General features: G+C 71.6%; 87 protein-coding genes and 1 pseudogene. 29 read left to right on the forward strand and 59 right to left on the reverse strand.

The window, feature by feature from the left end; translation table 11 throughout:
• The 5 genes from ACZ4XJ_RS32255 to ACZ4XJ_RS32275 all read right to left on the reverse strand — a co-directional run.
• Positions 1-16,148, reverse strand: a 16,148-nt coding sequence (locus ACZ4XJ_RS32255) for a type I polyketide synthase (protein ID WP_468498236.1), incomplete at its 3' end; no start/stop codon positions are given.
• A 265-nt stretch (positions 16,149-16,413) separates the two neighbouring features.
• Positions 16,414-18,258: an asparagine synthase (glutamine-hydrolyzing) gene (gene asnB, locus ACZ4XJ_RS32260; protein ID WP_468498237.1), complete on the reverse strand. Its 1,845-nt coding sequence runs from the start codon at positions 18,256-18,258 to the stop codon at positions 16,414-16,416.
• Between the two features lie 323 nt (positions 18,259-18,581).
• On the reverse strand, positions 18,582-20,138 hold the full coding sequence (locus ACZ4XJ_RS32265; protein WP_468498238.1) for a PH domain-containing protein: 1,557 nt from the start codon (positions 20,136-20,138) through the stop codon (positions 18,582-18,584).
• Positions 20,135-20,635: a PH domain-containing protein gene (locus ACZ4XJ_RS32270; RefSeq protein ID WP_362876320.1), complete on the reverse strand. Its 501-nt coding sequence runs from the start codon at positions 20,633-20,635 to the stop codon at positions 20,135-20,137. Before ACZ4XJ_RS32270 ends, ACZ4XJ_RS32265 begins: the two co-directional genes overlap by 4 nt.
• Positions 20,636-20,639: 4 nt before the next feature.
• Positions 20,640-21,188, reverse strand: a complete 549-nt coding sequence (locus ACZ4XJ_RS32275) for a hypothetical protein (RefSeq protein ID WP_362876321.1) — start codon at positions 21,186-21,188, stop codon at positions 20,640-20,642.
• 172 nt (positions 21,189-21,360) lie between these two features.
• Between ACZ4XJ_RS32275 and ACZ4XJ_RS32280 the strand changes: the two genes are divergently transcribed.
• Complete coding sequence (locus ACZ4XJ_RS32280) at positions 21,361-22,668, forward strand: sensor histidine kinase (RefSeq protein ID WP_362876442.1); 1,308 nt, start codon at positions 21,361-21,363, stop codon at positions 22,666-22,668.
• Positions 22,661-23,293 carry a response regulator transcription factor gene (locus tag ACZ4XJ_RS32285; RefSeq protein WP_362876322.1) on the forward strand — a complete coding sequence of 211 codons (633 nt, stop codon included), beginning with the start codon at positions 22,661-22,663 and terminating at the stop codon, positions 23,291-23,293. Before ACZ4XJ_RS32280 ends, ACZ4XJ_RS32285 begins: the two co-directional genes overlap by 8 nt.
• Positions 23,294-23,374: 81 nt before the next feature.
• Here the strand turns inward: ACZ4XJ_RS32285 and ACZ4XJ_RS32290 are convergent, their stop codons facing one another.
• The 5 genes from ACZ4XJ_RS32290 to ACZ4XJ_RS32310 form a co-directional block, all read right to left on the reverse strand.
• Positions 23,375-26,242, reverse strand: coding sequence for a helix-turn-helix transcriptional regulator (locus tag ACZ4XJ_RS32290; protein WP_468498239.1), 2,868 nt, complete (start codon positions 26,240-26,242; stop codon positions 23,375-23,377).
• A 217-nt stretch (positions 26,243-26,459) separates the two neighbouring features.
• Positions 26,460-27,227: a thioesterase II family protein gene (locus ACZ4XJ_RS32295; protein ID WP_362876324.1), complete on the reverse strand. Its 768-nt coding sequence runs from the start codon at positions 27,225-27,227 to the stop codon at positions 26,460-26,462.
• Between the two features lie 248 nt (positions 27,228-27,475).
• Entirely contained in the window at positions 27,476-27,802 is a 327-nt protein-coding gene (locus ACZ4XJ_RS32300; protein ID WP_468498280.1) for a hypothetical protein, read from the reverse strand.
• Positions 27,803-27,807: 5 nt separating this feature from the next.
• A complete protein-coding gene (locus tag ACZ4XJ_RS32305; protein WP_468498240.1) occupies positions 27,808-28,461 on the reverse strand; it encodes an RNA polymerase sigma factor in 654 nt (217 codons plus the stop codon).
• Between the two features lie 315 nt (positions 28,462-28,776).
• The gene (locus tag ACZ4XJ_RS32310) at positions 28,777-30,714 is read right to left on the reverse strand and encodes an FHA domain-containing protein (RefSeq protein ID WP_468498241.1); all 1,938 of its coding nucleotides are present in this window, start codon (positions 30,712-30,714) and stop codon (positions 28,777-28,779) included.
• 169 nt (positions 30,715-30,883) lie between these two features.
• On the opposite strand from ACZ4XJ_RS32310, the gene ACZ4XJ_RS32315 reads away from it, so the two are divergent.
• Together ACZ4XJ_RS32315 and ACZ4XJ_RS32320 are read left to right on the forward strand one after the other, a co-directional pair.
• Positions 30,884-32,449: a serine/threonine-protein kinase gene (locus ACZ4XJ_RS32315; protein ID WP_468498242.1), complete on the forward strand. Its 1,566-nt coding sequence runs from the start codon at positions 30,884-30,886 to the stop codon at positions 32,447-32,449.
• 157 nt (positions 32,450-32,606) lie between these two features.
• On the forward strand, positions 32,607-34,472 hold the full coding sequence (locus tag ACZ4XJ_RS32320; RefSeq protein WP_468498243.1) for a DUF262 domain-containing protein: 1,866 nt from the start codon (positions 32,607-32,609) through the stop codon (positions 34,470-34,472).
• 97 nt (positions 34,473-34,569) lie between these two features.
• Here ACZ4XJ_RS32320 and ACZ4XJ_RS32325 read toward each other — a convergent pair whose 3' ends face one another.
• From ACZ4XJ_RS32325 to ACZ4XJ_RS32360, 8 genes are all read right to left on the reverse strand, one after another.
• Positions 34,570-35,571: a TIGR03842 family LLM class F420-dependent oxidoreductase gene (locus tag ACZ4XJ_RS32325; RefSeq protein WP_468498244.1), complete on the reverse strand. Its 1,002-nt coding sequence runs from the start codon at positions 35,569-35,571 to the stop codon at positions 34,570-34,572.
• A gap of 13 nt (positions 35,572-35,584) precedes the next feature.
• A complete protein-coding gene (hydA, locus tag ACZ4XJ_RS32330) occupies positions 35,585-36,985 on the reverse strand; it encodes a dihydropyrimidinase (protein WP_468498245.1) in 1,401 nt (466 codons plus the stop codon).
• Between the two features lie 10 nt (positions 36,986-36,995).
• The gene (locus tag ACZ4XJ_RS32335; RefSeq protein WP_468498281.1) at positions 36,996-38,249 is read right to left on the reverse strand and encodes an aspartate aminotransferase family protein; all 1,254 of its coding nucleotides are present in this window, start codon (positions 38,247-38,249) and stop codon (positions 36,996-36,998) included.
• Between the two features lie 38 nt (positions 38,250-38,287).
• The gene (locus tag ACZ4XJ_RS32340) at positions 38,288-39,130 is read right to left on the reverse strand and encodes a nitrilase-related carbon-nitrogen hydrolase (RefSeq protein WP_362876330.1); all 843 of its coding nucleotides are present in this window, start codon (positions 39,128-39,130) and stop codon (positions 38,288-38,290) included.
• 167 nt (positions 39,131-39,297) lie between these two features.
• Positions 39,298-41,313 (reverse strand): hypothetical protein, encoded by a 2,016-nt coding sequence (locus tag ACZ4XJ_RS32345; RefSeq protein ID WP_468498246.1) that lies wholly within the window; start codon positions 41,311-41,313, stop codon positions 39,298-39,300.
• A 45-nt stretch (positions 41,314-41,358) separates the two neighbouring features.
• Positions 41,359-41,739 carry a PPOX class F420-dependent oxidoreductase gene (locus ACZ4XJ_RS32350; protein WP_362876332.1) on the reverse strand — a complete coding sequence of 127 codons (381 nt, stop codon included), beginning with the start codon at positions 41,737-41,739 and terminating at the stop codon, positions 41,359-41,361.
• 84 nt (positions 41,740-41,823) lie between these two features.
• Positions 41,824-42,156, reverse strand: coding sequence for a hypothetical protein (locus ACZ4XJ_RS32355; protein ID WP_468498247.1), 333 nt, complete (start codon positions 42,154-42,156; stop codon positions 41,824-41,826).
• A 634-nt stretch (positions 42,157-42,790) separates the two neighbouring features.
• Complete coding sequence (locus ACZ4XJ_RS32360; RefSeq protein WP_281204092.1) at positions 42,791-43,042, reverse strand: helix-turn-helix domain-containing protein; 252 nt, start codon at positions 43,040-43,042, stop codon at positions 42,791-42,793.
• Positions 43,043-43,107: 65 nt separating this feature from the next.
• On the opposite strand from ACZ4XJ_RS32360, the gene map reads away from it, so the two are divergent.
• Entirely contained in the window at positions 43,108-43,875 is a 768-nt protein-coding gene (map, locus tag ACZ4XJ_RS32365) for a type I methionyl aminopeptidase (protein ID WP_362876334.1), read from the forward strand.
• A 30-nt stretch (positions 43,876-43,905) separates the two neighbouring features.
• On the opposite strand, the gene ggt is transcribed toward map, so the two are convergent.
• The 7 genes from ggt to murJ all read right to left on the reverse strand — a co-directional run bounded on the left by ggt (position 43,906) and on the right by murJ (position 52,618).
• A complete protein-coding gene (gene ggt, locus ACZ4XJ_RS32370) occupies positions 43,906-45,705 on the reverse strand; it encodes a gamma-glutamyltransferase (RefSeq protein WP_468498248.1) in 1,800 nt (599 codons plus the stop codon).
• 118 nt (positions 45,706-45,823) lie between these two features.
• Positions 45,824-46,576, reverse strand: coding sequence for a phosphorylase family protein (locus tag ACZ4XJ_RS32375; RefSeq protein WP_362876336.1), 753 nt, complete (start codon positions 46,574-46,576; stop codon positions 45,824-45,826).
• A gap of 248 nt (positions 46,577-46,824) precedes the next feature.
• Positions 46,825-48,075 carry a cytochrome P450 gene (locus ACZ4XJ_RS32380; RefSeq protein ID WP_468498249.1) on the reverse strand — a complete coding sequence of 417 codons (1,251 nt, stop codon included), beginning with the start codon at positions 48,073-48,075 and terminating at the stop codon, positions 46,825-46,827.
• A 44-nt stretch (positions 48,076-48,119) separates the two neighbouring features.
• Positions 48,120-48,764, reverse strand: coding sequence for a hypothetical protein (locus tag ACZ4XJ_RS32385; RefSeq protein WP_362876338.1), 645 nt, complete (start codon positions 48,762-48,764; stop codon positions 48,120-48,122).
• Positions 48,761-50,209, reverse strand: coding sequence for an ATP-binding protein (locus ACZ4XJ_RS32390; protein ID WP_468498250.1), 1,449 nt, complete (start codon positions 50,207-50,209; stop codon positions 48,761-48,763). Before ACZ4XJ_RS32390 ends, ACZ4XJ_RS32385 begins: the two co-directional genes overlap by 4 nt.
• Before the next feature lie 6 nt (positions 50,210-50,215).
• Positions 50,216-50,896, reverse strand: coding sequence for a response regulator transcription factor (locus ACZ4XJ_RS32395; RefSeq protein WP_362876340.1), 681 nt, complete (start codon positions 50,894-50,896; stop codon positions 50,216-50,218).
• Positions 50,897-50,935: 39 nt separating this feature from the next.
• Positions 50,936-52,618 carry a murein biosynthesis integral membrane protein MurJ gene (gene murJ, locus ACZ4XJ_RS32400; RefSeq protein WP_468498251.1) on the reverse strand — a complete coding sequence of 561 codons (1,683 nt, stop codon included), beginning with the start codon at positions 52,616-52,618 and terminating at the stop codon, positions 50,936-50,938.
• A 298-nt stretch (positions 52,619-52,916) separates the two neighbouring features.
• On the opposite strand from murJ, the gene ACZ4XJ_RS32405 reads away from it, so the two are divergent.
• Positions 52,917-54,137, forward strand: a complete 1,221-nt coding sequence (locus ACZ4XJ_RS32405; protein ID WP_468498252.1) for a L,D-transpeptidase — start codon at positions 52,917-52,919, stop codon at positions 54,135-54,137.
• A gap of 143 nt (positions 54,138-54,280) precedes the next feature.
• On the forward strand, positions 54,281-55,870 hold the full coding sequence (locus ACZ4XJ_RS32410) for a CocE/NonD family hydrolase (protein WP_468498253.1): 1,590 nt from the start codon (positions 54,281-54,283) through the stop codon (positions 55,868-55,870).
• 38 nt (positions 55,871-55,908) lie between these two features.
• Here the strand turns inward: ACZ4XJ_RS32410 and ACZ4XJ_RS32415 are convergent, their stop codons facing one another.
• From ACZ4XJ_RS32415 to ACZ4XJ_RS32470, 12 genes are all read right to left on the reverse strand, one after another.
• Entirely contained in the window at positions 55,909-56,787 is an 879-nt protein-coding gene (locus ACZ4XJ_RS32415) for an amino acid ABC transporter permease (protein WP_362876344.1), read from the reverse strand.
• Positions 56,784-57,428, reverse strand: coding sequence for an amino acid ABC transporter permease (locus ACZ4XJ_RS32420; protein WP_468498254.1), 645 nt, complete (start codon positions 57,426-57,428; stop codon positions 56,784-56,786). The genes ACZ4XJ_RS32415 and ACZ4XJ_RS32420 overlap by 4 nt, the downstream gene beginning before the upstream one ends.
• A 17-nt stretch (positions 57,429-57,445) precedes the next feature.
• A complete protein-coding gene (locus ACZ4XJ_RS32425) occupies positions 57,446-58,354 on the reverse strand; it encodes a glutamate ABC transporter substrate-binding protein (protein WP_468498255.1) in 909 nt (302 codons plus the stop codon).
• An 11-nt stretch (positions 58,355-58,365) separates the two neighbouring features.
• Positions 58,366-59,109 carry an amino acid ABC transporter ATP-binding protein gene (locus tag ACZ4XJ_RS32430; protein ID WP_362876347.1) on the reverse strand — a complete coding sequence of 248 codons (744 nt, stop codon included), beginning with the start codon at positions 59,107-59,109 and terminating at the stop codon, positions 58,366-58,368.
• 157 nt (positions 59,110-59,266) lie between these two features.
• Complete coding sequence (locus tag ACZ4XJ_RS32435; RefSeq protein WP_362876348.1) at positions 59,267-59,707, reverse strand: DUF6278 family protein; 441 nt, start codon at positions 59,705-59,707, stop codon at positions 59,267-59,269.
• Positions 59,708-59,839: 132 nt separating this feature from the next.
• Positions 59,840-60,619, reverse strand: coding sequence for an exodeoxyribonuclease III (locus ACZ4XJ_RS32440; RefSeq protein ID WP_362876349.1), 780 nt, complete (start codon positions 60,617-60,619; stop codon positions 59,840-59,842).
• A gap of 30 nt (positions 60,620-60,649) precedes the next feature.
• Positions 60,650-61,282 carry an MBL fold metallo-hydrolase gene (locus ACZ4XJ_RS32445; RefSeq protein ID WP_468498256.1) on the reverse strand — a complete coding sequence of 211 codons (633 nt, stop codon included), beginning with the start codon at positions 61,280-61,282 and terminating at the stop codon, positions 60,650-60,652.
• Between the two features lie 200 nt (positions 61,283-61,482).
• Positions 61,483-62,073 (reverse strand): hypothetical protein, encoded by a 591-nt coding sequence (locus ACZ4XJ_RS32450; protein WP_362876351.1) that lies wholly within the window; start codon positions 62,071-62,073, stop codon positions 61,483-61,485.
• Entirely contained in the window at positions 62,070-63,266 is a 1,197-nt protein-coding gene (locus tag ACZ4XJ_RS32455) for an ROK family glucokinase (RefSeq protein WP_468498257.1), read from the reverse strand. The genes ACZ4XJ_RS32450 and ACZ4XJ_RS32455 overlap by 4 nt, the downstream gene beginning before the upstream one ends.
• 16 nt (positions 63,267-63,282) lie before the next feature.
• Positions 63,283-64,143 (reverse strand): ATP-binding cassette domain-containing protein, encoded by an 861-nt coding sequence (locus ACZ4XJ_RS32460; RefSeq protein WP_468498258.1) that lies wholly within the window; start codon positions 64,141-64,143, stop codon positions 63,283-63,285.
• Positions 64,140-65,177 (reverse strand): ABC transporter permease, encoded by a 1,038-nt coding sequence (locus tag ACZ4XJ_RS32465; RefSeq protein ID WP_362876354.1) that lies wholly within the window; start codon positions 65,175-65,177, stop codon positions 64,140-64,142. The genes ACZ4XJ_RS32460 and ACZ4XJ_RS32465 overlap by 4 nt, the downstream gene beginning before the upstream one ends.
• Positions 65,174-66,181 (reverse strand): sugar ABC transporter substrate-binding protein, encoded by a 1,008-nt coding sequence (locus tag ACZ4XJ_RS32470; RefSeq protein WP_468498259.1) that lies wholly within the window; start codon positions 66,179-66,181, stop codon positions 65,174-65,176. The genes ACZ4XJ_RS32465 and ACZ4XJ_RS32470 overlap by 4 nt, the downstream gene beginning before the upstream one ends.
• 142 nt (positions 66,182-66,323) lie before the next feature.
• Between ACZ4XJ_RS32470 and ACZ4XJ_RS32475 the strand changes: the two genes are divergently transcribed.
• On the forward strand, positions 66,324-67,328 hold the full coding sequence (locus tag ACZ4XJ_RS32475; protein ID WP_468498260.1) for a Gfo/Idh/MocA family protein: 1,005 nt from the start codon (positions 66,324-66,326) through the stop codon (positions 67,326-67,328).
• 34 nt (positions 67,329-67,362) lie between these two features.
• Here ACZ4XJ_RS32475 and ACZ4XJ_RS32480 read toward each other — a convergent pair whose 3' ends face one another.
• Together ACZ4XJ_RS32480 and ACZ4XJ_RS32485 are read right to left on the reverse strand one after the other, a co-directional pair.
• Positions 67,363-68,547: a cytochrome P450 family protein gene (locus tag ACZ4XJ_RS32480; protein WP_362876357.1), complete on the reverse strand. Its 1,185-nt coding sequence runs from the start codon at positions 68,545-68,547 to the stop codon at positions 67,363-67,365.
• A gap of 56 nt (positions 68,548-68,603) precedes the next feature.
• Complete coding sequence (locus ACZ4XJ_RS32485) at positions 68,604-69,518, reverse strand: DMT family transporter (protein ID WP_468498261.1); 915 nt, start codon at positions 69,516-69,518, stop codon at positions 68,604-68,606.
• A gap of 298 nt (positions 69,519-69,816) precedes the next feature.
• Between ACZ4XJ_RS32485 and ACZ4XJ_RS32490 the strand changes: the two genes are divergently transcribed.
• Positions 69,817-70,554: an SDR family oxidoreductase gene (locus ACZ4XJ_RS32490; protein ID WP_468498262.1), complete on the forward strand. Its 738-nt coding sequence runs from the start codon at positions 69,817-69,819 to the stop codon at positions 70,552-70,554.
• A gap of 132 nt (positions 70,555-70,686) precedes the next feature.
• Here ACZ4XJ_RS32490 and alc read toward each other — a convergent pair whose 3' ends face one another.
• On the reverse strand, positions 70,687-71,805 hold the full coding sequence (alc, locus tag ACZ4XJ_RS32495) for an allantoicase (protein WP_383990044.1): 1,119 nt from the start codon (positions 71,803-71,805) through the stop codon (positions 70,687-70,689).
• A 2-nt stretch (positions 71,806-71,807) separates the two neighbouring features.
• Positions 71,808-73,142, reverse strand: a complete 1,335-nt coding sequence (gene allB / locus ACZ4XJ_RS32500) for an allantoinase AllB (protein ID WP_468498282.1) — start codon at positions 73,140-73,142, stop codon at positions 71,808-71,810.
• A gap of 336 nt (positions 73,143-73,478) precedes the next feature.
• On the opposite strand from allB, the gene ACZ4XJ_RS32505 reads away from it, so the two are divergent.
• Positions 73,479-74,282 (forward strand): IclR family transcriptional regulator, encoded by an 804-nt coding sequence (locus tag ACZ4XJ_RS32505; protein WP_362876362.1) that lies wholly within the window; start codon positions 73,479-73,481, stop codon positions 74,280-74,282.
• Between the two features lie 99 nt (positions 74,283-74,381).
• On the opposite strand, the gene ACZ4XJ_RS32510 is transcribed toward ACZ4XJ_RS32505, so the two are convergent.
• Both ACZ4XJ_RS32510 and ACZ4XJ_RS32515 read right to left on the reverse strand, forming a co-directional pair.
• Positions 74,382-75,077 carry an ABC transporter ATP-binding protein gene (locus tag ACZ4XJ_RS32510; protein ID WP_362876363.1) on the reverse strand — a complete coding sequence of 232 codons (696 nt, stop codon included), beginning with the start codon at positions 75,075-75,077 and terminating at the stop codon, positions 74,382-74,384.
• Complete coding sequence (locus ACZ4XJ_RS32515; protein WP_468498263.1) at positions 75,074-76,162, reverse strand: ABC transporter permease; 1,089 nt, start codon at positions 76,160-76,162, stop codon at positions 75,074-75,076. The genes ACZ4XJ_RS32510 and ACZ4XJ_RS32515 overlap by 4 nt, the downstream gene beginning before the upstream one ends.
• 133 nt (positions 76,163-76,295) lie before the next feature.
• Between ACZ4XJ_RS32515 and ACZ4XJ_RS32520 the strand changes: the two genes are divergently transcribed.
• Entirely contained in the window at positions 76,296-77,486 is a 1,191-nt protein-coding gene (locus ACZ4XJ_RS32520) for a sensor histidine kinase (protein ID WP_468498264.1), read from the forward strand.
• The gene (locus ACZ4XJ_RS32525; protein ID WP_362876366.1) at positions 77,486-78,118 is read left to right on the forward strand and encodes a response regulator transcription factor; all 633 of its coding nucleotides are present in this window, start codon (positions 77,486-77,488) and stop codon (positions 78,116-78,118) included. Before ACZ4XJ_RS32520 ends, ACZ4XJ_RS32525 begins: the two co-directional genes overlap by 1 nt.
• A 213-nt stretch (positions 78,119-78,331) precedes the next feature.
• On the opposite strand, the gene yczR is transcribed toward ACZ4XJ_RS32525, so the two are convergent.
• Positions 78,332-79,822 carry a MocR-like transcription factor YczR gene (yczR, locus tag ACZ4XJ_RS32530; RefSeq protein WP_362876367.1) on the reverse strand — a complete coding sequence of 497 codons (1,491 nt, stop codon included), beginning with the start codon at positions 79,820-79,822 and terminating at the stop codon, positions 78,332-78,334.
• Positions 79,823-79,910: 88 nt separating this feature from the next.
• Here yczR and ACZ4XJ_RS32535 point away from each other — a divergent pair, with 88 nt between their 5' ends.
• From ACZ4XJ_RS32535 to ACZ4XJ_RS32550, 4 genes are all read left to right on the forward strand, one after another.
• Entirely contained in the window at positions 79,911-80,141 is a 231-nt protein-coding gene (locus tag ACZ4XJ_RS32535; protein WP_362876368.1) for a hypothetical protein, read from the forward strand.
• Entirely contained in the window at positions 80,072-80,761 is a 690-nt protein-coding gene (locus tag ACZ4XJ_RS32540; RefSeq protein WP_468498265.1) for a nucleotidyltransferase family protein, read from the forward strand. Before ACZ4XJ_RS32535 ends, ACZ4XJ_RS32540 begins: the two co-directional genes overlap by 70 nt.
• Positions 80,762-81,023: 262 nt before the next feature.
• On the forward strand, positions 81,024-82,643 hold the full coding sequence (gene aceB / locus ACZ4XJ_RS32545) for a malate synthase A (protein ID WP_362876370.1): 1,620 nt from the start codon (positions 81,024-81,026) through the stop codon (positions 82,641-82,643).
• 322 nt (positions 82,644-82,965) lie between these two features.
• Positions 82,966-84,168, forward strand: coding sequence for a GDSL-type esterase/lipase family protein (locus tag ACZ4XJ_RS32550; protein WP_468498266.1), 1,203 nt, complete (start codon positions 82,966-82,968; stop codon positions 84,166-84,168).
• A gap of 111 nt (positions 84,169-84,279) precedes the next feature.
• Here the strand turns inward: ACZ4XJ_RS32550 and ACZ4XJ_RS32555 are convergent, their stop codons facing one another.
• From ACZ4XJ_RS32555 to ACZ4XJ_RS32595, 9 genes are all read right to left on the reverse strand, one after another.
• Entirely contained in the window at positions 84,280-84,768 is a 489-nt protein-coding gene (locus tag ACZ4XJ_RS32555) for a CAP domain-containing protein (RefSeq protein ID WP_383990014.1), read from the reverse strand.
• Between the two features lie 274 nt (positions 84,769-85,042).
• Entirely contained in the window at positions 85,043-86,137 is a 1,095-nt protein-coding gene (locus ACZ4XJ_RS32560; RefSeq protein ID WP_362876372.1) for a Rossmann-fold NAD(P)-binding domain-containing protein, read from the reverse strand.
• Between the two features lie 301 nt (positions 86,138-86,438).
• Positions 86,439-87,830 (reverse strand): nucleobase:cation symporter-2 family protein, encoded by a 1,392-nt coding sequence (locus ACZ4XJ_RS32565; RefSeq protein ID WP_362876373.1) that lies wholly within the window; start codon positions 87,828-87,830, stop codon positions 86,439-86,441.
• A gap of 348 nt (positions 87,831-88,178) precedes the next feature.
• Complete coding sequence (locus tag ACZ4XJ_RS32570; RefSeq protein ID WP_362876374.1) at positions 88,179-89,582, reverse strand: 8-oxoguanine deaminase; 1,404 nt, start codon at positions 89,580-89,582, stop codon at positions 88,179-88,181.
• Positions 89,583-89,774: 192 nt separating this feature from the next.
• A complete protein-coding gene (gene pucL, locus ACZ4XJ_RS32575; protein WP_362876375.1) occupies positions 89,775-90,698 on the reverse strand; it encodes a factor-independent urate hydroxylase in 924 nt (307 codons plus the stop codon).
• Between the two features lies 1 nt (position 90,699).
• Entirely contained in the window at positions 90,700-91,104 is a 405-nt protein-coding gene (gene uraH / locus ACZ4XJ_RS32580; protein WP_362876376.1) for a hydroxyisourate hydrolase, read from the reverse strand.
• 2 nt (positions 91,105-91,106) lie between these two features.
• On the reverse strand, positions 91,107-91,613 hold the full coding sequence (uraD, locus tag ACZ4XJ_RS32585) for a 2-oxo-4-hydroxy-4-carboxy-5-ureidoimidazoline decarboxylase (RefSeq protein ID WP_468498267.1): 507 nt from the start codon (positions 91,611-91,613) through the stop codon (positions 91,107-91,109).
• Positions 91,614-91,767: 154 nt separating this feature from the next.
• Positions 91,768-92,163 carry a helix-turn-helix domain-containing protein gene (locus ACZ4XJ_RS32590; protein WP_383990000.1) on the reverse strand — a complete coding sequence of 132 codons (396 nt, stop codon included), beginning with the start codon at positions 92,161-92,163 and terminating at the stop codon, positions 91,768-91,770.
• Positions 92,160-92,411, reverse strand: coding sequence for a thiamine-binding protein (locus ACZ4XJ_RS32595; protein ID WP_362876379.1), 252 nt, complete (start codon positions 92,409-92,411; stop codon positions 92,160-92,162). The genes ACZ4XJ_RS32590 and ACZ4XJ_RS32595 overlap by 4 nt, the downstream gene beginning before the upstream one ends.
• A gap of 126 nt (positions 92,412-92,537) precedes the next feature.
• On the opposite strand from ACZ4XJ_RS32595, the gene ACZ4XJ_RS32600 reads away from it, so the two are divergent.
• The 3 genes from ACZ4XJ_RS32600 (at position 92,538) to ACZ4XJ_RS32610 (ending at position 96,027) form a co-directional block, all read left to right on the forward strand.
• Positions 92,538-93,371: a TIM barrel protein gene (locus ACZ4XJ_RS32600; RefSeq protein ID WP_362876380.1), complete on the forward strand. Its 834-nt coding sequence runs from the start codon at positions 92,538-92,540 to the stop codon at positions 93,369-93,371.
• Between the two features lie 75 nt (positions 93,372-93,446).
• Positions 93,447-94,337 (forward strand): 2-hydroxy-3-oxopropionate reductase, encoded by an 891-nt coding sequence (locus ACZ4XJ_RS32605; protein ID WP_362876381.1) that lies wholly within the window; start codon positions 93,447-93,449, stop codon positions 94,335-94,337.
• 232 nt (positions 94,338-94,569) lie between these two features.
• The gene (locus ACZ4XJ_RS32610; protein WP_362876446.1) at positions 94,570-96,027 is read left to right on the forward strand and encodes a catalase; all 1,458 of its coding nucleotides are present in this window, start codon (positions 94,570-94,572) and stop codon (positions 96,025-96,027) included.
• Positions 96,028-97,066: 1,039 nt separating this feature from the next.
• Here ACZ4XJ_RS32610 and gcl read toward each other — a convergent pair.
• Positions 97,067-98,854, reverse strand: coding sequence for a glyoxylate carboligase (gcl, locus tag ACZ4XJ_RS32615; protein ID WP_362876383.1), 1,788 nt, complete (start codon positions 98,852-98,854; stop codon positions 97,067-97,069).
• Positions 98,855-99,120: 266 nt separating this feature from the next.
• Here gcl and ACZ4XJ_RS32620 point away from each other — a divergent pair, with 266 nt between their 5' ends.
• Together ACZ4XJ_RS32620 and ACZ4XJ_RS32625 are read left to right on the forward strand one after the other, a co-directional pair.
• Complete coding sequence (locus tag ACZ4XJ_RS32620) at positions 99,121-99,915, forward strand: hypothetical protein (RefSeq protein WP_468498268.1); 795 nt, start codon at positions 99,121-99,123, stop codon at positions 99,913-99,915.
• 113 nt (positions 99,916-100,028) lie between these two features.
• Positions 100,029-100,517 carry a glutathione peroxidase gene (locus ACZ4XJ_RS32625; protein ID WP_362876385.1) on the forward strand — a complete coding sequence of 163 codons (489 nt, stop codon included), beginning with the start codon at positions 100,029-100,031 and terminating at the stop codon, positions 100,515-100,517.
• A gap of 45 nt (positions 100,518-100,562) precedes the next feature.
• On the opposite strand, the gene ACZ4XJ_RS32630 is transcribed toward ACZ4XJ_RS32625, so the two are convergent.
• The gene (locus ACZ4XJ_RS32630; RefSeq protein ID WP_468498269.1) at positions 100,563-102,242 is read right to left on the reverse strand and encodes an AMP-binding protein; all 1,680 of its coding nucleotides are present in this window, start codon (positions 102,240-102,242) and stop codon (positions 100,563-100,565) included.
• A 45-nt stretch (positions 102,243-102,287) separates the two neighbouring features.
• Complete coding sequence (locus ACZ4XJ_RS32635; protein ID WP_468498270.1) at positions 102,288-103,562, reverse strand: winged helix DNA-binding domain-containing protein; 1,275 nt, start codon at positions 103,560-103,562, stop codon at positions 102,288-102,290.
• Positions 103,563-103,926: 364 nt separating this feature from the next.
• Here ACZ4XJ_RS32635 and ACZ4XJ_RS32640 point away from each other — a divergent pair, with 364 nt between their 5' ends.
• From ACZ4XJ_RS32640 to ACZ4XJ_RS32650, 3 genes are all read left to right on the forward strand, one after another.
• Positions 103,927-105,096 carry a magnesium and cobalt transport protein CorA gene (locus tag ACZ4XJ_RS32640; RefSeq protein ID WP_468498271.1) on the forward strand — a complete coding sequence of 390 codons (1,170 nt, stop codon included), beginning with the start codon at positions 103,927-103,929 and terminating at the stop codon, positions 105,094-105,096.
• 315 nt (positions 105,097-105,411) lie between these two features.
• A complete protein-coding gene (locus ACZ4XJ_RS32645; protein WP_468498272.1) occupies positions 105,412-105,942 on the forward strand; it encodes an SMI1/KNR4 family protein in 531 nt (176 codons plus the stop codon).
• 105 nt (positions 105,943-106,047) lie between these two features.
• On the forward strand, positions 106,048-106,632 hold the full coding sequence (locus ACZ4XJ_RS32650; protein WP_468498273.1) for a hypothetical protein: 585 nt from the start codon (positions 106,048-106,050) through the stop codon (positions 106,630-106,632).
• Here ACZ4XJ_RS32650 and ACZ4XJ_RS32655 read toward each other — a convergent pair.
• The 3 genes from ACZ4XJ_RS32655 to ACZ4XJ_RS32665 form a co-directional block, all read right to left on the reverse strand.
• Positions 106,617-106,874 (reverse strand): hypothetical protein, encoded by a 258-nt coding sequence (locus ACZ4XJ_RS32655; protein WP_468498274.1) that lies wholly within the window; start codon positions 106,872-106,874, stop codon positions 106,617-106,619. The two genes, ACZ4XJ_RS32650 and ACZ4XJ_RS32655, sit on opposite strands and share 16 nt — an antisense overlap.
• A gap of 1,052 nt (positions 106,875-107,926) precedes the next feature.
• Positions 107,927-108,205, reverse strand: coding sequence for a helix-turn-helix transcriptional regulator (locus ACZ4XJ_RS32660; protein WP_468498283.1), 279 nt, complete (start codon positions 108,203-108,205; stop codon positions 107,927-107,929).
• A 234-nt stretch (positions 108,206-108,439) separates the two neighbouring features.
• Positions 108,440-108,691: a helix-turn-helix domain-containing protein gene (locus tag ACZ4XJ_RS32665; RefSeq protein WP_468498275.1), complete on the reverse strand. Its 252-nt coding sequence runs from the start codon at positions 108,689-108,691 to the stop codon at positions 108,440-108,442.
• A gap of 568 nt (positions 108,692-109,259) precedes the next feature.
• On the opposite strand from ACZ4XJ_RS32665, the gene ACZ4XJ_RS32670 reads away from it, so the two are divergent.
• From ACZ4XJ_RS32670 to ACZ4XJ_RS32690, 5 genes and pseudogenes are all read left to right on the forward strand, one after another.
• Positions 109,260-109,832 (forward strand): hypothetical protein, encoded by a 573-nt coding sequence (locus tag ACZ4XJ_RS32670; RefSeq protein WP_468498276.1) that lies wholly within the window; start codon positions 109,260-109,262, stop codon positions 109,830-109,832.
• Between the two features lie 201 nt (positions 109,833-110,033).
• Entirely contained in the window at positions 110,034-110,183 is a 150-nt protein-coding gene (locus tag ACZ4XJ_RS32675) for a hypothetical protein (protein WP_468498277.1), read from the forward strand.
• The gene (locus ACZ4XJ_RS32680) at positions 110,180-110,878 is read left to right on the forward strand and encodes an ATP-binding protein (protein WP_468498278.1); all 699 of its coding nucleotides are present in this window, start codon (positions 110,180-110,182) and stop codon (positions 110,876-110,878) included. Before ACZ4XJ_RS32675 ends, ACZ4XJ_RS32680 begins: the two co-directional genes overlap by 4 nt.
• A gap of 896 nt (positions 110,879-111,774) precedes the next feature.
• Entirely contained in the window at positions 111,775-112,131 is a 357-nt protein-coding gene (locus tag ACZ4XJ_RS32685) for a plasmid mobilization relaxosome protein MobC (RefSeq protein WP_468498279.1), read from the forward strand.
• Positions 112,128-113,827: pseudogene (locus ACZ4XJ_RS32690) on the forward strand (relaxase/mobilization nuclease domain-containing protein). The gene ACZ4XJ_RS32685 and the pseudogene ACZ4XJ_RS32690 overlap by 4 nt, the downstream one beginning before the upstream one ends.
• Positions 113,828-113,924: the final 97 nt, after the last annotated feature.

Raw genomic sequence — 113,924 nt, forward strand, 5'->3', positions numbered from 1 at the left:
TACGTCGCGAGGAGCGCCTGCGCCTCGATCGGGTCCCCCAGACGGGTACCCGTACCGTGCGCCTCCACCGCGTCCACATCCGCGCCCGACAACCCTGCACTGGCCAGCGCCTCACGAATGACCCGCTGCTGCGAAGGCCCGTTCGGCGCCGTCAGACCGTTGCTCGCACCGTCCTGGTTGACCGCCGAACCCCGCACCACAGCCAGCACCCGATGCCCGTTGCGCACCGCGTCCGACTGCCGCTCCACGAGCAACATCCCCGCGCCCTCGGCCCACCCCGTGCCGTCCGCACCGTCCGCGAAGGACTTGCACCGACCGTCGGAGGCCAGACCACGCTGACGACTGAAGTCGATGAACGTCTCCGGCGTCGCCATGATCGCCACACCACCGGCCAGCGCCATGTCGCACTCGCCCTGCCGCAACGCCTGGATCGCCCAGTGCAGAGCCACCAACGACGACGAGCACGCCGTGTCCACCGTCACCGCCGGCCCCTCAAGCCCGAAGGTGTAGGCAATACGGCCGGAGGCGATGCTGCCCGCGTTTCCGGTGCCGAGGTAACCCTCCACTCCCTCGGGCAGTTCGTCTCCGTTGCCGGCGCCGTCCCCGATGCCTATCCCGGTGACGTAGTCGTGGTACATGACGCCGGCGAACACGCCGGTCCGGGTACCGCGCATCGACGTCGGGTCGATCCCCGCCCGTTCGAACGCCTCCCACGACGTCTCCAACAGCAACCGCTGCTGCGGATCCATGGCGAGGGCCTCGCGCGGCGAGATCCCGAAGAACGCCGGATCGAACTCCGCCGCATCGTGCAGGAACCCACCCTCACGCGTGTACGACGTACCCGCGTGATCCGGATCCGGGTGATACAGCCCCTCCACGTTCCAACCACGGTCGGTCGGGAAGCCCGTAATCCCGTCCCCACCCGAGGAAACCAGCTGCCACAGGTCCTCCGGCGTCCGGACACCGCCCGGGAACCGGCACCCCATACCCACGATCACGATCGGGTCGTCGGCCACGCCCACGGAGGTCCGCACCGGCGTCCTCGGGCCGTGCTCTCCGGGTGCAGCGGGACCGCCGGTCACCGCAAGTTCGTTCAGCAGGTGGCGGGCGAGAGCGTGTGGCGTCGGGTAGTCGAAGATCAGTGTCGGCGGGAGCCGCAGGCCGGTCTCCGCCTTCAGCACGTTGCGCAGTTCCACAGCCGTCAGCGAGTCGAAACCAAGATCCCGGAACGCCCGCTCGGCATCCACCGCCTCAGCACCCGTGTGACCGAGCACCGCGGCCACCCGACCGCACACCAGCTCCAGCAACACGCCCTCGTGCTCCGCGACATGCAACCCGAGCAACCGAGCCACCAGCGGCGAGGACCCGACATCAGCCGCCCCACCCGCACGCCGCTCAACCATCCGCCGCGCCGGCACCCGCACCAACCCACGCAACAACGCCGGCACCGAACCCGACGACACCGCCTGCGCACGCAACACCGACACGTCCAGATGCATCGGCACCAACACCGCCGCATCGAGTCCCATGGCCAGGTCGAAGAGCCCAAGCCCCTCGTCGGCAGCCAGCGCAGCAACGCCGTCCCGTGCGATACGCCGCAGATCGACCTCGTCGAGGGTCGCCGCCATTCCGCTGTCACTGCCCGCCTGCGGGGCCCACAGACCCCAGGCGAGCGCGGTGGCCGCAAGACCCTCGGCGCGACGCTGCTCGGCCAGCACCTCCAAGAAGGCATTGGCCGCCGCGTAGTTCGCCTGCCCGGCCGCACCGAACGCCGCAGCCGCACCCGAGAACAGGACGAACGCCGAGAGGTCGAGTGCGCGGGTGAGTTCGTGCAGGTTCCAGGCCGCATCGACCTTCGGACGCAGAACAGCGGCCACTCGCTCAGGGGTGAGCGAGGAGAGCACGCCGTCGTCCAGGACTCCCGCGGTGTGCACCACAGCGGACAGCGGGTGCTCGGCCGGTACGGACGCCAGTACGACGGCCAGCGCATCCCGGTCGGCGATGTCGCAGGCGACGAGGTCGACGTGCGCGCCCAACCCGACGAGTTCGGCGACCAGTTCCTCGGCTCCCTGCGCCTCCGGACCGCGCCGGCTGGTGAGCAGCAGCCGCCGCACCCCGTACGCGGTCACCAGGTGGCGGGCGAACAACCGGCCCAAACTGCCCGTGGCACCCGTGACCAGCACCGTGCCCGACGGGTCGCCCAGGCTGATCCGGGCCTCGGAAGCAGCGTCCACGGACGGCACGCGCACCAGACGCGGCACGCTGACCACACCATCCCGGACCGCCAACTCCGGCTCACCGGACGCCAACGCGGCGGCAAAACCGACTGCCGAAGCCGCGTCCACGTGCCCGTCCACGTCCAGCATCACGACCTGGCCCGGGTTCTCCGACTGCGCCGACCTCAGCAGACCGCGCACCGCGCCACCCGCCAGATCCCGCCCACCCTCCCCCGCACCCACGGCCACCGCACCCGACGTCACCCACACCAGACGCGTACCCGCGAACCGATCGTCGCCAAGCCACCCCTGCACCAACTCCAGCGCGCCGTTCACCGCCGCGTGGACGGAGCCCACGGTGTCCCCGGCGAGCGAAAGCACGCCCGGCAGCACGAAGACCGCGTCCGGGACCGGCTCCCCCGCGTCCAGCGCCGTACCCAGCGCGTCCGCGTCGGCGTACACGGTGACCAGCGCACCCGTGCCGCCCAAGCCGAGCTCATCGCGGCCCAGGACGGCCCAACGAAGGCCGGTCGGGGCAGCCACGATCGGCGCGGGCACCCATGCGACACGGAACAGGGACTCGACATGGCCACCGGTAGCGGCGTTGACCTGCTCGGCCGAGGCCGGCCGCAACGTCAACGACTCCACCGCCGCCACCGCCCGCCCGAACTCATCCGCGACCAACAACCCCAACGTGTGCGGATCCTCCGCGGACACCGGCGTCAACCGCATCCGCAGCGCCGAAGCACCCCCCGCGAACAACGAAACACCGGACCACGAGAACGGCAGTAGCGCCCCCTGCGCGATCGCGTCGGACTCGCCGTGGCCGATGGCGTGCAGGCCCGCGTCGAGCAGCGCCGGATGCAGACCGAACCGCGCCGCGTCGCGGCGGCCGTCCTCCGGGAGCACGACCTCCGTGAACAGGTCACTCCCGCGCCGCCAGGCGGCCTTCAGCCCCTGGAACAGGGGCCCGTAGGTGACACCGGCCGCGGCCAGCTCCTCGTACAACCCACTCACGTCCACCGCGACGGCGTCGACCGGCGGCCACACCGCCAACTCTTCGAACCCGGCCGCGGCCTCCGATCCGGCACCCACGGCCAGCACACCGGACCCGTGACGCGTCCACAGCTCCTCCGTGGGTCCGTCCTGGAGCCTGGAGTACACGGCGAACGCTCGGCTGCCGGAGGCGTTCGGCGCCTCGACCACGAGCTGGAGCTGGACGCCGCCGTGCTCCGGCAGGACCAGCGGGGCCTCCAGCGTCAGCTCCTCGACCACATCGCAGCCGACCTGGTCACCGGCCCGAACCGCCAGCTCCACGAAAGCCGTGCCCGGCAGCAGCACCCCACCGTGGATCGTGTGGTCGGCGAGCCAGGGGTGCGTGTCCAGCGACAGCCGGCCCGCCAGGATCGCGCCTTCGGAATCGGCGAGCGCGACCGTCGCGCCCAGCAGCGGGTGTCCGGCGTCGCCGAGGCCGATCGCCTCCGCGTCGCCGGTGGCGACCAGCGTCGCGCTGGGCCAGAACCGCTGTCGCTGGAAGGCGTACGTCGGCAGGTCGACGCGTCGGGCGCCCGTCCCCGCGAAGAACGCCGACCAGTCGACGTCAACACCGTGCACGTGGGCCTGGGCGAGGGCGGTGACGACGCTCTCGGCCTCGGCGCGGCCCTTGCGCAGCACGGGCAGGACGACGACCGCAGCGGCCTCGTCCGTCACGCACTCCTGCGTGAGGGCGGACAGCACACCGTCCGGCCCCAGTTCGACGTACGTCGTCACGCCCGCGGCCTCCAGGGCGCGGACTCCGTCCAGGAAGCGGACCGCGTCCCGTACGTGCCGCACCCAGAAGTCTGCCGAGCCCATCTCGCCGTCGACGACGAGGGCGCCGGTCAGGTTCGACACGACCGGGATGGTCGGATCGGCGAACGTCAGCCCTTCCACGATCTGGCGGAAGTCGTCCAGCATGTCGTCCATGCGCGGCGAGTGGAACGCGTGGCTCACGGGCAGCCGCTTGCTCTTGCGGCCGACGAGCGATTCCACCACCGCGACGGCGGCGTCCTCATCACCCGCGATCACCACCGACTGCGGCCCGTTGACGGCCGCGATGCTCACCCGGTCCGTCAACAGCGGCAGGACCTCGTCCTCCGACGCCTGCACCGCGATCATCACGCCACCGGCCGGCAGCGCCTGCATCAACCGACCACGCGCCGCCACCAACGCGCACGCGTCATCCAACGACAGCACACCGGACACATGCGCGGCAGCGATCTCACCGATCGAATGCCCCGACACGAAGTCCGGCCGGACACCCCAGGATTCGAGCAGCCGGAACAAGGCCACCTCGACCGCGAACAAAGCCGGCTGCGTGAACCGCGTCTCGTCCAACAGAGCCGCATCCGAACCGAACAGGACTTCCCGCAGCGGGAGTTCGGTCAGCGTGTCCAGGTGGGCACAGACGGCTTCCAGCGCGTCGGCGAACACCGGGTAGGCGTCGTACAGTTCGCGGCCCATCCCGAGCCGCTGGCTGCCCTGGCCCGTGAACAGGAAGGCGGTGCGGCCGTCGTGGGCCGTTCCCGTGGTGAGTCGGGGCGAGGTCTCGCCGGCGGCGAGGTGTGCGAGGGCGGTCCGCAGGTCCGCGTCCTCGCCGAAGGTCAGGAGGGCGGCGGCGCGGTGGTCGAGGCGTGCGCGGCCGGTGGCCAGGGAGTACGCCACGTCGATCGCGGTCGTGTCGGCCGCGGTCGTGTCCGCCGCGTCCGCGTCCGCGTCGCCGCCTTCGTTGGCGGCGTCCAGGTGTGCGACCAGAGCCGCGGCCTGTGCCCGGAGGGCTTCGTCGGTCTTGCCGGAGAGAAGGTACGGAACGACGCGTGCCGGCTGCACGGTGGGCAGCGGCCGGGCGTTCGCGGGAGTCTCGGCGTCCGGCGCCTGCTCGATGATGGTGTGGGCGTTGGTGCCGCTGATGCCGAACGAGGAAACGCCGGCCCGGCGCGGACGGCCGGTCTCGGGCCACCGCACGGATTCGGTCAGCAGCTCGACGTCTCCGGCGGTCCAGTCGACGTGCGGTGTGGGCGCGTCCACGTGCAGCGTGCGGGGCAGCACACCGTGCCGCATCGCCATGACCATCTTGATCACACCCGCCACACCGGCGGCAGCCTGCGTGTGCCCGATGTTCGACTTCACCGAACCAAGCAGCAACGGCAGACCCTCCGCCCGCTCCTGCCCGTACGTCGCCAACAACGCCTGCGCCTCGATCGGGTCCCCCAGACGGGTACCCGTACCGTGCGCCTCCACCGCGTCCACCTCGGCCGCCGACAACCCCGCACTGGCCAACGCCTGCCGGATCACCCGCTGCTGCGACGGCCCGTTCGGCGCCGTCAAGCCATTGCTCGCACCGTCCTGATTGATCGCCGAACCACGCACCACCGCCAACACCGGATGCCCGTTGCGACGCGCGTCCGACAGCCGCTCCACGAGCAGCATGCCGACACCCTCACCCCAACCCGTACCGTCCGCACCCTCCGCGAACGCCTTGATCCGACCATCGGCCGCCAGCCCGCGCTGACGACTGAAGTCGATGAAGTTCTCGGGCGTCGACATGACCGTCACGCCACCGGCGAGCGCCAGGGTGCACTCCCCCTGCCGCAGCGCCTGCACGGCCCAGTGCAGGGCGACGAGCGACGAGGAGCAGGCGGTGTCGACCGTGACCGCCGGACCTTCGAGGCCGAACACGTAGGAGAGGCGTCCGGACATGACGCTTCCCGCGTTGCCGGTGCCGACGTGGCCTTCCAGACCGTCCTGTTCACGGGCCACCAGGGACAGGTAGTCCTGGCCGTTGGTTCCGATGAAGACGCCGGCGCGGCTGCCGCGCAGGGTCCCGGCGTCGATGCCGGCCCGCTCGAACGCCTCCCACGAGGTCTCCAGCAGCAGCCGCTGCTGCGGGTCCATCGCCATGGCCTCGCGCGGGGAGATCCCGAAGAAGTCGGCGTCGAAGTGCGCCGCGTCGGCGAGGAATCCACCCTCACGCGTGTACGAGGTGCCCGTCCGGTCGGGGTCGGGGCTGTAGAGCCGCTCCAGGTCCCAGCCGCGGTCGGCCGGGAACCCGGCGACGGCGTCCGTACCGTCCGCGAGCAGCTGCCACAGGTCTTCGGGGGTCCGTACGCCGCCGGGGAAGCGGCAGCTCATCGCGACGATCGCGATGGGATCGCCGTCGACGGCCGAAGCGACGGGCAGCAGCGCGCCGGAGACGGCGACGCCGCCCACGAGCTCGGCGCGGAGGTGGTCGGCCAGGGCGGCGGAGGTGGGGTGGTCGTAGACCAGCGTGGTGGGAAGCCGCAGCTCCGTCGCCGCGGCGAGGCGGTTGCGCAGCTCGACCGCCGTGAGCGAGTCGAACCCCAGCTCCTTGAAGGCGCGTTCCGCGCCGACCGCTGCGGAGCCGTCGTGGCCGAGTACGGCGGCCACGTGCGTGCGGACCAGGGTGAGCAGCTCCCGCTCCTGCTCGGCGGGCGCGAGTACGGCGAGGCGGCCGGAGAGGGTCAGGGGCCGGCCGGTGGGGGCGTCGGCCTGTCCGTGGGCGTCGGATCGGGCCTGCGCCGCCGCGCGGGTCGCACGTACCTCGCTGAGGTCGCTGAACAGTTCGCTGCGGCGTACGGCGGTGTGCTGTTCCAGGTACCGGTCCCAGGCGACGTCGGCCACCGTGACGACGGCATCCCGGGACCCGACGGCCTGCCCGAGGGCTCGGATCGCCCGAGGGGCGTCCATGGGCGGTACGCCGTCCCGACGCATCCGGGTCTCAAGGGCTTCGTCGGCGGCCATGCCGCCCTCGGCCCACGGACCCCACGCGATCGACGTCGCGACCAGACCGGCAGCACGACGCTGCTCGGCCAACGCGTCCAAATAGGCGTTCGCGGCAGCATAGTTGCCCTGGCCGGCCGCGCCCACCGTGCCGCTCATCGAGGAGAACAACACGAACGCGGACAACTCGATACCCAGCTCGACGGTCAGCTCGTGCAGGTTCAGCGCGGAAACCGCCTTGGCCCGCAACACGGACTCGAACCGCTCCGGAGTCAGAGCGTCGAGCACCCCGTCGTCCAGGATCCCAGCCGTATGCACGACCGCCGTCAGCGTGTCGGCCTCGGCGGCCAGCAGCGTACCCAACGCATCCCGGTCAGCGGCATCACACGCCACCACCGACACCTCGACACCAAGCTCCGACAACTCGGCAACCAACTCGGCCGCACCCGCAGCGTTCCCACCCCGACGACTGGTCAGCACCAGACGCCCGGCACCCGCCCCGGCCAACCACCGCGCGACCCGACCACCCAGCGCACCCGTACCACCGGTCACCAGCACGGTCCCCGACGGTGTCCAGGACGCGGAGCCCTCGGCACGTACCGCGCGCACGAGGCGACGGCCGAAGACCCCGGAGGCGCGGATCGCGAGCTGGTCCTCAGCAGCGGCTCCCCCGGCCAGGACACCGGCCAGCCTTGCCAGGGTCCGCTGGTCCCACGCTTCGGGAAGGTCGACCAGACCACCCCAACGCTCCGGAACCTCCAACGCCGCCACACGACCCAGACCCCACACCTGCGCCTGGACCGCCGACACCAGGACGTCGGAACGACCCACACTCACCGCACCACGCGTCAGGCACCACAACGGCGCCCCCACCCCGGCATCACCCAACGCCTGCACCAGAACAGCGGTGTCGACGACACCCGCCGCCTCATCCAGAGCCAGCAGCGACACCACACCGGCCACGGGGCCCGCACCCGACAGCAGACCGGCCAGAGCAGCCCGCTCCGAGGCGGCGTCGACCACCACGCGCCGGACCTCGGCTCCCCGTCCGGCCAGGCCGTCCGCCACGGCCGCCGTCAAGGAGTCCTCGTGCGCGGCGGGTACGACGACGAGCCACTGGCCGCCCGGCGCACTGGAGGTCAGCGCCGCCGCCGTGAGCGGCTTCCACGACTCCCGGTAGCGCCAGCCGTCGATCTGCGCCTGTTCCTGGTTCTGCCGACGCCAGGCCGACAGCGCGGGTACGAAGTCGCTGAAGCTCGCGTCGTCGGCCACGTCCAGTTCGGACAGCAGGGAGGCGAGGTCGCCGCGTTCCACCGCTTCCCAGAACCGCGCGTCCACCCCGTCGACCGCCCGTGCGGGCACGGGAGCGCCGCCCGGCGCGGCCGTCTCCGGCCAGAAACGCTGCCGCTGGAAGGCGTACGTGGGCAGCTCTCCCGGCGCGGCGCCCGTACCGGCGAACCAGGCGGACCAGTCCACCTGCGCACCCCGTACGTGCGCCTCGGCGACAGCGGTGAGCGTCGACTCGGCTTCCGCGCGGCCGTCGCGCAGCACCGGCACGAAGACGGTGTCCACGTCGGCGGTCAGGCAGTCCTGGGCCAGGGCGGACAGTACGCCGTCGGGGCCGATCTCGACGTACGTCGAGACGCCGGCCGTCTCCAGGGTCCGCACGCCGTCGAGGAAGCGCACGGCCTCCCGGACGTGTCGGACCCAGAACTCGGCCGAGGTCATCTCGTCGGTGACGAGAGCGCCGGTCAGGTTCGACACCAGCGGTATCCGCGGGGCCGCGTACGACAGCCCCGCCACGACCTGGCTGAAGTCGTCCAGCATGGCGTCCATGTGCGGCGAGTGGAAGGCGTGGCTCACCGGCAGTCGCTTGGTCTTGCGGCCGGTGAGCGATGCGGCGATGGCCGCCGCGGCATCCTCGTCGCCCGCGATGACTACGGCCTGCGGGCCGTTGACGGCGGCGATGCTCACCCGGTCGGTCAGCAGCGGCAGGATCTCGTCCTCGGATGCCTGTACGGCGATCATCGCGCCACCGCCCGGCAGGGCCTGCATCAATCGCCCCCGCGCCGCCACCAACACACACGCGTCGTCCAGCGACAGCACCCCCGCCACGTGCGCGGCGGCGATCTCACCGATGGAGTGTCCCGACACGAAGTCCGGCCGGACGCCCCACGATTCGAGCAGCCGGAACAAGGCGACCTCGACCGCGAACAAGGCCGGCTGCGTGAACCGCGTCTCGTTCAACAGGGCCGCGTCCGACCCGAACAGGACGTCCTGCAACGGCACATCGAGCTGCGAGTCGAGACGTGCGCACACCGCGTCCAGCGCGTCGGCGAACACCGGCTGGTCGGCGTAGAGTTCGCGCCCCGTGCCGAGGCGCTGGCTGCCCTGTCCGGTGAACAGGAAGGCCAGTCCGCCGCCCGACACCGTGCCCTGCACGAGGCCCGGCGCGGGCTCGCCCGCCGCCGCGAGCCCGCGCAGGCGGGCCGTCAGCGCCTCGCGGTCTTCGGTGCCCGCGACCAGCACGGCTCGGGTCTCGAACTTCGACCGCTGGACTGCGAGCGAGTACGCGGTGTCCAGGACATCGGCCTGCGGGGTGTCGGCGAGCCACGACGCGAGCTGCTCCGCTTGGGCGCGCAGCCCGGCGGGGTTCTTCCCGGTGACGACGTACGGCAGGACCGGAGGGCTGCCTGCGGTGCGCCGCTCGGTGGCCGTGGCCTCGGCCGGGAGCGGGGCCTCTTCGATGATGGTGTGGGCGTTGGTGCCGCTCAGTCCGAAGGAGGACACGCCGGCCCGGCGCGGACGGCCGGTTGCCGGCCAGTCCCGCTGCTCGGCCAGCAGCTCGACGTCTCCGGCGGTCCAGTCGACGTGCGGCGTGGGCGCGTCCACGTGCAGCGTGCGGGGCAGCACACCGTGCCGCATCGCCATGACCATCTTGATCACACCCGCCACACCGGCGGCAGCCTGCGTGTGCCCGATGTTCGACTTCACCGAACCCAGCAGCAACGGCAGACCCTCCGCCCGCTCCTGCCCGTACGTCGCCAACAACGCCTGCGCCTCGATCGGGTCCCCCAGACGGGTACCCGTACCGTGCGCCTCCACCGCGTCCACCTCGGCCGCCGACAACCCCGCACTGGCCAACGCCTGCCGGATCACCCGCTGCTGCGACGGCCCGTTCGGCGCCGTCAAACCATTACTCGCACCGTCCTGATTGATCGCCGAACCACGCACCACCGCCAACACCGGATGCCCGTTGCGACGAGCATCCGACAGCCGCTCCACGAGCAGCATGCCGACACCCTCACCCCAACCCGTACCGTCCGCACCCTCCGCGAACGCCTTGATCCGACCATCGGCCGCCAGCCCGCGCTGACGACTGAAGTCGATGAAGGCATCCGGGGTGGACATCACGGTCACACCACCGGCGAGCGCCATGGTGCACTCGCCCTGGCGGAGCGCCTGCACCGCCAGGTGGAGGGCGACGAGCGACGAGGAGCAGGCGGTGTCGACCGTGATGGCCGGTCCTTCCAGCCCGAACACGTACGAGAGACGACCGGACACCACGCTCGCGGCGTTGCCCGTGCCGACGTGTCCTTCGAGACCGTCGGTCTCGCTGGCGACGAGGGACAGGTAGTCCTGTCCGTTGGTCCCGACGAACACGCCCGCCCGGCTGCCCTTGAGCGCGGCGGGGTCGATGCCGGCGCGCTCGAAGGCCTCCCACGAGGTCTCCAGCAGCAGCCGCTGCTGCGGGTCCATGGCGAGGGCCTCGCGCGGCGAGATCCCGAAGAAGTCGGCGTCGAAGTCGGCGACGTCGTAGAGGAAGCCGCCTTCGCGGGCGTACGAGGTGCCCTGCGTGCTCGGGTCGGCGTCGTAGAGGGCGTCGAGGTTCCAGCCGCGGTCGGCCGGGAACCCGTCGACCGCGTCCGTACCCTGCGCGAGCAGACGCCAGAGGTCTTCGGGGGTCCGTACACCGCCGGGGAAGCGGCAGCTCATCGCGACGATCGCGATCGGATCGCCGTCGGTCGGCGCGGCGGTCGCGGGCTCCGGCAGCGCGGGGTCCGCGGCCGTCGCACCGCTGCCCACGAGTTCGCCCCGCAGGTAGCCGGCGAGGGCCGACGAGGTCGGGTAGTCGTAGACGAGGGTGGTGGGCAGCTTGAGCCCGGTGGCCGCGCCCATGCGGTTGCGCAGGTCGACGGCGGTCAGGGAGTCGAACCCGAGCTCCTTGAAGGCGCGTTCGGCGCCGACGGCGTCCACGCCTTCGTGTCCGAGTACGGAGGCGACCTGGGTACGGACCAGGGCGAGCAGTTCCCGGTCCTGTTCGGCCCGGGGCAGTTCGGCCAGCTTCGCGAAGGTGGCCCCCGCGACGTCGGCGCCCGTCACCACGGTGCCGTGGCCGGTGACTGCGGCTTCGCCCGCCGATGCGGCGGTGAGGAGGCCGCGGACGAGCGGGTTGGGCCGGACGGCGGCCACGACGGCCGCGAAGCGGTCCCAGTCGATGTCCGCGACGGTCAGGGCGGCTTCGCCCATGCCAACGGCCAGCGCCAGTGCGGCGATTGCGTCGTCGGGCGCCATGGGCGGAACACCTTCGCGGCGCATCCGGGCGTCCATCGCCTCATCGGCCGCCATGCCGCCCTCGGCCCACGGACCCCACGCGATCGACGTCGCGACCAGACCGGCAGCACGACGCTGCTCAGCCAACGCGTCCAAATAGGCGTTCGCGGCAGCATAGTTGCCCTGACCGGCCGCACCCACCGTGCCGCTCATCGAGGAGAACAGCACGAACGCGGACAACTCGATACCCAGCTCGAGGGTCAGCTCGTGCAGGTTCAGCGCGGAAACCGCCTTGGCCCGCAGTACGCCTTCGAACCGCTCCGGAGTCAGAGCGTCGAGCACCCCGTCGTCCAGGATCCCAGCCGTATGCACCACCGCCGTCAACGTGTCCGCCTCGGCGGCCAGCAGCGCACCCAACGCATCCCGGTCAGCGGCATCACACGCCACCACCGACACCTCGACACCAAGCTCCGACAACTCGGCAACCAACTCGGCCGCACCCGCAGCGTCCACACCCCGACGACTGGTCAGCACCAGACGCCCGGCACCCGCCCCGGCCAACCACCGGGCCACCCGACCACCCAGCGCACCCGTACCACCGGTCACCAACACCGTCCCCGACGGCACCCAAGAATCCGTACCCCCCGCCACCGCACGCACCAAACGACGCCCGAAGACGCCCGAGGAACGCACCGCGACCTGGTCCTCACCGACAGAACCACCGGCCAACACACCCGCCAAGCGGCCCATCGCCCGCTCGTCCCACACCTCGGGAAGGTCCACCAGACCACCCCAACGCTCCGGAACCTCCACCGCCGCCACACGACCCAGACCCCACACCTGCGCCTGAACCGCCGACACCAACCGGTCCGAACGACCCACACTCACCGCACCACGGGTCAGGCACCACAACGGCGCCCCCACCCCGGCATCACCCAACGCCTGCACCAGAACAGCACTCTGAACGACACCCGCCGACTCCCCCAAAGCCAGCAGCGACACCACACCGGCCACAGAGCCCGCACCCGACAACAGACCGGCCAAGGACTCCCTCTCGGTACCCGGTTCGACCACCACCCGGCGCACCTCGGCCCCACACCCGACCAACGCACCCACCACAGCCGCGTCATCCACGCCTCCGGCAGGAACCACCACCAGCCAGACACCCGACAGCCGCACACCCGCGCCGTTCGCGGCGTCCGTCAGCGGCTTCCAGGCGTCGCGGTAGCGCCAGCCGTCCACCGTGGAGCGGGTGCGTACGCGGCGGCGCCAGGCCGACAGGGCCGGCACGACGTCGCTCAGCGGCTGCTCGCCGTCCGCGTCGAGTTCGAGGGTCGCGGCGAGCGCGGCCACGTCCTGGAGTTCGACCGCGTCCCAGAACGCGCTGTCGGCCGGGTCGGTCCGGTGCCCGGACGTCGTGGCCGGTTCGGCGGCGGGGGTGCGGGCGTCCATCCAGTAGCGCTGTCGCTGGAAGGCGTACGTCGGCAGTTCCACGCTCCGGGCGCCCGTACCGGCGTAGAAGGCGGTCCAGTCGGCGGCGGCGCCCCGGACGAACATGCGGGCGACGGCGTCGAGCAGGGTGGCGGGCTCGGCGCGGCCGGAGCGCAGTGCGGCGGCGAAGGCGGGGTTCGTGGGGTCCTGCGGGTCGGTGACCAGGCAGTCCTGGGCGAGGGCCGTGAGGACGGGGTCGGGGCCGAGTTCCAGGAAGGAGTCGGCGCCGCGCGCCTGGAGGGTGCGTACGCCGTCGAGGAAGCGGACGGCTTCGCGGACGTGGCGGACCCAGTGCTCGGGGTCGGCGAGTTCGCCGGCGGTGGCGGTGGTGCCGGTGAGGAGGGAGACGACGGGGAGGGTGGGCTGGGCGTAGTCGAGGACCTGGGCGATGCGTCGGAACTCGTCGAGCATGCCGTCCATGTGGGGCGAGTGGAAGGCGTGGCTGACGGTGAGCCGCTTGCTCTTGCGTCCGCCGAGGGATTCCACGACCGCGACGGCGGCGTCCTCGTCACCGGCGATGACGATCGACTGCGGGCCGTTGACGGCGGCGATGCTCACGCCGTCCGTCAGCAGCGGCAGGACCTCGTCCTCCGATGCCTGGACCGCGATCATCACGCCACCGGTCGGCAGTGCCTGCATCAACCGACCACGCGCCGCGACCAGGGCGCAGGCGTCTTCTAGGGAGAACACGCCGGCGACGTGTGCGGCGGCGATTTCGCCCACGGAGTGGCCGGCCACGAAGTCGGGCCGCACGCCCCACGATTCGACGAGGCGGTAGAGGGCCACCTCGATCGCGAAGAGGGCGGGCTGGGTGTAGCCGGTCTGGTGGAGGAGGGCCGCTTCGGGGGTGCCGGTCTCCGCGAACAGGACGTTTTGGAGCGGGAGTTCGAGCTGTTCGTCGAGGAACCAGCAGGTGTCGTCGAGGGCGTCGGCGAACACCGGGTAGGTCTCGTAGAGTTCGCGGCCCATGTCCAGGCGCTGGCTGCCCTGGCCGGTGAAGAGGACGGCGAGGCGGCCCGCCGCGGGTTCGGTGCGGATGACGGTGGGTGTGTCGGTGGCGTCGGCGAGGGCGCGCAGGCCCTGCACGAGGGTGGTGCGGTCGTCGCCGAGGATGACGGCCCGCTGTTCGAAGCGGCCGCGGGTGGCGGCGAGGGAGTGGCCGATGTCGAGGGGGTCGACCTCGGGCCGGGTGTCGAGCCAGTCGCCGAGGCGGCGGGCGGCGGCGCGCAGGGCTTCGGGGGTCTTGGCGGACAGGGTCCAGGGCAGCGGGCCGGCGGGTGCTTCGGCCGACCGGGACGGCGTTTCGTCCGCCGTGTCGTGCGCCGTGCCGTCCGCCGTGCTGTCCGCCGCGCGGTCTCCCGTATCGCCCTCCGCTCCCTCGCCGGCGTCCTCGCGGTCTTCGGCCGGCGGCTCCTCGATGATGGCGTGCGCGTTGGTGCCGCTCATGCCGAAGGAGGAGACGCCCGCGCGGCGCGGGGCGTCGGAGGCGGGCCAGTCGACGGACCGGGTCAGCAGGGAGACGGCGCCCGCCTCCCAGTCGACGTGCGGGGTGGGCTCGTCGACGTGCAGGGTGCGGGGCAGGACGCCGTGCCGCATCGCCATGACCATCTTGATGACGCCGGCGACGCCGGCGGCGGCCTGGGTGTGGCCGATGTTCGACTTGAGGGAGCCCAGCCACAGCGGCCGGTCCGCGGGCCGGTCCTGGCCGTACGTGGCCAGCAGCGCCTGCGCTTCGATCGGGTCGCCCAGCGTGGTGCCGGTGCCGTGCGCTTCCACGACGTCGACGTCGGCGGCCGACAGGCGGGCGTTGGCGAGGGCCTGGCGGATGACGCGCTGCTGTGCCGGGCCGCTGGGCGCGGTCAGGCCGTTGGAGGCGCCGTCCTGGTTGATGGCGGTGCCGCGGACGACGGCCAGGACGCGGTGGCCGTTGGCGCGGGCGTCGGAGAGGCGTTCCACGAGGAGCATGCCGGCGCCTTCGCCCCAGGCGGTGCCGTCGGCGGCGGCCGCGAAGGGCTTGCAGCGGCCGTCGGGGGCGAGGCCGCGCTGGCGGCTGAAGGAGACGAACGAGCCGGGGCTCGCCATGACGGCGACGCCGCCGGCGAGGGCGATCGTGCATTCGCCGGTGCGCAGGGCCTGGACGGCGAGGTGCAGGGCGGCCAGGGAGGAGGAGCAGGCGGTGTCGACGGTGACGGTGGGGCCCTCGAAGCCGAAGGTGTAGGCGATGCGGCCGGAGGCGACGCTCGCCGCGTTGCCGGTGAGGAGGTAGCCCTCGAACCCGTCGGCGGCGTCCTCCAGGCGGGGGCCGTATTCCTGGGTTTCGGCGCCGACGAAGACGCCGACCTGTCCGCCGCGGAGCTGGGCGGGGTCGACTCCGGCCCGGTCGAAGGCCTCCCAGGAGGTTTCCAGCAGCAGGCGTTGCTGCGGGTCCATTGCCGTGGCTTCGCGGGGGGAGATTCCGAAGAACGCGGCGTCGAATTGGTCGGCGTCGTGGAGGAATCCGCCTTCGCGCGCATACGTGGTGCCGGAGCTGTCGGGGTCCGGGTCGTAGAGCGAGTCGAGGTTCCAGCCGCGCCCGGTGGGGAATTCGGAAATGGCGTCGGTGCCGGCGGCGACGAGGTCCCAGAGCGCTTCGGGGGAATGCACGTCGCCCGGGAACCGGCAGCCGATGCCGACGATGGCGATGGGCTCGTCGCTGCTGACGGCCGCGGCGACGGGGGTTTCTACGGGGCTGGTCAGGCCCAGGAGCAGGGCGTGGATCCGGCGGGCGAGGTGGGCGGGGGTGGGGTGGTCGAAGGCGAGGGTGACGGGCAGTCGCAGGCCGGTGTCGGCGACGAGGCGGGCGTGCAGGTCGACGGCGGCGAGGGAGTCGAAGCCGAGGTCGAGGAAGGAGCGGTGGGCGTCGAGCGTGGCGGGCGCGTTGTCGCGGAGCGCGGCGATCACCAGGGAGGAGACCCAGTCGAGCAGGGTGGTGTGTTGTTCGCCCGCGGTCAGGCCGGCGAGGCGTTCGCGCCACCGTTCGGGGCTGTCGCCGCTGCTGACGTCCTGGGTTCCGCCGGCCTCGGGGGCGCCGTCGATTTCGGCTGCGAAATCCTGGGATTCGTTCAACATCGCGCGCTCCATCACTCCGTGCAGAGAAACCTAAGACCGGTTATGACCCTGGCACGTGAAAGGTGCCGCAGAAACCCCTAACAGGCCCCTAGGGGCCCCTATGCGGGGACGCTGCGGAATGCGCGATGAATATGTGTGTGCGACTGGATCATAATGCCCTCGGAGTGCGGGTAATTGCAAGAATCCCGAGGAAGGTTTCCGTGGTGAAGGGAAACGGGTGCGGGCCGGCGGGGGTCTCCCCGGCCGGCCCGTGGCGCGGTCCGTGCTACATGCGGATCTCGGGCTGGTAGACGTCCAGCCAGATCGCGGTGTCCAGGGCCCGTTCCAATCCGTTGCGGGCGGCGGGGGTCAGGCTTTCGGGGGTGGCCAGTACCGTTTCGCCGAGCCAGTCGCGGCTGACGATCTGGAAGACGGGGCCGTCCTCGCCGAGGAGTTCCTTGGCGTGCCGCTGGAGGGCCTCGGCGTAGCGCCAGTCCTGGATGACGGGGTAGGGGCTCTTGGTGCGTTCGATCACGGATCGTGGGAGCAGGTTCTTGGTGGCGCCGCGCAGCAGGCTCTTCTCGCGGCCGTCGTAGGTCTTCATCGTCCAGGGCGTGTTGTAGACGTATTCGACGAGTCGGTGGTCGCAGAACGGGACGCGCACTTCCAGTCCGACGGCCATGCTCATGCGGTCCTTGCGGTCGAGCATCATCCGCAGGAAGCGGGTGAGGTGGAGGTACGACATGACGCGCATGCGTTGTTCGTGCGGGCTCTCGGAGTCCACGCGGCCGATCTCGGCGAGGGCGGTGGCGTAGTTGTCGGCGACGGTTTCCAGCGGGTTGAGCGCGATGAGGGTGTCGAGGTTGTACATCTCGACGGGTTGGGTGTTGGGGGTGGCGCCGATCATGCCGGCGGTGATCCAGGGGAAGGTGTCGCTGTTCTGGACGGTGGGGTTGTGGAGCCAGCCGTAGCCGCCGAAGACCTCGTCGGCGGCTTCTCCTGAGAGGGCGACGGTGGAGCGTTCGCGGATGGCTTTGAACAGCAGGTGGAGGGAGACGTCCATGTCGCCGAGGCCGGCCGGGCTGTCGCGGGCGATGACCACCTGGCGGCGCACCTCGGGGTCGGCGACGGAGGCGGGACTGAGGACGATGTCGGTGTGGTCGGTGCCGGCGTGGCGGGCCATCGCGGTGGCGAAGTCGGCGTCGTGGCTGCCGTGGACGCCGGTGGGGACGAAGTCGTCCGAGGCGCCGCTGAAGTCCACGGCGAAGGTGTGCAGGGGGCGGCCTTCGGCGGCGCGGTGCCGGGCGGCGATCCCGGTGACGGCGCTGGAGTCGAGGCCGCCGGAGAGCAGGACGCAGGTGGGGACGTCGGCGACGAGTTGGCGGCCGACGCTGTCGTCGAGGAGTTCCCGGACGTGTTCGACGGTGGTGTCGAGGTCGTCGGTGTGCTCGCGGCTCTCCAGCCGCCAGTAGGTGTGGCTGCGGATGCCGGCCCGGTCGACGGTGACGACGGTGCCGGGGACCACTTCGCGTACGCCGTCCCAGATGGTTTCGCCGGGCGGCCGGTGGAGGGCGACGAACTCGCGCAGGCCGCGGGCGCTGACGACGGGCTTGGCCAGGGGGTTGGCGAAGATCGCCTTGGGTTCGGAGGCGAAGAGCACGCCGTCGGTGGTGGGGTGGTAGAAGAGCGGTTTGACGCCCATCCGGTCGCGGATCATGACGAGTTTGCGGGTGCGGGCGTCCCAGATGGCGAAGGCGTACATGCCGTTGAGTCGGGGGGCCATCGCCTCGCCCCACTCCAGGTAGGCGTGGAGTACGACTTCGGTGTCGCTGGAGGTGCGGAAGTGGTGGCCGCGTCCGCGCAGTTCCTGGCGGAGTTCGACGAAGTTGTACACCTCGCCGCTGTAGGTCAGGGCGACGCGGCCGTCGGGGGTGGTGGCGTGCATGGGCTGGACGCCCCCGACCAGGTCGATCACGGCGAGCCGGCGGTGGCCGAGTGCGGCGGGGCCTTCGATCCACCTGCCTCCGGCGTCGGGTCCGCGTCCGGTCAGGGTGTGGACCATGCGGTCCAGGGTCGAGGTCTCCTGGGCCAGGTCCCGGTCGTAGGCGATCCAGCCGGCGATGCCGCACATGTGGTGCTCCTCAGTCTCGCGGCGCTTCCTCCCGACGCCCGGCGGACGCGCCTGTTCGGCCACGACGCTAGGTCCGGACCGCGGGGGCCCACATCCCCTACGACCCCCTATCGCAAAGAACAAGGCAAGTCGAGGCAAAGGAAGTTCATGCCCGGAGGGGTCCAGGTAAAGCCCGAATAAAGGAACGCCCGGGGCTGCCACAAGAAGGTATGCGCACGCAAAAGCGGAGGGGTGGTCACGAGGACCACCCCTCCGCCCGCGAGCCCGACCACCGCCGGAACACCGCCTGTCGGGTCACTGCCTGTCGGGTCACCGCCGTACGGCTACCCCCGGCCGGCTCCCGCCGGGACCCGTTCGATGAACGGGGCCAACAGGCCGGGTACGGCGTCCTCCGCGAACGCCAGCCCGTCCGAGACGGCCACGTCGCGAACCTTGTACACGCCGCCGCCCGCCGCCGTCGCCGCACCCAGGGTGAACAGGCCGGCCCGGCGCTGGAAAACGGAACGGGTGATGGACCAACCGATGATCCCGTCGCGCTGGAGGGCGGCGGTGCGGCGGGTGAAGGTTCCGGCGCGGGTGACGAGGTAGGGGCCGTGCAGGGCGTGGCCGAGGTTGCGGTAGGCGTCGAAGGCGAAGGCCAGGCCGACGGAGAACAGGACCACGGCGGTGATCCAGCCCGTGTGCACGAGCACGGGGGTGAGCCACAGGCCCAGCCCGACGAAGGGAACGGCGATCAGGACCGACCAGATCAGGGCGCGGTTGATCCTGCGCCGCAGGGCGGCGCGGGGGTGCGGCGCGAATTCCGCGTCGGTGGTCGGGGCGGCGTCCTCGCCGAGGACGTCGGCGGCGATCCGGCGGGCCAGGCCCAGCGGTACGGGCGGGGTGAGGCGGCTGCGGCTGCTGTTCTCGTCCTCGTCTCCCAAGCCGCTGGCGACGGCCTTGAGGCGGGCGCCTCCGGCCCAGCGCAGCAGCAGTGGCTCGGCCACTTCGACGCCGCGCAGCCGCTGTTCCTCGATGCTGACGGAGCGGGTGATGAGCAGGCCGCGGCGGACGCGGAGCATGCCCGTCTCGGGGCGGTCGAGGTGGTAGCCGCCCCAGCCCTCTATGAAGGTCGCCGTCGAGCCGGCGACACCGGTCAGGACGATGACGGCGAAGGCGAGCAGCAGGCCGTACCAGAGCGGCACGGAGCCGAAGCGCCCCTCGATGTCCTTGACGATGCCGAGTTCGAGGGGGTCGATCTTCATCTCGTGCAGCGTGCGGTAGACGGTGCCGACGGCGATGAAGACACCGCCGACGCCCCACAGGGTGAGCGGCGCGTACCGCAGCCACGCCCAGTCGAGGGCGGCGAGGGTGGCGTCCGTGTCGGGGTCGGCGGTCTCCAGGCCCTGGCGGGCGTGGCGGAGTTCGCTGAGCCGGCGGCGCAGCTCTTCGGCGTCGCGGGTGCTGAGGCCGTCCAGGGAGAGGCCGCCGCCGGAGGTGGCCTGGTCGCCGGTGGAGATCTTCAGGGAGGTCAGGCCGAAGATCCGGTGGAGCGGGTTGGCGGTCAGGTCGACGCTGCGGATGCGGTCGACGGGGACCGAGCGTTCGCTGCGGAAGAACCGGCCCTTGTGGAGCTCCACCCGGTCCTCGGTGATGCGGTACCGGGTGGTGAGCAGGCGCATCAGGCTGATGCCGGAGATGACCAGGCAGGTGATGAGGAACGAGGCGAAGGTGATCAGGACTTGGAGGGTGACCTCGCCGGTGATGACGGTGGTGGCGCCGAAGGTGGCCAGCGGTGTGGCGACGACGCTGAGGTTGACGAGGAACAGTCGGGGGTTGAGCCGCCCCCATCCGTCGCTCTCGGTGTACTCCTGCTGTCGCACTGCGGTGTCCGGTGTCACGTGGCGTCTCCCGGTACGGCCTGGGTGGACGTGGTCAGCTGCTCGACGAGCTCGGTGGCGGTCCGGTGGTCGATGCCCTTGATCTTCACGGCGCCCGCGGAGGAGGCGCTGGTGACGGTGATCCCGGAGAGCCCGAACATCTGCTGAAGGGGCCCGCGCAGCATGTCGACGGTCTGGACCCGGGAGAGGGGAACGACGCGCCAGCGCTGCCAGAGCCAGCCGGAGGCGGCGTAGACGGCCTCGTCGGTCATCTCCCAGCGGTGCACCCGGTAGCGCCAGATCGGCATGACGCCCATGTACAGCAGGCCGGGGACGAGCGCGATGAGGAAGAGCGGGCCGAACACGAAGCGTGCGGGCGCGATGGTCAGCCACAGCACGCCGAACACGAGCGGGAGCGGCAGGGCGAAGAGGGACGACTGGAGCGTCCACCAGCCGATGGCCCGGGTCTCGACCCGGTTGCGAGGAGGTCGGAGCCTCAGTTCTTCGTTGTGCGGCACTGCGTCACCCTTGTTCCTGGAACGATGTCGATCGGTCGGTGTCCGTTGCCGTGGCGGCCCGTACGGCGCGCAGCCGGGACAGCAGGACCGCCGTCCGCGCCGCCACCGCCGACAGCGACATCAGCGCGAGCGAGCTCACGAGCACGTCGCTGCCGCTGAGTTGGTAGGTGGTGGTCAGGCGGGCCGTCTGCGGGCCGAACCAGTGCTCGCAGCCGTACGCGAAGAGGAGCTGCACACCGGTGAGGAGGATCCAGACCGCGGCGTAGCCCGCGCCGCCCGTACTGCGGATGTCTCCCGCGAGGGCCCGGTGGGCCGGGAGCAGGGAGCCTGCCGCGAGTCCGCAGATGGCTCCCACCCCGATGCCGGCGAGGTGCAGCGACGTGTCGTTGCCCGCCGTCGGGAAGGAGTGTACGCAGGCGCCGACGGCGAGGACGGCCACCAGCGCGGGGCCCGCGATCCTCACCCGGGTGACGCGCCGGCTGCCGGAGTCGGTCGCGAGGATGACGGCCAGGATCGCTCCGCAGGTCAGGAGCGCCGTCGTGAACTGGCCCACGTGTACAGCCCCGTCCTTCCCGGTGTCCGTGACGACCCGTTGTCGCGGATCCCTTCCGCTGCCTCCACCGTAGGGCGGCGTGCGGGGGCCCGGTGCCGACCGATCGATGGGACCGGCTGTCAACCGATCGACGGACACCGGCGGGGCTCGTGGTAGGACTGGTTCCGTGCACATGTACACGCAGCAGGAGGTTCCGCGGAACGTCCAGGGACGCGGGGCCGACTCGGGGGTCCGCTGGTTCGGTCTGTGGGACGCCTATTTCGCCGTGTCCTACCTCGTCACGGTGGTCCTGCTCTTCACGTCCGACGAGGACCAGGCCCACCGGGCCTTCGCCATCGGCGCGCTGACGCTGATCGTGCCCTGGTACGCCGGACTCGGTCGGAAGCCGATGATCCGCCGGACGCACGGGCGGCGCAACCTCGTGTTCAGCGCCGGCCTGTTCCTGCTGTTCGCGAGCTGCGGCGCCCTCGACCTCGGTGGGTCCTTCGCGCTGTTCGCGGTGGTCCCGATGCTCATGATGAGCCTGCCGATGCCGCCCGCGATCGTGTTGGTCGTCCTGGCCAACCTGTGGCCGGTGACGGTGGTGTGGTTGCGGGGCGGGCAGTTCGATCCGCACATCCTGTCGGTGCTGCCCATCTCGTTGCTGGGCACCGCCCTGTCGGTGCTGCTCGGGGTGTGGATCACCCGCGTGGTGCAGCAGAGTTCGGAACGGGCAGCGTTGATCGACGAGTTGCGGCTGAGTCGGGAGCGGGAGGCGTACCTGTCCCATCAGGCCGGCATCTCGGCCGAGCGGGAGCGCCTGGCCCGGGAGATCCACGACACCCTGGCGCAGAGCCTGACCAGCATCATCAGCCTGGTGCAGGCGGCGGAGTCGGAGGTGGCGGTCAATCCCGAACGGGCCCGGTCCCGGCTCGGGCTGGCCGGGCGGGTGGCCCGGGACAGCCTGGACGAGGCCCGGGGCTTCGTCTCCAAGTTGACCCCGCCGCCGCTGCGGGAGAGCTCGCTGATGCAGGCCGTGCGACGGCAGGCCGATCTGCTGATGGAGGAGACCGGCCTGGCGGTGCGGTGTACGGCCGGGGGCGAGGAGCAGCCGCTGCCGATGGCCGTCAGCGTGGTGCTGCTGCGCTCGGCGCAGGAGGCGTTCGCCAACGTGCGCAAGCACGCCGGGCAGGCCCGTAGGGTGGAGGTCACGGTGGCGTACGCGCCGGAGGCGGTACGCCTCGGGGTCCGCGACGACGGCGCCGGTTTCGACGCGCGGGCGTGGCTGGACGCGCCGCCCGCCGACGAGGACGACGCGGGCGCCGGGGACGACGCGGGTGCCGGGAACGGCGTGCGGGGTGGTTTCGGGTTGCGCGGGATGCGGGCCCGGGTGAGGGAGATCGGCGGCATGGTGCGGGTCGACAGCAGCCCGGGAGCGGGCACGACCATCGAGATCACGGTGCCGCTGGGCCCGGTGGGAGAGGAGCCGGACGATGAGTGAGCCGACGCCGATCGGGGTGTTGCTCGCCGACGACCATCCCGTGGTCCGTGAGGGCCTGTCGGCCATGTTGGAGCTCGACGAGGGCATCCGCGTCGTGGGCCAGGCCGGTTCGGGCGAGGAAGCGGTGCTCCAGGCCGGCCGGTTGAAGCCGGACATCGTCCTGCTCGACCTGCGGATGGGCGCGATGGACGGGGTGGCGGCCACGGGGCACATCCTGCGGGAGTCGCCGCGGACCAAGGTGGTCATCGTGACCACGTACGAGGACGACGCCGACATCCTGCGCGCGGTGGAGGCGGGAGCGGCGGGGTACCTGCTCAAGGGCAGTTCCCGGGACGAGCTGGTGCAGGCGGTGAAGGCGGCGGCCCGCGGCGAGACGGTGCTGACGCCGTCGCTGGCGCCGAAGCTGTTCCGGGCGCGGGTGGTGGAGCCGCCGGTGCTGTCCGAGCGGGAGCGCGAGGTGCTGCAACTGGTCAGGCAGGGCCGGACCAACGCGGACATCGGGCGCCGGCTGTTCATCAGTGAGGCCACGGTCAAGACGCACCTGCTGCGGTCGTTCAAGAAGCTGTCGGTTTCGGACCGCACGGCGGCGGTGATGGCCGCCCTGGAACGCGGCCTGCTGTCCTGACGAGGCACCGGTTGTCCGGGGTCGCACGGCCCCGGACAACCGGCCCCTCCCGTGTCGGGCCCACCGCACGGGGCCCGGGCCTCAGGCGATGCCGGGCAGGCTGAGGTCCCACAGCCGGGCGGGCAGGTCCCGGCGCCGCTTGACCTGGAGCTTGCGGTAGATCCGGGTCAGGTGCTGCTCGACCGTCGAGACGGTCACGTACAGCTTGGTGGCGATCTCCCGGTTGGTGTGGCCGCGCGCCGCGAGGAGCGCCACCCGGGCCTCCGCCTCGGACAACACCTCCGCCTCGCTCGGCGGTTCGGCATCGCGGCCGGGCACGGGGGCGGGCTCGCCGTCGCCCTGCCCGGGGGTGAACTCCTGGCACAGGGGCTGCGCCCCGCAGGACTTGGCCACGTGCCAAGCCTTGCGGACGAGCATCCGGGCCCGGTTGAAGTCCCCGGCCGCCCGATAGGCGCTGCCCAACTCACCAAGACATCTGGCCAGTTGGAGCCGGTCCTCGCCCTGCTCCAGGATTTCCACGGCTTCGGTGAGTCGCTTGAGGCGGTAGCCGAGGTCGCCGCTGGTGCGGGCGAGCGCGAACAACAGGGGTCCCCGCGGCCGGCTGCCGGCCGGGCCCGTCTCGCGCTGCCGCTGCTGTTCGACGTACTCCCGGGCCCGCGGCACGTTCCCGATGGCCAGCCACGCCTCGGCGGCGTCCAACCGCCACGGCACCGGCTCCGCGGCTTCCATGTCCCAGGCCTGCATCAGCTCGCCGCAGGTCAGGAAGTCGCGCAGGGCGGCGTGGTAGCGACCGGTGGCGAGGTGGCAGCGGCCGCGGGCGCGCAAGTAGTGCAGCCCGGTCCGCGTTTCCAACATCGTCTCGGGCACCGGCTGTTCGAGCAGGCTCATGGCCTCTTCGAGGTTGCCCATCCGGGTCTCGGCCTCGATGAGGACGCCCAGCGGCAGCGCGACGCCCACGCCCCAACACGGTACGGATATCAGGGACATGGCCTGGCGGGCCTGGGCGGCGGCGCCCGGCAGGTCGCCCTGGCGCAGCGCGATCTCGGCCCTGACCGCGCCGAGGACGGCCTGCCAGGTCGGCGCGTTGCTGGTGGAGCATTCGCCGAGCAGCCGGTCGATCCAGGTGAGCGCGAGGTCGAGCCGGCCCGCGTAGACGAGGGCCAGTACGGCGAGGACCAGGGAGGTCAGGGTGCGGTCGCTGAGGTGGTAGCGCTGCAGGACCCGGGTCGCGGCGGCCACGGCCGCCTCGCCCTGGCCTCCGCGCAGCGCGGTCCGCATCGCCTCGGCCGCCGGGACGTGGGCGTCGTCCGGCATGTCGTGGGCGGCGGGCCGGCCGGTGGCGGACGCGCCGGCGGCGGGCGTGGTGGGGTCGCAGGCCCCGGCGGGGGCGAACGCGTCCCGCACCGGGGGGCTGATCAGGGACAGCCAGTTCTGTGCGGCGGCGAGGGTGGCGGGTTCGTAGGCGAAGGGCCGGCCGGTGTCGCGGGCCCGGTCGGCTGCGGTCTGCAGGTCGTGTATCGCCTCGGCGGCCTGTCGGGCCTCCCCCATCCAGGCCAGGCAGGACACGGCGTGCAGGAGGTCGCGGTCGGTGAGCCGGCCCGCGCAGAACTCCCGGGAGAGCTGGCGCAGGTGGCCTTCGGCGGCGGCCGGGCTGCTGCGCCAGACGATGCTGACGAGGCGGGACTTCAGCGCGGTGCGGCGGGCGCCGTCCGGGCACGAGTCGACGGCCAGCTCCCCGCAACGCAGGGCGAGTTGGGGATCGTCCTCGACGAGTGCGTACTCGGCGGCGTCCTGGAGGACGGGGATCGCCCACTCCGCCACCGGTTTGCGGGCGGCGAGGAGGTGGCGGGCGACGTCGAGGGCGGGCGCCCCCTCCTGGTGCAGCAGTCGCGCGGCACGCTGGTGGAGCGCGGACAGCGCGCCGGGCGGGGTCGCGGTCAGGACGGCGGCGCGGGTCGCGGGGTCGCGGAAGGCTCCGTCGCGCAGGATCCCGCAGCGGCCGAGGTCCTGGAGGGCCAGTTCGGCGGTCTTGACGTGGACGTCGGTGATGCGGCTGAGCAGGGCGGGCGGGCAGGCGTCGCCGAGGACGGCGACGCCCCGGGCGACGGCCGGCATCTCGGGGTCGCCGCGGTGGAGGCAGTCGAGCACCGCACGCTCGAAGGTGTCGGCGGGGACGAACGGCTGGAACGGCTCGCTGTCGCCGAGGGCGGCCAGTCCGTCCTCCAACAGGGCCTTGACCAGCAGCGGGTTTCCGCCGGTGGCTTCCTGGCAGTCGGCGGAGAGGCGTTGGGCGGCGGCGGTGGAGAAGTGTCCGGCCAGCAGGCGGCCGGTGCCGTCCGCGCTGAGCAGGGGCAGTCGGATGCTCGTGCAGTTGGGCTGGCGCTTCAGTTCGGCGTGGAAGTCGAGCTGGGCGGGCAGCAGCCGGACGGCCTCGGTCAGCACGATGAGGACACCGGCCTGGCGGACCCGACGGGCCAGGCACAGCAGGAAGGCGCGGGAGAGGGCGTCGCCGTGGTGGACGTCGTCGACGGCGATGACGACGGTCCGGCCCCGGGCGATCCGCAGCAGCGAGGCGCACACGTGGGGCAGGACGCGCATGCCGGCTTCGACGGCGCCCGCCGCGCCCTCGGCCCGCGCGGCCTCGGCGCTCACCCCGTCGAGCAGTGCGGTGGTCTCGGCGTGGACGGCGGGGTCCAGTGGTGCGGCGCTGTCGAGGATGCGACGCAGGATCCCGAAGGGGAGGTAGCGCTCGGCTCGCGAGCCGGCCGCTTCCAGGACCAACACCCCTTCGGACAGGGCCTGTTCGGTGAAGCACTCCAGCAGGGTCGTCTTCCCGCCGGCGATGGGTCCGCTGATGACGGCGACGCGTCCGCGGCCCCGGCGGGCGCTGCCGAGCAGGTCGTTCAGCGTCTCCCACTCGTGTTCGCGCTCGACCAGCCTTGCCGCCACGGCCTCGTTCCCTTCCCCCGGAGCACCTGAGCTCGCCCTGCACTGCACTGCGTCGTTCCTCCTCGCACCCCCGCCGGGCGGGCGGGGTGGTTTCCGGGTGCCGCGGGCGGATCGGCTCGTCCTCCGTGCGGGGAGGCGGGCCGGCCCGGACGCGGGGCCCGTTCGTCCGTACGCCGCCGGGTGGGCCGCTGGTCACGCGGCCCGCCCGGCGTGCGGCTCAGCCCTTCCGGACGGGGGCCGCTGCGAGCTCGTCGGAAACAATCTTCAGGATCCGCGCCTGTTGTCCGGCGAGATAGAAATGGCCGCCGGGAAAACGGTGGATGTCGAATTCCGCGCTCGTGTGGCCTTCCCAGGCGTCCGCTTCCTCCGCGCTGGTGCGCGGGTCGGACTCGCCGGTCAGCACGGTGATGGGGGCGTTCACCGTTTCCCGGGGGTCGGCGCGGTAGTTCTCGATGGCCGTGTAGTCGCTCCGAATGGCGGGGAGCACCATGCGGAGGATCTCCTCGTCGCCGAGAATCGCGGAGTTGGTTCCGCTGAGCTCTCGCATTTCGGCAACGATGCCGTCGTCGTCACGTAGGTGAACGGTTTCCTGGCGGAAACTCGACGGTGAGCGGCGACCCGAGGCGAAGATGCGGACGGGGTTGATCCCGTGGTCGCGTTCCAGCCGGCGCGTCACCTCGAAGGCCAGGACGGCGCCCATGCTGTGGCCGAACAGCGCCACGGGTCGGTCCAGCCAGGGCAGGAGCGCGCTGGTCAGGGCGTCGGCGTAGACGCCGATGTCCGTGATTCCCGGCTCGTGCCGGCGGTCCTGGCGTCCGGGGTACTGGACGCTCAGGACGTCCACCGCCGGGGCCAGGGCCTGGGACATGGGGAAGTAGAAGGAGGCGGATCCGCCGGCGTGCGGGAGGCAAACCAGTCGGATCGGGCTTTCGTCCGCGGCGTGGTAGCGGCGGATCCAGCCGTCGGCATTCTGCTTGGCGATCAAGGGATGAAAACTCCGTGTTCCAGTCCGTAAGCAGCACAAGAACTCGACGATGCGAGTCTTTTTGCGACTTCCGCACACGCGTTCCGTTGCTCTATGTCTAGCAGAGCGGGAATCTCGCCAGTACCCCTAGGTTTGGAACCCCCCGAACCCCTATGGCGGCCGAAAATCGCCTCTCACACCCTCCACTCGGCCGAAACCGTTCGTAATTCAACTGTTGATCACGGAATGACTCGCCGGGTGATGCCCGACTACGCCCTGACGAGCGCGCATGCGCCGACCTCACCATCACTTTCCGGACATTGCCTTTTCAGCCGGCCGCGCGAAATGGTCTGCACCAATCCGACCGTCCAGCAGGTGGGACAACCGCGAAAGGCGATCAGGGCCAACGGCGCCGCGAGCAGGCTCACCGCGCCGACGACGGGCACCAGGGCGATCGACCCGCCGATCAACCCGAACCCGAGCGCGCCGCGCACCAGGTGGCCCGGCACGGACCTGCTGGCGAAATCCGGCCCGGCGGCCGGGGAACGGGCCCCGGCCGGAGCACCGGGGGTGGCCGGAGCCGGCGCCTGTTTCATCGTGTTCACGGTTGTCCCTCTCCTCGGTCCGATGGCTCGCTCGCTCGACCGGGTCGCCGGTCGGTTGCTCCTCCGCCCGGGCCGCCCGGCCCGCCCGGCCCGCCCGGAAGCCGGTCGGCTGTCGCCAGTGAGTGCCGCACGGTCGCGCGCGCCCGGTGCAGCCGCGACTTCATCGCGGCACTGCTCAGGCCGAGCGAGTGCGCGACGGCCCTGCCCGGCAGGCCCTGCACGTCCCGCATGATCAGGACCTGCCGTTGGTCCCGGGGCAGGGCGCCGACCGCCGCCGCGATCCGCGCCACCTCCAACCCGTGCAGCACCGCGTCCTCGGCGGACGGTTCCACGGGCGCCCGCGAAGCGGCCGACGCCTCGTCCCCTCGCGGGACGAGCAGGCGCACCTGCCGCAGGCATTCGTTGCGCACGATCCGGAACATCCACGAGGCGAGCGCGCCCGTGGCCCGCAGGGTGCCGATCCTGCGGTACAGGATGATCAGCGCCTCCTGTGCCGCGTCCTCGGCGTCCTGCGGCGAGGCGCACAGGGACAGGGCGAACTTGCGCACGTGGGGCTGGGACTCCTTGACGACGCTGGTGAGCGACGTGACGTCGCCGTCCTGGGCCGCCTTGATCAGCCGCTCGTCCGGCCAACGGAAACGCTGGTTCATCTGCTCCTCACATCCACCGGACGCCGCCGCGCGCGGGCGCGGCTCAGGCCCGGCTCCGGTAGCGCCGCAGCAGGTGCCAACCGCAGGCGGCCGTGAGCAGGACTCCGACGCCTACGAGCACGGTGATCATCATGGCATTCCTCCCGGTTCCGCCGGCCCGTTCGACCGGCACACACACAAGAGGTGGGAAGACCCGCAGAGGATTCACTTCCGGCCGAACTTTTTTCCGGCCGGGTCCGGGCGGGCACACGGGAGGGCCGCGCCCGCCGGAACCGAAGCGTGGGGCGCCGGCGGCCCCCCTCGGCGGGAGGCGGCCTACGCGCCGATCGGGGAGGGATTTCGGGGGTCGGCCGGGCGGGGCACGAAGACCGGGGAGTCCGACTGGTAGAACAGGTCGATGTCGGCCTCCTCACCACCCACGATCAAGGTGTCCCAGGCGCCGCTCTCCCGCAGGGTGCGCAGGGTCACGGGGGCGATCACGGCCAGGTGGGAACGCAGCTCCCCGTCCGTCGGCAGGCCCGGCATCCGCGGGGCCAGTCGTTCCCGGATCCCGACCATCCGCTCCAGCAACGCCTCCAGGTCACTCCCGTCCACGCCTTCGCCCGGAACCACGCCCGGGCCGCCCGACACGGCAGCGCCGGCGGCCCCGGCGCCGCGCGCGATGATGTCCCGGATGGCGCGGGTGACACCCTGCTCGTCCGTGGTCACCATCGCGTTCCAGGCCCGGCTCTTGTGCCGGTACTGGAGCATGGACATCGCCGCCTCGTGACGGATGAAGTCGGCGTCCCTCAGCGGCTTGCCCTGCCAGGCGCGGCTGAGGGAGCGGGCCAGCGAAGTGGCGGACGCCAGACCGCTGTTGAGGCCGCGTCCCGGCCAGAAGTGGATGGCGTTGGCGGCGTCGCCCAGCAGGAATCCGTACGTACCGGGAGTGGTTGCCGTCGGTCGGTGCAACTGCGCGGTGAAGCGGGGGCGCTGCACCATGTCCAGTCGGAACGAGGTGATCGCGGACAGGTCGTCCTCGGCCACCCCGAACAACCTCAGGCCCTGCCGGATCTCCTTCCACAGCGGGGAACCCCGCAGCAGGGCGGGCAGGAAGAGGGTGCCGTGGGTCGGGCAGCGGAACTCGTTGTCCTCCTCCTGCCGGCTCATCAGGCAGGGGCGGGCGGCTATGCACTCCTCGAAGACGTGACGCACCGGGTCGATGCCGATGACGTTCCCGGCCTCCTCCCGGGTGAGCCGCATGTTCAGGAAGCCCTCGCCGCGCAGCGAGTTGAGCAGGAAGCGGTTCTGCGACACGGTGAGCAGCACGCTCATCGGGTCGGGCAGCTTCGACTTGACGCGCAGCCCCAGGACGACGTCCTGGAGGTGCTCGCCGTCGAGGGAGTAGATGGAGGCGTCGGCCGCGCCGAAGCGGTCGGCGTAGTGCTCACGGGTGCGGGAGCGGCCGCCCTCGCAGACCACCAGGACGTGCTCCTGCGTGAGCCGGTTCTGCTGCTCCGCCACGTCGAACCGCTTGGGTACGAGTCGGATCGACGGTTTCCGGTCGGCCAGTTCCAGCAGCCGGTCCTCGATGTGGGCGATCCGGATGTTGCGGGGTGGTCGGCCGTCGACCGAGTCCGGGCCGACGGGCCACATCTCGGAGTAGGAACGCTCGTCGTCGAACAGCGCGGAGAGCACCTCGTCCGACAGGGCGAGGTACTGCCGGCTCTGGACGGTCACCACCTGTTGGCGGCGGAAGTTTCCCTGCGTCTCGTCCTTCCAGACGATCGCGGAGCCCTTCCTGGTCCAGCGTCCGTCGTAGAGGGTGATGGCCGTGCGCCCGGGCAGCATCTCGTCCAGCGCCAGGGCGAAGGCCAGACCCACCGGGCCGCCGCCGGTGATGGTGACCCGCAGCGTTCCGGGGTCCGCGGCGCTCGGCCGGGGGACGTCCAGCAGGGAGAGGTCCATGACCGTCTCCAGGGCGTCCTGCGCCTCGTAGAGAAACGTTTCGTCACCGATGCGGATGCAGTCGCCCGGGCGCAGTACGTGCCGCTGGACGCGCTGGTCGTTGACGAACGTGCCGTTGCGGCTGTCCCGGTCGTGGAGGACGAACCCGGCGTCCTCCGTGATGACCTCGGCGTGCAACCGGGAGGCACTGGGGCTGACGATCACGACGCCGTTGTCGCTCTTGCGCCCGAAGCTGAGGGGCTCGCCGCCCAGAACCACGCTCTGCCCGGTGAAGGGACCCGTGCGCCCAACGATGACCGATGGCACTCCACACTCCTTGAAGAAGACGCCTGCTGACCTCGTACGACAGCAACACGCCCTTCCGAAGGTGTTCGGTTCAACCATTTCTTGAATTTCTTTGCGCCCGGTGAACCGCAAGGGCCGGTCCGTACGTGATGTTTCGCGTCGGCCGACGACCAAAGGGAGAACTGCCCCCATGCACAACGACGAATCCGAGACCGCGACCCTGACGGAGACCGCGCTCGCGGCCACCACCACGGCAACCACATCGGGCACGGAGGGCACGACGACGACGGCCGGCGCCGGGGCGGCGGCGGCGGCGGACCGACTCATCGCGGGTCGCTACCGGCTGCTGTCCCGGCTCGGCGAAGGCGGCATGGGCACCGTGTGGCGGGCCCGCGACGAGACCCTGCACCGAGAGGTCGCCGTCAAGGAGGTCCGGGCGCCGGCCGGCCTGCGGGCCGACGCCATCAGCCGGATGTACAGCCGGTTGGAACGGGAGGCCTGGGCGGCGGCCCGCATACCCGACCGCAACGTGGTGACGGTCCACGACGTGGTCACGGAGGACGACCGCCCCTGGATCGTGATGGAACTGATCCGCGGGCAGTCACTGGCCGATCTGCTGCGCGCCGAGGGACCGCTCACGCCGCGCCACGCCGCGCACATCGGCGCGGAGGTCCTGAACGCGCTGCGCGCCGCGCACGCCGTCGGCGTCGAGCACCGGGACGTCAAGCCGGCGAACGTACTGCTCGCAGACGACGGGCGGGTGGTGCTCAGCGACTTCGGCATCGCGGTGGTCGAGGGCAGCACGGCCCTGACCATGACGGGCGAGGTGGTCGGCTCCCCCGAGTACCTGCCGCCGGAGCGGGCGCTCGGCCGTCCCTCCGGCCCCGAGTCGGACCTGTGGTCCCTCGGAGTGATGCTGTACGCGGCAGTGGAGGGGGTCTCGCCGTTCCGGCAGGACACCGCGCTGAGCACCCTGCGGGCCGTCGTGGACGAGGAACCGCCGGCGCCGACCCGGGCCGGCCCGCTCGCACCCGTCATCGCCGGGCTGCTGCGCAAGGAGCCCGCCGAGCGGACCCCCGCCGCTCAGGTCACCGAATCGCTGCGGGAGATCGCGCACGAACCGGACGCCACCACGACCGCCGCCCGCGTCCTGGCGACACCGGTCGCCGCGCCCGCGCCGCCGGAGCCCGAGCCCGAGCCGGCGACGGAACCCACGACGACGGCTCCGTCGACGGCCGTGCCGACCGCCGCGCCGACCGCCGAAGTCACCGACGCGACGCCGGCGGCGCCCGCGATCCCCACGGCCCCGCCCCGCAAGCGCCGTACGGCGGTCCTCGTCGCGGCCGGCGCCGCCGTCTGCCTACTGATCTCCGGCGGGGTGGCCCTCGCACTGGCCGGCGGCGGGGACGCCGCCCCCGACTCCGGGGTACGGATGTCGGTGGCGGGCGCGAACACCACCTACACCGGTAGCTGCCCCACCCCCGAGAACCGGGCCCCGGCCTTCACCGCGACGTTCACCGCCTCCGAGCCGACCCTGATCTCCTACCGCTGGGTGTCCGGTGACGGCTCCGTGGTGGACCCCCACTGGCGCACCATGTCGATCGGGTCCGAGGCCAACCCCACGGGCCACGACACCGTGCGCCTGACGACCTGGGCGAAGAGCGGCAACCTGACCACCGGAATGGCCGTGGAACTCCAAAGCCCCACCCGCACCACCTCCAACCCGGTCCCCTTCTCCATCACCTGCACGGGCTGACCGCCGGGTCGGGCGGGTCACCGGGCCCCCGCCGGCCGCCGGGCACGGGCGGGGTGAACCGAACGGTGTGGAGCGGGGGTTGCGGCTTTCCCGGAGTCGGCCTTTCGAGGAGGGAAGATCGCTACCGTGGTGGGAGTTCGGTTCAAGGAGGGGAGCCATGAAGGCTGACACGGTTGATCTGCGGCGGATCTTCGGCAGGGACGTCCGGTACACGGTGCCGCTGTTCCAGCGTCCCTACGTCTGGGACCGGGACGACAACTGGGCCGCCCTGTGGGAGGACGTTCGCCGGACGGTGGAGCGGGCGGAGGAGGCGGTGCGCTCCGGGGAGGCCGTCGCGCCGCACTTTCTCGGCGCCGTCGTCTTCGACGAGGCGCCCCACATGTCGTCCGATCTCGAAACCCGGCAGGTCATCGACGGACAACAGCGCCTGACCACACTTCAGTTGTTCCTCTTCGCGGCGAGGCTGTCGGCCACCGCGCGGGACGACAACAAGTCCGTACGACTGCTCGGCAAGTTCCTGGAGAACGACCAGGACCTGTACGACCGCGGCCGGCACCCCGACCACCTCTTCAAGGTCTGGCCCACGAACGCCGACCGCGAGGAGTTCCGCTCCGTCATGCTCGGCAAGGGCGGCAGCGGCCGACTGAACCAGGCGGTCGACTACTTCCAGCAGGAGATCGACAAGTGGCTGGCCGAGGTGCCCGAACCGCACGAGCGGCTCGGGGCGCTGGTGCAGACGATGCGTGAGCACCTGCGCCTGGTCGTCATCGACCTGGAGGAGCACGACGACGCCCAGGTCGTCTTCGAGACCCTCAACAGCCGCGGCACCCCGTTGGAACACGCCGACCTGGTCAAGAACCTGCTGTTCCGGGACGCCGAACACGCCGGCGCGGACATCGACCGCCTCTACCGGACGTACTGGGCGCCCTTCGACCAGGCCGAGTGGCGGACCGAGCAGACGACGGGCCGCATCACGCGCAGCCGCCTCGACGTCTTCTTGACCTATTGGCTCACCATGCGCACGCAGCGCGAGTTCACCTCCTCGGCGTTGTTCAAGGAGTTCGAGCGCTGGCTGCGGGCCGCCTCCGTTCCCACCGAGGACGTGTTCGCGGAGCTCGCGCGGTACGCCGAGATCTACGAGCGTCTCGACCATCACCCGGCGCACGGGCCCGAGGGCCGGTTCCTGTACCGGATGAAGGTCATGCAGATGTCGACACCGATGCCCCTGCTCCTCTTCCTCTACGGGCTCGGTGAGGATGTGCTCCCACCCGAGCGCCGGCGCAACGCCGTTCGCGCCGTCGACAGTTACCTCGTGCGGCGGGCCATTCTCAATCTGAGCAACCGGGACTACAACCACGTCTTCCGCGATCTGGTGGCCGCCGCGGCCCGGGAGCCCGGGCGGGCGGACGAAGTCATCATCAAGAGCCTGACGGGGATGCAGGGCCAGCACCGGAACTGGCCGACCGATGACGAATTCCGTACGGCCCTGGAGCAGGACCCCCTGTACGCCCGTCTCTACCGTCACCGGGTACGCATCCTCCTGGAGGCGCTGGAGGACGAACTGCGCACCGACCACACGGAGCAGCTCACCGCCCCGATCGGCGAGCAGCTCGGTTCGAAGCTGACGATCGAGCACGTCATGCCGCAGAGCTGGCGGGACAACTGGCCTCCCCTGGCGGACGATCCGGACGAAGGGGCCGGCCGCGACGAGCTGGTGCACACCCTCGGCAACCTGACCCTGGTCACGGCCCGCCTCAATCCCACCCTCGGCAACATGGCCTGGGCGGACAAGCGCCGGTGGCTCGGTGAGCACAGCCTCCTGCGCCTCACCCACGGCACGCTGCTCAACCCCCCGCCCGGTTCCGGCATCGACGCCTGGGCCTCCTGCTGGGACGAGGACCGGATCCGTGCCCGGGGCGCCCACCTCGCCTCGTTGGTCCTGGGCATCTGGCCATCGGCCGACGGACTGCGTGCCGTCGAGACCGTCCCTACCGTCCCCGCCTCCAGGGCCGCCGGGCGCTGACCCGTCCGCCCTCACCCTCCTCGCCGGCCGGATCCTCCTCGCCGGGTGACCCGTTGCGGGACCGACCTTCCGGTCGGTCCCGCGCCCCGGACGGGAATCAGTCGCGCAGCGCCGGGATGATGTCGGAGCCGTAGGCGTCGATGGTGGCCTCGCGGGCGTCGTGCATGTCGTAGACGGCGAACTGGTCGACGCCCAGGGCGCGCAGGGCACGTAGCTTCTCGATGTGCGCCTCGGGCGGGCCCAGCAGACAGAAGCGGTCGACGATCTCGTCGGGGACGAAGTCGGCCGACGGGTTCCCGGTGCGGCCGTGGTGGCTGTAGTCGTATCCCTGGCGGGTCTTGACGTACTCGGTGAGCTCGTCCGGGACCATGGAGGAGTGCTCGCCGTACCGGGAGACGAGGTCGGCGACGTGGTTGCCGACCATGCCGCCGAACCAGCGGCACTGGTCGCGGGCGTGGGTGAGATCCTCTCCCACGTAGGCGGGGGCCGCCACACAGATGGTGAGCGCGTCGGGGTCGCGGCCGGCCTCCGCGGCAGCCCGGCGGACCGCCTTGATCATCCACTCGGTCAGGTAGGGGTCGGCGAGTTGGAGGATGAATCCGTCCGCCTTCTGTCCGGCCAGCGCGAGGGCCTTCGGCCCGTACGCGGCCATCCAGACGGGCAGTTTCCCGTCCTTGATCCACGGGATCCGCAGCGGCTTGCCGTCCACCTCCGCCTCGCGGCCCTCGGCGAGGTCACGGATGACGTCGATGGCCTCGCCCAGCCGGGCCAGGGTGTTGGGGGCCCGGCCGGCGACCCGCATCGCCGAGTCGCCGCGGCCGATGCCGCAGACGGTGCGGTTGCCGTACATGTCGTTGAGGGTGGCGAAGGTGGAGGCGGTGACCTCCCAGGTGCGGGTGCCCGGGTTGGTGACCATCGGGCCGATGGTCATCCGCTGCGTGTTGGCCAGGATCTGGCTGTAGATGACGAACGGTTCCTGCCACAGGACCGCCGAGTCGAAGGTCCAGCCGTAGCGGAACCCGTTGCGCTCGGCCCGCTTCATCAGGCTGACGACCTGGGAGGCGGGCGGGTCGGTTTGCAGGACGAGGCCGAAGTCCATGTCGGGACTCTCCTTACAGGTACTGGCAGGTCGAGCGGTGGACGAAGGCCCCGTGGCCGGCCCGGCCGGTGTACTCCCGGCGGTCGATGACGAGTTCGCCGCGCGAGAGGACCGTGTCGACGCGTCCGGTGATCCGCCTGCCCTCGTACGCCGAGTAGTCCACGTTCATGTGGTGCGTCTCGGCGGAGATGACCTGCTCGGCGTGCGGATCGTAGAGGACGATGTCGGCGTCGGAACCGGGCGCGATGGTGCCCTTCTGCGGGTAGAGGCCGAACATCCGGGCCGGGGTCGCGCAGGCGATCTCGATCCAGCGGCGGCGGCTGATGTGCCCGTCCAGGACGGCCTGGTGGAGGAGGTCCATGCGGTTCTCCACCCCCGGCAGCCCGTTCGGGATCTTCGAGAAGTCGCCCCGGCCCAGCTCCTTCTGGCCCCGGAAGCAGAACGGGCAGTGGTCGGTGGAGACCACCTGGAGGTCGTTGGTGCGCAACCCCCGCCACAGGGCGGCCTGGTGTTCGCGCGGGCGCAGCGGGGTGGAGCACACGTACTTGGCGCCCTGGAAGTCGGGCTCCGCGAGGTTGTCGGTGGACAGGAACAGGTACTGCGGACAGGTCTCGCCGAAGACCGGCAGGCCCTTGTCCCGGGCCGCGGCCAGCTCCGCCACCGCCTCCTCCGCGGAGACGTGCACCACGTACAGCGGGGAGCCGGCCACCCGGGCGAGTTGGATCGCCCGGTGGGTGGCCTCGGCTTCGAGGAGGACCTTGCGGACCTCGCCGTGGTGGCGGGGGTCCGTCTCGCCGCGCGCCAGGGCCTGTTCGACGAGGACGTCGATCGCGATGCCGTTCTCGGCGTGCATCATGATCAGCCCGCCGTTGCCCGACGCCCGCTGCATGGCGCGCAGGATCTGCCCGTCGTCGGAGTAGAAGACGCCGGGGTACGCCATGAACAGCTTGAACGAGCTGACGCCCTCCTCGACGAGGAGGTCCATTTCCTTGAGGGTGCCCTCGTTGACGTCCGAGAGGATCATGTGGAAGGCGTAGTCGATCGCGCAGTTGCCGTCGGCCTTGGCGTACCAGGTGTCGAGGCCCTCGCGCAGGGAGCGGCCCACGCTCTGCACGGCGAAGTCGACGATGGTGGTGGTGCCGCCCCACGCCGCGGCGCGGGTGCCGGTCTCGAAGGTGTCCGAGGCGGCGGTGCCGCCGAAGGGGAGTTCCATGTGGGTGTGCGCGTCGACGCCGCCCGGGATGACGTACTTGCCCGAGGCGTCGATGGTGCGGTCGGCCGTCCAGACCCGGGCGGCCTCCGAGCCGTGCGCGGCGAGCGCCGCGACCCGGCCGTCCTCGATGAGGACGTCCGCGTGGAGCTCGTCGGCGGCGGTGACGACCAGCCCGCCGCGGATCAGGGTGCGGATGCTCATGTGAATCCCCCTACGTGATGCTGCGGAGCGCCTGTTCGAGGAGGGCGGCGCCCTCTTCCGCCTCGGCGACGGTGAGGGACAGCGGCGGCGCGACGCGCAGCACGCTCGTGTCGTGGCCGCCGCCCTTGCCGAGCAGCAGGCCGGCCGCGCGGGCGGCCTCCAGGACGGTGGCGGCGGCGTCCGGGGCGGCCCGGTCGGTGCCGGGTTCGGTGAGTTCCAGTCCGGCCATCAGGCCCCGGCCGCGGACCTCCCGTACGGCGGGCACGTGGGCGGCGATGGCGCGCAGCCGTTCCATCAGCAGGCCGCCGACGCGGCGGGCGTTGCCCTGGAGGTCGTGTTCCAGCAGGTAGGAGAGGTTGGCGAGGCCGGCGGCCATGGTGATCGGGGAGCCGCCGAAGGTGGAGATGGAGTTGCTGTCGAGGCAGTTCATCACCTCGGCGCGGGCCACGACGCCGCCGATGGACATGCCGTTGCCGATGCCCTTGGCGAAGGTGAGGATGTCCGGCGGGCCGTTCTGGCCGTGGGCCTGCCAGCCCCAGAAGTGTTCGCCGGTGCGACCCCAGCCCGTCTGTACCTCGTCGCTGATCCACAGGATGCCGTGCCGGTCGAGGACCTCGCGGAACTCCCCGTACAGGCCGTCGGGCGGGGAGGTGAAGCCGCCGACGCCCTGGATGGGTTCGGCGATGAGCGCGGCCACTCCGCCGCGAGCCTGTCCGAGCACGTCCTCCAGGTCGGCGACGGCGGCGGCGGTGAACTCGGCGTCGGGGAGCGCCGCGAAGGGGCCGCGGGAGCGGACGGCGCCGTGCACCCAGTACGTCTGGAGCGGCGAGAGGCTCGTCGGGGACCAGCCGCGGTTCCCGGTGATGGAGATGGTGGAGAAGGACCGGCCGTGGTAGCTGTTGCGCATGGCCAGGATCTGGTTGGAGCGGCGGTACGTCGTCGCGAGCAGCAGGGCGGCGTCGTTGGCCTCGGTGCCGGAGGTGGTGAAGAAGACCCGGGCGTCGGGGATGCCGGACAGCGCGGCGACCCGTTCGGCCAGTTCGATCATCGGCCGGTTCAGGTAGAGGGTCGAGGAGTGGATGATCCGGCCGGCCTGTTCGGAGACGGCCTTGGTCACCTCGGGCAGGGCGTGCGCGGTCATCGTGGTGAGGATGCCGCCGAAGAAGTCGAGGTAGCGGTTGCCGTCGGCGTCCCAGACGTGGCGGCCCTCGCCGTGGGTGAGCTCGATGGGGCGGTCGTAGTAGAGCGCGAGCCAGTCGGGCATGACGGTGCGGTGGCGGCTGTGCAGGGGGATGGGGTTGGTCACGGCTGTACGAGCCCTCCGTAGGCGTCGGGGCGACGGTCGCGGTAGAAGGCCCACTGGTCGCGGACCTCCTTGATCAAGTCGAAGTCCAGGTCGCGGACGAGGAGTTCCTCCTCCTTGTCGCTGGCGACGTCGCCGACGAACTTGCCCCGCGGGTCGACGAAGTAGCTGGTCCCGTAGAAGTCGTTGTCGCCGTACTCCTCGCGGCCGACGCGGTTGATCGCGGCGATGAAGTACTCGTTGGCGACGGCTGAGGCGGGTTGTTCCAGCTGCCACAGGTGCGCGGAGAGGCCGCGGTGGGTGGCGGACGGGTTGTATACCAACTGTGCTCCGGCCAGACCCAGTTCGCGCCATCCTTCGGGGAAGTGGCGGTCGTAGCAGATGTAGACGCCCACCCGGCCGACGGCCGTGTCGAAGACGGGCCAGCCGAGGTTGCCCGGGCGGAAGTAGTACTTCTCCCAGAAGCCCTTGACCTGGGGGATGTGGTGCTTGCGGTACTTGCCGAGGTAGCTGCCGTCGGCGTCGATGACGGCGGCGGTGTTGTAGTAGAGGCCCTCGGCCTCCAACTCGAAGACCGGTACGACGATCACCATGCCGGTCTCACGGGCCAGTTCCCGCATCCGGCGGACGGTGGGGCCGTCGGGGACGGCCTCGGCCCAGCGGTAGTGCTCGGGCTCCTGCACCTGGCAGAAGTAGGGGGCGTTGAACACTTCCTGGAAGCCGATGATCCGCGCACCCTGGGCAGCCGCGGCGCGGGCGTGCTCCTCGTGCTTGGCGATCATCGACTCGGTGTCGCCGGTCCAGGTGGCCTGGACGAGTGCGGCGCGGACGACTTGGGCCATGAGCTGCTCCTCGCGACGGGAACGCCGACTTCTACGCACGTAGACGGGGTGCGTAGGGAGTCGAAGGTAGGCCGCGTCCCAGCTCGGGGCAAGACCGCCGTGCGCAGTTGGAGTAGTCGATCAAGTTACGTCGCCACGCGGTCGATTGCGGTCGGCAGGCGGGCGGTTCAGGTACCGGGCAGTCCGGCCACCCGCAGGGCGTGCGCCAGGTCCCGGTGTCGGGTCCCGGCGAGGGCCCGCGCCTCGTGCAGCAGCCGGGGCACGAACCAGCCGGGGTCCCGGCGGGCGAGGGCGGCGGCCTCCTCCGCGGTGCGCAGGCCCACGAAGGCCCCGAGCAGGGCGTGCGCCTCGCGCTCCCGACCGGCGGCCCCCAGGGCGAGCGCGGCGTCGGCCACCTCGGCGGCGGGGCGGGCGACGCCCTGACGCAGCAGCCGACCGCAGTCGGTGTCGCGGCCCGCGTCCCCGAGCGCGGCCGCGACCTCGGCGAGCCGGGCGGGCGGCAGCGAGGCCGCCTCCCACAGCAGGGTCGCCCAGTCGGAGGCGAGGCCGGCCCGGCCGAGGCCGGCGGCGAGGGCGGGCAACAGCGCGGCGGGCCAACCGGCGGCCTCGCACAACAGGGCGTGCGCCTCACCACCCAGCCCCCGCACCCGCAGATCGAGCAGCCGCGCCACGAAGCCCCCGACGCGGTCCTCCCCGGCGGCGGCGCCCGCGGAGGCGGCGGACGGGTCCGGGGGCCGCGGGGTGTGGTCCGGGAACGCGGCCGGGGATCCGGGGGCGGGCGCGTACGGACCCCCGGGGTCCGGGGCGTACGCAGCCGGCGCACCGGGGCCGGGGGACGGGGCCACGGGCCAGGGGGTGTCCGCGTACGGGCGCGGGGACCCGGGGGCGGGGGCGTACGGGTGCGGGGACCCGGAAGCGTCGGCGTACGCAGTCGCGGCGTCAGGCCCACCGGCGTCAGCGTACCCAGTCGCGGCGTCGCGCCCGCCGGCGTCGGCATACCCAGTCGCGGCGTCAGGCCCACCGGCGTCAGCGTACGCAGTCGCGGCGTCAGGCCCACCGGCGTCAGCGTACCCAGTCGCGGCGTCAGGCCCACCGGCGTCAGCGTACCCAGTCGCGGCGTCGGGCCCGCCGGCGTCGGCGTACGGAGTCGGGGCCCGGAGGCCGGGCGACCCGGCGGGCGGGGCCGGCTCGCCGGGGTCTGCGGGGTGCGGGGTCCGGGAACCGGGGGGCGCGACCCCCGCGACCCCCGCGACCCCCGCGACCCCCGCAGCCCCCGCGACCCCCGCGACCCGAGCGGCGGCGGCGGCGCGGTGGTGCTGCGCGTCGGCGGCGGTGTTCCGGGCGCCGAAGCGTGCCCCGCGGGGCGCCGGGAGCGCACCGCCCGGAGCGGGCGCGGACGGATCCTCCTGACCGGGCGGCGGGGTGAACGGCCGGGGCTGCGCGCTCGCGGCACCCGCGTACCGGGCGCCACCGGAACGCCGCGCCCCACCGCGCCACCACCGCCCCTCGGCCCGCCCCACCGGCACCTCGGCGGGAGCGTCGGGAGCCTCCGGGGGCGGCTCCGCCCCGGGGAACGCCACGGGTCGCGTGCGGGCCTCCCGCCGGCTGGGCAGGGCGGGCAGGGACTCGTCCGACGTCGGCGCCGGAGGGGGCCAGGTCGGTTGGGAGCGGGGCCCCGACGCGTCCAGGCGGGCCGCCAGGTCGGTGTGCCGCGAGGCCGCGCGGGCGGCGTCGTCCCGGGTCCAGGACAGTTCCCGCGCGAGCGCGGCCGCTCGCGCGGGATCGGCACCCGCCGACCCGAGTCGCCCGGTCAGGATCCTTACCGCCGCCTGCGACACGGCCCGCTGCTCGGCGGCCGCCGCGAGCAGCGCGGGCAGCTCCCGGGCCCCGTCCGGCGTGGCGTCGTGGGCGGCGACCGCCGCGGCCCGCAACCCGGCGGCGTACTCGGCCTCGCGCGCCACCGACCCGGCGCCCGCCGCGCCCGCACGGTCGGCGAGGTCGGCGAGCAGGGAGTCCAGCACGTCCCACGGCGGCACCGCGACGCCCTCCAGGCAGGCCCGCATCCCCTCGGGATCCCGCCGCAGGAACTCCCCGTACCAGCCGGCCCCGGGATCCAGCCTCTGGGTCAACCCCCGCAGCCAGTTGGCGAGTTGCTCGATCACCAGTGAAGTCGGCGTCTCCATGACCGCATTGCATCCCACCCGTGTTACGGGCGGGCTACGGGAATCTCAAAGCTTGACGGCGATCCCGGTGTGCGGCCGCTTCCCGCGCCGGGCCAGAGCTGCGGGTACGTCCACCATCCAGAACTGCCAGGTGTACTTGCGCATCATCAGCCGGCGCACCCGCTTGAGCCCCTCCCCGTCGAGCAGTCGCGCCTGCCCCTCCAGCACGGGGGCTCCTTCCACCACGCGCCCGCGCACGTCACAGGCCACCACGGTGACCTTGCCGTTGTTGCGGACGCGCTTGACCTTCCAGGAGTCGCTGCGCGTCCAGACGTACAGTTCGCCACCATCGGCGACGGCCCAGACGGGAGTGGCGACGGGGGTGCCGTCCTTGCGGAAGGTCGTGAGGCTCACGTACCGGGCCCGGCCCAGCTGTTCGAGGGACATGGAGGGAGCCTAAGGGGTGCCGCCGCCCCGAGGCCGGGCGTGGACCGGCCCGGCCCGGCGTCCGGCGCGTCGCCCGGCGGGCGGCTACTCCCGCGTCCCGTCCTGGTGCGGGACGACCACGTCGCCCGGGTCGGGGGCGGGGGGCCGGTCGTCGGGGAGGGAGCGGGCGGCGAGGAGCAGTCCGCCCGCGAGGAGGGCGCCGAGCAGCCCGAGGCCGAGCCGCTGCGACGCGTTGGCCGCGCCGGCCGCGTTGAGGGGGTGGACGGGACCGGGGCCGGTCGCGCCGAGCGCGGACGTCGTGGTGATGCCCCGTGCCGCCCCGCCGGCCGCGATGGACGGGCTCGCCTCGGAGCGTGTGCCGGCTGCGTTCGTCGGGCCGGCCGCGTGCGTCGCCTTCGTTGTGTTCGTTGCTGACACGCCTTCATGCTTCCCCCAGGATCCGGTGGTCCCGCACCGATTGGGCTGATCGGCCGCAGGACTCTCCCCGGGCGGCGGCCCGCAACCGCACCCTGTCGGATCATCCCACCGCAGGCGTACGGTGGCCCGACGCGGTGCCCGCTCCCCCGCCCCCGGGGCCGGCGTTCCGCCGGAAGGAGTGCCCGATGGCCAACGGCCGGGCCGCGCACGCGTGTGCGGAATGCGCGCACGAGCGGGGTGTCCACGTCCCCTCGCTGGGCCGGTGCCTGGGCGTCGCGAACGCCCCGCCCTGTGACTGCCGACTGTTTCGCCGCGCGGACGCTCCGGAGCCCGCCGAGCGGGCGAGCACGGAGCCGGCCGAGCCGCCGTGCGCGGAGTGCCGGTCGCCGTTCGGCGCCTGCCGGTGCGAATCCTGGTGGGAGCGGCAGCGATCACCGTTCGCCCCGTGCGGAGGCTGAGCCGCTCACGACGGCCACCGGCCGAGCGGCTACGTCCGGCATCGCCGTACCCGGCGGACGGACCGGCCGCGCCGCCCCCCGTCGGGGGTCGAGGCCGAGGAGAGCCGGGCGCTGAGGCAGGCCGGCCCCGCCGGCCCCGGCCCCGGCGCCGACCCCGGCGCACGGCGCGCCCGGTCTCAGACCGGTACGAGGGCGCAGCGCCGCATCACGTCGTCCAGGGACAGGCCGAGGGCGCCCGCGAGCGCGGCCACCGTGAAGAAGGCGGGGGTCGGGGCCCGGCCGGTCTCGATCTTGCGGAGGGTTTCGGCCGAAAGCCCGGCGCCCGCCGCGACCTCGACCATGCTGCGGGCGCCACGGGCCTCGCGCAGCAGGGCGCCCAGGCGCTCGCCGCGTTCACGCTCTTCGGGTGTCAACGGGGTACGGACCATGGGGTCAGCATACCCCCAACCTCCCATTACTATACCGGTAAAGTTATACCGGTATAGTTATTGGCATGGTGAATTTGAAGACGGACCGTGAGATCGACGAGATGCGCGAAGCCGGCCGGGTCGTCGCGCACGCCCTGGCCGCCGTGCGGGCCGCGGCCGCGGTCGGGGTGTCCCTGCTGGAACTGGACCGGACCGCGCGCGAGGTGCTGCGCGAGGCGGGTGCCACCTCGCCCTTCCTCGGCTACCGGCCGCAGTTCGCGCCGGTGCCCTTCCCGGCGGTGGTGTGCGCCTCGGTCAACGACGCGATCGTGCACGGCATCCCCGACGCGTACCGGCTGCGCGACGGCGACCTCGTCAGCATCGACTGCGGGGCGCAGCTCGGCGGCTGGGCCGGCGACTCGGCGATCAGCTTCACGGTCGGTCGGGCCCGCCCCGCCGACCTGCGGCTGATCGCCACGGCCGAGGAGGCCCTCGCCGCCGGCATCGCCGCCGCCCGGCCCGGCAACCGGATCGGCGACATCGCGCACGCCGTCGGCCGCGTCTGCCGCGCCGCCGGCTACGGCATCCCCGACGGTTTCGGCGGCCACGGCATCGGCCGCAGCATGCACGAGGACCCGGGCGTGCCCAACGAGGGCCCGGCGGGGCGCGGGATGAAGCTGCGCGCCGGCATGGTCCTGGCGATCGAGCCGATGCTGACCGCCGGCGGCACCGACGACTACACCTGCGACGCCGACGGCTGGACCCTGCGCACCGTCGACGGCAGCCGCGCCGCGCACGCGGAGCACACGGTAGCGATCACCGCCGGCGGCCCCAGGATCCTCACCGCCCCGTAGCCCCCGGGGCCGGGGCCGCGGCGGCGCCGGCTACGGCCTCCCGTGCGGGTGGACGACCATCGCGGAGCCGCCGCCGCGGCGGGTGGTCTCGGCCGCCGCGAGCCAGCGTCCGTCCGGGAGGCGTTGCACCCCGGTGGCGGCGCCGATCTCGGGGTTCTGTCGGAAGCCCTGGCCGAGCGCCTCCAGTTCGGCCCGGAGCGGGCTGTTCCACAGGCCCGGTTCCAGTTCGGTGGTGGTCTGGTTGCGCTGGCTGGCGCGCGGCGCCGCGATGGCGTCGACCAGCGGCAGACCCCGGTCCAGGTGGCCGAGCAGGGTTTGCAGGACGGTGGTGATGATCGTCGCGCCGCCCGGGGAGCCGACCGCGAGCACCGGGCGCCCGGCGTCCAGCACGATGGTCGGGGACATCGACGAGCGCGGCCGCTTGCCGGGGCCGGGCAGGTTCGGGTCCGGGACGCCGGGGGCGGCCGGCGCGAAGGAGAAGTCGGTCAGTTCGTTGTTCAGCAGGAAGCCGCGTCCCGGGACGGTGATGCCGCTGCCGCCGGTGGACTCGATCGTCAGGGTGTACGACACGACGTTGCCCCAGCGGTCGGCGACCGTCAGGTGCGTGGTGTTCTCCCCCTCGTACGTGGTCGGCGCCGCCCGGCCCGTGGTGGCGCAGGGCGCCGGCCGGCGCGGGTCGCCAGGTGCCAGCGGGCTGGTCAGGGCCCGGTCGGGGCGGATCAGGCAGGCCCGGGAGTCGGCGAAGCGCTGCGAGAGCAGGTCGCGCGTCGGGACGTCCACGGCGGCCGGGTCGCCCACCCAACGGCCCCGGTCGGCGAACGAGATCCGGGAGGCCTCGATGAAGCGGTGCAGGTACTGGCTCTCGGAGAGCTTGCGGACGTCGCTGCGCTCCAGGATGTTCAGGGCCTCGCCGACGGTGGTGCCGCCGGAGGAGGAGGGCGCCATGCCGTAGACGTCCAGGCCCCGGTAGCTCACCCGGGTCGGTTCCTGCCGCTTGGTCGCGTACGCGCGCAGGTCGGCGGCGGTCAGGTCGCCGGAGCGGACGGTGCGGACGGCCGCCGGGTCGACGGGGGGCTTGCGCACGGTGCGGACGATGTCATCGGCGATCGGGCCCCGGTAGAGCGCGCCCGTCCCCTTGCGTCCGAGTTCGGCGTACGTGTCGGCCAGGTCGGGGTTCTTGAAGGTGGAGCCGACGACCGGCAGCGCCCCGCCCGGCAGGAACAGGGCGCGGGTGTCGGGGAAGTCCCTGAACCGTTCCTCGTTCGCGGCGGTCTGGGCCCGGAAGGTCTCGTCGACGGTGAACCCGTCGCGGGCCAACTTCTCGGCGGGCTTCATGAGTTGGCGCAACGGCCTGGTGCCCCAGGAGTCCAGGGCGCTCTTCCAGGTGGCGGGGGTGCCGGGTACTCCGACGCCGCGTCCGCTGGTCTGGCCCTCGGCGAAGGGGATGGGGACGCCGTTCTCCTGGAAGAGGGTGTCCGTGGCCGTGGCCGGCGCGGTCTCGCGGCCGTCGATGGTGTGCACGCGGCGGGTGCGGGCGTCGTAGTACACGAAGTAGCCGCCTCCGCCGATGCCCGCCGAGTACGGCTCGGTGACGCCGAGCGCGGCGGCGGTGGCGACGGCCGCGTCCACGGCGTTGCCGCCGGCGCGCAGTACGGAGATCCCGACGGCGGAGGCGTCCGGGTCGACGCTGGCGACGGCCCCGCCGTACCCGGCGGCCACGGGCACCTTGGGCGGGGCCGCGGGGGACGACGGCGGGGCGGCCGCGCCGGTGGAGACGAGCGCTCCGACCAGGGCGAGCAGCGGCAACGAACGTGCGGCAGGACGGTGCATGGCGGACCTCCGGTCGACAACGTCCGCAGAGCCTAGCGCTCGCCCCGCCGCCGCGTCAGGTGACCGCCCGGGCCGTCCCGCCGGGAGCCGCGGCGGGCGCGGCCCCCGGCGCTCGGTCCTACCGGGTGCCGCCGGCGGTCAGTGCTTCCAGGGCCAGGCCCATGGCCCGGTCGAAGCCGGCGCCGATGAGGGCTCCGTCGGTGGGCAGGCCGAGGCCCGGGTGGTCGCTGGCGACGAGGAGGGTGGCGGCGCGCATCCCGGAGAGGCGGGCCGCGGTGAGGACGGCGGCGGTCTCCATGTCGATGCCGGACACGCCGGTGCGCCGGCACTCCTCGACGAGCGCCGAGTCCTGCGTGTAGACGGCGTCCAGGGTGTGCACCAGGCCGTCGCGCAGCGTGCCGGGGGCGGTGTCGTGCAGGGCCCGTACGAGCTGGTGGTCGGCGACCGCCGGGTACCGGCCGGGGCACAGGGCGGCGCTGGTGCCGTCGGCGGAGACCGCGCCGGTGGGGACGAGCAGGTCGCCGCAGCGGAGGTTGTCGGCGACGGCTCCGCAGTAGCCGACACCGACCAGGGTGCGCACGCCGCGGCCGGCCGCCGCCTGGATGGCCATCGCCGCGGCGGGCGCGCCGAGCTTGGCGTTGAGGACGGCGATCCGCCGGCCCGCGTACACGCCGATGGAGACCGTGCGGTAGCGCTCCTCGATCTTCAGGTGCTTGTCCCACACGCCGGAGTCGTACAGGTCGGGGTTCTCCAGCGGCAGGACCGCCTCGGACGGGAGCGGGCCGTCGACGTCGGCGAAGAGCCAGTCGTCGGCGATGGAACGGAAGGCGGTTCCCCAGTCCGGCCGGTCCCCGGTCGGTGCGTCAGGCATGTTCACAGCTTTCTCCACAGGTCGGTACGTCGACGCCGCCGTCCCCCTGCGGGGCGCAACGCGTCCCGTCCGGTCCGTGCCCGGGCGGATGTCCCCGCCCGGCGCGCGCACGACGACGTGCGCAACATTGTGCTCGGCCCACCGCCGCCCGCTCCCGGCGGGGTTCGCGGCCGGAAGGTGCCCTACCCTCCGCGCGGTGCGGCGCGGTCGACGGCCGCCCCGGCAAGGCCCCGTGCGCGGTATCCGCTTCACCCCGTCACCCGGAGGGGGAGTCGGGTGATGCCGTTGATGAAGTTGGAGACCAACCGGCGGGGTGGGGCCGTCAGTTCGGGTGCGGGCAGCAGGGTGAGCCACTCCTCGTGGAGGATGCGCAGTTGGAGGCGGGCGAAGTGGGCGCCGAGGCAGACGTGCGGGCCGTCACCGAAGGAGACGTGCGGGTTGGGCGAGCGGGCCGGGTCGAGGCGGTGCGGGTCGGCGAAGACGCGTTCGTCGTGGTTGGCGGAGGCGTGGAACACCACCACCTTGTCGCCCTCCCGGATCCGGGTGCCCGCCAGGAGGGTGTCCCGGACGGCGGTGCGGCGGAAGCTCAGTACGGGCGGGTGGACGCGCAGGAGTTCGTCGACCGCCCGGTCCATGGGCGCGCCGGCGTCGGCGAGCCGGCGGTGGGCGTCGGGTTGGCGGGCGAGGGCGAGGAGCCCGCCGGGGGCGGCGCTGCGCACGGTGTCGTTGCCGGCGACGGTCAGCAGGAAGAAGAACATCTCCAGTTCGGCGGGTGCCAGGCCGGCCTGCGCGAGGGCGGTCATCACGTCGTCGCCGGGGTGGGCGCGCTTGTACGCGGCCAGTTCCCGGGCGTACCCGAACATCTCGCCGAGCAGGGCCGGGGATCGGGGGTTCAGCGGGGTGCCGTCCGGGCCGGTGACGGGCTCGGGGGCGTCCTCGGGGTCCTGGTAGCCGATGATCCGTACGGTCCACTCCAGCAGCAGGGCCCGGTCGGCGGGCGGGACGCCCAGCAGGTCGGTGAGGTTCAGCAGGGCGTACTCGTCGGTGACGGCGGCCACCACGTCGGCGCTGCCGTCCTCGGCGTGGTCCCGGGCGGCGGCGAGGAGCGTACGGGCGCGGTCGCGGGCCCGGCCGGCGAAGGCGTCCACGCGGGCGGGGGTGAAGGCGCGGGATACGAGGCGGCGCAGCCGGCCGTGCCCGGGGGGATCCTGGTTGAGCATGGTGCTGCGCAGGAACGGCAGGTCGGCCGGGTCGGGGTCGCGGATCTGGGTGGCGCCGGCCCAGGAGGAGTACGTGGCGTGGTCGCGCAGCACGCGGACGACGTCGGCGTGCCGGGTGACGGCCCAGAAGCCGGGGCCGGCGGGCCAGCCCTGGATCTCGGGCTCGGCCTGCCAGGCGACGGGGTGTCGGTCGCGCAGGGTCCGGTAGCGCTCGTGCGGGACGCCTTCGGCGTAGACGCGGGGGTCGAAGACGTCGGGGACGTCGGCGGCGCGTTCCATGGTCCACACGGTGACGGCCGGGCGGGTCGTCCGCAAGGGGCCGGTCAGTGGTCGGGGTGGCAGCGTTCGGGGTCCAGGGTGGTGTCGGGGCCGTGCAGGAAGACCTCGTACCCGTTGCCGAGGCCGGCGGCGGCGCTGCACACGAGTTGGCCGCGGGCGACGGCGTCCAGGCCGGCGACCGGGAAGGGGACGCGCAGGTCCAGCCCGTCGTCGGCGACGGGGACGACGGCCACGGCGGCGGCGTCCGGGCCCTCGACGACGGGCAGTCGGGTGCCGAGCCCGGCCCGGAGTTCGGTGCTGCCGGGGCCGCGCAGCAGCCCGAGGACGCCGCTCAGCGGGGCGCTCGCCGCGGTCCGGGGCTGCGGCGAGGGCACCAGCCGTCCGTCGGGGCCGACGAAGAAGGCGAGCGGCCCGCGGGCGGGCGCGGCGACGGCGACCCGGGCGGGCGCGCCGCTCTCGATCACGCCGGTCGGGGCGATCCCGCAGGCCGTGAGCAGCAGGGGGCCGGCGAGCGCCAGGCCGACGACGGCCGGGCGGCCGGAACGGGACGAGCGGCCGGAAGGGAACCAGCGGCCGGCGAGGGACGGCCGGTCGGAAGGGGACGGCCGGCTTGCGGAAGAAGGCCGGTCGAAAGGCGCCGGCCGGTCGGGAGGACACCAGCGGCCGGCAGGCGCGGGGCGACGGTTCACGCGACGGCCTCCACGGGCATGTCGACGGTGAACACCGCGCCGGCGTCCGCCGCGTTGGCGGCCCGCAGGGTGCCCCCGTGGAGGCGGACGTTCTCCAGGGTGATGGCGAGGCCGAGGCCGCTGCCGGCGGAGCGGGTGCGGGCGACGTCGGCCTTGAAGAACCGGTCGAAGATGTGCGGCAGCACCGCGGGGGCGATGCCGGGGCCGCTGTCGGCGACCTCGATGAGCAGGCGTTCCCCGGCGGGGTCGGGCTGGGTGCGTACGGAGATCCGGACGGGTGCGGTGCCGTGCCGCAGGGCGTTGCCGACGAGGTTGGCGAGGATCACGTCGAAGCGGCGCGGGTCGAGGCGGGCCCGGATGTCCGGGGGGAGGTCGGCGGTCACCCGGTCGTCGTCCCAGTGGCGCAGTTCCAGGGTCTTGCCGACGGCTTCGGCGACGTCGACGTCGTCCAGGTTGAGTTCGGCGGCGCGGGCGTCGAAGCGGGAGATCTCCATCAGGTCCTCGACGAGCACGGCCAGCTTCCCGGTTTCGGAGCTGATCAGGCGCAGCGCCTTCGCGGTGTCGGGGTCGAGCTGTTCGGCGTCCTCGTCGAGCACCTCGGTGACGGCGAGCATGCCCGCGAGGGGGGTGCGCAGTTCGTGGGAGACGTCGGAGGCGAAGCGGCGGGCGCGGGCCTCGGCGTCGCGGAGTTCGGCGACCGATTCCTCCAGGGCGCGGGCGGTCTCGTTGAAGGTGCGGGCGAGGCCGGCGAGTTCGTCGGAGCCGCGGACCTCGATGCGGGTGTCCAGTCGGCCGCGGCCCAGGTGGGTGGCGGCGCGCCGCATGTCCCGTACGGGGCGCAGGACGCTGCGGGCGGCGAGGAGGGCGGGGACGACGGCTATGGCGAGGCCGGGGATGGCGCCTTGGCGGGCGGCCTCGACCATGGCGTCGACGGTCTGCTCTTCGGCGCCGAGCGGCATGACCGCGTAGAGGAAGACGCCGGTGGGTCGGGCGGGGCCGCCGTCGGAGTCCATGACGGCGGGCATGCCGATGGTGAGGTAGGTCTCGCCGCGGCCGTCCTCGACGCGTTGGAAGGCGCCGTGCGGGTTGGCGGCGACCTGCCGGCGGAGCCGGTCGGTGAGGACGGCGGAGGTCGCGGGGGTGACGTTGGAGGAGGCGCGCAGGGTGCCGTACTCGCCGAACACCACCCAGGGGTGCGGTTTGCCGCGTTTGCCGATGTCGGTGACGAGGCGTTGGAGCTGCTGCTGTTCCATCGGCAGTACGAGGGTCTGGCCCTCCAACTGGTCCCGCAGGGTGCTGACGGCGGTGTCCTGGCTCTGGGTGAGGATCGCGGTGCGGGCGCGTTGGTAGGTGAGGGCCGCGGTGCCCACCGCGCTGATCGCGGCGACGAGGAGGAACGCGGCGATGAGGCGGGTGCGCAGGCCGAGGGGGGCGAGGTTGCGCACGGTCGGCTACAGCGGTCCGAAGCGGTAGCCGAAGCCCCGCACGGTCTGTATGTAGCGGGGGTTGCCGTCGGGGTCCTCGATCTTGTTGCGGAGCCGGCGGACGCAGGCGTCCACCAGGCGGGCGTCGGCGTGGTAGCTGTGCTCCCACACGTACTCCAGCAGTTGCCGGCGGGAGAAGACCTGCTCGGGCGAGGCGCTGAGGTGGAGGAGCAGTTTGATCTCGCTGGGGGCGAGGGCGACGCGTTCGCCGTTCTTCGCGACGGTCAGTCCGGCCCGGTCGACGGCGAGCCGGCCGTGCTGTTCGATGCCGGGGCGGGCGCCGGCGTCGCCGAGGCGGCGGAGCACGGCCTTGATGCGGGCCTCGATGATGTCGGTGCGGACGGGTTTGACGACGTAGTCGTCGGCGCCGGCTTCGAGGCCGACGACGATGTCGAAGTCGTCGCCGCGCGCGGTGAGCATGATGATCGGGACCTCGCTGGTCTCGCGGATCCGGCGACAGACCTGGACGCCGTTGATGCCGGGCAGCATGAGGTCGAGCAGGACGAGTTCGGGGTGGAAGCCGGCCATGAGGGCGAGGCCCTCCTCGCCGGTCTCCGCCGCGCTCACCTCGTGGCCGCGGCGGCGCAGGCCGAGTCCGACGCCTTCCCGGATGGAAGGGTCGTCCTCGATCAGCAGTACGCGTGGCATCCGGTCAGTATCCCCAGAAGGTCGGTGGCCTTCCTCCCGCTAACGGCCGATGCGGCGCCGCAGGGAGTTCAGCAGGTCGGTGATCTCCGTCAGGCGCAGCGGCCCGGCGAGGACAACGACGACGAGCACGATCGTGGCGGTTCCCGCGCCGGCGGCGGCGACGTCGCCGAACCGGTCGGCGCCCCGGGCGGCGGCGTGTCCGGCGGCGCCCGCGGGCAGGCAGGCGACGAGCAGCCGCAGGTGGGTCCGTACTGCGCCGGCGCCCCGCGCGGCACGGGTCGCCGGGCGCGGGCCCAGTCGTCGGGCGAGGGCGTGGGCGGTGACGGCGGCGCCCGCGGCGAAGGCGACGGTGGTGGCCGCGGCCATGCCGGTGACGGCCCAGCGCGGGGGGAGCAGGAAGTACGCGGCGGCCGACAGGGCGGCGTTCAGGCCGGCGATGACCAGGTTGAGGAAGAACGGGGTCCGGGTGTCGGAGAGGGCGTAGAAGGCGCGGGAGAGCACGTACTGGCCGGAGAAGGCGATCAGGCCGGGGGCGAAGGCGATCAGGATGCCGGCCATGACCTCGATGTCGGCGGGGGTGGTGGCTCCGTGCCCGAAGACGCCGCCGATCACCCAGGGGGCGAGGACGGCGAAGGCGGTGGCGGCGGGTACGACGAGGGCGGCGCTGGTGCGCAGCGCGTACGAGACGTCCCGGCGCACGGCCGTGAGGTCGCCGTCGCCGGCGGCGGCCGCCATGCGGGGCGTCAGGGCGGTGACGAGGGAGACGGTGATGATGCCCTGCGGGACGACCCACAGCTGGTAGGCGTTGCTGTAGGCGGTGTAGCCGACGCCGGCGGCGAGGCCCGCCCGGTCCGCGACCTCCCCGGCGGTGGTGGACAGCCGGGTGACGACCCAGTAGGCGATCTGGTTGGTGAGGACCAGCAGGACGAGCCAGCCGGCGTTGCGCAGGGGGCGGGCGAGGCCGCTGCCGCGCCAGTCGAAGCGGGGGCGCCAGCGGAAGCGGGCGGCTCGCAGCGAGGGCACCAGGGCCAGTGCCTGGATGACGATGCCGGCGGTGGTGCCGATGCCGAGCAGTCGGGTCTCGGCGGCGGTGAGGCCGTCGGGGGCGTCGTGGGAGAGGGCGAGGTAGAGGCCGAAGACGCCGATGATGACGAGGTTGTTGAGGACGGGGGTCCACATCATCGCGCCGAAGCGACCGCGGGCGTTCAGTACTTGGCCGAGCAGGGTGAACAGGCCGTAGAAGAGGATCTGCGGGAGGCAGAACCGGGCGAGGGCGACGGTGGTGTCGAGCCGGTCGCCGCCGTAGGGGGTGTAGGCGCCGATGATGGCCGGGGCGGCGACGACCGCTACGGCGGTGAGCGCGACGAGGGCCGCGGTGCAGGCGGTGAGCAGCCGGTCGGTGTACGCGGCGCCGCCGTCCGCGTGTTCCCTGGCCGCGCGCACCAGCTCGGGGACGAAGACGGCGTTGAGGGCGCCGCCGACGAGCAACATGTACAGGATGTTGGGGACGGTGTTGGCGACGGCGTAGGAGTCGCCGAGCCATTGGGTGCCGAGCGCGGCGACGACGACGGCGGAGCGGACGAAGCCGGTGGCGCGGGAGACGATCGAGCCGGCGGCCATCAGGACGCCGCTGCGCAGGAGCGAGCCGCCGCCCTTGGCCGGGGCCTCGGTGACGGCCGGGCCGGGGGGCGCCGCGGCCGGAGTCGTTCCGGTGGCGGTCATCGGGGCCTCCAGGTCGGTGACGCCCGACGGGGTGTCGTCGGGGGGCGGAAGTTGGAGCGTACCCGCCGCTCAGGCATGCCCCTGACATCGCTCTGCGGGCAGGAAACCTCTGCCCGGTAGGGCCTTTCGGTCCCGATGTCGGGGCGAAGGTCCCGGGCCGGCAGGAGGGAGGGCGTCGCGGGAGGGCCCGGTGCGCGCCGATGGAGATCGTCCGGATGTTTTCCGCAAAAGGCGCAACCCGAAGGCGTCCCGTTCGCTCCTTGCTTACGGACGATCGTTACTTTCGGAGGGGTTTTCGTTGAGCCGCACAAGCCGTACCGCACTGCCGCGCCGTCGGAGCCGTCACGCCGCGCCGGCCGCCGGCGCCGTTCTCCTGGCCGCCGCGCTGACCGCCTGCGGGGGCGGTTCGGACGCCGGCGCGAACGGCAAGGGCGAGATGAAGCAGAAGCCGGCGATGGCGGTGTCGGTGAACCTGACGGGCGACCAGGTCAAGGCGGGCGAGCCCGTCACCGTGACCGTCGCCGAGGGCAAGCTCGCGCAGGTGAAGGTGACGGACGGCAAGGGCGGGGAGCTGCCCGGGCGGATAGCCGCCGACGGCAGGACCTGGACCTCGGAGCGCAACGCCTCGCCGGGCACCGAGTACAAGGTGGAGGCGCAGAACACCGACAGCCGGAGCGCGAACACCCAGTTCAAGACCTCGGCCGCGGACAAGGTGAACAAGGTCTCGATCAACATCCCCAAGGGCAGCACGGTGGGTGTGGCGATGCCGGTCTCGCTCGTCTTCGACAACCCGGTGAAGAACAAGGCCGAGGTGGAGAAGCAGCTGAAGGTCACGGCCTCGGACAACGCCGAGGGGTCGTGGGGCTGGTTCAAGGACTACTCCGGCAAGGACCGGGTGGACTGGCGGCCGAGGGAGTACTGGAAGTCCGGTACGGACGTGAAGGTCGAGATGAACCTGAACGGTGTGGACTCCGGTCAGGGCGGCGGCCTGTTCGCCCGTGACTACAACACCGAGTTCAAGATCGGGAAGGACCGGCGGATCGAGGTCAGTCTCGACACGAAGAAGCTGTCGGTGACCGAGGGCGGTCAGGTGGTCGACACGATCCCCGTCTCTGCGGGCACTCCCGGCGGCCAGAAGGCCTCGTGGTCCGGGAAGATGGTGCTGATGGCGAAGGAGGGCACCATCCGGATGGATTCCCAGACGGTGGGCCTCGGCGACAGCTACGACAAGATGGTCGACTACTCGATGCGGCTGACCTGGTCGGGCATGTACGCGCACGCCGCCCCGTGGAACTCCGCCAACTTCGGCAGCGCCAACACCAGTTCCGGCTGCGTGGGCATGAGCGACGCCCACGCGAAGTCCTTCTACGGGCAGGTGCAGGTCGGTGACCCGTTCGAGGTGGTCGGCAAGGGCTCGAAGGGCAACGCCGAACTCGGCAACGGCTACGGCGAGTGGAACCTGTCCTGGGACGAGTGGAAGGCCAAGAGCGCGCTGGGCGGCGGCGCGCAGAACGGCTGACCCGGACGGGCCCGTCCGCTCCCCCACCCTGTTGACTATGAGTCAATTGTTACCACCACGTAACTTACCCATGGGTTACCCCAGGTAAGCCCCTCCCGTTACCGTCGGGTCACTTTGACACCGGCGCACGTGAGGAGCGACCGATGCCAGTCCGCACCACCACCGCAGCAGCCGTGGCGGCCCTGCTCGCCGCCGCCGCCCTGGGCCTGGCCCCCCACCAGGCCCAGGCGGCGTCGGCAGCCGCACCCGTCCCGACGGCGGCCGCCCAGCCGGAGCTGCGCTTCCACGACATCCCCGGCTCCGGCGGCATCACCCTCAAGGGCAACGTCTTCACCCCGGCGGGCGCCACGCCCGGCCGCACCTACCCGCTGATCGTGCTGCCCACCAGCTGGGGCATGCCCCAGATCGAATACATCGCCCAGGCCCGCAAGCTCGCCGACTCCGGCTACGTCGTGGTCGGTTACACCTCGCGCGGCTTCTGGCTCTCCGGCGGCGAGATCGAGACGGCCGGCCCCGCCGACGTCGCCGACGTCTCCGCCGTCATCGACTGGGCCCTCGCCACCACCCCCGCCGATCCCGCGCGCATCGGCCTGGGCGGGGTCTCCTACGGCGCCGGCATCAGTCTGCTGGCCTCCGCGCACGACCCGCGGATCAAGGCCGTGGTCGCGCTCAGCGGCTGGGCCGACCTCATCGAGTCCATCTACTCCGGACGCACCCAGCACCTCCAGGCCGCCGGCCTGCTCGGCGCCGCCGGCGCCATCACCGGCCGTCCCGGTCCGGAACTGCGCCAGATCCTCGGCGACTTCCTCGGGTCCAAGCTGGACAAGGAGCAGGCGATGATCGACTGGGGCCGCAAGCGGTCCCCCGCCGAGAAGGTCGACCGGATCAACGCCAACGGCGCCGCCATCATGCTGGGCAACGCCTGGGGCGACACCATCTTCCCGCCCAACCAGTACGCCGCCTTCTACGAGAAGCTCACCGGCCCCAAGCGCCTGGAGTTCCGCCCCGGCGACCACGCCACCGCCGAGGCCACCGGCCTGCTCGGGCTGCCCAACGACACCTGGACCAACGCCCACCGCTGGTTCGACCGCTACCTCAAGGGCGAGCGCAACGGGGTGGACACCGAGGCCCCGGTGCAGATCAGGTCCCGCAGCACCGGCGGCTACGAGGGCTACGCCGACTGGAAGTCCGTCGGCTCCGGCGGCACCGAGCGGATCGCCCTCTCCGACAGCGAGCACGTCTTCGCCAACGTGGACTCCGGAGCCAACGGCGGCATCGTCATGCTCTCCAACCTCCTCGACCAGTTCCTGAAGACCCCCCCGGTCGCCTCGATCCCCCTCCTGCCCCGATCCTTCGCCGCCGTCTGGCAGTCGGGGCGCTACGACGAGGAGCGCCGCATCCGCGGCACCGTCAAGCTCCACACCACCGTGACGCCCACCAAGGGCGACGGCACCTTCGTCGCCTACCTCTACGATGTCGGCCCGCTCGGCCTCGGCAAGCTGGTCAGCAACGCCCCGTACACCTTCCACGGCAAGACCCCCGGGCAGGCCTTCGGGGTGGACCTGGAGCTCTTCTCCACCGCCTACGACGTGCCCGAGGGCCACCGGCTCGCCCTCGTCGTGGACACCGTCGACCCGCTCTACATCGAGCACAACCCGACCGGCGCGCAGCTGACCTTCTCCTCGCCGCGCACCGACCCCAGCTGGGTCTCCGTACCGCTGCGCGAGCAGTGATCCACGGCTGCTGCCGGGCGGTGGGCGCCCGTGCGCCGCTACCTTCCCGGCAGCAGCCCTCCCGGACCGGCGTCCGGCACCGCCACCGCCTCGGTCTTGGGGTTGCCCCGCTCCCGCCGGGCCACCCAGGTGGCGAACCAGGACAGCAACATGCACATGCCGATGTAGATCGGCGAGATGATCATCACGACGGGGATGAACGGCAGGTCGTAGTCCAGGTTGGAGGCGATCAGCTTGCCCGCGTGCAGGAACTCCTCGTAGGTGATCAGGTAGCCCAGCGAGGTGTCCTTCAGCGCCACCACGAGCTGACTGATGATCGTGGGCAACATCGCCCGCACGGCCTGCGGGGCGAGGACGTAGGTCATGACCTGCGTCTTGCGCATGCCGAGCGCGTACGCCGCCTCCCGCTGACCCTTCTCCACGGCGTTGACGCCCGTACGGAAGACCTCGGCCAGGACGGATCCGTTGTACAGGGTCAGCCCCGCGACCAGGGCGGGCAGCGGCTGGACCTTCAGCGCCACGAAGATGAAGAAGATCATCACCAGTACCGGCATGGCCCGGAAGAACTCCACGCACAGCGTCGCCGACCAGCGCACCGGGCGGTGGACCGAGAGCCGGCCGCAGGCGAGGACCGCGCCGAGCAGGAGCGAGAGCACCGAGGCGTAGACGAAGGCCTTGAGGGTGTTCCACAGGCCCCTGAGCAGCAGTTCCTGGATCCCCTCATAGGTGAAGGGGCTCCACTTGGCGGCGGTGAACTGCTCGGTGTCGAAGAGCAGGTGGAGGATCCAGGCCAGCAGCGCCAGGATGAGCACCGTGGAGCCGATCCCGTAGAACAGGTGTCGGCGTTGGGCCCGTGGGCCGGGCAGGTCGTAGAGGGCGGAGGACCCCAGGTCCCCCTTCAGCCCGTGCGCGGTCATCGGGCGACTCCGAAGCGCTTCTCCAACACGTGGAAGAGCAGGCTGATGGACAGGGTGATGATCAGGTACCCGACGGCGATCCAGACGAAGGTCCAGATGATGCTGTAGCCGAGTTCGTTGAGGGTCTTGTAGGTGCCCAGCAGCTCGGTGACGCTGAAGGCGCCCGCGATCGCGGAGTTCTTGGCGAGGGCGATGAGCGTGGAGCCGATCGGCGGGATGACGGAGCGGAAGGCCTGCGGGAGGATCACCGACCCGAGGTTCTGCTCGAAGGACATGCCGAGGCTGCGGGCGGCCTCGCCCTGCCCCTTGGGCACGGTGTTGATGCCCGAGCGCAGCACCTCGCAGATGAAGGCGGAGGTGTAGCAGCCCAGGGCGAGGACCGCGAAGAGCTGGAAGGGCAGCACGATCCCGAAACGGGGCAGGCCCAGCAGCGCGGCGAAGAAGAGCAGGGTGAGGGGGGTGTTGCGCAGCACGGTCACCCAGACCGTGCCGAAGACGCGGAAGGATCCGACGGGCGCGACGCGGAAGGAAGCCATCAGGAAGCCCAGGACCAGGGCCAGCGCACTGGCGTAGACGGTCAGCTCCACGGTGCCGAGGAAGCCCTCTCCGTAGAGGGCGAAGTTGTCGGTGAGTACGTCCATGGCGGTGCGGTCTCCCCTCAGCCCGCCGGATAGCGGTCGATGGCGGGCGGTGTCGGGGCGGGCTCGCCGGACAGGCCGAGGGTGGCCTCGTAGGCCTTCTTCCAGTTGCCGTTCTTCTCGTTCTCCTCCAGCGCGTCGTCGAGCGCGAAGCGCAGGGCGTTGTCGGAGCGCGGTACGCCGATGCCGTACGGCTCCTCGGAGAAGGGGTCGCCGACGACCTTCAGCTCCTCGGGGACCTTGGCCGCGTAGCCCAGCAGGATGGAGTCGTCGGTGGAGACGGCGTCGACCTGGTAGGTCAGCAGGTTGTCCACGCAGACCGAGTAGGTGTCGTAGGCGACGAGGACCGCACCCGGGTACTCCTTCTGGAGCCGCTGGTAGGGGGTGGAGCCGGCGGCCGAGCAGACCTTCTTGCCCGTCAGGTCGTCGGGGCCCTCGATGTCCTCCTCGTCCTTGCGGACCAGCAGGGACTGGCCGGCCATGAAGTAGGGCCCGGCGAAGCCGACCTGCTTCTTGCGGTTGTCGTTGATCGTGTAGGTGCCCACGTAGTAGTCGATCTGGCCGTTCTGCAGGGCGGTCTCGCGGTTGGCGGAGGCGATCGTCTTGTACTCGATCCTCTTGGGGTCGAAGCCGAGGGCGGCCGACATCATCTTGGCGATCTCGACGTCGAAGCCGGAGTAGCGACCGCTCGCGGGGTCCTTCTCCCCCATGTACGGCTGGTCCTCCTTGACCCCGACCACGAGGTGGCCGCGCCTCTTGGCGCGCTCCCAGGTGGGTGACTGCGGCAGTCGGAAGCCGGTGGCGACCTTGAAGACGGGGAGGTCCTCGGGCTGCGGGCCCTTGACGGGTGGGCTGCCGGGTCTGCCGCAGCCGGCCACGGCGAGGAGCAGGACGAGCAGGAGGGCGCCCAGCGCGCGGGTGTGTGTCATCGGGCGGCCCCTCAGTGCTTGAGGATCTTGGAGAGGAAGTCCCTGGCCCGCTCGCTCTCGGGGGCGGTGAAGAAGGCCTCCGGGGTGCGGTCCTCGACGATCCTGCCGTCGGCCATGAAGACGACGCGGTTGGCGGCGGAGCGGGCGAAGCCCATCTCGTGGGTGACGACGACCATCGTCATGCCCTCGGCGGCGAGCTGCTGCATGACCTCCAGCACCTCGTTGATCATCTCCGGGTCGAGCGCCGAGGTGGGCTCGTCGAAGAGCAGCGCCTTGGGGCTCATGGCCAGGGCGCGGGCGATGGCCACGCGCTGCTGCTGGCCTCCGGACAGCTGGGCGGGGTACTTCTCGGCCTGGTCGGCGAGCCCGACGCGGTCCAGCAGTTCCCGGGAGCGCTTGTCGGCCTCGTCCTTCTTGCGCTTCCTGACCTTGACCTGCGCGAGCGAGACGTTGGCCAGGACGGTCCTGTGGGCGAAGAGGTTGAAGGACTGGAAGACCATGCCGACCTCGGCCCGCAGCCCGGCCAGTTCCTTGCCCTCGGCGGGGAGCGGCTTGCCGTCGAGGGTGATCGTGCCGGACTCGATGGTCTCCAGTCGGTTGATCGTCCGGCAGAGGGTGGACTTCCCGGAGCCGGAGGGGCCGATGATCACCACCACCTCCCCGCGGCCGACGGTGAGGTTGATGTCCTGGAGGACGTGCAACGTCCCGTAGTGCTTGTTGACGTCCCGCAGCTCGATCAACGGATCGACGGCCATACGCTGCCCTGCCCACTTGTCGGTGTGTCGAGGTCAGCGCAAACTATCCAGCCGCCGAAGGCGACTCCCCCCGACACGCCTGAAAGGCCCATAAAGCACACCGGGTGCGTCGCGGTACGGGAACGGGGCGACGGGCGGCGGCAGCGACGGGCGGGGATCAGGCCTCGGAGGCCTCGGCGTAGGCCTGGCTGAGCTCGGGGGACCCGGTCATCGCCCAGGACACCCCCGACCCGATGACGTCCAGCTCGCGTCCCGATGCCAGCCGGATCATCGGCAGGCCGTTCGGCCAGACCTGCCAGGCGGCGTCCGGGATGGTCCGGACGATCACCGTCCCGAGGTAGAACCCCGCGTCGTTGCCCAGCCAGGGCACCGCCTCGGGGTCCCGTCGCCAGCGCGGCATCAGTTGGTCCAGCGCCTCCAACGAGGCGGGCGTCTGGTCGAGTTCGAGCCCGGCCGCCCTCGCCTGGGCCCGCAGCATCTCGCACTCCGAGAACAGTTCGGCGATTCCCTCGGGATCGTCCGCGAGGGCGACGGCGAGTCCCGCACCCTGTTCCGTTTCGTGCCGGTTCAACCAGTTGGCCAGGAAAGGGATGTGCATGCGGTCCAGCGTCCCACCAGGAACGGCCGCCGGCCACAGGGCGCGCCTGCCCGACCGTGATCGGGGCCCCCGGGCGGGCCCGGCCGGGACGGCAGGCCCGCGGTCGGGCCCGCCCGACCGCGGCCGGGGCCCTCAGACCTCCAGGTCGACGACGACCGGGGCGTGGTCGGAGGCGCCCTTGCCCTTGCGCTCCTCGCGGTCCACGTACGCGTCCTTGACGGCCTTCACGAAGGGCTCGTTCCCGTAGACGAGGTCGATGCGCATGCCCCGGTTCTTGGGGAAGGCGAGCATCCGGTAGTCCCAGAAGGTGTACGGCCGGTCGTACTTGAGGGCGCGCGGGAAGACGTCCGACAGGCCGGCCGCCCGCAGCGCCTCCAGGGCGGCGCGCTCCTGCGGGCTGACGTGCGTGAGGCCCGCGAAGACCGCCGGGTCGTACACGTCTTCGTCGGTCGGTGCGACGTTGAAGTCGCCGAGCACCGCGAACGGGCGCGATCCGGCCGCGTCTTGCGCGATGGCGGTGGTCAGGGCGCGGAACCAGTCCAGCTTGTAGCCGTAGTGGTCGTGCTCGACCTCGCGGCCGTTGGGCACGTAGACCGACCAGACGCGCACGCCGCCGCAGGTGGCGGAGATCGCGCGGGGCTCCTGCACGCCCTCGTAGTCCGGCCCGTCGGGCAGGCCCATCACCACGTCCTCCAGGCCGACCTTGGACAGGAGGGCGACGCCGTTCCACCGGCCGGTGGCGTTGACGACGGACTCGTAGCCCAGCTCGCGCAGCTCGGCGGCGGGGAACTGCTCCGCCGAGCACTTGGTCTCCTGGATGCAGAGCACATCCGTACCGGAGCTCTCCAGCCAGGCGAGCAGCCGCGGCAGCCGGGCGGTGATCGAGTTGACGTTGTACGTGGCGATGCGCATGCGTCCCAACCTACCGCCCCGCACCGACAGTCACAGGTCGGTGTGGTCCCCGGCGGTGAGTCGGCCGTGCGGGGCACCGGACAGGGTGTTCAGGGCGGTGTCGTAGATGGGGCGGGCGATGTCGGAGAGGTAGGCGTCGTGGATGTCGATGGTCCGCCGCGGCTCGACCTCGCGGACCCAGTCGATCACCTCGGCGACCTTGTTCCAGGGGGCGTGCACCGGGATCAGCAACGTCTCGACGGGCACGCCGGGCAGCGTCAGGGCGTCGCCGGGGTGGAAGAGCGAGCCGTCCACGAGGTAGCCGACGTTGGTGACGCGCGGGATGTCGGGGTGGATCACCGCGTGCAGTTCGCCGTGCGCCTGGACCGCGAACCCGGCGGCCTCGAAGGCGTCGCCGTGGCCCACGGTGTGCACCCGGTCCGGGTAGGCGGGGGCGAGCCGCTGTGCGACGGACCGCGGCGCCCACAGTCGGGCGGCCGGGTTCGCGTCGAGCGCGGCCCGCAGCCGACCCTCCTCGAAGTGGTCGGGGTGCTCGTGCGTGACCAGCAGGGCGTCCGCCCCGAGGCCGGCGTCGGGTTCGCTGAAGGCGCCCGGATCGATGACGAGCGTGCGCCCGTCCTTCTCCAACTGGACGCAGGAGTGCAGCCGCTTGGTGAGCTTCATGCCACCGAGCCTAGTGCTGCGGCCGGAAGGGTTTGCCGGGTCGCGGTGTTCGGTGCGGTGCGTCGCAAGGCGGAGGCCGCGGCTCGTACTGGACGTACTTCCGTGGTCCGACAACGCGGCGAGGTGCCGTGCCGGGCGCCGCGACCCGGTGGACCTTTCCGGTCACAGCACCAGGCCGGCCGGGCCCCCGGGCCCAGGCGCTACGGGGTGGTGGTGGAGACGACGTAGACGCGGGGGTTGGACGGCTTGGTGAGGTCGACCGTGACGTCCCGGGTGGGGCGCGGGTCCCGCGCGTCCAGTGTGGTCGCGTACCACTGGTGCTTCGGGCTCCAGCTCCAGCCGGCGACGCCCGCGTCGTGCGTGGAGATCGACACCCCGGGGGTGAGCGCCTCCCGGGTGGTGCCCATGTCGGCCAGGAAGGCGTCGAGCTGCTCGGGGGTGACGCCGAACTGTACGTAGAGCCGGCTGGTGCGCCAGTTGTTGGTCTCCAGGTACCCGACCAGCGAGGCCATCAGCGGGATGGGCACCTCGTAGATGCTGCGCTGCACCTTGGACGGCCAGGCCTCGCGCACCTTGACCGCGCCGACCTTCGCGGCCTTGTCGCGGCCGCTCTGGCGACTCTGTTGGGCGGAGACGGCGAGGTAGCCCGCCGGGACCCCGACGAGCAGCAGGATGATGATCGCGGTGATCCAGCGGCGCCGGACCACGTGCCTGCGGTTCTCGACGGTGGGCGCGGGCGGGTCGCCGGCCCCGGGGGGCGGGGCCTGGCGGGGCAGGGAGGGCGGGGTCACTGCTGTCCTGTGTCCTTGAGGTCCGGGGCGTCCGGGGCGTCGGCGGGGCCGGTGGCGGCGCGCCGGCCGAGCTGCGCGTAGCGCTCGTAGCGTTCGTGGCGCTCGACGCGGCGGCGAGTGGCGCGCCGGAAGCGGCGGGCGACGAGCCGGGCGAGGTCGGCGGCGCCGACCATGCCGGCCTCCGGGCCGAGCTGGGCCTTGGCGATGCGGGCCTCGGGGCGGTAGCCGCGGCCGGTGAGGTGGCGCCGGAAGGCGTCCCGGGCGGGGCCGATGAGCAGGTCGTCGGCGGCGCTGACGCCGCCGCCGATGACGAAGCAGGAGGGGTCGAGGGCGGCGGCCAGGTTGGCGATGCCGACGCCGAGCCACTGGCCGATGTCCTGGAGGAGTTCGACGCACATGGCGTCGCCCTCGCGGGCCAGCTCGGTGATGAGCGGCCCGGTGATCTCCGCGACGTTGCCGCCGACGCGGGCGATGATGTTGTACGCGACCGGAGAGTCGGCGGCGGCCAGCTCGCGGGCCTCGCGCACCAGGGCGTTGCCGGAGCTGTACTGCTCCCAGCAGCCCCGGTTGCCGCAGGGGCAGCGGTGCCCGCCGGGCACGACCTGCATGTGGCCGAACTCGCCGGCGACCCCGTAACGGCCCCGTTTGACCTGTCCGCCTTCGAGGATCGCGCCGCCGATGCCGGTTCCCAGCGTGATCATGACCAGGTGGTCCTCGCCGCGGCCGGCGCCGAAGCGCCATTCGGCCCAGGCGGCGGTGTTGGCATCGTTGTCCACCATCACCGGGACCGCGAGCCGCGACTGGAGCGCGTCGCGCAGCGGCTCGTCGCGCCAGGCCAGGTGCGGGGCGAACAGGACGCGGGAGCGGTCGGCGTCGACCCAGCCGGCCGCCCCGATGCCCACGGCGTGGACGTCGTGCCGGTCGGACAGGTCCAGTACCAGCTCGACGATGGTGTCCTCGACGACCTTGGCGCTCTTGGACTTGTCGGGTGTCTCGGCGCGGATCTTCTCCAGGATGACCCCGTCGGCGTCCACGACGCCGGCCATCACCTTGGTGCCGCCGATGTCGATGCCGACCGTCGGGACGCGCGGGGCGGTCAGCAGCGACCTGCGCTCACGGGTCCCGACGGTCCGCAGGACGGTGCCCCGCGCCGCCCCCCGGTGGGCGAGCGTGAAGTCCCGGTACGTGCTCATCGAGTCGTGTCGTCCCTCATGGTGCGGTGGTGCCCGGTGCGGCGCCGGGTGCGGCGTCCGGTCCTGATTCTGCCACCCGCTCCAGCTCGTGGCTCAGCTCGTCGAGCTCCGAACCGCCCGCCATCTGGCGGGTCAGCTCGTCCAGGGTGATCGAGTCCCGGGTGTGGCTGCCGGCCATCGTGCCGCGCTTGAGGAGCACGAAACGGTCCCCGACCAGGTACGCGTGGTGCGGGTTGTGCGTGATGAGGACGACGCCGAGGCCCGCGTCACGGGCGGCGGCGACGTACTTGAGGACGACGCCGGACTGTTTCACGCCGAGGGCGGCGGTCGGCTCGTCCAGGACGAGGACCTTCGCGCCGAAGTACACGGCCCGTGCGATGGCCACGCACTGGCGCTCGCCGCCGGACAGGGTGCCGATGGGCTGGTCGACGTCGCGCAGGTCGATGCCCATGCGCAGCAGTTCGGCGCGGGTGGTGCGGCGCATCAGGTCCACGTCGAGGCGGCGCAGCGGGCCGCGTCCCCTGGTGGGCTCGGAGCCGAGGAAGAAGTTGCGCCAGACGGGCATGAGGGGGACGACGGCCAGGTCCTGGTGGACGGTGGCGATGCCGTGGTCGAGGGCCGCGCGGGGGTTGGCCAGGACGGTTTCCTCGCCCTCGATCTCGAAGGTGCCGGCGTCGTGCCGGTGCAGCCCCGCGATGATCTTGATGAGGGTGGACTTGCCGGCGCCGTTGTCGCCGAGCACACAGGTGATCTCGCCGGCCGAGACCTCCAGGGAGACCCCTTGGAGGGCGCGGATGTTGCCGTAGTACTTGCTGACGTCGGTCAGCCGCACCAGGGCGGTACCGGTCTGCGCGCCGGGCGCGGTGTCCGTGCTCACTTGCTCGCCTCCGCCCGCTTGCGCACCCACGCGTTGAGCAGCGTGGCCAGCAGGAGCATCCCGCCGAGGAAGAACTTGAACCAGTCCGGGTTCCACTGGGCGTAGACGATGCCGTTGCTGGTCATGCCGAAGATGAAGGCGCCGACGGCCGAGCCGATCGCGGAGCCGTAGCCGCCGGTCATCAGACAGCCGCCGATGACGGCCGCGATGATGTAGAGGAACTCGTTGCCGACGCCCTCGCCCGACTGGACGACGTCGAAGGAGAACAGGATGTGCTGCCCGGAGATCCAGGCGCACAACGCGACGCCCATGTAGAGGCCGATGCGGGTCTTGACGACGGGGACGCCGGTCGCGCGGGCCGCGTCGGCGCCGCCGCCCACCGCGAAGATCCAGTTGCCGGCGCGGGTGCGCAGCAGGATCCAGGTGGCGACGGCGACCAGGACCAGCCACCACAGGATGGTGACCTTGAGGGTGACGGAGCCGATGTTCCACTGGGAGGCGAACAGCGCCCGGGCGGAGGAGAAGCCCTCCATGTCGGCGATGCTCTTGGTGGAGACGGAGCCGCTGATCAGTTTGGTGAGGCCGAGGTTCAGGCCGGTCAGCATCAGGAAGGTGCCGAGCGTGATGATGAAGCTCGGCAGTTTGGTGCGGGTCAGCATGAACCCGTTGAAGAAGCCGATGCCCAGCGTCACCAGCAGCGACACCAGCACGCCGACCCACACGTTGGCCGTCATCTGGTAGCTGAACATCGAGCTGAACAGGGCCGACGTGGTGACCATGACGCCGGCGGAGAGGTCGAACTCCCCGCCGATCATGAGCATCGCGACGGGTACCGCCATGATCCCGATGGTGGAGGCCGAGTAGAGGATCGTGCTCAGGCTGGAGGCCCGCAGGAAGCTGTCGGCCGCGAAGGAGAAGAAGACGAAGACGGCCGCCGCGCCGACGACCGCGCCCAGCTCGGGGCGGGCGAGGAGGCGGCGCAGCAGGGAGGGCGGCGCGAGGCGCTCGTCGACGGTGGGGGTCGCTGCGCTCACCGGGTGCCCCGCTTGATGTATTCCTCCAGCTCGGTGGCCTCGGCCCCGGTGACGATCTGCGGCCCGGTGAGCACCGGGCGGCCGCCGCCGAGGACGTCCGCGTTGTAGCGGTAGAGCCACAGCAGGTCCACGGCCTGGTAGCCCTGGAGGTAGGGCTGCTGGTCGACGGCGAAGCCGAGGGCGCCGGACTTCAGGTCCCGGGCGACGGATTCGTTGAGGTCGAAGGTGTCGACCTCGGCCTTGCTGCCCGCCGCGTCCTTCGCCTTGACGGCGGTCGGGGCGAACGGGGCGCCGAGCGTGACGATCGCGTCGACGGACGGGTCCGCCTGGAGCTTCGCCTGGATGGCCGCCTGCACGGACGGCATGTTGGTGCCCTCCACGTACAGGTTCTCCAGAGTCCCGCCGAAGGCCTTCTTGGCCCCCGCGCACCGCTGCTCGTGGCCGACGTTGCCCTGCTCGTGCAGGACGCAGACGGCCTTCTTCTTCCCGCGCTTCGTCAGCTCCGCGCCGACGGCCTCGCCCGCGATCTCCTCGTCCTGGCCGATGTGGGTGAGGGCCCCGTACGCGGCGGACTGGGCGGATCCGGAGTTGACGGTGATCACCGGGATGCCGGCCTTGACCGCCTTGCCGATGACGTCCTTGAGGGCGTCGGGCTTGGCGAGGCTGACGATGATCCCGTCGACCTTCTGGTCGATGGCGTTCTGCACGAACTGGGCCTGCTGCTGCGCCTGGTCGTCGTGGGAGTAGACGAAGTTGATGTTGTCCTTCGTCGAGGCCTCCTTGGCGCCCTTCTGCACGATGTCCCAGAAGGTGTCCCCGTCGCCCGCGTGGGTGACCATCGCGAACGTCCAGCGCGGGGTGGACACGGCCGGTCGGCCCGCGTCGGCCTTCGCCCGCTCCTCGGCACGCTTGCCGCCGGTGCTGCTGCAGCCCGCGAGGGAGGCTCCCAGTACCACCGCGAGCACGGCGCCCACGACGCGTACCCCTGTCCGAACCCTAGCCACGTCGCCGTGCCCTTCCCTCGTCCGCCATCAATCGGTCATTCCGGTTCCAGCCGCCCAGTATCCGCCACAGTGGACCATGAAGGGCCATCGGGTCATGCTCGGGCAGATTGACAGGTCCCCCGTACGGGGTCAGGTTGAGTGCATGCGCATCGCGCTCATCGGAACCGGCCGCATCGGTTCGTTCCACGCGGCCACACTGGCCCACCACCCGGACGCCGGCTCGCTGCTCCTCGCCGACGCCGATCCCGGCCGGGCCGCACGGCTCGCCGACCGGTTGGGGGCCACCGCCGCGCCCGGCGTCGACCAGGTCTTCAGCTGGGGGGTGGACGCCCTGGTGGTGGCCTGCTCGACGGAGGGGCACGCCGAGCTGGTGCTGCGGGCCGTGCGCGCCGGGCTGCCGGTGTTCTGCGAGAAGCCGATGGCCCCGGACCTGGCCCGCAGCCTCGCCGTGCTGCGGGAGGTGACGGCCGCCGGCGGGGTGCTCCAGCTGGGCTTCATGCGGCGTTTCGACGCGGGCCTGCGCACCGCGCGGGAGCTGGTCCGCTCGGGCGCGCTGGGCCGGCTGCACACCGTACGGACGATGACGTCCGACCCGGCTCCGCCGGACGCCCCGTACCTGGCGACCTCGGGGGGCCTGTACCGGGACTGTCTGGTGCACGACTTCGACATGGTCCGCTGGGTGACCGGGCACGAGGTCGTCGAGGTGTACGCGGCCGGTTCCGACGCGGGGCCCGCGCGGTTCCGCGAGAGCGGCGACGTCGACACCGGCGCGGCCCTGCTGACCCTGGACGACGGGACGCTCGTCACCAGTTCCGCGACCCGGTGCAACGGCGCCGGCTACGACGTGCGGATGGAGCTGGCCGGCGAGCGGGACCAGGTGTCCGCCGGGCTGGACGACCGGACGCCGATCGCCTCCACCGAACCGCAGGGTCCGCCGGCGGCGCGCAAGCCGTGGGGCGGGTTCCTGGAGCGCTTCGGCCCGGCGTACGAGGCCGAGCTGGACGCCTTCGTCCGGCTGGTGCGGGGCGAGGGCCCCAATCCGTGCGACGGCCGGGAGGCGCTCGCCGCCTTCCGGGTCGCGGAGGCGTGCGAGCTGTCCCGCCGGGAGCGCCGGCCGGTGCGGCCGGCGGAGCTCCCGGATCTGTGAGGGGGCCCGGCTGCGGGCGGTCACGGCGCGACGCCTACCAGCGCACCGGGTACTGCTTGACGCCACGGACCAGGGAGCCGCTGATCCATTCGCGCGGTCCGGGCACCTCGGCGAGGTCCGGGAAGCGCTCCAGCAGGGCGCGCAGCGCGATGCGGCCCTCCATGCGGGCGAGCGGGGCGCCGAGGCAGAAGTGGATGCCGTGGCCGAAAGCCATGTGGCCCGGCCCGCGGCGGCGGATGTCGAAGGCGTCGGGCTCCGCGAAGCGGGACGGGTCGCGGTCCGCGCCGGCCAGGGAGATCAGGACCGCCGAGCCCTCGGCGATGAAGGCTCCGCCGATCTCCAGGTCCTCGCGGGCGAAGCGGAAGGTGGAGTTCTCCACCGGGCCGTCGTAGCGCAGGATCTCCTCGACCGCTCCGTCGATCAGCCCGTCGAAGTCGGCGCGCAGGGCCGCCAGCTGCTCGGGGTGGGCGAGCAGCGCCCGTACGCCGTTGGTGATGAGGTGGCTGGTGGTCTCGAAGCCGCCGATCATCAGCAGGAAGGCCATCGCGACGAGTTCCCGCGGGGTGAGCCGGTCGCCGTCGTCGTCGCGGCTCAGGGTCCAGGCGCTGAGCAGGTCGTCGCCGGGGGCGGCGCGCTTGGCCTCGGTGAGCTCGGTGAGGTAGGCGGTCATCTCCCGCAGGGCGGTGTCCTCGGCCTCCTGGCCGGTGGGCGAGACGATCTCGACGGACCAGGCTCCGAACGGTTCGCGTTCGGCGTCGGGCACTCCGAGGAGTTCGCAGATGACCGTCATCGGCAGCGGGTGCGCGAAGGAGGTGACCAGGTCCGCGCCGCGGGAGGGGTTCGCCGCCATCGCGTCGAGCAGTTCGTCGGTGATCTGCTGGACGCGGGGGCGCAGGTCCTCGACCCGGCGCGAGGTGAAGGGGCGCGACACCAGTCGGCGCAGCCGGGTGTGGTGCGGCGGGTCGGCGCGGTGCATGTTGTCGCTCGCGTCGGTGGTCTCGCGGTCGGCGTAGCTGCGGCCGGAGGTCAGCCAGTTCTTCGAGATGGCGGGGTGCACGAGGGCCTGACGGGCCGCCTCGTCCCCGACGATGAGACAGATCTCGGTGCCGTCGGTCGCCTTGACCCGGTGGACGGGCCCTTCCTCCCGCATCCGCGCGTAGTGCGGGTACGGGTTTTCGTCGAAGTCGTCGGCGATCGAACTGATGTCGAGAACGGGCATGACGGCCACAGTAGGCCCGACGATCAAGCTGGCAGGAGCTACTTTCGGACAATCGTTCAGCCTGCGGCGCGACGCCCCCACGCGGTACCGGCCAGTACGAGGACAACCCCTGCCGTACCGACCGCGCCGAGGTGTTCCCCGCCGAGGGCGATGCCCGCCGCGGCCGCCCAGAGGGGTTCGGTGCCGAGCAACAGGCTGACCCGGGAGGGCGAGGTGCGGCGTACGGCCCACATCTGCACGAAGAAGGCGAAGAGGGTGCAGAAGACGGAGAGGAAGGCGAGGCCGGCCCATTGGGCGACCCCGAAGTCCGCCGCGGTCGCCCACGGGGAGGAGCCCGTACCGGGCAGCGTGGCGAGCACGGCGAACACCAGGACGGCGCTGCCGAGCTGAACCGTGGTCAGGGACAGCGAGTCCGCGTCCTGGACGGCCTTGATCCGGGCCATCAGCAGCACGTGCAGGGTGCGGGCGAGCGCGGCGCCGAGGATCAGCCAGTCGCCGAGGCCGGGCGCGGTGAACCCGGCGCCCTGGGTGAGCAGCACGACGCCCGCGACGGAGACGGCGGCGGCGCCGAGGAAGGCGGCCGAGGGCGCGGTGCGGCGGACGGCCGACTCGGCGAGCGGGGTGAAGATCATCGTCAGGCTGATGATCAGCCCGGCGTTGGTGGCCGAGGTGTGCACCACCCCGTACGTCTCCAGCAGGAAGATCCCGCCGAGCACGAGGCCCAGCACCCCGGCGCCGCGCAGTTGGGCGGCGCTCAGCGCGCGCAGCCGCGTCCAACCGGCGATGACGAGGACGGGCAGCACGAGGGCGAAGCGCAGCACGAGCACCGCGATCACGGTGTGGGTGGTGGTGATGCCCTTGGCGGCGAGGTAGCTGCCGCCCCAGACGACGGCGACGAGCAGTACGGGCAGATCGGCGAGCCAGGCCCGGCGGGGGGCGAGGGCGGGCGCGGGGGCGGCGAGGGTGGTCACCGGGGCGTCTCCAACGGCGGGAAGGGGTGGAGACTTCGGCGGCTCGCACGGGTGCGGACCCACGGTAACCGAGTCGATCTTCCCGGTCGACCCGGTTTCCCCACACCCCTCCCCCGCCACCGCGCGCCTCCCGCGCCGGAGGTTCGGATCCCCGCTCCGCTCCGAACCCATCGGCGCGGCAGGCGTGAACGCCGTGTCCGATTACCGCCGGCGCCGACTCGACGGCTCACCTTTCATTGAACTCGCAACGACCAATGGGGCCGAACAGCCGAACAGCCCCGAAGCGGGAGGAACAGCAATGAACACTGTCAACACGGTGGCCCTGGTGACCGGTGGCAGCCGCGGCATCGGGGCGGCCACCGCCCTGCGCCTGGCGCGGGACGGCATGGACGTCGTGATCACCTGGACCCAGGACGCCGGGGCGGCGGCCGAGGTCGTCGGCAAGATCGAGGCGCTGGGCCGTCGGGCCCTGGCCGTACGGGCCGACGCGGGCAGCCCGGAGGGGCCCGGGGCGGCCGTCGCGGAGACGGTGCGCGCGTTCGGCCGCCTCGACGTGGTCGTCAACAACGCGGGCGTCGGCGTCCTCGGCCCGCTGGAGTCCCTCACCTCGACGGACGTGGACAAGGTCCTCGACGTCAACGTGCGGGGTTGCTTCCTGACCTCCCAGGCCGCGGCCGGCCGGATGGTGCGCGGCGGACGGATCATCACCATCGGCAGCTGCATGACCGAGCGGGTGCCGGGCCCGGGCGGGACCCTCTACACGATGAGCAAGGCCTCGCTGACGGGCCTGAACAAGGCGCTGGCCCGGGAGCTCGGCGAGCGCGGCATCACCGCGAACCTCGTGCACCCCGGCCCGGTGGACACCGACATGAACCCGGCCGACGGACCGTACGCCGGGCCCCAGGCGGCGCTGACGGCCCTCGGCCGGTTCGGCGCGCCCGACGAGGTCGCCTCGATGGTGTCCTTCCTGGCCGGGCCGGACGCCGCGTACGTCACGGGCGGCGAGTTCTCCGTGGACGGCGGGCACGCCGCGTAGCGTGCCGGCCGTCGGGCACGCCGCCCCCGGCGGACAGCCCGAAGGGGCGCACCGCGATGCGGTGCGCCCCTTCGGGCAGGGCCCGCGCCCCGGGGGTGTCGGCCCCCGGGGCAGTCGTCGGGAGGGGCTGCGTCAGCCGCCCAGCTCCTGGTGACGGGCGGCGTGCGCGGCCGTGCCCGTCTCCGTCAGCGAGCCGAACAGACGCAGGCGGGAGAAGCCGCCGTCCGGGAAGATGTCGATCCGGACGTGCGTGCCGACCGCCGGCGCGTCCAGTACGAAGCGGTGGTTGGTGTCGGGTTGCAGGCGGGTGCGCGGCAGGAATTCCGTCCACTCGCCCTCCTCGCCCGTCTTGACGGACAGCGAGGCCCAGCCGGCCGAGTTGCCCTTGAGGTACGCGGTGTCGATCTCGACGGCGCGGATCTCGGACTCGGCGACGAGCTGGTAGCGGATCCAGTCGTTGCCGTTGTCGCGGCGGCGGGCGGTCTCCCAGCCGTCGTCCATCTTGCGGGAGCGGCCGGGGTTGATGGTGTTGGTCGGCGGGGAGTAGAAGCGGTTGGACGCGTCCTGCACCGAGCCGCCGTTCTCCAGGGCGACGACGTCGAAGGTACCGAGCGTGGCCAGCCACCGCGGGTCCGGGACGACCTCGCCGTAGACGCGCAGGCGGGCGATGCCGCCGTCGGGGTGCTGGTTGACGCGCAGGTGCGTGAAGCGCTGCTCGGCGGTGACCTCGTAGCCGTTGGCCGCGTGGCCGCCGACCGCGGTGCGCGGGACGAGCACGGTCCACTTGACGTCGTCGCCGAGCAGTTCCTCCGGGGTCGGCGCGAGGGCGCCTTCCCAGTTGGTGCCCTCGATGGAGACGGCCTGCGGCATGTTGCCGCGGAAGTGGGCGGTGTCGACGACGATGCCGCGGATCACGCCGGGGGCGCCGAGGCGCACCAGCGCGTAGTCGTGGTCCTCGGGGGTCGGCCACGGCTGGGTGGCGGAGACGCCGCGCCGGCGGCGGGTCTCCCAGCCGTCCATGACCTTGCCCTTGTGGCCGAAGTGCTCGGGGTCGAAGTGCGCGGCCTCGGCGATGAGGAGGTTCTCGCGCATGGCGAAGAACTCGTCGTTGGCGAAGGTGACACCGGCGCCCAGCTCACGGGCGGCGAGGTTCGCGTACTGGGTGAACGGGAAGTCCGCGGTGCGGTAGTCCGCGTACGGGTCGCCGCCTCCGTACGGGTTCGCGTTGCCGGTGAAGGATTCAATCGCCACTGTCAGTTCTGCCTTTCGAGGAGGAGGCCCGTGGGCTCGGTCGGGGTGCCGTGGTCGGCGATCTGCGTGCCGCGCAGCCAGGTGGACTTCACGACGCCGTGCAGGGTCTTGCCCGCGTACGCCGTGACCTGGTTGCGGTGGTGCAGTTCCGCGGGGTCCACGGTGAAGGTCTCTTCGGGTGCCAGGACGGCGAAGTCGGCGTCGCGGCCGGCCTCGATCGCGCCCTTGCGCGCCAGGCCGGCGAGGGCGGCCGGGGCGGCGGACATCCAGCGGACCACGTCCTCCAGGCCGTGGCCGCGCTTGCGCGCCTCGGTCCAGATCGCCGGGAGGCCCAGCTGGAGGGAGGAGATGCCGCCCCACGCGGTGGCGAAGTCGCCGGTCTTCAGGTCCGCGGTGGAGGGCGAGTGGTCGGAGACGATGCAGTCGATGGTGCCGTCGGCCAGCGCGTCCCACAGGATGTCCTGGTTGGCGGACTCGCGGATGGGCGGGCAGCACTTGAACTCGGTCGCGCCGTCCGGGACTTCCTCGGCCGTCAGGGTGAGGAAGTGCGGGCAGGACTCGACGGTGATCCGGACGCCCTCGGCCTTCGCGGCGGCGATCAGCGGCAGCGCGTCGGAGGACGACAGGTGCAACACGTGGACGCGGGCGTTCAGCCGGCGGGCCTGGTCGATCAGGTTCTGGATCGCGGTGTTCTCGGCGTCCTTGGGACGGGAGGCCAGGAAGTCGGCGTACTTGGGGCCCGGGTTCTGCGGCGCGGACTCCAGGTGGTGCGGGTCCTCGGCGTGCACGATCATCAGGCCGCCGAAGCCGGTGATCTCCGCGAGGGAGGCGGCCAGTTGCTCCTGGTCGAGCTGGGGGAACTCGTCCACGCCCGACGGGGACAGGAAGCACTTGAAGCCGTAGACCCCGGCGTCGTGCAGCGGGCGCAGGTCCTTGACGTTGTCCGGCAGCGCGCCGCCCCAGAAGCCGATGTCCACGTGCGCCTTGGTCCGGGCGACCTCCTGCTTGACGCGCAGGTGGTCCACCGTGGTGGTCGGCGGCAGGGAGTTGAGCGGCATGTCGAGGATGGTGGTGATGCCACCGGCCGCGGCGGCGCGGGTGGCCGTCCAGAAGCCTTCCCACTCGGTGCGGCCCGGGTCGTTCACGTGGACGTGGGTGTCGACCAGGCCGGGGAGCAGGACGTCGTCGCCGAAGTCCTCCAGCCGGGCTCCGGCCGGTACCTCGGCCTCGTACGCCAGCACGGCCGTGATCTTCCCGTCGGCGACGGCCACCGAGGCGGCGCGCGTCCCCTCGGGGGTGATGACGCGGGTCGAGCGCAGTACCAGTTCCACAGCCACGTCGGCCACCGGAACCTCCCCATCTACTTCCACAGAGCGAAATTCAACGTTCTGTTGACGGAGTCTTCACCTCGATCCGGAGCCAGTCAAGAGCGACCGGAGGGACTGCCGGCCCACTCGGGTCGCAATTGGATGTTTCCACAGGATGGAATTAAGATTTCACTATCCAGAATGTAGCTACCGCCACCAGGAACCGGACGGGTAACTTCCCGAGGATGTCCGCCACCAGGACAAACCCCCTCTGACCGGCGGGGACGGCAAAGGCCCGGCTCTAGGGCCGGCGTCGACCGACCGGTAGGCTGCTCCCTTGCCTGCCAGCACCGAAAGGACCGCGCCGTGCCGACGTCCAGCGCCAGCACCACCGACGCTTCCGCCAAGCCCACCGCCGCCGGCGGGGGCGTCCAGTCCCTTGAGCGCGCCTTCGATCTGCTCGAACGCATGGCGGACGCAGGCGGTGAAGTCGGGCTCAGCGAACTCTCCGCCGCCAGCGGTCTGCCGCTGCCCACCATCCACCGACTGATGCGCACCCTCGTGGCGTGCGGCTACGTCCGGCAGCAGCCCAACCGACGGTACTCCCTCGGTCCCCGGCTGATCCGCCTCGGCGAGTCCGCCTCGCGCCTGCTGGGCACCTGGGCCCGCCCCTACCTCGCCCGGCTGGTCGAGGAGACCGGCGAGACGGCCAACATGGCCCTGCTCGACGGCGACGAGATCGTCTACGTCGCGCAGGTGCCGTCCAAGCACTCCATGCGCATGTTCACCGAGGTCGGCCGCCGGGTGCTGCCGCACTCGACGGGCGTGGGCAAGGCCCTGCTCGCCCACACCCCCGCCGACGAGGTCCGCGCCCTGCTCGCCCGCACCGGAATGCCGGCCGCGACCGAGAAGACCATCACCACGCCCGACGGCTTCCTGGAGGCGCTGGAGCGGGTCCGCAAGGCCGGCTACGCGGTCGACGACAACGAGCAGGAAATAGGAGTCCGCTGCCTGGCCGTGTCGGTGCCGAACTCGCCGACCGCCGCCGCGATCTCCATCTCGGGACCGGCCGGCCGGGTCACCGAGGCCGTGGCCGAGTCCTTCGTCCCGATCCTGCAGGGCGTGGCCGCCGAGCTGTCGGTGGCCCTCCAGAGCCAGAGCCCGGCCTGATCCCCCGCGCGTCACCCACGTACGAAGGCCCCCGCCGCCCCTCTTCGGAGGTGCGGCGGGGGCCTTCGTACGTCGGCCGTACGGGGGCGGCGGCCAGGCTCAGGCCGCCGGGCGGGACGGCGCCGCCGCGGCGGCGAGGCGGCCGTCGGCCATGGTGACCGTCCGGTCCGTGCGCTCCAGGTGGGCGTGGTCGTGGGTGACCAGCACCGTGGCGGTGGAGCGCTCGCGCGTGAGGGCGACCAGCAGGTCGAGCACGGCCGCGCCCCGCTCGTGGTCGAGGGCGCTGGTGGGCTCGTCGACGAGCAGCACGGACGGTTCGTTCATCAGGGCGCGGGCGATGTTCACGCGCTGGCGCTGACCGCCGGACAGCTCGTGCGGGCGCTTGTCCGCCTTGTCGGCCAGACCCACCGACTCCAACAGTTCCACCGCGCGCCGGCGCAGCAGCCGGGCGGGCCGGCCCGCGATGTGGCCCATGACCTGGAGCTGCTCCAGCGCGGTCAGCGAGGCCAGCAGGTTCGGCTGCTGGAAGACGATGCCGATCTCCTCCCGCCGCAGGGCCGACTTCTCGGCGGCGCCGAGCGTCGCGGTGTCGCGGCCCGCGACGACGACCCGGCCGGAGTCCGGGGTGACCAGGGTGGCGGCGACGGCCAACAGGCTGGACTTGCCCGAGCCGGACGGGCCGATGACCGCGGTCATGGTGCCCGCCGGTACCTCCAGGGACACCGCGTCCAGCGCGGTGAGCCGGCCGTCCCCGTCGGGATAGGTGAGCGTGACGTCGTGGACGAGCAGGGTCATCGGGCGCTCCCGAGGGCGGTCAGCGGGTCGACGGCGGTGATCCGCCGGATGGACAGGGCGGCGCCCAGCACGCCCAGCGCGATCATGATCGCCGCCGGGACCAGCACGGTGGCCGCGTCGAGGACGAAGGGCACGTCACCGCCGCCGATCAACGCGCCGGCGCCGACGGCCAGGGCCGTCCCGGCCCCGGTGCCGATCGCGAGCATCACCACGGCCTGCCCGAGGGCGTCCTTGAGCAGGTACGGGGTGGAGGCGCCGAGCGCCTTCAGGACGGCGATGTCGCCGCTGCGCTGGATCGTCCACACCGTGAAGAAGGCCCCTATGACCAGGGCCGAGATGGCGAAGAGGAAGCCGCGCATCAGCTGGAGCGAGCCGTTCTCCGCCTGGTAGGACCCTATGGCGCCGAGGGCGTCCTCGACGGTGAGGGCGCTGGTGGAGGCGGCCTCGTCGCCCGCCGCCCAGTCGACCGGTCCGCCGGCTTCGAGGGCCAGCACGGTGGCGAGGGACTCCAGTGAGGTGCCGGGGTTCCCGATGCGCTGCCAGTCGTTGATGTCCATCCACACCACCGGGGTGTGACTGTAGGAGGCCGTGCCGGCGACGGCGGCCACCGTCAGCTCCAGCGGGCCCGCCTTCACCCTGCCGCCCGCGGTGAGACCGCCGAGCTCCGCGGCGGCCTTACGGCTGAGCACGACCTGCCCCTGGGCGAGGCCGGCCCCGGCCGGGGCCAGCCGGCCCGCCGACTCGACGCCGAAGAGGGTCACGGCCGCGGCGCGCTCACCGGAGACGGCATTGGTCGTACGGATCCCGAGCGGCTCCGCCGACTTCACCCCCGGCCGCTCGCGCCAGGCCCGCCACGCCGCCTCGGGCACCTGGGAACCGGTGAAGGACACCTTCTGGTCCCCGGCCGGCGCGGCGAACGCCAGCCGGGTCGCGGGGAGCCCAGTGATGGCCGAGATGTTCTCCCGGGCCAATCCCGAGGTGAGTCCCGACAACAGGCCGACCAGCAGCGTGATCAGTAGGACGACCGAGCCCATGAGGGCGAACCGGCCCTTGGCGAACCGTAGATCTCTCCATGCGACGAACATGTCCCCACCTTGGTCTTCCGCGTGGGCACGGGACATCGCGCCACAGTAGGGATCCTCGTATCGAAAGGGGGCTCCCGACATCGAACTTTTGGTTGACCGGTGCCCCCGGCCGGCGACTTACGCTGGTCGGGCCATGTCCGATGCCCCGCGCCCGCGCCCCCTCACCCCCGTCTCCCGCGTCCTGCGGCTGTGCCTGCACGCCCTGCTCCTCGGGCTGCTCGCGCTGGCCGCCGGGCGGGCCGTCACCGGGTCCGCCCCGCACGCCGGAGCCGTGATCGCGGCCTGCGCGCTGCTGGCCGCCTTGTACCTGACCGGCGTACTGGCGCCGACCGTGCGGAACTCCCCGCGCGCCGCGGCCGGGTGGCTGGCCTGCCTCGGAACGGCCTGGGCCGCGCTGTTGGTGGTCTCCCCCGAAGGATTGTGGATCGCCTTCCCCCTGTACTTCCTCGAACTGCACCTACTGCGGCTGCGCTGGGGCATCGTCGCCGTCGCCGTCACCGCCTGCGCGGCGATCGGCGGGTTCCTCGCCCACAGCGGCGCGGTCACCCCGGGCGCCTTCCTCGGCCCGCTGCTGGGCGGGGCCGTCGCCGTCGCCACGGTCCTCGGCTACCAGGCCCTGTACCGCGAGAGCGAACGCCGCCGCGAGCTCATCGAGGAACTCATCGCCACCCGGGCCGAGCTGGCCGCCGCCGAGCGGGGCGCGGGCATCCTCGCCGAACGCGAACGCCTCGCCCGCGAGATCCACGACACCCTGGCCCAAGGGCTGTCGTCGATCCAGCTGCTGCTGCGCGCGGCGGAACGCGCCCTGCCGCCGGACACCCGGGCCGCCGAGCACATCGCCCGGGCCCGGGAGGCCGCGCAGGAGAACCTCGCCGAGGCGCGACGGTTCGTACGGGCCCTGACCCCGCCGGACCTGGAACACGGCTCGCTCGCCGGGGCCCTGGAGCGGCTCTGCTCGGGGGTCCCCGGTCCGCGCGTGCGGTTCTCCGTGAGCGGCGACCCGCGCGTCCTGCCCACCCCGTACGAGGTGGCGCTGCTGCGGATCGCCCAGTCGGCGCTGGCCAACGTCGTACGGCACGCCCGGGCCGGGCGCGCCGAGATCACCCTGACCTTCATGGACACCTCGGTGACCCTGGACGTCGTGGACGACGGCCGGGGTTTCGACCCCGCCGCCGCCCCGTCGGCGCCCGCGGGCGGCGGCTTCGGCCTGCCGGCGATGCGCGCGCGGGCCGAGACCCTGGGCGGGCTGTTCACCGTCGAGTCCGACCCGGGCCAGGGCACCGCCGTGGCCGTCACCCTGCCCCTGCCCCTGGAGGCGACCTGATGACGATCCGGCTGCTGCTCGCCGACGACCACCCGGTGGTCCGGGCCGGGCTGCGCGCGGTCCTGGACACCGAACCGGACTTCGAGGTGGTCGCGGAGGCGGCGACGGCGGAGCGGGCGGTGGAACTGGCGGCGTCGGAGCCGGTGGACGTGGTCCTGATGGACCTCCAGTTCGGGGCCGGGATGCACGGCTCGGCGGCCACGGCGGCGATCACCGCGCGGGCCGGCGCCCCCCGGGTGCTGGTGCTGACCACGTACGACACCGACGCGGACATCCTGGCGGCGGTGGAGGCGGGCGCCGCCGGCTACCTGCTCAAGGACGCCCCGCCGGAGGAGCTGGCGGCCGCGGTGCGCACGGCGGCGGCGGGCCAGTCGGCGCTGGCTCCGGCGGTGGCGCTGCGGCTGATGGACCGGATGCGGATGCCTGCCGAGGCGTTGACGAAGCGGGAGCTGGAGGTGCTCCAGCTGGTCGCCGACGGCCTGTCGAACCAGCAGATCTCCAAGCGGCTCTTCCTCAGCCAGGCCACGGTCAAGTCCCACCTGGTGCACGTCTACGCGAAGCTCGGCGTCGACTCCCGCACGGCGGCGGTGGCGGTGGCCGGCTCCCGCCGACTGATCCGCCGGACCCCGTAGCCGGGGGCTTTCCCCGGGCCGAGGAGGGGGCTCGCCCCCGGCCGGTCGCACCGGCCCGCGGGCGGGTGCGGGTCCGGCGTCGCCCGGAGGACCGGGACGTCCGGCGACCGCCTCCACCGCCGCCGGCCCGTCCACGCGGCGGCGGGGCTCGCCGCCGTCGCGCTCGTGTTCCGGCCCGCGCCGAACGCCTGGTTCCGCGCGAGCGGGTGGGCGCTACGCCACCCAGTGCGGCCGTTCCACCGCCGGAGTCAGCGGCACTCCCTCGTGGAAGGCCTTCGCGAGGAGCCGTACGCCCTCGTCCAGCCGGTCCGGGGGCAGGGTGTACGGGATCCGCAGCCGGTGTTCGAAGGTGCCCGGGTCGACTCCGAAGCGGGCTCCGCGCCCGATGTGCACGCCGACGGAGGCCGCCCGCTCCGCGAGCGCGGAGCTGACCGGTTCGCCGAGGTCCACCCAGAGCGAGAGGCCGCCCGGGGGCAGCTGCCAGGACCACTCGGGGGTGTGCCGCTGGAGCGAGGCGACGAGCGCCTCGCGCCGGCCGCGCAGCTGGTCCAGGCGCGCGGGCAGGGTCCGGTCCAGGGCGTCCATCAGCGGGAGCGCGACGACCTGGTCGAGTACGGAACCGGTCATGTCGGCGGAGACCCGTACGGCCGTCAGCTCGGTGATCATCTTGGCGCCGGCCCGGATCCAGCCGACGCGCAGGCCGCCCCAGTGCGTCTTGCTGAGCGAGCCGATGGTGATCACGTGGTCGGCGCCGCCGCGCGGGGCCAGCGAGGCGAGCGGCGCCGGCGCCGGTACGTCCAGGGCGATGTCGGCGATGGTCTCGTCGACCACCAACCAGGTACCGGTGGCCCGGGTCGCGGCGAGCAGGCGCAACCGCTGCTCCGGCGGCATCAGCGCGCCCGTGGGGTTGTGGAAGTCGGGGATCACGTACGCCAGCCGCGGGACGGTCTGGCGCAGCGTGGACTCGGCGATCTCCAGGTCCCAGCCGGCGTCGGAGACGGCGATGGAGCCGGTGCGCAGCCGGGCGTGGCGCAGGGCGTCGAGGGCGTTGGCGTAGGTCGGGTTCTCGGTGACGACCCGGTCCCCGGGCCGGCAGAGCAGGCTGACGACGAGGGCGAAGGCCTGCTGGGCGCCGGCGGTGACGAGGATCTGCTCGGGGCGGGTGGGCAGCCCGCGCCGGGTGAACCGCTCCGCGACGGCGGTGCGCAGGTCGGGCAGCCCGAAGGGGTGGTAACCGGGGGTGCGGGCGAGTTCGGGCAGCCGGGGCGCGGCCCAGGCCAGTGCCTCCGTGAGGCTGCCCTCGGGGGCTCCCATGGCGGCGATGGCGAGGTCGATGCCCGGGTCGTCGTCGGCGCGGCCGCCGATGCCGCCGCCGACGAGGGCGTGGGCGCCGACGGGGCGGTGGCCCTCGGGCAGTTCGGTCCAGGTGCCGGAGCCGCGCCGGCTGCGGACGTAGCCGCTCTCGCGCAGCAGGTCGTAGGCGCCGGTGACGGTGGCCCGGCTCGCGCCGACGGCCTCGGCGAGCTCGCGTTCGGCGGGCAGCCGGACGTGCAGGGCGATCCGGCCGTCGAGGATCAGGGTGCGGACGGCGTCGGCGAGGGCCCGGTAGCCGGGGCGGGCCACGACCTCCGCGGGCAGCAGGGCAGCGAGCTGCCGGCTGCCGATCGTTCTGTCCGCCGTCTGGACCACTCGCCCGTTTGCCATGCCAACCTCCCCCGATTGGCTCTGCCTGCCAGGCCAATCCGGGTCCAGACTCGCTTCATTGGACCCCGATTGGCAAGGAGCATCCGCCATGTACACCTCCACGCTCACCGACCGTGACGAGCGGGCCCTGGCGGCCGCCGCCGAGAACCGGATCTCCGAGCCGCTGCGGATCGGCGCCGCGCTCGCGGCCGTACGCCGCGCTTTGGCGGGGCGCTCGTACCGTGCGGGGAAGGCGCGAGAATCGGTGTCATGTCAGCAGCCGAACACCTCACCGACCGTCCCACCGGGCACCGCACCGAGCCGTCCGCTGCCGCGGTAGCCGCCGCGCCGACCGAGGGGGCGCCGCCGGTGGCGGGCCTGCTCCTGGCGGCGGGCGGCGGACGCCGGCTCGGCGGACGACCCAAGGCGCTCCTGCCCTACCGGGACCGCCCGCTCGTCGAGAACGCGGTGCGCGTGCTGCGCGAGGCCGGCTGCGCCCCGATCCACGTGGTGCTCGGGGCCTCGGCCGCCGAGGTCCGCGAGCGCGCCGACCTGGCGGGCTGCGTCGTGGTGGACAACCCGGACTGGGAGGAGGGCATGGGTTCCTCCCTGCGGGTCGGCCTCGATTCCCTGGCCGGTACGGGGGCGGGCGCGGCCCTGGTCTCCCTCGTGGACCAGCCCGGCATCGGGGCGGCGGCGGTGGCCCGGGTCCGGGGGGCGTTCCGCTCGACCACGAGCCTGGCGGCGGCGGCGTACGACGGGGAGCGCGGGCATCCGGTGCTGTTCGGGGCGGACCGCTGGGCGGACATCGTGAGGACCGCCACGGGTGACCGGGGTGCGCGCGTCCATCTGAGGGAACATGCGAAGGAGGTCGTGCTGGTGGAGTGCGGGGACATCGCGGAGGACTATGACATCGACACGCCGCCCGACCTGGCACGACTGGCCCCGACCGGGCTGTAGGGCAGCCTGTGCGGGGGGTGACCGCGATGGCACCGAGGGCCACCGGGGCGCGAAATCTGTCGACTCGGAGAATCTCGACATCAACAAACCATTGAACTTCCACCATGAGGAAATTACTATCCACTGGTCAGAAGCGCCCTGAACCCCCAGACGGCGCCCGCGACCGTATCCCGGAACTCTCCACACCCGACGGCACTGCGTGCCGTCTCGCGCGAGCATTCCCCCGCGGCCGCCAGGCACCGCCGCTGAAGGAGTGACAGATATGTCCGCACCAGCGCCGTCCCCGCTGGCCATCGTCGACGCCGAGCCCCTGCCCCGGCAGGACGAAGTCCTCACCGAAGCGGCCCTCGCCTTCGTGGCCGAGCTCCACCGGCGGTTCGCCCCCCGCCGTGCCGAGCTCCTCGCCCGACGCGGCGAGCGGCGCGCCGAGATCGCCCGGACCTCCACCCTCGACTTCCTCCCGGACACCGCACAGGTCCGCGAGGGAGACTGGAAGGTCGCACCGGCCCCGGCCGCGCTGAACGACCGCCGCGTGGAGATCACCGGTCCGACGGACCGCAAGATGACCATCAACGCCCTGAACTCGGGCGCCAAGGTCTGGCTCGCCGACTTCGAAGACGCCTCCGCTCCCACCTGGGAGAACGTCGTCCTCGGCCAGCTCAACCTGATCGACGCCTACGAGCGCCGCATCGACTTCACCGACCCGCGCACCGGCAAGGCGTACGCGCTGAAGCCCGCCGACCAGCTCGCCACCGTCGTCATGCGGCCGCGCGGCTGGCACCTGGAGGAGCGCCACCTGCGCTTCGAGGGCGGCCCGGCCTCCGGTTCGCTCGTCGACTTCGGCCTGTACTTCTTCCACAACGCCCAGCGCCTGATCGACCTCGGCAAGGGCCCGTACTTCTACCTGCCGAAGACCGAGTCCCACCTGGAGGCGCGCCTCTGGAACGACGTCTTCGTCTTCGCCCAGGACTACGTCGGCATCCCGCAGGGCACGGTCCGCGCGACCGTCCTCATCGAGACGATCACCGCGGCCTACGAGATGGAAGAGATCCTCTTCGAGCTCAAGGACCACGCGGCCGGCCTCAACGCGGGTCGCTGGGACTACCTGTTCTCCATCGTGAAGAACTTCCGCGACGGTGGCCAGAAGTTCGTCCTGCCGGACCGCAACGCGGTGACGATGACCGCCCCCTTCATGCGGGCGTACACCGAACTGCTGGTCCGCACCTGCCACAAGCGCGGCGCGCACGCGATCGGCGGCATGGCGGCCTTCATCCCGTCCCGCAAGGACGCCGAGGTGAACAAGGTGGCCTTCGAGAAGGTCAAGGCCGACAAGGACCGCGAGGCCGGCGACGGTTTCGACGGCTCCTGGGTCGCCCACCCCGACCTGGTCCCGATCGCGATGGCCTCCTTCGACGCCGTCCTCGGTGACAAGCCGAACCAGAAGGACCGCCTCCGCGAGGACGTCTCGGTCGCCCCCGGCGAACTGATCGCGATCGACTCCCTGGACGCGAAGCCGACCTACGAGGGCCTGCGCAACGCGGTCCAGGTCGGTACCCGCTACATCGAGGCGTGGCTGCGCGGCCTCGGCGCCGTCGGCATCTTCGGCCTCATGGAGGACGCGGCCACCGCCGAGATCTCCCGCTCGCAGATCTGGCAGTGGATCAACGCCGGAGTGGTCTTCGAGAACGGCAAGACGGCCACGGCCGAGCTGACCCGTGAGATCGCCGCCGAGGAACTGGCCGCCATCCGCGCCGAGGTCGGCGAGGAGGCCTTCGCGGCCGGCAAGTGGCAGCAGGCCCACGACCTGCTGCTCCAGGTCTCGCTGGACGCCGACTACGCGGACTTCCTCACGCTGCCGGCGTACGACCAGCTCATCGGCTGACCCACCCCCGCTTCGACTGTCACGCACAGCGGTCGAATCACCGACTCCGCCCCCGTCGCCCCCGAGGTGACGGGGGCGGTGCCGTTTCCGCGTCCGGACCGAACCCCGCCTCCCCGCACACCCGTTCGGCCGAGCAAGCGGAATTCACATGTCCCGAACGACCGATCGGTCGTTACCCCATCGTAATCTGCGGCTACCTAGCGGTAACAACCGCCGGCGTGTCACCTTTCCGATTGCCACCGGCCGGCGGTATCCCCCACTCTCCCCGCCACACACCGGAGTTCTTCCTGTCTCCGGCGTGGCCTACCGCAGGAGTTCCGCAGTGATCGGATTCCGCAACGCCAGCAGGAGCAGGGAACACGGCCGGGTGCGACGGGCCGCCAGGGCGGCGGTGGCCCTCTCGGCCGCCGCCGGGGCGCTGATGACCGTCGGCGCCGGCACCTCCACGGCCGGACCGCGCCCCGGACCGGGCAACGGACCCACCGCCGTGGTGTCCATGGGCGACAGCTACATCTCCGGCGAGGCCGGACGCTGGAAGGGCAACGGCCTGACCAACAGCGGCAGCAGGAACGGCACCGACCGGGCGTGGGTCGGCGGCAGTTCCTACGACCCGGGCATGGTGTACGGAGCCACCGCCGGCGGCTGCCACCGTTCGGACTCGGCCGAGGTGTTCAGCGCCGGCCCCATCGCCGAGACGGCCGTCAACCTGGCCTGCTCCGGCGCCGTTTCGGCGAACGTGTTCCGGGCCGCGAACGGCGGCGTCGCCTTCAAGGGCGAGGTCCCACAGGCCGACCAGCTCGCGGCGGTGGCCGCGAGCCGCGACGTGAAGGTCATCGCCCTGTCCATCGGCGGCAACGACCTGGGCTTCGCCGACATCATCAAGAACTGCGCGCTCGACTTCGTCCTGTGGAACTCGTACTGCTACGACGACCAACAGGCGGGCGTCGACCGGAAGATCGACGGGGTCATGGCGAGCGTCGGCAAGTCCGTCGACGAGATCCGCGCCGTGATGCGCAGCGCCGGGTACGCGGACTCCTCGTACCGGGTCGTGCTCCAGTCGTACCCGTCGCCGATCCCGCGCGGCGCCGAGAACCGCTACACCCAGAGCGACTGGAGCCGCCTGAACACCGGCGGCTGTCCCTTCTGGAACCGGGACTCGGACTGGGCGCGGGACTCCCTCGTGCCGCAGATCGCGGGCCGGCTCAAGGCCGTGGCCGCCGCCAAGGGCGCGCAGTTCCTGGACCTGCGGGACATGATGCAGGGGCGCGAGGTGTGCGCGAAGGCCAGCAAGCAGGTCAGCTCCGCGGCGCCGGCCTCCGCGCGGACGAGCGAATGGGCGCGCTGGATCGACAACAGCGAGTCGCAGGGGCTGATCCAGGAGTCCATGCACCCGAACCACTTCGGGCAGCTGGCCGCCGGACGCTGCCTGGCCCTGGCCGTCGCCCAGCCCGCGGGCTCCGGCGTCAGCTGTAGGAACACCGCCGGGGGCGACCACACGGGGATGTACCTGACGCCCGCGCCGTAGTCCGGACGGTGGGCACGACGACGGGGCGGGCCGCCACGACCACGCGTGGCAGCCCGTCCCGGACGTTGCGGTCGGCCCCTCTCCGCGCCCGATGCGCGAGGTGTCGTGTCGTCAGTTGGTGAAGACCTGGACGATCCTGTCGCCCGACACTCCGACGCCGGTCTTCGTGTAGTCGCAGTTCTTGATGTTGCCCGAGTGGACGGCGCTGTTGAGCCAGCCGTCCACGTGCTTCTGCTCGTCCGCGCTGCCCCAGGCGATGTTCTCCGCGGAGGCGGTGTACGTCGCTCCGGCCTTCTTCAGCCGGTCCTGAACGCTGGAACCGTCCGAGCCCGTATGGCTGGTGGTCGTGTCGTTCGCGTATTCCTGGGCCGCGGCGGTGACCGCCGGGTCGACCGTCAGAGCCGGGCAACCGGCGGCCGTACGGGCCTGGTTCACCAAGTCGAGGATCTTGTTCGGGTCTGCCACGGACGGGGCGGCGGCCCTGGTGTTCGTGGGCGGCGCCGCTACGGCCGCCGAGGCGGTGCCTACGGCTCCTGCGAACAGGAGGAGCGAGGACGCGCACGCGATGGTGCACCTGCGCCGTATGGATCCGGAAGCCATGGGGATACCTTCCTTCTTCCGACAAGGAGCGGCGCACGCGGTCGCGTCGCCGCTCGACCCCCATCACCGATGATTCTCCGCCGGGCTCCGCCGGCCCGCATCCTGCCACGGCAAAACGGCAGGTCAGAGTGCACATTGTGGCCCGAAGACAGTTCCTACGTCACCCAGCGTGAGCGTGTTCGGCGCGTGGACGGTGCGCCCGGCGCCGGCCCGGTGCGCACGTCGTCGCCGCGGGCACCGTTCGACGTGCGGCGGTCGTGCACCGCGACCGGTCCTACGTCGCGGCCCCCTCGAACCTGCCCCGCGCCGAACCCGGTTGGCCCGGCAGGCCGGCCAGGGCCGTGGTGAAGGCGGCGCGGCAGCGGAGCCAGTCGGGATCGGCCGTGGTGGGGTGCAGGTCGGCGAGTTTGGGCAGCAGGTCCGCGGAGAAGGCGTGGGCGGCCTCGGCCGGGAGCAGGGACGGCAGGTTGTCGATGGCGATCACGTCCAGCGGCCGGTCCCCGCCCCGCAGGCGCCGCACCGGGACCGTCCAGTCCGTGAGCCGGTCGTAGACGGGCAGCAGGTGCAGCTCGGACCCGGTGTCACAGGTGATGTCGGCGATGACCGAGAGCCTGGGGGCGCCGCTCTCCAGATCGGCGGGCGTCAGGAACGGCGGCACGGCCCGGGTCGTGAGCACCGCGTTGACCAGGATGTCGTGCTCCAGCAGCGCGGCCCGGTCCAGGCGGGCGGTCGCGGTGCGGCCCCAGCGGGTGACGGCGACCCCGGCTGTGGTGAGGGCGTCGCAGGCGCCGCGTCCGCTGCGTCCGCCGGCGCCGATCACCAGGGCGCGCAACCCGTCGGGCGGGGTGGCCCGCAGGCGGGCGTCGAGTTCCGCGCGGGGCAGCGGCACGAGGGGCGCCGTGAGCCGGCCGCGGGCGTGCAGCGCGGCCAGGGCGGCGCCCGCGTAACCCGCCCAGTAGCCGAAGGCGGCCAGCCTGCGACCCTGGGCGTCGGCGAGGTACTCCAGGTCGAACAGGGTTCCGCCGCCCGCCGCGAAGCGCCTGAGCAGCTCGGGCGCCTGGGCCTGCCCCTTGTAGGCGTGCCCGAAGTAGACGTGCCGGTGGTGCAGGAGCTCGGGCGTGGGAGGGAGTTCCTTCAACCCGAGGACGTACGCGGCCCCCGGCGCGGCCTCGGCCCAAGCTCCGGACGGGGCCGCGCGGCAACCGGCGGCGAGGTAGTCGTCGAGGGGGAAGACCCGGTGCGCTGAGTCCTCCACGGTGATCCGTACGCCCTGCCGGACGAGCCGTCCGGCGTCCTCGGGGGTCAGCGGCGCGCGCCGTTCGGTGGTCCGGGTCTCGTCGCGCATCCAGAGCTGCGGAAGATCTGCCATCGCTGTGCCACCTGTCTGCTCAGAGGGGTGGGGACGAGCGGGCGGCTCGCGGGCCCGGTGCGGGGTGCCGCGTGCTCATGCGATGTCTTTCCGCGCCGTATACGGCGCACGCGGGATCGGGCCCGGAACTCCGGGCCCGGGGGCACCGCGAGCACCTCCCGACCTCACGGGCCCCGGGGCCGCCGCGGCCGGCCCCGGGCGCCGGGGGCGTGCGGACGCGCGAAAAGGCGTGCGGCGGTGCGTACGCCACACCCGCAGTGGGTGACGTACGCACCGCCGCACGCCGGTCGGTGACCGGGCGTCAGTGCGCGAGGGCCGGTTCCGGGGCCGGTTCGGCGGCCGCGCCCTTCCTGGCTCCGAGGTGGTTGAAGGCCAGGTTGAGCAGGATCGCGACCACGCAGCCGGTGCTGATGCCGGAGTCGAGGACGACGAGGAGGTCCTTCGGGAAGGCGTGGTAGAAGCCGGGGGCGGCGATCGGGATCAGGCCGATGCCGATGGAGGCGGCCACGATGAGGGCGTTCTCCCCCTTCTCCATGGCCGCGCCGGCCAGGGTCTGGATGCCGCTGGCCGCGACCGAGCCGAAGAGGACGATGCCGGCGCCGCCGAGGACGGGCAGCGGGACGACTCCGATGACGGAGGCGGCCATCGGACACAGGCCCAGCAGGATCAGGATGCCGCCGCCGGCGGCGACGACGAACCGGCTGCGCACCTTGGTCATCGCGACGAGCCCGATGTTCTGCGCGAAGGCGCTGCACATGAAGCCGTTGAACAGGGGGCTGATGGCGCTGCCGAGGGTGTCGGCGCGCAGGCCGCCCTCGATGGTCTTCGCGTCCGCCGGCCGGCCGACGATCCTGCCGAGGGCCAGGATGTCGGCGGTGGACTCGGTCATGCAGACGAGCATGACGATGCACATGGAGATGATGGCGGCCACCTGGAACTGCGGGGCGCCGAAGTGGAACGGGGTCGGGAAGCCGACGATGTCCGCGTTGCGGACGGCGTCGAAGTTGGTCATGTTCAGCGGTATCGCGACGAGGGTGCCCGCGATCAGACCCAGCAGGATGGAGATCTGCTGGAGGAAGCCCCGCAGGAACTTCCGCATCACCAGGACGATCGCCAGGGTGAGGGCGGCCATGCCTATGTTCTGCGTCGAACCGTAGTCGGGGGCGGCGCTGTTGCCGCCCTGCGACCAGTTGAAGGCCACCGGGAGCAGCGAGACGCCGATCAGGGTGATGACGGTGCCGGTGACCACGGGCGGGAAGAAGCGTACGAGCTTCCCGAAGTAGGGGGCGGCGAGGAATCCGACGATTCCGGCGACGATGATCGCGCCGAAGATGATGGGGATGGCGTTGTCCCCCTCCCCCTTGCCGATGGCGATCATCGGGGTCACGCCGGCGAAGGAGACGCCGTTGACGAAGGGGAGTTTGGCGCCGATCTTCCAGAACCCGAGGGTCTGGAGGAGGGTGGCCAGGCCTGCGGTGAAGAGCGAGGCGCCCATCAGGAAGGCGGTCTCGGTGGCGGAGAGGCCGACGGCGGGTCCGACGATCATGGGCGGGGCGACGACACCCGCGTACATGGCGGCCACGTGCTGGAGGCCGCTGGTGAACATCTTCAGCGGAGGCAAGGTCTCGTCGACCGGGTGCTTCCCCTCCGGTACTACGACTGCATCTTTGCGAAACCTGGGCGTTGCGGCCACGGCTTCCTCCGGTCGGTTAGACACGTCGGCGGGGACGTGGGTGTCATGGAGGTGGTGCGAAAGCGTGCTGGTCGAGCCTGTCTTCAGTTGTGGGTGGTGCTTCGATGGTTGTCCCAAGCGGTGCGGAAACGATTCGCCCAAATCGGTTCCGCGCAGGCCCGCGCCGGGGCAGGAGGTGCCATGGCAGTGGCACGAGACCTGTGCGGCGGTGCGGGTGTCACGAGTCACCGCCCCCGGGGGCGCCCTCGGATCTCTCCTCGGGCGCTTCCCGGGAACGGCTGCCGCGGACCCCGCTCGGGTCCGCGGCCGCCGGTCGAGGGCCGTCCCCCTCGACCGGACTCCGGGGGATCAGGCCTGCGCGGAGATCCGCGCGAGGCGCTGGGCCTCTTCCCGCGTGGACACCGCGATGGCGTCCTCGTCGGCGAAGAGCAGTCGGTTGTTCTCGACGATCTGCTTGCCGTTGACGAACGAGGCCGTCACCGGGGCCGCCGCACCGAAGACCAGCGCGGTGACCGGGTCGGCGATCGAGGAGTGCAGGAGGGTGTTGAGGTTCCACAGGACCAGGTCGGCGCACTTGCCGACCTCCAGCGAACCGATGTTGTCCGCGCGACCGAGGACCTGCGCGCCACCGTAGGTGCCCAGGCGCAGGGCCTGGCGGGCGTTGAGGGCCCGCTCGCGGTGGACCGGGTTCAGGCGGTTGATCAGCAGCGCGTTGCGCAGCTCGGTGTGCAGCTCACCGGACTCGTTGGAGGCGGTGCCGTCCACGCCGAGGCCGACCGGGACACCGGCGGCCAACATGTCCGGAACGCGGGCGATGCCGGCGGCCAGACGGGCGTTGGAGGACGGGCAGTGCGCGACGCCGGTCTTGGTGCGGGCGAACGCGGCGATGTCGGAGTCGTTCATGTGGACGCTGTGCGCCATCCACACGTCCTCGCCGAGCCAGCCGGTCGACTCGAAGTAGTCGGTCGGGCCCATGCCGAACAGTTCCTTGCAGAACTGCTCCTCCTCGACGGTCTCGGAGCCGTGCGTGTGCAGGCGCACACCCAGCCGGCGGGCCAACTCGGCGCCCTGCTTCAGCAGCTCGGTGGAGACCGAGAAGGGTGAGCAGGGGGCGACGGCGACCTGGGTCATCGCGTCGAAGGAGGCGTCGTGGTAGCGCTTGACGGTCGCCTCGGTGTCGGCCAGGGCGCCTTCGAGGGTCTCGACGGCGTGGTCCGGCGGCAGGCCGCCGTCCTTCTCGCTGCGGTCCATCGAGCCGCGGGCGAGGGTGAAGCGGACACCCATCTCGGACGCGGCGCGGATGATCGAACCGGACAGGTCGCCGGAGTTCGCGGGGAAGACGTAGTGGTGGTCCATCGCGGTGGTCACACCGCCCTTGGCCATCGCGGCGAGGGAGCCCTGCGCGGCCGTGTACGTCATCTGCTCGTCGATGCGCGCCCACGTCGGGTACAGCGCGACGAGCCAGTTGAAGAGGTTGTGGTCGGTGGCCAGACCACGCGTGATCCACTGGTAGAAGTGGTGGTGCGTGTTGACCAGACCAGGAGTCACGAGGTGCCCGGTGCCGTCGATGCGGCGGACTACGTTTTCGAGGTTCGCGGGGGCGTTGCCCGCGCCGACGAACTCGATCCTGTTGCCGGCGAGGACGACGTGGCCCGAGGCGTACTCGGTGTCGTTCGCGTCGACCGTCGCGATCGCACAGTTCTCGATGACGATGCGCTCGACGGCGCTGTCAGGGGCTGCCGATGCTGCCATGGGACTTCCTCGTGCTTTCAGTGGCGGTGCGGGCACGGCAAAACCCAGGGGATTTGAGTGCCGGAGCCGGGGGCCTTGGCAGCTGACAGTACTGCCGCCCCGTGTGTTGCGTCCGGGTGCCGATTCAGGAAGTTGTGGGGGTGTCGCGCACCCCGGGGCCACTGCGGAGCCCCGGGGCACACGTGCCGTGCCCTAGAGGTTGGTCATGTCCACGGGGATGCGGGCGTCAACGCCGTCGCGGAGGACCGTCGCCTCGATCAGCCCGTACGGGCGATCGGCGGCGAAGTACACCTCGTTGTCGTTCTTGAGGCCGAAGGGCTCCAGGTCGACGAGGAAGTGGTGCTTGTTCGGGAGCGAGAAGCGAACCTCGTCGATCTCCGAACGGTGGTTGATGATGCGCGAACCCATCTGGTACAGGGTCTGCTGCAGCGAGAGGGAGTAGGTCTCCGCGAAGGCCTGCAGCATGTGCTTGCGGGTCTCGGCGTAGGACTTCTCCCAGTTGGGCATCCGCTGGTCGTCGTCCGACCAGGCGAAGCGCCAGCGAGCCGACACCTGGGTGGCCAGGATGCGGTCGTAGGCCTCCTTCAGCGTCGTGTACTTGTCCTTCACGTAACCCCAGAACTCGGAGTTCGTGGAGTTCATGACGACGAGGTCCTTGAGGCCGGAGATGACCTCCCAGTTCTTGCCGTCGTACGTGATCTGGGTGACCCGGGTCTCGCCGCCGTTGCGGACGAAGGAGTGGTTCACCTCGTCGGAGCCGATGAACTTGGAGTTGGCGTCCGAGGTGGCGATCCGGGACCAGGAGTACTCCTCGATCCGGATGCGCGCCTTCTGGATCGGCTCCTGGCTGTTGACGAACCAGCGCGCCAGGTGGATGCCGAACTGCTCGGCGGACTCGATGCCGTGCTCCTTGGCGAACGCGTACACCGTGTTCTTGGTGGTGTCCGTCGGCAGGACGTTGGCGTTCGAGCCGGAGTAGTGGACGTCGTCCATGTCGCCGGAGAGGGCGACCGAGACGTTCAGGTCCTTGATGTGGTGGGTGTCGCCGTCCCGCGTGATCTTGACGACGCGGTTCTCTGCTTTGCCGTACTGGTTCTGGCCCAGAATCGTGGCCATGCTAGCTCCCTCGGTAAACGGAGTAGCCGAACGGGTTGAGCAGCAGCGGTACGTGGTAATGCTCGCCGGGAGTGACCGCGAACGTGATCGTCACTTCCGGGAAAAACGCACCGCTGTCCCTTACGCGGGGGGCGTCCTGCTGCGCCTCGGCTTGCTTCTTGGAACTGGGCTTATCAAAGAAGTACGTCTCGGTCTCGAAATCGAGACGCACGTGGGTGGTGCCCTCCGGCAGCGCCGGCAGGTCCTTGCAGCGCCCGTCCGCATCGGTGGCGGATCCGCCCAGGGCCGCCCACTCGCCGTCGAGACCCGTACGGGCCGACAGGGAGATGGCGACGCCCTCGGCGGGCTTGCCGATGCTGGTGTCCAGGATGTGAGTGGACACCGAGGCGGTGGTTGCCGTGCTCATGGTCACTCTCCTTCTACGAGTCGGGTCAGGCGGATCTTGTTGATCTTGACGAGCTCGCCGCGGGCGGTTTCCCGCTCCTGCTCCGGCGAGTTGTCGATCCGGACCTTGACCGCGTCCCGCATGAACGCACCGGTCGCCCCGGTGGCGCAGATCAGGAATACGTGGCCGAACTTCTCCTGGTAGGCCAGGTTCAGTTCGAGGAGCTCGCTCTTGAGCTTCTCCGAGGCACCGGCCATGCCACGCTGCTCGCGGGCGGAGGTCGGGTCCCCCGGCTTCGGCCGGCCGATCGGCGCGTGGCCTCCCATCGCCTCGGCCAGGTCCTCCGCGGTGAGCTCCGCCATGGCGGATTCGTTCGCGGCGAACAGGGATTCGGCGGTGGCGAAGGGGCGCTGGGCGAGGAGCTTGGCGCCCCATGCCGAGCTGGCGCACACCTCGTGCAGTTCGGCCGTGGCCTCGCTGTCATCCAAGGCGTTGAACCGGGTCAGACCCGGGGTCGGACTCGAAGTCACGGTAGGCCTCCGTGGCCTGTTGTTGCTTAGACGGGCTGCGCATAGCTAACGCCCTCGACAACACGGCGTCAACACTTTGTTGAAACTTCCCGTACACAAAAGCCGCCGCCCGGATGAATTGGGCGGCGGCTCGTCACAGGAGGTGACAGGGCAGTCACTCTTGGCTGTTCTTGGCCTCTTTTGCGGTGGCCGAATCCCTGTTCAAGTAGTTGTAGACGGTGAAACGGCTTACGCCCAGGGCTCCCGCGACCGTTTCCACGCCGTGTCGGACGGAGAAGGCACCCCGCGCCTCCAGTATCCGCACCACGTCCTGCTTCGACTTGCGGTCCAGCTGCGCCAACGGTACGCCGTGCCGGCGCTCCAGGGCCGCCAGGATGTGATCCAGCGAGTCGGACAGCTGGGGCAGGCGCACCGCCAGCAGCTCCTGACCCTCCCAGCTGAGCACCACGTCGTCCGGCTGCGCCAGCGCCGGATCCATCAGCTCGCCGCCCATCGCGTCGACCAGGGGCTTGACCGCGGCGACGAAGGGGTGGTCACGGGGCTCGGTCACGAGGTCTCCTCCCCGATCACGTTCACCTGGAGCGAGACGCGCGTCGCGCCGGCCCCCAGGGAATCGCGCAGCAGCGCGGCCACGGCGGTCAGCACCTGATCGGCCTCGCCCTCGGCGGTGTTGCCGAACGGGCCGACGTCCACCGCGTCCAGCTGGGCCTTCTGGATGACCTCGCGAGCGGCCACGGCATGGGCGGGGGCCTCTTCGAGATCGAAGGGCTCGGTCGTGAACTCCACTCTCAATCGCACGCAGGTCAACCTACTGCGCAGTCACGATTTTTCGGCAGTCCGCACTTGACATCGGCGCGGAATCCCATGCAGTCTTCCATCAAGCAGAAAATAACTTCCGCAATACGGAAGGAGCGCACACCCCTCATGGGATACACGGACCAGCGCTTCGATGTGAACCTGTCCATCCTCTTCACGGAACTCCCGCTCCTGGAGCGTCCCGCGGCTGCCGCCGCGGCGGGCTTCACGGCGGTCGAGCTGTGGTGGCCCTGGATCGAGACCCCCACCCCCGCACAGGCTGAGCTCGACGCCCTCAAGAAGGCTCTTGAGGACGCCGGGACCCAGCTGGTGGGCCTGAACTTCTACGCCGGCCAACTGCCGGGCCCGGACCGCGGTGCGGTGTCGGTACCCGGTGACGAGTCGGACCGCTTCAACGCCAACATCAACGTCGCGGCGGACTTCGCCGCCTCGGTGGGTTGCAAGGCGTTGAACGCCCTGTACGGCAACCGCGTCGAAGGCGTGGACCCCGCCGTCCAGGACGAGCTCGCGCTGAAGAACCTGGTGGTGGCCGCTCGGGCCGCCGACCGCGTCGGCGCGATCCTCCTGATCGAGACCCTCAACAAGCCCGAGTCGCCGCTCTACCCCCTGGTGAGCGCACCGGCCGGCATCGAGGTCGTGGACAAGGTCAACGAGGCCACCGGCCTCGGGAACGCCAAGTTCCTGCTCGACCTGTACCACCTGGCGATGAACGATGAGGACCTCTCCGAGGTCATCGAAAAGTACGCCGCCAAGACCGGTCACGTCCAGATCGCGGACAAGCCCGGACGCGGTGCCCCCGGCACCGGCGAGCTGCCTCTCGAGGCGCTCCTGGACCAGCTGAAGAAGGCTGGATACGAGGGCTGGGTCGGCCTGGAGTACAAGGCGGCCGACGCCGCCGCGTCCTTCGAGTGGCTGCCCGCCGAGGCCCGCGCCGCCCGCTAGGCGGACAAAGTCCAGGCGATCAGCCAGGCACCCCCCGCACTTTTCGTACAAAGCATTAAGAGAAGGACCCTCATCATGAGCAACCTCCCCAAGATTGCCTGGATCGGTCTCGGAATCATGGGTTCCCCCATGGCCGAGAACCTCCTGAAGGCCGGCTACCCGGTCACCGGCTTCACCCTGGAGCAGGACAAGCTGGACCGCCTGGCCGCCGCCGGCGGCAGCGCCGCCGGCTCGATCGCCGAGGCCGTCAAGGACGCCGACGTCATCATCACGATGGTGCCCGCCTCCCCGCAGGTCGAGGCCATCTCCTACGGTGAGAACGGCATCCTGGAGAACGCGAAGTCCGGTGCGCTGATCGTCGACATGTCGTCGATCACCCCCCAGACCTCGATCGACCTCGCGAAGAACGCCGCCGAGAAGGGCATCCGCGTCATCGACGCCCCGGTGTCCGGTGGCGAGGCCGGTGCCATCGAGGCCGTCCTGTCGATCATGGTGGGTGGCGAGCAGGCCGACTTCGACGAGGCCCTGCCGGTCCTGGAGACCCTCGGCAAGACCATCGTCCTGTGCGGCCCGCACGGCTCCGGCCAGACGGTGAAGGCCGCCAACCAGCTCATCGTCGCGGTGAACATCCAGGCGTGCGCCGAGGCCGTCGTCTTCCTCGAGAAGTCCGGCGTGAACCTCCAGGCCGCCCTGGACGTCCTCAACGGTGGTCTGGCCGGCTCGACGGTCCTGACCCGCAAGAAGGACAACTTCCTGAACCGCGACTTCAAGCCCGGTTTCCGGATCGACCTGCACCACAAGGACATGGGCATCGTCACCGACGCCGCCCGCAACGTCGGTGCGGCCCTTCCGGTCGGCGCGGTCGTCGCCCAGCTGGTCGCCTCGCTGCGCGCCCAGGGTGACGGCGGCCTGGACCACTCCGCGCTGCTGCGCGCGGTCGAGCGCCTCTCCGGCGACCAGGTCTGATCCCGCCGCGGCCCGCTCGTCGGGCCGCCCTCCCCCCTCACGGGGGCCCCGAGTGTCCGGATGGTGCCGGCGCTGACACCTGTCCTGTCGCGCCCAAGCGCCGGCACCGTCCGGATTTCCTCTCCTCAATCTTTGTTCAACAAACTGTTGACGCCACGTTCCAGCCGAATTTAGGCTGTTCCGCATGACGGAAGACGCATTCCGTCAGCAGTTATCCGTACGGAAGGTCACCATGTCGAAGCGCACGCTGACGACCGAGTCCGGCGCCCCGGTCGCCGACAATCAGAACTCCGCCACCGCCGGCGTCGGTGGCCCGCTCCTGGTCCAGGACCAGCAGCTGCTCGAAAAGCTTGCCCGCTTCAACCGTGAGCGCATCCCGGAGCGCGTGGTGCACGCCCGCGGTTCCGCCGCGTACGGCCACTTCGAGGTGACGGACGACGTCACCGCGTACACCAGCGCCGCGTTCCTCAACACGGTCGGCAAGAAGACCGAGACCTTCCTGCGGTTCTCCACCGTGGCGGACTCCCTCGGTGGCGCGGACGCGGTCCGCGACCCCCGCGGTTTCGCGCTGAAGTTCTACACCGAAGAGGGCAACTACGACCTCGTCGGCAACAACACCCCGGTGTTCTTCATCAAGGACCCGATCAAGTTCCCCGACTTCATCCACTCCCAGAAGCGCGACCCCTTCACGGGCAAGCAGGAGCCGGACAACGTCTGGGACTTCTGGGCGCACGCCCCCGAGGCGACGCACCAGATCACCTGGCTGATGGGTGACCGCGGCATCCCCGCGTCCTACCGCCACATGAACGGCTACGGCTCCCACACCTACCAGTGGACCAACGCCCAGGGCGAGGCCTTCTTCGTCAAGTACCACTTCAAGACGAACCAGGGCGTCCGCAGCCTCTCCAGCGACCAGGCCGCCGAGCTCGTCGGCAAGGACGCGAACTCGCACCAGACCGACCTGCTCCAGGCGATCGAGCGCGGCGTGAACCCGAGCTGGACCCTCTACGTCCAGATCATGCCCGCCGCCGAGGCCGCGGACTACCGCTTCAACCCGTTCGACCTCACCAAGGTGTGGCCGCACAGCGACTACCCGCTGCAGCGCGTGGGCCGTCTGGTCCTCGACCGCAACCCGGACAACGTCTTCGCCGAGGTCGAGCAGTCCGCGTTCTCCCCGAACAACTTCGTCCCGGGCATCACCGCCTCGCCGGACAAGATGCTCCAGGGCCGTCTCTTCGCGTACGCCGACGCCCAGCGCTACCGCCTCGGTGTGAACCACACCGTGCTGCCGGTCAACGCCCCGAAGGCGGCGAAGGCCGACAACTACGGCCGCGACGGCGTCATGGCGCTGCGCAACGGCTCGCGCCAGGACAAGAACTACGAGCCCAACTCGTACCAGGGTCCGGCCGAGACCGGTCTCGCCCTGGGCGCCCCGCAGGCCGTTTCCGGCTGGACGGGCACCCACGAGGCCCCGGCCCACACCAAGGATGACAACTTCTTCCAGGCCGGCGAGCTGTTCCGGCTGATGTCCGAGGCCGAGAAGGAGCGTCTGGTGGCGAACATCGCCGGCGGTCTCTCCCAGGTCACCCTGGAGGACGTCATCGAGAAGAACCTGGCTCACTTCCACGCCGCCGACGCCGACTACGGCAAGCGCGTCGAGGAGGCCGTCCGCGCCCTGCGCGACGCCTGAGCCTGAAAGCTGTACCGGGGGCCTGACGGGAGGTCAGGCCCCGGGTGCTGGCCCGACCCGTGGACCCGGATGAGGGGTGGTACGCGGTGAGGGCAGGACGAGGACCGTGGCGAGCGTGCGAGCCAGTGCGGTGGTAATGGGTTCCGAGGCCCGTCTCTTGACCTGAGGGAGACGACGCCGGAGTTCTCGTCGCCCGCCCGCCACGGTCCCAGCCACATCCTCCTCGTACGAGGGGCTACGCACAGGGCCCCCTCCTACGAGGGAGGACAACCTCCCCCCGACACTCCGCCCGGCGGTGCGAACGTCCTGTCGCGCCAGCCTCGCACCGTCGGGCGGTCACCAACCAGAGCGCCGAGTCACGGACGGTCCCGTGACTCGGCGCTTTGTCGTGTGCGGGGTGGATGTCGTGCCCGCTCGGTGCCGGGGTCTCGTCAGGCGCGCGGTCGCCGGGGGCGTGCTCGTCGTCGCCGGGCAGCTCGAAGCGTCCGAGTGGGGTGCGCGTGCGCGGGTTGGCCCGGCACATCGGCCGGTACGCGGGGAAGCGCGCGTCGCGGGACATCACGTGGACGAGCCGCGAGCGGGCGCCCATCACCACGACCCCGGCGCCGGAGAACGCTAACGGGAACGGGATCGCGAACACCTGGAACGAGCCGAGGGTGCGTTTCAGCTCCTGCCGATAGCGGCCGGGCTCGGCGGGGTCACCGCCGAGCCGTCCACCCGTAGGACCCTGCGACGCCTCGGCCACCTGCCCTTCCCCGCCCCCCTGGGGCCGCCTCCCCGCGGCAGCGGCGCCGGCGGGGGCGGAGGGGCGGGGCGGCCCGGCCCAGTGTGCCCCCGCGACCGCCCGGGCCCCGTACGCGGTGCTGGACGCGCGCGGCCGGCCCCCGAACGGAGGCCCACCGGCAGCCGATGTTCGGCGACCGATCGGCGCCCGAGGGCCGACAACCGGCGACCCGCTTCCCGGCGATCGGCCCCGAAACGCGGACGGCCCCCGCCCCTCCTGGTGGAGGGACGGGGGCCGTCGGGCGGTGCGGGGTGATCAGACCTTGAGGGCCTTGATCGCGGTCGGGGCGTGGCCCGGCTCGGTCGCGAGCTCTTCGAACTCGGTGACGTCGCTCATGTCGACCGTCTTGCTCATCGCGATGTTGGTGATGCGCTCCAGGATGGCCTCGACGACGACCGGGACCTGGAACTCCTGGGCCAGCTTCTTGGCCTCCTCGAAGGCCTCGCCCAGCTTGTCCGGGTCGGTGACACGGATGGCCTTGACGCCCAGGCCCTCGGCGACCTTGACGTGGTCGACACCGTAGACACCCAGCTCGGGGGTGTTGATGTTCTCGAATTCGAGGTTGACCTCGAAATTGATGCCCAGACCGCCCTGCGCCTGACGGATCAGACCCAGGTAGGCGTTGTTCACGAGGACGTGGACGTAGGGGACCTTGTGCTGGGCGGCGACCGCCAGCTCCTCGATCATGAACTGGAAGTCGTAGTCGCCCGAGAGCGCGACGATCGGGGTCTCCGGCTCGGCGGTGGCAGCACCGATCGCGGCCGGGATGGTCCAGCCGAGCGGGCCGGCCTGGCCGCAGTTGATCCAGTTGCGCGGGCGGTAGACGTGCAGGAACTGCGCGGCCGCGATCTGCGAGAGCCCGATGGTGGTGACGTAGCGGGTCTCGGGACCGAACGCCTTGTTCATCTCCTCGTAGACGCGCTGCGGCTTCAGGGGGATGTTGTCGAAGTGCGTACGGCGCTGCAGGGTCGCCTTGCGGTCCTGCGCCGAGGCGGTCCAGGCGGAGAAGTCCGGCAGCTTGCCCTCGGCCTTGAGCTCCTTGGCGATCTCCACGAAGAGCTCCAGCGCGGCCTTGGCGTCGGAGGCGATGCCGAAGTCCGGGGCGAAGATCTTGCCGAGCTGCGTGGGCTCGATGTCGACGTGGACGAACTTGCGGCCCTTGGTGTAGGCGTCCAGGTTGTAACCGGTGTGACGGTTGGCCCAGCGGTTGCCGATGCCGAAGACGAAGTCCGACTCCAGGAACGTGGCGTTGCCGTAGCGGTGCGCGGTCTGCACACCGACCATGCCGGCGGCCAGTTCGTGGTCGTCCGGAATGGTGCCCCAGCCCATCAGGGTGGAGATGACCGGGACGTTGACCAGCTCGGCGAACTCGACCAGCAGGTCGGAGGCGTCGGCATTGATGATGCCGCCACCGGCGACGATCAGCGGGCGCTCCGACTCCAGCAGGAACTGCAGGGCCTTGGCGGCCTGGGCGCGGGTGGCCTGCGGCTTGTAGACCGGCAGCGGCGCGTAGGTCTCCGGGTCGAACTCGATCTCGGTCAGCTGGACGTCGATCGGGAGGTCGATCAGGACCGGGCCCGGACGGCCGGAGCGCATCAGGTGGAAGGCCTCCTGGAACACGCCCGGGACCTGCGCGGCCTCCAGGACGGTCGTGGCCTTCTTGGTGACGGGCTTGGCGATCGAGGCGATGTCGACGGCCTGGAAGTCCTCCTTGTGGAGCTTCGAGACCGGAGCCTGACCGGTGATGCACAGGATCGGGATGGAGTCGGCGATCGCCGAGTACAGGCCGGTGATCATGTCGGTGCCGGCGGGGCCGGACGTACCGATGCAGACACCGATGTTGCCCGCCTTGGCACGCGTGTATCCCTCGGCCATGTGCGAGGCGCCCTCGACGTGACGGGCCAGCGTGTGGCTGACGCCGCCCACGTTCTTGAGCTCGCGGTAGAACGGGTTGATCGCTGCGCCGGGCACGCCGAAGGCTTGCGAAACGCCCTCAAGCTTGAGGATCTCCACTGCAGCGGCGGCGGCTGTCATACGGGGCATCGAGTTCTCCTGCGGGTCCGACGGTCAGGCTTTTCCGTAATCCGGAAGTTATGTTCTGCTATACGGAACAAGCTAAGCGGCGGCTTGCCGGACGTCAAGGCGGGGCAACACCCCGGAACCCACCAAAAGCCGCATCTCTTTCGGTGAGTTGTACAAATGACCGAGACGCCGGCACGTTCCGGCGGGAATCCGCGGTCCGGCACACTCCGTCGGTCGCGGGTGGTGGAGCATGGACCCACGCACAGCGACGAGGGGGTCCTTTTCACATGGCGGAAGCGGTACCGGTGCGCTGCCCGGAGTGCATGCGCGAGAACGGCTACACCTCCCCGGTCTTCCCCTGCGCCTGCGGGAGCCCGGTCACGCCGACGCTGGACCTGACCTCGCCACCGGTCCCGCTCACGCACCGCACCTGGTCGCAGAGCTGGGTGACGGTGCGGTGCGGGGCCTGTGGGCGGGACAGCGAGTGGCCGCACCCGGAGGTGGGGTGCGCGGGATGCGGCACCGTGGTGCTGCTCGCGGTCCATCCGCCCGAGCCGCAGCAGGCGGCGGGCCCGGACGGGTCCGCACGTCAGGACCCGGGGACGAGCGACGGCGGGGCTCCGGCTTCCGGGCGGCCCGGCGCGCCCGCGGGTGGGGGTACGGGGGCGGGGGCGGCCGGGAGGACCCCGGTGCCGCGGCCGGCGTTCCGGCCGGTGACCATCCGTACGGCCCGGGACGCCGTGGCGACGGCCGCGCTGTACCTGCGGTGGCTCGGCTTCCAGGACGTCCGGCGGCCGGACGGGCTGCCCATCCCCTCGGCGGCGGTGGACCTGCGGGCCCCCGGCGTGGTCGCGCAGGTGGACCCGTCGACCACCCCGGCCGGGCTGCGGGCGGTGGAGTGCGTGTGGCTGAACGGCCTGACGGCCTCCGCGACCAGCGTCTACTTCTCGCTCGCGGGCTATACGGACGAGGCCCGCTGCCGGGCGGAGGACCTGGGCATACCGCTGTTCGTCATGGACCTCACCGGCATGCCACAGCCGGTCAACGACCCGGCGGACGCACTCGTCGCGACGGGGGCCTAGGCTCGGAGGCTGCTGTTGCTGTTGCTGTTGTTCCTGTTGCTGTAGCTGTTGTTCCTGTTGTCGCTGTTGTTGCCGTTGTTGCCGTTGTTCCTGTTGCTGCCGAGGAGAGCCTGATGAGCCTGTACGACATCCCGCTGACCACTCTTGCCGACGAGCCGACCAGCCTCGCGGCCCACAAGGGCAAGGCCATCCTGCTGGTGAACACCGCTTCGCAGTGCGGGCTGACCCCCCAGTACTCGGGGCTGGCCCGCCTGCAGTTCAAGTACGAGGAGAAGGGCTTCACCGTCATCGGCGTGCCCTGCAACCAGTTCGGCGGCCAGGAGCCCGGCAACGCGGAGGACATCCAGACCTTCTGCGCCGCCGGCTTCGGCGTGACGTTCCCGATGCTGGAGAAGTCCGAGGTCAACGGCGAGCACCGGCACCCGCTCTACCAGGAGCTGGTGCGGACCCCGGACGCCGACGGCGAGGCGGGGGACATCCAGTGGAACTTCGAGAAGTTCCTGATCTCCCCCGCCGGCGAGGTCGTGGCGCGCTTCCGCCCGCGCACCGAGCCCGAGGCCCCCGAGGTCATCGCCGCGATCGAGGCGCAGCTGCCGGCCTAGGCCGTCCCGTCCGGATCCCGCGAGCGGCGGGCCCCGTGGGTCCGCTCAGCGCAGGTCGGCTTCGTCGTACTCCCCCGTGGAGCCGGCCGCGGTGAGTTCCCGCAGTTCCACCCGGCGGATCTTGCCGGACACCGTCTTGGGCAGCTCGGCGAACTCGATGCGGCGGATCCACTTGTACGGGGAGAGGACCGCCCGGGAGTGCTCGAAGAGCACCCGGGCGGTCTCCTTGTCCGGCTCCCAGCCCGCGGCGAGGGTGATGTACGCCTTCGGGACGGAGAGCCGCAGCGCGTCCGGGGCCGGGACGACGGCCGCCTCGACGACCGCCTCGTGTTCCAGCAGGGCGCTCTCCAGCTCGAACGGGCTGATCTTGTAGTCGGAGGCCTTGAACACGTCGTCGGCGCGACCGAGGTAGGTCAGGTAGCCGTCCGCGTCCCGCGCGGCGATGTCCCCGGTGCGGTAGAGCCCGTCGGCCATGGCCTCGGCGGTGCGCCGCGGGTCGTCGCGGTAGCCGGTCATCACCCCGGCGGGGCGGGTGCGCAGGTCCACGCAGAGCTCGCCCTCGTCGGGCGACGGCTCACCGGTGACGGGGTCCAGGAGCACGATCGTGTAGCCGGGCGCCGGCCGGCCCATGGAGCCGGGCTTGACCGGGACGCCGGGGAAGTTGCCCACCTGGAGGGTGGTCTCCGTCTGGCCGAAGCCGTCGCGGATGGTCACGCCCCAGGCTTCCCGGATCCGCTCGATCACCTCCGGGTTGAGCGGCTCGCCCGCCGCGACGGCCTCGCGCGGGGGCTTGCGCAGTCGGGTGAGGTCGGACTGGATCAGCATCCGCCACACGGTGGGCGGGGCGCAGAAGGTGGTGACCCCGGCCCGGTCCATCTCGGCCATCAGCCGCTCCGCGTCGAAGCGGGCGTAGTTGTGGACGAAGACGGTGGCGCCCGCGTTCCAGGGCGCGAAGAGGTTGGACCAGGCGTGCTTGGCCCAACCGGGCGAGGCGATGTTGAGGTGGACGTCGCCGGGACGCAGCCCGAGCCAGTACATGGTCGACAGGTGCCCGATCGGGTACGAGGCGTGCGTGTGCTCGACCAGCTTGGGGCGGTCGGTGGTGCCGGAGGTGAAGTACAGCATCAGCGGGTCGGTGGCGAGGGTCTCGCCGTCCGGGCGGAACTCCCGGTCGGCTCCGCTCATGTCGGCCAGCCGCCGCCATCCGACGGGGACGTCCTCTCCCGCGGCGATCCGGGTGTAGGTACCGGCCACCTCGTCGAACTTGGGGGTGTCCTCGGTACGGGCGATGACGTGGCGGATCTCGCCGCGCTCCACCCGGTCGCGCAGATCGGCCGGGCCGAGCAGCGGGGTCGCGGGGATGACGACGGCGCGGAGCTTCATCGCGGCGAGCATCACCTCCCACAGCTCGACCTGGTTGCCGAGCATGACCAGGATCCGGTCGCCGGCTTCGACGCCCTGGGCGCGGAGCCAGTTCGCCGCCGCCGCGGAGCGGCCGGACAGATCCTCGAAGGAGACGCCGCGGCCGGTGCCGTCCTCCTCCACGATGCGCAGCGCGTCGGCGTCGTTGCCGGCCGCGATGCGGTCGAACCAGTCGAGGGCCCAGTTGAACCGCTCCGGGCGGGGCCAGGTGAATCCGGTGTGGGCGGCGTCGTAGTCCCCGCGGTGGCTGAGCAGGAAGTCCCGTGCGGCGAGGAAGCTGTCGGTGGCACTGTTCTCCGTCATGACAGGCATCGTGCCGCGCCGGACGTCCCGTTCACCAGGGCGGCGTCAGCCGTGGATTGACCCGAAGCGCACGGAGCCGGGTCCGCCGGCCATCGTGGCGAGCAGGACCTGCCCTTCCGCCTCGATCTCCTCCTTGCGTGCGCGGGACGGCGTACCGAACAGCTCGACGGTGAGGACGGGGGGCGGCGCGGGGGCGTCGGGGCCGGGGCGGTTCGCGCCGGCGCCGTCGACTCCGGGGCGGTTCGCGCCGGCGCCGTCGACTCCGGGGCGGTTCACGCCGGCGCCGTCGACTCCGGGGCGGCCCGGGCCGGCGCCGTTGTGGTCGGCGGGACCGCTCGTCGGGGCGTCGTCCAGTCGCCACAGCCCGGCGAGGAAACCGTCGACGAGGAGGGTGCGGTGGGCCTGGTTGCCCGTCCAGGTGCGGTTCCTGATCTCGGGGGCGACGACGCGGGAGCGGTCGGCGTGGGACAGCAGCAGGTTGTCGAATTCGGGCAGGAAACGCGGCGGGGCCGGCGTGTCGGCGTCGGGGCGGGGCGCGTCGGGCAGGTCGAACAGCTCGGTGCCGCTCTCGTCCCGGAAGGTGAGCAGGCGCGGCCGCAGCCGTTCGAAGGCCTCCCGCAATCGGGTGAGGCCGGCCCAGGTCTGCATGTCCTTGACGGAGGCGGGGCCGAAGGCACCGAGGTAGCGCAGCACCACGTCGTCGACGGGCTGCGCGGCGCCGGCGTCCGCCCCGAGCCACCGCTCGACGGTGGTGAGCCGGACCTGCCCGCTGCGGCCCCACACACCGCGGGGGGTGACCTGGACCAGCGGCAGCAGACAGCGCGCCGCGACCGACAGGGACTGCGGATCGGCGGCGGGCCAGTGGACGAGGAGCTCCTCGCGGATCTCCGCCATGGTGCGGGGCTCCGCCTCGACGAAGGCGCGGGCCCGCTCGGCGAGCCGGTCCAGGTCCACGCCCGTGAGCCCCTTGCGGAAGTAGGCGACCTCCCGGTCCCGGGCGGCTTGGACGAGGGGCCGCAGGGTGAGGGCGTCGTGCGCGGTGTGGGTGTGGATGGTGGAGCGCATCGTCACCATCCGGACCACCTCGCGCGACTCCATGAGCCCGGCCAGCTCCGCGGGCCGGAACCCGGCGAGGCGGGCGTGGAGCTGGAAGTACGGGGGCTTGACGTTCTGCGCCTGGAGCCCGACGAGGTGCGCGACGGCGTCCCCCGCGGACATCTCGGCCCGGCTCAGCAGCAGCTGTCGGGCAAGGGTCGCGCGGTTCAGCGCACGGGTCCCGATCAGGGGACTCTGGTGGGGGGTCTTCGTCCTGGAGGCCATGACCGCACGCTAGCGCTGTGACCGGAAAGGTCCACCGGGTCGCGGCGCCCGGCACGGCACCTCGCCGCGTTGTCGGACCACGGAAGTACGTCCAGTACGAGCCGCGGCCCGCCGCCTTGCGACGCACCGCACCGAACACCGCGACCCGGCAAACCCTTCCGGCCACAGCACTGGCGCCGCTTGCGGACACCTTCTGTCCGCAGGCCCCGACCCGTCACCGCGGCCGCGTCCCCGGATACGACCTTCACGGGTGATGGCCGCGCCGGTGAGGCCTCCAGGTCCACGGGTCACCTCTTCATCCGGATCTCTCCCTATATCCTGCCCTTGGCCCGTAAACGTACGTTCGACCGGGAGCTGACCTGCGATGCCGGAGCGACCAGACCGCCGCCCCTCCCCACCCGCGAAGCGCCCGGGCCGGCTCCGCCCGTCCGGTCCCGACACCACTCCCCCGCCGGGCGCACCCGGGACGGGCCCGTCGGGCCCGGAGCCCGCCCCGCCGGTCCCGCCGAACCACCGCAGCGTGATCGACTCCGCGGTCTACCGCGAAGGCCTCCGCGTCGCCTCCCCCGCCACCCTCGCCGACACCTTCCGGCAGCTCCGCGACCAGCCGGACGGCATGGCCTGGATCGGACTCCACCGACCGACGGAAACCGAACTGCACTCCCTGGCGAGCGAGTTCAACCTCCACGAACTCGCCGTCGAGGACGCCCTCGAAGCCCACCAGCGCCCCAAGCTGGAGCGCTACGGCGACACCCTGTTCGTCGTCCTGCGCGCGGCCCGCTACCTGGACGCCCCGGAGGAGGTCGAGTTCGGCGAACTCCACGTCTTCGTCGGCCCCGACTTCCTGATCACCGTCCGCCACGGCGGCGCCCCCGACCTCTCCTCCGTCCGCCGCCGCATGGAGGAGAACCCCGCCCTCCTGTCCCTCGGCCCGGAGGCCGCCCTGTACGCGATCCTCGACGCGGTGGTCGACGGCTACGCGCCGGTCGTCACGGGGGTCCAGACCGACATCGACGAGATCGAGACCGAGGTCTTCCGCGGCGACCCCGAGGTCTCGCGCCGCATCTACGAACTCTCCCGCGAAATGGTCGAGTTCCAACGCGCCACCCGCCCCCTGGTCGGCATGCTCCACGGCCTGATGGCCGGCTTCGCCAAGTACGGCACGGACGAGGAACTCCAGCGCTACCTCCGCGACGTCGCCGACCACGTGACCCACACCAGCGAACGCGTGGACGGCTTCCGCCAGGCCCTCACCGACATCCTGACGGTCAACGCCACTCTGGTCTCCCAACAACAAAACGCCGAAATGCGCGCCCTGGCCGAAGCCGGCTTCGAACAGAACGAGGAGATCAAAAAGATCTCCTCATGGGCCGCCATCCTCTTCGCCCCCACCCTGGTCGGCACGATCTACGGCATGAACTTCGAGGACATGCCCGAACTGAAGTGGGCGGGCGGCTACCCCTTCGCGATCCTGCTGATGGCAGTGGTCTGCGTCAGCTTGTACGTCATCTTCAAGAAGCGCGACTGGCTGTAGACCACACAGCAGCACCATTGATCAACTTAGCTCCTGCGAACGCTGAGAAGTGGCCCGCAGGACCCCTGGGGAGAATCCGCAGCCCGCCCATGCCGGGCGCTCCCCCGCACCTTGGGGCCAGCCCTCCCGAACCGCCGACCACCTTCGACGGCACGCGATTGCGGAGGGTAACGACAACGGGTGGCACAGCAGATGCTGTGCCACCCGTTGTCGCGACCAGGCCCGTCCTGTCTCCCCCGACGACTACGAACCGGCAGTCGCCCACCAACCTGCCCGTAGGGCGTCGATGTCCGACCCCCTGTCTAGCCTGTCTCCGTGAAGCCCACCGATGACCGCCAGTTCCCCGCCGCGCTCGCCACTGCGATGGCCGTTCGATTCGAGTACGCCGACGGGAAGACCGGGGTCGACTTCGAGCCCTTCCCCGCCTTCCTGTCCGCTGCCGAGACCACCGACTGGTTCCAAGCGTGGACCGGGAACAGCGAACTGGACGGCAGCGCCTTCCGCGTGTTCGGACAGGACGGCACGGGCGGGTACGCGGCGATCTGGCTCATCCGCCCGAGCCGCCCTCTGGCCGAGCAGCCCATCGTCTTCCTCGGCTCGGAGGGCGAGACCGGTGTCGTAGCACGCGACCTGGGCGACTTCCTGTGGCTACTGGCCGACGGCTTCGGCCCCTGGGAAGCCGCCACGTCCTACGAGCCGGACTGGAAAGCGCAGCACAATCCGGAGCTGGCAGCCATCGCCGAAGGATTCGCACCGCACCAGCGCCGGTCGGCGGCAGCCGTGATCGAGCTGGCGACCCGGGAGTTCCCCGACTTCGACGACACCATCATGGACCTCTGCCGCTGAACCCAGCGTCGTCGCCTGCACGACCAGCTGGAATCACGGGAATGGCGGAACGCTCAAGTCACCGCGCCCCTCTGTCGCGTTCGAGCATCGCTGTAGCCTCTGACCATGAAGCACGGGGAAGGCGGGGACGCGCTCGTTCTGGAGGCCCGCGAGATGCTGGCCGCCGGACAGGGCAAGGAGGAGGTCTTCGCCGAACTGACCGCGCGCACCGGTGACTGGGACGCCTGCGCGTTGGCCCTATGTCTGGCCCTGGGAGTGTCCCGGCCGGACGCCGAAGCTCGAATCCACGAGGCACGGCGCCTCTTCGACGAGTTCGAGGCGGGAGAGGAAGACATCGTCGCCATGCTCCTCGCCTGTGGGCACGTGTTCGTCGTGGACCAAGTGCTGGACGGTCGCGGCGAGCGGATCCGCAACCTGTTGTGGACTGCCGCCTGCGCCCGCGGAGGCTTTCCTGGCGGCATGATCCCCTGGTTTCGAACCGGGGAGCTCACGAAGATCTTCCTGCTCTTCGCGCAGACCCGGTTCCGGGAAGGGCGGGGCGCACCTCCCGAGTTCTGGGCGGCCATGGTTACGGCCGGGGAACTACTGGCGACCGAGGACGGCTCGGACCAGGCAGAGGTGGCGGCGGAGCTGGAACATTGCCGGGCGCAGGCGACCACCTTCGGTACGGGATCTCAGATGCGGCCGTGAGAGGAGACCAGGGCCTCAGGTACGTACTCGGGCACCGTACCGAGCAGTGCGTCGATGGCCGCGCGACCCTTGCCGCCAGCCTCGGGCATGAAGTGGGCATAGTGGTCCAGGGTGATGGTCGGACTTGAGTGACCGAGCCACCGGGCGAGCGTGACGATGGACTCGCCCGCTTCGAGGAGGACCGAGGCGTAGGTGTGCGGGAGCACGTGGAAGCCGTCCTTGCGTGAAGCCTTCCACCGCACACCCTTCTCCCGCGCGGGAATGACTCCTGCCGCTGCGAGGGCTGGCTTCCAGGCCTCGTCGTTGAAGATGTTGGCGCGGATGGCGTTGCCGTACGTCGTCGTGAGGACGAGCGGGAAGCTCTGCTTCTCCCGGTCGGGCTCCGGTCCACCCCAGGGGACTCGACGTCGACCGCCGGATGGTCGAGGAAGTACGCGGCCAGTTCCGTGGCCACCGACCGGGGCATGTCGACGATGCGCGTCTTGCCGCCCTTGGGCAGGGCGAAGTGGAGGCGCCCGGAGAGAAGTTGCACCTGCCTGCGCACTCGGATGACGCCGCGTTCGAAGTCGATGTCCTTCGGCGACAGCCCGAACACCTCGCCCTGGCGCAGCCCACACCCCAGCGCGACGACGACCGCGATCCGGTAGCGAGGATTGATCACGTCCCGCACCCTCTGTGCCGTTGCCAGCGGCCACGCGTCACGATCCTCGTCGGGGGCCTTCGGCCAACGGACCGTCTTGGCCCGCATGGGGTTGCGGACGAGGCGCTTGTCGTCGATCGCGGTCTCGAAGATGTTCGACAGCGAGGTGAGGATCTGCCGGGCGTACCGCGGACAGCACTCGCCTTCGAGCGTGGCTATGTAGCCGCGCAGGACAGTCGCCGACACGTCGCGCAGCGCCACCGCACCGAGGTGCGGAAGGATGTGGAGTCGTACACGCTCATCAACTCGTTTGACCGTGCCGGGCGCGCCGCGAACGCCGGCGCGCCAGTGGCGCGTGACGAAGTCCGTCAAGGTGATGAGCCGTCGCGCGGGTCGACGAACTCGCCCCGTTCGCTGTCGGTGCCAGACCGCCGGAGCCACCCCTCGGCGTCCTCCAGCACGTCGAACGACATGTCCCGGACGCCCGGGATTCCAGCGACACGGTACCGAGACCCCTTGCCGTAACGGGTCGTACGCTCACGCTTCCCCGTGACGGGATCCTTCTTCTTTTTGATCCAACGGTCTTCGATATATACAGCCAAGAATTCCTCTGGGTAAGGGTTGAGCGTAGGGAGGTAAGGCCGGGTAGATCGGTTAGGCCGTGGCCGGGTACCCGGCGCGGCGCTGCGGGGCGGCATTCACCGGACTTAGGGAAGTATTACTGCGGGAGTCCGCCTGCTCCTGTTCCCGGATCCACTCGTCAAGCGTTTCGATCCGGTACATCACACGTCCGCTCCGCCCCATCCGAAAACTCGGCGGACCTTGGCGACGGTGCCGCCACACGTAAAGGGTAGTGGGCGACAGACCCAGGTATTCAGCGGCTTCACGCACGTTCAGAAAACCCCTCCGCAGCGGCGACACGCGGGGAGACATACGGACATTCGCCAGCAATTCACTGTCACAAGAAGCACTTCGCACGTATCGAACCTTCGGGGCCTTCCGTCAACAACCTGCGGCGACGGACATCGGGCATGACGAGTCCGCCCCCACTTGCTGTCGGGCAGGTGGAGCGGACTACTTCTATGGTCTGGAGAATCCCCGGTTTGGCTGACCGGGGATCGTCGGGTATAAGCCGGGGCGGCGTCGCCGCGCACCCACCCCGGACCCCTACGTCGCGGGCTGGAGCAGGGCGAGTGGGGAGACACCGAGGGCGGTCGCAATGGCGACGAGGTCGTCCACGTCGCAGCGCCGGCGGGTGCGTTCGATGCGGGACAGCACGGTGTTGGTCATGGGGTGGCCGAGCTCGGTGACACGGGCAGCGAGCTCGCGCTGGGCGAACCCGCGCGAGGTGCGCAGCCGCTCGATGGCGTGGGCGGTCCGTTCTCCGGCGGGACCGATTTCCGTAGCTCTTCGGGGCATGCGTCTGTTGTAGCTCGGGTTCCCGGGTTCACGTAATCGCGGACGCCCAGACATGGGACTTTGGGGCCAGTTTCGCGGAGAACGAACTGCCGATTCCCGCATAGACGGCCATTGCGGAACTACGACCCAACTCGGACCGCAGAGGTGCGCACAGCAGCAGTGGCTCCGGGCGGCGGAAACATAGATCGCCTCGTCTACCCCGGTCAATAGATTTCGGGGTGCGATCTTCGCCGCTCTCCCTACGCCGTCAACTTTTTGGTCAACCGGGGATTCGCCCTTACTGTGAAGACGTTCGCGATCAGCGATGCGCTCTGACGCTTTTCGAGTGCGGATGCGCTGGACTTGCACGGGCTGGGTGTGGCTGTCTTGGCCAAGCACCCCTGACAAAGGAATCGGCTCCCGGCGTTGCAGCGCCGAGAGCCGATGGGAGTCCCTTGTCCAAACCGCCCACTCCTGAACGGATCTGAGGAACGTCTATGCCCAACAGTACGGCCGACGCAGCCGTCCGCACACCCGCACCCACCCCGGCGTCGCCGTCCCAGCAGCAGGCGAAGGCGGGGCGATAGGCATGGCGCGCATCCGCACCATCAAGCCGGAAGCCTTCAGCTCCGAATCGCTGGCCGCCGTCAGCATCACCGCGGAGCGGACGTTCTTCGGCCTGCTCACCCAGGCCGACGACCACGGCCGGTTCCGTGACCAGTCCGCCGTCATCGCAGGCCTCTTGTGGTCCCTGCGCCCCGAACACGGCCCGATCGAGGTCGAGGACGACCTCACCCAGCTCGCCGGCAATGAACTCATCTGCCGGTACGAGGGCGAGGACGGCAAGCGGTACCTGCACATCGTGACCTTCTCCAAGCACCAGAAGGTCAACCGCCCCAGCGGTGTCCGGCACCCGAACTGCCCCTACCACGACGGCGGCCGGGTACCCCTGACTTCACCGCTGGCGCAGGGAGGGCTCCGTGAGGCGTCCGTGCACCATCAGGCATCCGTCCCGGAGCTCGCACCCACACCTCATGCCGTTTCGATGATCTCCGTATCAGCAGGTCAGGACGGGTTCACTGAGCCCTCCGAGCGGCATCAGGGAGAAGTACGGGAGCCCGCGCCGAGCCCTCACCGTCCGGATCTAGGATCTAGGATCTAGGATCAGGGATCTAGGATCTCCGTTGGGGGGCGCTGGAGCCCCCACCCCACCCCCGTCACGACCCAGCAGCTGGTCGGCGAGTACGCCGCCGCGTGCGAGAAGCGTCCCCCGGAGAGCGTTCTGGGCCATGTCGGCTGGGAGATCGGCAAGCTGCTGCGCGAAGGCATCGACCCAGAGCACGTCCGAGCCGGGGTCGAGCGCATGCGCGTCAAGAGCCTCCACCCGAGCGTGCTGCCCAGCCTGGTCAACGAGGCCATGAACCCGCCCCAGGCCACTGCTGGCGCCCGCAGGGCCCCTCAGCCGTACACCAACCCCGTTGACGCCGAAGCCGCTTACGGAGGCCAGCTGTGACCACCGCGACCCGCGAACCCCAGCGTGCTGGCACCTTGGCAGCCCGTCTCCAGGCCATTCTCGCTGCCAAGGGCATCGACCCCGACACCGCACCCGCCGGGCCCACGGTGGAGCCGGTGACCGCCCTGGAACTCGCCGACCGCCGCATCCCGCCCCGCTACCGCGAGGCACTCGCCACCCAACCCGAAGTCCTGGGCTGGGTGGAGGCGGTCACCCTCGCCGGGCGAAACGGGCCGGCCGGGACCCGGGGCATCGCCTACGGCCCCTCGCTGCTGATCGCCGGGCCCACCGGCATCGGCAAGACCCACCAGGCGTACGGAGCCGTCCGCTCGCTGCTGGCCGCCGGAGTACGCCTGTGCTGGCAGGCGGTCACCTCCGCCGATCTCTACGCCCAGCTCCGGCCCCGGCCCAACCACGATCCCGAGCGGGAGATCCAAGAGCTCGGCCGGTGCCCGCTGCTGATCCTGGACGACCTCGGCGCGGCCAAGCAGTCCGAGTGGACCGAGGAGCTGACGTACCGGCTGATCAACCGCCGCTACACCGAGATGCTCCCGACCCTGATCACCACCAACCTGCCGATCGCGGAACTCCGCAACGCAGTCGGGGACCGCGTCGCCTCCCGCCTGGCAGAGATGACCACCCGCGTCATCCTCACCGGCCCGGACCGCCGACGCGCCCAGCCGTCGGGCTCCTGACCACCACGGTCCCCACCCAAGTCGGTCCCCGTCATTGTGGGGACCGACCCACTGACCCGAGCCGTTCGGGGACCGTCCCATCCCGGTCCCGGTCCCGGTCCCCGTCCCTGTCACGGTCCCCAACCCGGTCCCCAACCTGGCCCCGGTCCCCGCCTGACAGCGGCCTCCCCCAGGAGGGGACCGACAGCAGTCGATCGGGGACCGTCCCATGATTGCGCTGCGCGCGCCGGGCACCATGGGGACCGGTCCCCAACTCTATTTCCGCAGGTCACCCCGGCCTGACATCCCCCGACTCAGTGGGGACCGTCCCCACGGTCCCCACCATCCGGGACCGCCCTGCGGCGGTTCGGGGACCGCCAGGTCACCACGTCGGGGACCGTCCCCACCCACCACTACGGGGACCGAGGGGGGACCAGTCCCCCACACCCCTGCCGCTGGGGACCGAGCGCCTCCCCGATACGGGGACCGCCCCCGCCCGGTCCCCAAACAGCACCGGCAGCGTCTCGCTTCACGAGCGAGCGGTCCCCAACCGGTCGACCCCGCCCAACAGCCCCTTCACCTGACCAGCCTCTACCTCTTCAAGGACACGCATGCACAACCCACCGCACGACCGTCCCAGCCACGACGAGCACATGCCCTCGCTTCCAGCCTCAGGAGGAGCAAGTTGTACCCAGAGCATTGCTCCCGTCGGGAGCAATGCTCTGGGTACCCCCGCCCCAGGGGTGGCGGGGGCGGACCGGCACCAGGGGGCGCCGGTCCTTCGGGATGCTGCCGAAGCCGGACCGCACCACGAGACGGAGGGACAGCACACCTGCCACACCCCCCGCTGCACGCACATCACCCCAACGACATTGCACGCGCGCCAGCGTGAACGTCTGCCCGCCGAGAAGAAGCGCATGCACCAGCCCAGCTGCCGCATGAACGACGACGAATTCCAGCTCCTCACCCACGCCGCCTCTGCCTGCCACATGAGCATCGCCGGCTGCCTCGCCCACTCTGCCCTGAAGGCCGCACGCGACCTCGAACACACCGAAGCCGAGATCGCCACCCACCGGGAGATGGTCAGAGAGCTGTTCGCGCTGCGCCGGGCCCTCGGCCAGATCGGCAACAACCTCAACCAGGTCGCCACCGTCCTGAACTCCGGCGCCGACGCTCCGCATGCCAAGGCGGTCCTCGACGCCGTCCAACGGACCGCCGAGCGCGTGGAGGACTTCACCCAGCGCTACTTGGAGACGGAGACTCCCGCCGGATGATCCCCCGCGTCCACAAGATGGGCACCCGCACCATCGGTCTGATCCGTACCTCTACGGCCCCGGCACCCACGAGGAACACACCGACCCGCACCTCGTGGCGGCCTGGGACAGCCTCGTCCCCGACCCCGGACGCAACCCGAAAGCCACTTACGCGGACCTGCAAAGGCTCCTCGACCAGCCCGTCGAAGCCCTGCCCAAGTCACGGCGCCCCACCGAGCACGTGTGGCACCTGTCCGTACGTGCTGCGCCCGAGGACCCGATCCTCACCGACGAACAGTGGGGCGACATCGCCCGCCGCATGGTTGCCGCCACCGGCATAGCCCCCGAGAGCGACACCGCCGCCTGCCGCTGGGCAGCCGTCCGCCACGCCGACGACCACATCCACATCATCGCCACCACCGTCCGCGAAGACGGCCGCCGGCCCCGCCGCCACAACGAAGCCAAACGCTCCCAGGCCGAAGCCCGTCTCATCGAGGCCGACTACGGCCTGCGCCGCCTCAACACCGGTGACGGAACCGCAGCCCAGCGCCCCACCAGCGCCGAACGCCACAAAGCCGACCGCCACCAGCGGGAACGCACCCCTAGGGAGGAACTGCGCGAGAGCGTCCGACGTGCGGCCACGGGTGCCCGGAGCGAGGAGGAGTTCTTCGACCGTCTCACCCATGCCGGTCTCCGCGTAAAGCGGCGCGTGGCACCGTCCGGGGACCTCCTTGGCTACACCGTGGCCCTGCCCGACGACCGCAACAAGAACGGCGAACCCGTCTTCTACTCGGGATCCAAGCTCGCCCCCGACCTCTCCCTGCCCCGCATCCGCGAACGCTGGACCCAACCGGCAGAACCCTCCTCGGACGAGCGCGTCTCACCGGAGCAGCCCGTTCTCCCACCGGTGACCGGCCCGGCGTACGCCCGCCGCCGCGCCACCACGGCGACCTGGCAGGCACTGCTGATCATCGATCACGGCGACGACGGCACGGCAGCAGCCCAGATCGCCGCTGCCGGCGAGGTCCTCGACGCGCTCGCCGACACCTCTGCCACCCCCACCCGACGAGAACTCCGTGATGCAGCCTTCGCGTTCGAGCGGGCCTCGCGTTCCCACGTCCGCGCCGTACGCGGGCACGACCACGCCCTGCGCCAGGCCGCGCATGACCTCGTCCACAGCGGACCAGCCCTCAGCCGCGGAGAGGACGGCGCCACCACCGCCATGCTCATCGACACCGCGTTCTTCCTCGTCACCGCGGCGGCGAAGTGGCACGCCAAGAAGCACCACGCCCAGCAAGCCGAAGCCGCCCACCAAGCCGCCGAACACCTGCGCGCCGACTACGAGATTGCGGCCGCCCAGCCGATGTCCGTGCTCCACCAGCGAGGCCGCTCCCTGCCACTGCAGCGACGACAGGCAGCCGTCCTACGCCAGGCGCTGCCCGAGATTGCCGAACAAGTTCTGACCGAGCCGGGCTGGCCCGCCCTGGCGGCCACACTCGCCGATACCCAGGCCGCAGGCCACAACCCAGCCCACCTCCTCGCAGAAGCCACGCGGCACCGGGAGCTGGACAGCGCCACCTCCGTCAGCGACGTCCTCGTCTGGCGTCTCCGCCGTCTCGCGCACCTGCCTGCCGATCCCGCAGCATCACTCCCCCGGCACGCGGCGACCACACAACCGGCTCCGAAGGCCGCGAACAACGCCTCCCGCCGGCGCTGACGCTAGAGCCTGTCTGATAATTGATCTTGTGACAGGTCGAGGTGAGTTGACGGAGGCGGCGTGGGAGCGGATGGAGCCCTTGTTGCCGCAGGTGGAC

The sequence above is a fragment of the Streptomyces sp. NPDC029836 genome, from assembly GCF_055574495.1.

Bases quoted from the DNA above. Each gene is read 5' to 3' on its own strand.
- asnB (WP_468498237.1), bottom strand. From the start codon at position 18,258: ATGTGCGGCATCGCCGGCTGGATCGCCTACGACCGGGACCTGGCCCAG.
- ACZ4XJ_RS32280 (WP_362876442.1), top strand. From the start codon at position 21,361: ATGTACACGCAGCAGGAGGTTCCGCGGAACGTCCAGGGACGCGGGGCC.
- ACZ4XJ_RS32285 (WP_362876322.1), top strand. From the start codon at position 22,661: ATGAGTGAGCCGACGCCGATCGGGGTGTTGCTCGCCGACGACCATCCC.
- ACZ4XJ_RS32300 (WP_468498280.1), bottom strand. From the start codon at position 27,802: ATGAAACAGGCGCCGGCTCCGGCCACCCCCGGTGCTCCGGCCGGGGCC.
- ACZ4XJ_RS32305 (WP_468498240.1), bottom strand. From the start codon at position 28,461: ATGAACCAGCGTTTCCGTTGGCCGGACGAGCGGCTGATCAAGGCGGCC.
- ACZ4XJ_RS32315 (WP_468498242.1), top strand. From the start codon at position 30,884: ATGCACAACGACGAATCCGAGACCGCGACCCTGACGGAGACCGCGCTC.
- ACZ4XJ_RS32320 (WP_468498243.1), top strand. From the start codon at position 32,607: ATGAAGGCTGACACGGTTGATCTGCGGCGGATCTTCGGCAGGGACGTC.
- ACZ4XJ_RS32325 (WP_468498244.1), bottom strand. From the start codon at position 35,571: ATGGACTTCGGCCTCGTCCTGCAAACCGACCCGCCCGCCTCCCAGGTC.
- hydA (WP_468498245.1), bottom strand. From the start codon at position 36,985: ATGAGCATCCGCACCCTGATCCGCGGCGGGCTGGTCGTCACCGCCGCC.
- ACZ4XJ_RS32335 (WP_468498281.1), bottom strand. From the start codon at position 38,249: ATGCCCGACTGGCTCGCGCTCTACTACGACCGCCCCATCGAGCTCACC.
- ACZ4XJ_RS32340 (WP_362876330.1), bottom strand. From the start codon at position 39,130: ATGGCCCAAGTCGTCCGCGCCGCACTCGTCCAGGCCACCTGGACCGGC.
- ACZ4XJ_RS32345 (WP_468498246.1), bottom strand. From the start codon at position 41,313: ATGGAGACGCCGACTTCACTGGTGATCGAGCAACTCGCCAACTGGCTG.
- ACZ4XJ_RS32350 (WP_362876332.1), bottom strand. From the start codon at position 41,739: ATGTCCCTCGAACAGCTGGGCCGGGCCCGGTACGTGAGCCTCACGACC.
- ACZ4XJ_RS32360 (WP_281204092.1), bottom strand. From the start codon at position 43,042: ATGGTCCGTACCCCGTTGACACCCGAAGAGCGTGAACGCGGCGAGCGC.
- map (WP_362876334.1), top strand. From the start codon at position 43,108: ATGGTGAATTTGAAGACGGACCGTGAGATCGACGAGATGCGCGAAGCC.
- ggt (WP_468498248.1), bottom strand. From the start codon at position 45,705: ATGCACCGTCCTGCCGCACGTTCGTTGCCGCTGCTCGCCCTGGTCGGA.
- ACZ4XJ_RS32375 (WP_362876336.1), bottom strand. From the start codon at position 46,576: ATGCCTGACGCACCGACCGGGGACCGGCCGGACTGGGGAACCGCCTTC.
- ACZ4XJ_RS32380 (WP_468498249.1), bottom strand. From the start codon at position 48,075: ATGGAACGCGCCGCCGACGTCCCCGACGTCTTCGACCCCCGCGTCTAC.
- ACZ4XJ_RS32395 (WP_362876340.1), bottom strand. From the start codon at position 50,896: ATGCCACGCGTACTGCTGATCGAGGACGACCCTTCCATCCGGGAAGGC.
- murJ (WP_468498251.1), bottom strand. From the start codon at position 52,618: ATGACCGCCACCGGAACGACTCCGGCCGCGGCGCCCCCCGGCCCGGCC.
- ACZ4XJ_RS32410 (WP_468498253.1), top strand. From the start codon at position 54,281: ATGCCAGTCCGCACCACCACCGCAGCAGCCGTGGCGGCCCTGCTCGCC.
- ACZ4XJ_RS32415 (WP_362876344.1), bottom strand. From the start codon at position 56,787: ATGACCGCGCACGGGCTGAAGGGGGACCTGGGGTCCTCCGCCCTCTAC.
- ACZ4XJ_RS32420 (WP_468498254.1), bottom strand. From the start codon at position 57,428: ATGGACGTACTCACCGACAACTTCGCCCTCTACGGAGAGGGCTTCCTC.
- ACZ4XJ_RS32425 (WP_468498255.1), bottom strand. From the start codon at position 58,354: ATGACACACACCCGCGCGCTGGGCGCCCTCCTGCTCGTCCTGCTCCTC.
- ACZ4XJ_RS32430 (WP_362876347.1), bottom strand. From the start codon at position 59,109: ATGGCCGTCGATCCGTTGATCGAGCTGCGGGACGTCAACAAGCACTAC.
- ACZ4XJ_RS32435 (WP_362876348.1), bottom strand. From the start codon at position 59,707: ATGCACATCCCTTTCCTGGCCAACTGGTTGAACCGGCACGAAACGGAA.
- ACZ4XJ_RS32440 (WP_362876349.1), bottom strand. From the start codon at position 60,619: ATGCGCATCGCCACGTACAACGTCAACTCGATCACCGCCCGGCTGCCG.
- ACZ4XJ_RS32445 (WP_468498256.1), bottom strand. From the start codon at position 61,282: ATGAAGCTCACCAAGCGGCTGCACTCCTGCGTCCAGTTGGAGAAGGAC.
- ACZ4XJ_RS32455 (WP_468498257.1), bottom strand. From the start codon at position 63,266: ATGAGCACGTACCGGGACTTCACGCTCGCCCACCGGGGGGCGGCGCGG.
- ACZ4XJ_RS32475 (WP_468498260.1), top strand. From the start codon at position 66,324: ATGCGCATCGCGCTCATCGGAACCGGCCGCATCGGTTCGTTCCACGCG.
- ACZ4XJ_RS32480 (WP_362876357.1), bottom strand. From the start codon at position 68,547: ATGCCCGTTCTCGACATCAGTTCGATCGCCGACGACTTCGACGAAAAC.
- ACZ4XJ_RS32490 (WP_468498262.1), top strand. From the start codon at position 69,817: ATGAACACTGTCAACACGGTGGCCCTGGTGACCGGTGGCAGCCGCGGC.
- ACZ4XJ_RS32510 (WP_362876363.1), bottom strand. From the start codon at position 75,077: ATGACCCTGCTCGTCCACGACGTCACGCTCACCTATCCCGACGGGGAC.
- ACZ4XJ_RS32515 (WP_468498263.1), bottom strand. From the start codon at position 76,162: ATGTTCGTCGCATGGAGAGATCTACGGTTCGCCAAGGGCCGGTTCGCC.
- ACZ4XJ_RS32520 (WP_468498264.1), top strand. From the start codon at position 76,296: ATGTCCGATGCCCCGCGCCCGCGCCCCCTCACCCCCGTCTCCCGCGTC.
- ACZ4XJ_RS32525 (WP_362876366.1), top strand. From the start codon at position 77,486: ATGACGATCCGGCTGCTGCTCGCCGACGACCACCCGGTGGTCCGGGCC.
- yczR (WP_362876367.1), bottom strand. From the start codon at position 79,822: ATGGCAAACGGGCGAGTGGTCCAGACGGCGGACAGAACGATCGGCAGC.
- ACZ4XJ_RS32535 (WP_362876368.1), top strand. From the start codon at position 79,911: ATGTACACCTCCACGCTCACCGACCGTGACGAGCGGGCCCTGGCGGCC.
- ACZ4XJ_RS32540 (WP_468498265.1), top strand. From the start codon at position 80,072: ATGTCAGCAGCCGAACACCTCACCGACCGTCCCACCGGGCACCGCACC.
- aceB (WP_362876370.1), top strand. From the start codon at position 81,024: ATGTCCGCACCAGCGCCGTCCCCGCTGGCCATCGTCGACGCCGAGCCC.
- ACZ4XJ_RS32555 (WP_383990014.1), bottom strand. From the start codon at position 84,768: ATGGCTTCCGGATCCATACGGCGCAGGTGCACCATCGCGTGCGCGTCC.
- ACZ4XJ_RS32560 (WP_362876372.1), bottom strand. From the start codon at position 86,137: ATGGCAGATCTTCCGCAGCTCTGGATGCGCGACGAGACCCGGACCACC.
- ACZ4XJ_RS32570 (WP_362876374.1), bottom strand. From the start codon at position 89,582: ATGGCAGCATCGGCAGCCCCTGACAGCGCCGTCGAGCGCATCGTCATC.
- pucL (WP_362876375.1), bottom strand. From the start codon at position 90,698: ATGGCCACGATTCTGGGCCAGAACCAGTACGGCAAAGCAGAGAACCGC.
- uraH (WP_362876376.1), bottom strand. From the start codon at position 91,104: ATGAGCACGGCAACCACCGCCTCGGTGTCCACTCACATCCTGGACACC.
- ACZ4XJ_RS32600 (WP_362876380.1), top strand. From the start codon at position 92,538: ATGGGATACACGGACCAGCGCTTCGATGTGAACCTGTCCATCCTCTTC.
- ACZ4XJ_RS32605 (WP_362876381.1), top strand. From the start codon at position 93,447: ATGAGCAACCTCCCCAAGATTGCCTGGATCGGTCTCGGAATCATGGGT.
- ACZ4XJ_RS32610 (WP_362876446.1), top strand. From the start codon at position 94,570: ATGTCGAAGCGCACGCTGACGACCGAGTCCGGCGCCCCGGTCGCCGAC.
- gcl (WP_362876383.1), bottom strand. From the start codon at position 98,854: ATGCCCCGTATGACAGCCGCCGCCGCTGCAGTGGAGATCCTCAAGCTT.
- ACZ4XJ_RS32620 (WP_468498268.1), top strand. From the start codon at position 99,121: ATGGCGGAAGCGGTACCGGTGCGCTGCCCGGAGTGCATGCGCGAGAAC.
- ACZ4XJ_RS32625 (WP_362876385.1), top strand. From the start codon at position 100,029: ATGAGCCTGTACGACATCCCGCTGACCACTCTTGCCGACGAGCCGACC.
- ACZ4XJ_RS32630 (WP_468498269.1), bottom strand. From the start codon at position 102,242: ATGACGGAGAACAGTGCCACCGACAGCTTCCTCGCCGCACGGGACTTC.
- ACZ4XJ_RS32635 (WP_468498270.1), bottom strand. From the start codon at position 103,562: ATGGCCTCCAGGACGAAGACCCCCCACCAGAGTCCCCTGATCGGGACC.
- ACZ4XJ_RS32640 (WP_468498271.1), top strand. From the start codon at position 103,927: ATGCCGGAGCGACCAGACCGCCGCCCCTCCCCACCCGCGAAGCGCCCG.
- ACZ4XJ_RS32650 (WP_468498273.1), top strand. From the start codon at position 106,048: ATGAAGCACGGGGAAGGCGGGGACGCGCTCGTTCTGGAGGCCCGCGAG.
- ACZ4XJ_RS32660 (WP_468498283.1), bottom strand. From the start codon at position 108,205: ATGTCTCCCCGCGTGTCGCCGCTGCGGAGGGGTTTTCTGAACGTGCGT.
- ACZ4XJ_RS32665 (WP_468498275.1), bottom strand. From the start codon at position 108,691: ATGCCCCGAAGAGCTACGGAAATCGGTCCCGCCGGAGAACGGACCGCC.
- ACZ4XJ_RS32670 (WP_468498276.1), top strand. From the start codon at position 109,260: ATGGCGCGCATCCGCACCATCAAGCCGGAAGCCTTCAGCTCCGAATCG.
- ACZ4XJ_RS32675 (WP_468498277.1), top strand. From the start codon at position 110,034: ATGCGCGTCAAGAGCCTCCACCCGAGCGTGCTGCCCAGCCTGGTCAAC.
- ACZ4XJ_RS32685 (WP_468498279.1), top strand. From the start codon at position 111,775: ATGCACCAGCCCAGCTGCCGCATGAACGACGACGAATTCCAGCTCCTC.